Raw genomic sequence first — 114,841 nt, 5'->3', positions numbered from 1 at the left:
AACTGCGTCTACCGATTTCGCCACTTCGGCACTGAAGGGGATGCGGAAACGTTGTGGATTATACCTGTCGCGCGCCGCCATGCAAGCGACGACGCGCTAAACCCGCGCTAAGTGCCCAAAAAACCAGCGTCCTTCGTCACTCCAGCTCAGACACCGCCAGCCGTATCACCCTCGCCGCCTTCTGCTCCGGCAGAGCCAGCACCTTCGCCCACATCTCCTGCACCATATCGCAGGAGAGCTTCTCTTTGCCCACTGCCTTCTCCGGCATTTGCAGCAGCTGGATGTCCTCGCCGTACTTATCGGCAAGTTGCTTCATAATCGGCCGCACATCCTCGACGGCCGCCTCGCGTTCGGCAGGGGTCACGGTGTGGCGGTTTTTGCCGTAGGCCGCGCGCATCATGTCGGCATCGGCCTGCATGCGTCGCGTCATCAGATCTTTATCCAGCATGCGCATCGGGTTCACGCCGCCCTTCACCATCGGGTAGAGGAAGCGGAAGCAGGCGTCGTCGCTCACCTTCTGGATGGCAGCGGTCTGCTCCATGTTGATGGTCATGTAGTTCACCACGTTGGCGTCCGGGGCGTTCTGCAGGCGCGACATCTGCAGATGCAGGATCTGCGGCTGGATGGTGTCGATAATCTGCTGCTCCGGCTCGCCCGCTTTTTGCAGGGCGGCCATCTGGTCGAGGATGCGCTGATGCAGCGCGGGCTCCTGCTCCTTAATCACCTGCCAGGCGGGCATCGCGTTGAGGGCGTTATCCATCTGCCGTTCCGGGGCGCGCTGCCTGTCGAAAAACACCCAGAACGCCACGGCGGCAGCCGCAATGACGACAATCACAATACGGGTCCACGTTTTATTCATCTCGCATCCTTATCCTTTCGCTATGCCGGTTTACACCGGCACGCCGCTGTGGAAGCGAAACTCGTTGTCCGGTGTCGAGATAAGTGTGGCTTCAATTTCGCCAAAAAGCTGTATGCGCGGTGAGATATCGTCGTCGCTCACCTGCTGGGCCAGCGTCAGGTAGTCCTGATAGTGGCGCGCTTCCGAGCGCAGCAGCGAGAGATAGAACTTCTGCAGGTCGTCGTCGAGGAACGGGGCCAGCGCGGCGAAGCGTTCGCAGGAGCGGGCTTCGATGTAGGCGCCGCAGATGAGCTTGTCGATCAGCGTCAGCGGTTCGTGGGTACGCACTTCCTTCAGCATCCCTTTGGCGTAGCGGCTGGCGGTGATTTTGACGTACGGAATGTCGCGGGCCAGCATCGCCTCACGCACCTGCCAGAAGTGGTGCAGCTCCTCTTTGATCAGCAGCACCATACTGTCGATGAGCGCCTGGCCCCACGGGTCGTCGGTTTTGGGCATCACGCTTTTGCCAATCTGCTTGTGCAGGGCGATGAAGTCCGGCTCCGGACCGTCGCGGAAGGTGAACTGTTCGTAGGGTTTGAGCCAGTCGAGCAGCGCGTCGGCACCGCTTTCGTCGGCGACGTATTTACGCACCAGCAGCAGCGCGGTCTGGGCGGCCTTGAGCTCGCACACCATGTGGTCGGTGAGCAGCAGCGGCAGGTTCGCCGGGTCGCGGGCTTTATCAATCCATGCTTGCGGGGTCGGGCACTGGAGGAAGTTGAGTACGGGGGCGAGTATCTGCGGGTAATCCATGGTTCTGCCTTGAAAAAGCGGTGGCGCGCGCCACCGCCTGAATCACTTAGTGACGCACACCGTCGTCGTCTTCGTCGATGTAATCTTCGTCGTCACCTTCTTCGCCGTCTTCACCGTTCGGATCTTCGAAGTAGGTTCCCCAGCCGTCGTATTCCACGTCAAACTTCTCGGCCAGGTTCATCAGCTGTTCGACCTGCGCGTCGATCAGCTCCGCCTTCAGCGCGCCTTCGCTCAGGATGTCGCAGCAGATGACGGTGTCGCCCTCTTCCACTTCCAGCTCTTCCGGCTCGGTCACTTCGTAACCCAGCTTGAAGGCTTCCACGGCCATTTTTTCCAGCGCGTCGAAATCATCCGCAGAGAAATGGTGCTCGATGGTGTACAGCGCGTCCGGATCGCTACCATCTTCCAGCAGCTCTTCAATAATCAGACGCGTCTCTTCGCGTTGCTCTTCCAGTAATTCCGGGTTTGCCATGGCTCAATCCTCTTTAAAGTGCGGCAGATACTTCTATTTTCACACACGGACGGGTTTGCCTCCACCTTTGTTGGAAAGATTTGTGAAACGGGGTTGCAAATGAATAATTACACATATAAAGTGAATTTTAATTCAATAGGTGGCGTTCGCCATGTGAGGATAAAATGTCTGATCTGTACAAGAAACACTTTCTGAAATTGCTCGACTTTACCCCTGCACAGTTCACTTCTCTGCTGACCCTTGCCGCACAGCTCAAAGCCGATAAGAAAAAGGGCAAGGAAGTACAAAAGCTTACCGGTAAAAACATCGCGCTCATCTTCGAAAAAGACTCGACCCGTACCCGTTGCTCTTTCGAAGTTGCCGCATTTGACCAGGGCGCGCGCGTTACCTATTTAGGGCCGAGCGGCAGCCAGATTGGGCATAAAGAGTCAATTAAGGACACCGCGCGCGTGCTCGGGCGGATGTACGACGGCATTCAGTATCGCGGCCACGGCCAGGAAGTGGTCGAAACGCTAGCGCAGTATGCGGGCGTGCCGGTGTGGAACGGGCTGACCAACGAGTTCCACCCGACGCAGCTGCTGGCGGACCTGCTGACCATGCAGGAGCACCTGCCGGGCAAGGCGTTTAACGAGATGACGCTGGTCTACGCGGGCGACGCGCGCAACAATATGGGCAACTCGATGCTGGAAGCGGCGGCGCTGACCGGGCTGGATCTGCGCCTGGTGGCCCCGAAGGCCTGCTGGCCGGAAGAGAGCCTGGTGGCGGAGTGCAGCGCGCTGGCGGAGAAGCACGGCGGGAAAATCACCCTGACGGAAGACGTGGCGGCGGGCGTGAAGGGCGCGGACTTTATCTATACCGACGTGTGGGTGTCGATGGGCGAAGCCAAAGAGAAGTGGGCGGAGCGTATCGCGCTGCTGCGCGGATATCAGGTGAACGCGCAGATGATGGCGCTGACCGGCAATCCGGACGTGAAGTTCCTGCACTGTCTGCCGGCGTTCCATGACGACCAGACCACGCTCGGCAAGCAGATGGCGAAGGAGTTCGATCTGCACGGCGGGATGGAAGTGACGGACGAGGTGTTTGAGTCGGCGGCGAGCATCGTGTTCGACCAGGCAGAAAACCGGATGCATACGATTAAGGCGGTGATGGTGGCGACGCTTGGGGAGTGATTGACTCCTCTGCGGTCTGGTGCCCTCACCCCGGCCCTCTCCCACGGGGAGAGGGAGAAAACCCAGCCCGTAGGCCCGTGCAAGCGAAGCGCCGCCGGGCGAATCAGGCGGTGATGCGGCCTGGTGCCCTCACCCCGGCCTTCTCCCACGGGGAGAGGGAGAACACCCTAAAAACGACAACAGCGTTATCGTCTGGCAGAGAAATACATTTTACAGACGCTTTCTCAGATACGCATTAACCATAATAGGTATTTATGTTTTTATTAACCATTATTTATTGAGTAGATAATGGTTAATATCAGGTCATTATCAATTACAAAACATTGTATATATTCGGTGTAATGTTTCCTTATTACTTCATTTCATTAATAAGGATGATTGTATGTCATGGAATAAGCACGAGGCTGTGTCTTATGCTCGCAGCCACGCGCACCATTACAGCACGGGTTACTGCGCTCGCGCCGTAGCCGCGGCTATCCGCGCCGGAGGATTAGAAATTATTGGCGCTGATGCAAAAAACTTCTGGCGCTCTCTTGAGAAAGCAGGATTCAGCAAGGTGTACGGCACCCTCATTGAGGGTGATGTTGCAGTCATTGACGCATTGCCTGGTGCGCATCAGAACGGGCATGCATGCATCTATGACGGTTCGGGTACCTGGTATTCAGATTTTAAACAGAATAGTCTTTATCCCGGCCAGAGATATCGGAAGATACAGCCAAAAATCACCTTTTACAGGCACTACTGATATGAAAAGCACCTTACTTCTTTGCTGCCTGTTTTCTTTCTCTGCAACGGCTGGCCTTTCTGATCCAATTGAGCGTGCTGTAAAATTTAACAGCTGGTACGTAAATCAAATCAACAAAGACGTATTTCCCATTACTGATGGAAACGAAATAGATAAATATGTCACAGCATCAACAATGAAAAAACTCCGTCACGCGCAGGATCCTCGCTATGCAGACGAAGAGTTTTACGAGGCCGATATATTTTTAAAAGCGCAATACGTCGGCGATGACTGGCCGCAGAATGTAACAGCCATAGCCGGGGATACCGATCCAGTCTGTGTCAACGTATACATTGCATTCGGTAAAAAGCAGGACCACATAGTCATAGACTGCATGGTTAAAGAAGACAACTTATGGAAGGTACAGTCAGTTTCTGCTGTTGAATTTTCAAGAAACCTGACTATACCGAACTGAGCCAAACGACGTACCGGCAATGTTATTGATACTGCGCGCTCTTTTTTGCCGGGTGGCGCTGCGCTTACCCGGCCTACACACCCCGTAGGCCCGTGCAAGCGCAGGGCCGCCGGGCGAATCAGGCGACGATGCGGCCTGATGCCCTTTCTCCCACAACCCGCTCTACTCAATTGATTTTTCACCCCGAAAAAGGTACGTTTTCGCCTTAATTCCAGCGTGGACATACCAGCATTATGCCGATTATTCAGTCTGTTGAACGTGCGTTGCAGATCCTCGACCTGTTCAACGAGCAGGCCACCGAGCTTAAGATCACCGACATCAGCAAACTGATGGGGCTGAGCAAGAGTACCCTCCACTCGCTGCTGAAAACCCTGCAGCTTCACGGCTATATCGATCAGAACCCGGAGAACGGCAAATATCGCCTCGGCATGAAGCTGGTCGAGCGCGGCCATTTTGTCGTGGGCTCCATCGATATTCGTCAGAAGGCGAAAGGCTGGCTGACGGAGCTGTCCCAGCGGACCGGGCAGACCACCCATCTGGGGATCCTGGACGGGCGTGAAGGGGTCTATATCGAGAAGATTGAAGGCAAGCTGGCCGCCATCGCCTATTCGCGCATTGGCCGCCGCCTGCCGGTTCACGCCACCGCCATCGGCAAGGTGTTGATTGCCTGGCTGGGCGAGGCCGAGCTGAACGCTCTGCTTGAGGGCTATCAGTACACCACCTATACCCCTTCCACCCTTGCCTCTCGCGAAGCCTTAATGAGCGCCCTGGCGCAGACCCGCGAGCAGGGTTACGCCCTGGATAGCGAAGAGAACGAGCAGGGCGTGCGCTGCGTGGCGGTGCCGGTGTGGAACCACGAATCCCGCGTCATCGCCGCCCTGAGCCTGTCGACGCTGACCTCCCGCGTGGACGACGCCGAGCTGGCCCGCTTCCGCGAGCAGCTTCAGCAGGCCGGGCTCGAGCTGTCACGCGCGCTAGGCTACCCGGCCTGAGCCGTTAAACCGGCTCGTAGGTGAAGTAGTCAAAGTCTGCGTGGCAGCCATCCCCGCTGATGTCCTCGCAGTGCAGCCCCACAAACGCGCCGGTAAAGAAGCCGCGCCCGCCGATGTAGTCATCCGACAGTTTCCACGCCTCATACGTTACCGGCACGGTGTGCCACGTCTCGCCGTCAAACGAGTAGCTGTAGCGGTAGACCAGCGTATCCACGTCCACGCGCAGCCAGACGCTCTCCGCACTCTCCGGCACCGGAATCGGCTGCTCGTGCAGCGGCCACGACGGCACGTTGTGGTCGAGCTGGATCACCTTGATGGTTCTCCCCTGCCCCTCCTCGTAGTCCACAAAGCAGTAGCTCCAGTTTTTGCTGTTGTAGTAGCAGGTCAGCCCCGCGCTCTGCTGGAAGTGGACCGGCGAGAACTGCATCCGCGTCTCGGCCCGGAAGGTGAAGTGCTGCCAGCGGCGCGCCACGGTCGACTGGGTGAAGGTCGAGTTGAGCGAGTCGTTACCGTAGAGCCGTAAGTAGCCCGGGCGCGCGGTGAGCGAGCCGAGGGTGTCGTCGAACGGGATGCGCAGGGTCTGCAACTCCGGGTCGAGCGAACTGGCGTCGAAATCGTCCCGCCAGCTGCCCTGAACGGCTGCAGGCTGCTCCGCCACCTGCGGGCCTTTCACGGTCAGCTGCGCGTGCTTGCCGCCTTCCACGTACGGCCAGCCGTCGCGCCACTCAATACGGGCGATGCCGGTCTCGCGCCCCAGCGGGCAGTAGCCGCGCCCGCCGGAGGCCAGCAGCGGCACGCCGGGCAGGCGCAGCGGGCGGCTGGTGAGGTAGGCCATGAACCACTCCCCGGTGTGGGTCTGCAGCATCGAGCCGTGGCCGCTCTTCTGCAGCGGGTTCTCCGGCAGGTGCCAACTGGTCATCATCGTCACGTCCGGGTGCAGCTCGTACGGCCCGTCGATGTTTTTGGAACGCAGCACCACGACGGCGTGCTCGTAGCTGGTGCCGCCTTCGGCCACCATCAGGTAGTACCATCCCGCGTGGCGATAAAGGTGCGCCCCCTCGGTGTAGCAGAGCGGCGTGCCGGTAAACAGGGTTTTGCGCTCGGGCGAGAGGGTGCCGGTCTGCGGGTCAAACTCCTGCATCACGATGGTGTTGTGCGGGTTGCTGTGGTGGCGCGGCCCCCACGGGCGGTAGAGGTAATATTTGCGGCCATCATCGTCGTGGAACAGGGACGGATCGAACCCGCCGTTGCCCATCGGGATCGGCTCGCTCCACGGCCCCTCAATGGACGGCGCGGTGACAAGGAAGTTGCGGCCGTTTTTCCACGGCGAGTCGACAATCTTCACGTCGGTGTAGAGCAGCCAGAATTTGCCGTCGGCGTAGCTCAGGCACGGCGCCCAGATGCCGCCGGAGTCCGGGTTGCCCTTCATATCCAGCATCGACACGCGGTCCAGCGGGGTGCTGACCAGCGACCAGTTTTTCAGGTCGCGGGAGTGGTAGATGCGCACGCCCGGGAACCACTCGAAGGTCGAAGTGGCGATGTAGTAGTCCTCGCCCTGACGGCAGAGGGACGGGTCCGGGTTGAAGCCGGTCAGAATAGGGTTAGTGATTTGCATAGTGCCTCCGGTTAATGGGATGCGGCTGTCGCGGCGTCGGGAACGGCCTCGCCCTGCGCCGCGCGGTGCTTGATCAGCTGCTGGCTGATAGCCTCCACGCGGGCGTCGGTGAGCTTGTAGAACGACAGCATGATGAACATGCCCGCGTAGAGCACCACCGGCACCACGCAGAACAGGATTTTGATGGTGGTCAGCACTTCCACCGGCTGCACGCTGCTGCTGGCGGAGTAGTTCACGTACGCCAGGATCCAGCCCACCACCGCCCCGCCAATCGCCAGGCCAATCTTCAGGCTGAACAGGTAGGTGGAGAACACCAGCCCGTCGAGGCGGCGCCCGCTGCGGCTCTCCTCGTAATCCACCACGTCAGAGGCCATCAGCCACTGCAGCGGCGTGGTGGTGTTAAAGACGAACAGGAACAGGATGTTGAGGGCGAAAATCAGCGCGATATGTTCCGCCGGGGTGACGAAAATCAGCAGGCTGATCAGCGAGTAGGCGACGATGATCCACTTGAAGGCGGTGACGCGGTCGAAGCGCCCCAGCAGTCGGGAGGAGCAGAGCGAGCCAAACATGGTGGCGAGGCTGCCGTAGAGTAAGAACTGGGTCGCCATCTCCGGGTGATCCATCACGTATTTGACGAAGTAGAGCGTCGCCCCGCCGCGCACCACGTTGGAACAGGTCGCCATCATCTTGAACGCGCACATTATCCGCCACTGGCCGTTGCCGAGCAGCAGCTTGAGATCTTTTGCCACCGACGAGCCCGGCTGCACCTCAAAGGTGTAGCGCTCTTTGGTGGTGAAGAAGCAGACGTAGAGCAGCACCACGCCGGTCAGGCCCAGCACGCACATGGCGCCGAAATAGCCCACCTGCTCGTCCCCTTTGCCGATGATGCTCACCAGCGGCAGGGCAATGCCGCTGATGGCGAGCGATCCCGCCGCCGCCAGGAAGAAGCGCCAGGACTGCAGGGCATGACGCTCTTTCGGGTCGGCGGTGATGACGCCGGGCATGGCGCAGTACGGCACGTTAACGAAGGTGTAGACCAGGGTCAGGAGAATGTAGGTCACGCAGGCGTAGATGATTTTGCCCTGCGCAGAGAAGTCCGGCGTGTAGAAGGTCAGCACGCAGACGATGCCAAATGGGATGGCGCCCCACAGCAGGAACGGGCGGAACTGGCCGTGCCGCGTGCGGGTGCGGTCGACCAGCAGCCCCATCAGCGGGTCGGTCACGGCGTCGAGCACGCGTGAGATTAAAAACAGCGTCCCCATAATGCCCGCCGACAGGCCGAAGACGTCGGTGTAGAAGTAGGCCAGCAGGAACATGGTAGCCTGCCAGACGAAGCCGCAGGCGGTGTCACCCAGCCCGTAGCCAATTTTGTCTTTCATGGTTAATTGCGTCATCAGAATTACACCCTTATGTAGTGTGCTGAATTACAACATCGTGTTAATGGAGTGTAATGAGCTGTTCAATTAACCAGCAATGGTCATATCTTATTTCCGAATTACGTTATTTTGCTTTTGTGACGCCAACGATATATCACGACCTATTGTTTAAATTAATAAATAATAGACACGCGAAAACCGTCCGCGGAATATTTCCCGCAGACGGTTTTATCTCAGAAAATAATTAAAGACCGAGCGCTTTTTTACCGGCGTTAATTACCTCGATAATTTTATCGGTGTCATAAATACAGCCTTTCCAGGTGCCGCCGCTGACCGACTGTAATGCTGCCCACAGGCGGGTGTCGTCCGGCAAAAAGTCGTGGGCGTGCAGGTCCGGGTGCGTCTGCCGCATTGCCAGCTCGCGCGCGCCCTCCTCCGGCGTCAGCGGGATGTCCGCGGTGCCGATAAAATTCACGCTGCCTGTTAATGTCTGTCGGTCGACGGCTATCTCGATAATGTCGTTATCGCGCAGCTTGCCAATCGGCCCGCCCGCCAGCGCCTCCGGCGACACGTGGCCGAAGCAGGCGCCTGTCGACACGCCCGAGAAGCGCGCATCGGTGATTAACGACACCGTCTTGCCCCACGAGATATGCTTCAGCGCGGAGGTAAGCTGATAGGTCTCTTCCATGCCGGTGCCGGACGGCCCGCCACCGATCACCACCATGATATCGCCCTGCTTGATCTCTTCCCGCTTGATGGCCTTGATTGCCTGCGCTTCCGAGACAAACACCCGCGCCCGGCCGGTGTGGCGGTAAACGCCATCTTCACCGACGACCGACGGGTCGATCGCCGTGGCCTTGATCACCGAACCTTCCGGCGCGATGTTGCCCGTCGGGAAGCAAACCGTTGAGGTCAGCCCTTTCGCTTTTGCCTTCTTCGGCGGCAGGATCACGTCATCCGGATCCACGCCGTCCTGCTCGCGCAGGCACTGGCGGAAGCGCGCCCGGCGTTCGGAAGCCTGCCACCAGTCGAGGTTTTCGCCCACCGTCTGGCCGGTCACGGTCATGGCGTCCAGATGCAGCAGGCCAAGATCGCGCAGGTGGAGCATCACCTCCGGCACGCCGCCCGCGAGGAAGGCGCGCACGGTCGGGTGATAGTCCGGACCGTTGGGCAGCACGCTGACCAGGCGCGGCACCTTACGGTTAACGCGCGTCCAGTGCTCTACGTCCGGGATTGTGCAGCCCGCTGCGTGGGCGATGGCCGGAATGTGCAGCAGTAAATTGGTCGAGCCGCCGAACGCCGCGTGGATCACCATGGCGTTTTCGATGGCTTTGTCGGTGAGGATATCGTGCGTGGTGATGCCGCGGTTATCCAGCTCGCTCACCGCGCGTGCCGACTGGCGGGCGATCTCCAGCCACACCGCCTGCCCGGACGGGGCCAGCGCGGAGTGCGGCAGCGCCAGACCCAGCGCCTCCGCGACCACCTGAGAGGTGCCCGCCGTGCCGAGGAACTGACACCCGCCGCCCGGCGAGGCGCAGGCGCGGCAGCCCAGCTCAGCGGCCTCCTGCAGGGAGAGTTCGTGGTTGGCAAAGCGCGCGCCAATGGTCTGTACCTTGCCCGCGTCTTCCCCCACGGTTGGCGGCAGCGTCGCCCCGCCCGGCACCAGAATGGTCGGCAGGTCGTGCATCGAGGCCAGGGCAATCATGGTGGCGGGCAGCCCTTTATCACAGGTGGCGACGCCGATCACCGCCCGACGCGTCGGCAGGGAACGGATCAGGCGGCGAAACACGATTGCCGCGTCGTTGCGGTACGGCAGGGAGTCGAACATGCCGTGCGTGCCCTGAGAGCGCCCGTCGCAGGGATCGCTGACGAAGGCCGCAAACGGGATCCCGCCGTTGCGGGTGATCTCCTTCGCCGCCGCCTGCATCTGCATGCCGATCTCCCAGTGCCCGGTGTGGTAGCCCAGCGCGACCGGGCGTCCGTCACCGGCGCGGATGCCGCCCTGGGTGCCGATAATCAGCACCTCTTTGCCGGTCAGCTTGTTGGCGTCCCAGCCCATCCCGGCGTTCTGCGTCATGCCGAACAGGTTGCCGCTGGGGGATTCCATCAGCATCTGCGGGGTCAGCGGCAGCGCGCCCTGCGGCCCCGCCGCGTGGGTGATCACCGCATAAAACGCATCGTCCTGTGGGGTGAAAATCTTCTCGATGGTCATGGTTATCGTCCGGCTCAGCAGAGCTTGAGCTGTTGCAGCAGGGTTTTCAGCTGCGCCTTGCGCGGCGCGTCCAGGGGTGACGCGGGCGGCAGCACGTGCGTGGAGATCGGGCGGCCGCAGAGCACAATCGCCTCTTTAATCACGTTCACAAACGGCGTATCCAGCTGATACATCTGCGGGATTTGCAGCAGGGTCTGATGATACTCAGCCGCTTTCGCCACGTCTTTATCCCGCCAGGCTTTCAGAAGATTCACCGACACCTGCGGAGCAAAGTTGACGCTCGCCGAAATCGCCCCGTCGCCGCCGAGCAGCAGGGTATTGAACAGATGATCGTCGTAGCCGCAGAGCACGGTGAAGTGCGGGTGAGCGGTTTTGACGGTGTGGATCATGCTGCGCAGGTGGGCAACGGAGTCGATGGTGTCTTTGATGCCGACGATGTTGCTGCGCGAATCGGCCAGGGTTTTCACCAGCGCCGGGGTCAGATCCTGCCCGGTCAGCGCCGGGAAGTTATAGAGCATCACCGGCAGCGTGACGCTGTCCGCCACCTGCTCGAAATAGCGGATCAGGTTCGCTTCCGACACTTTCCAGTAGTAAGGGTTGATCACCACGATGCCGTCCGCCCCCGCCTGCTGCGCGTGCTGGCTGAGCGCAATGGTTTCCCGGGCGTTGGTGCCGCCGGTGCCGATCAGGACCGGTACGCGACGATCGACATGATCGATAGCAAACTGGGCAATGGTCTTACGCTCTTCGGCGCCGAGCTGGGAGAACTCGCCGCCGCTGCCCAGGAAGAACAGGCCGTCAACGCCTGCTTTGATGAGATCGTCGATCAGCGCGGCGGTGCCCTGCTTATCGAGCTGGCCATCGGCAGTAAAAATGGTGGAGACAGGGGGAATGATACCCGTGAACAACGCGGACTGCGGCATGAGATCTCCTTGCTGAATCATTTTGTTCTACATTATAGAACATCGTTCGTTAAATTAACGATCATACTATGACGCAGGAAAAGCGCAGGTAAATGAGAGATGGAGAGGGAGTGCGGGAAATTTAAGCTGGATCACATTATGCGTGGGTGCGGTCTGGTGCCCTCACCCCGGCCCTCTCCCACGGGGAGAGGGTGTAAAAGTTCCCTCTCCCCGTGGGAGAGGGTTAGGGTGAGGGAAAATTACTCCACCAGCATTTTAACAACCACTTTCCTGACCTTAGCAGGTGCCCCCACCGCGCACAGCGGCTTATGCACCTCACCCGGCCAGAACACCACAAAATCCCCTTCGCTCAGCACCACGGTTTTCTCCTGCTCGCCTTCCGGCAGGAACGCGATGTCTTTGTCCGCCAGCCAGTCGGTGTCCGGCGTACCGTGCGGCAGGGTACTGAAGGTCATCCCTTCCTGACCCTTCAGCACAATCTGAATATCCAGATAGCGTGCATGGTATTCAGCACGACGCTCGGCGAACGGCTGGGTCATGTCCTCCGAAACCAGATAAAACAGGCTGTTGCCATTGATGTCGTGCTTACCGGTCGGCGTTGCGTCGGTGACGTGGGCCTTAACGTGCTCAATGGCCTGGCGCAGCTCTTCTGGCAGCCAGGACTGGAGATGATGAATATTGCCAATAATCATGATACAACCCTCAGATTAAAACATTGTTTCATTTTCATGTTTTATACGAGAATTGCTTCTTCCATACCAGCCCTTTTTTGACAAGATTTGCGTCAGCGCATGTTTATCGGGAAATGTGTTAATCCACTGTTAATTGCACACAGGCATTTATGCAGTGGTTATGCATAACCTCATTTCATGCACTTTGCACATAGGGCCTAACTCACTGAATTTAAAAAGTAACTCACAAAACCTGTTGACATATCACACTTTATCACTTTGGTTTTTTCCTTTAAAAATCCATAATTATTTATTGATTTCTCTTAAGTGAAAAATAGTGAACTGTCATTATTGCATAGCTATTCCCAAATCAACATTTTATCCATTAAAATCAACCATATAACTAAATATTTCAAAGCGTGTAATTCTACAAAATAATAACAAACTCAAATATTGCCACCCGTTCCTGCTTAGCTATTCATCCCGTAATAATATGAAATTAATCATTATCTGATACGAATCATGCAATTGAAAACAAACTCATCAATATCGGTTTTCGCGTGAGCAATGTCACAATAACCATTATTTAAGCGCCTACTATAACTCACGAAATCTATTGAGCTTAGCCGCCATGAAATTAAACACCTCACATGGCGCATGCCCTTTTTATTCTGAAAAAAGTTAAAGGAATAATTATGGAAAAGCATTACGTCGGTTCTGAAATTGGTCAATTGCGTAGCGTTATGCTGCACCGTCCTAATTTAAGTCTGAAACGGTTAACCCCCTCAAACTGTCAGGAGCTGTTATTTGATGACGTGCTCTCGGTTGAACGGGCGGGTGAAGAGCATGACATCTTCGCAAACACGCTGCGCGAGCAGGGTGTGGAAGTCCTCCTGTTGACCGACCTTCTTACGCAAACGCTTGATATTGCGGAAGCAAAAGCCTGGCTTCTTGAAACACAAATCTCCGACTATCGCCTGGGGCCAACCTTCGCCGCCGACGTGCGCGGCTGGCTGGCGGATATGCCGCACCGCGAACTGGCGCGCAGGTTAAGCGGCGGATTAACCTACGGTGAAATTCCGGCGGCCATTAAAAATATGGTGGTCGATACCCACACGGCGAATGATTTTATTATGAAGCCGCTGCCGAACCACTTATTTACCCGCGATACCTCCTGCTGGATATATAACGGCGTCTCCATTAATCCGATGGCGAAACCCGCCCGCCAGCGTGAAACGAATAACCTGCGGGCAATATATCGCTGGCATCCCGCATTTGCCGACGCCGAGTTTATTAAGTATTTCGGCGACGAGAATATTAATTACGACCACGCCACTTTAGAAGGCGGCGACGTATTAGTCATTGGTCGCGGGGCGGTATTGATCGGCATGTCCGAACGCACCACCCCGCAGGGCGTGGAGTTCCTCGCTAACAGCCTGTTTAAACACCGCCAGGCCGAGCGCGTGATTGCCGTTGAGCTGCCAAAACACCGCTCCTGCATGCACCTCGACACCGTCATGACCCACATCGACGTGGATACCTTCTCCGTCTACCCGGAAGTGGTGCGCAAAGACGCCCAGTGCTGGACGCTCACCCCGGACGGCCGCGGCGGCCTGCTGCGCACCCAGGAAACCGACCTGCTGCACGCCATCGAGAAAGCGCTCGGCATTAACCAGGTACGTCTGATCACCACCGGCGGCGATGCCTTTGAAGCCGAACGCGAGCAGTGGAACGACGCTAACAACGTCCTGACCATCCGCCCGGGCGTGGTGATCGGCTACGAGCGCAACGTCTGGACCAACGAGAAGTACGACAAGGCGGGCATCACCGTGCTGCCGATCCCGGGCGACGAGCTGGGACGCGGTCGCGGCGGCGCACGCTGCATGAGCTGCCCACTGGAACGCGACGGAATTTAAAGGAGCCATCATGGAACGAAAACCCACTCTGGTTGTGGCCCTTGGCGGCAACGCGCTGCTCAAGCGCGGCGAACCGCTTGAAGCGGACATCCAGCGCCAGAACATCGAGCAGGCCGCCCGCACCATCGCCGGCTTAACGGAGCAGTGGCGCGTGGTGCTGGTGCACGGCAACGGCCCGCAGGTCGGACTGCTGGCGCTGCAAAACAGCGCCTACGACAAAGTCACGCCCTACCCGCTGGACGTTCTCGGCGCCGAAAGCCAGGGGATGATCGGCTACATGCTCCAGCAGGCGCTGAAAAACAATCTGCCCCAGCGCGAGGTCAGCGTCCTGCTCACGCAGGTGGAAGTGGACGCCGCCGACCCGGCCTTCAGTAACCCGACCAAGTACATCGGCCCGGTCTACAGCGAAGCCCAGGCAAAAACGCTGGCCGCGGAGAAAGGCTGGGTGTTTAAGGCCGACGGCAGCTACTTCCGCCGCGTGGTGCCCTCTCCGCAGCCGAAGCGCATTGTCGAGAGCGACGCCATCACGGCGCTTATCCAGCGCGACCATCTGGTGATCTGCAACGGCGGCGGCGGCGTGCCGGTGGTGGAAAACGCCAACGGCTATCGCGGCATTGAGGCGGTGATCGACAAAGACCTCTCCGCCGCCCTGCTGGCGCGCCAGATCGAGGCCGACGCCCTGCTGATCCTCACCGATGCCGACGCGGTGTACCTCGACTGGGGCAAGCCAACCCAACGTCCGCTGGCGCAGGTGACGCCGGAGCTGCTCAGAGGCATGCAGTTCGACGCCGGATCGATGGGGCCGAAAGTAGCCGCCTGCCGCGAGTTTGTTGAGGCCTGCGGCGGCATTGCCGGGATCGGCGCGCTGAATGACGGCGCGGAGATCCTGGCGGGCGAGAAAGGCACGTTGATTCGTAACTAAACCCCTCCCCTCACCCTAACCCTCTCCCGGAGGGAGAGGGAATGTAAGCCCCCCTCTCCCCGTGGGAGAGGGCCGGGGTGAGGGCATCAGACAGCTAACAATTTAAAAAGGATTTCCCCATGACCATTAACCTGAAAAACCGCAACTTCCTGAAACTGCTGGACTACACCACGGCGGAGATCCAGTACCTGATTGACCTCGCCATCGAGCTCAAGGCCGCCAAAAAAGCCGGGCGCGAGAAGCAAACCCTGGTCGGGAAAAACATCGCCCTGATCTTTGAAAAAACCTCCACCCGCACCCGCTGCGCCTTCGAAGTGGGCGCGTTCGACCAGGGCGCGCAGGTCACCTATCTCGGCCCAAGCGGCTCGCAGATTGGCCATAAAGAGTCGATGAAAGACACCGCCCGCGTGCTGGGCCGCATGTATGACGGCATCGAATATCGCGGCTACGGCCAGGCCATCGTTGAAGAGCTGGGCGAGTACGCGGGGGTGCCGGTGTGGAACGGCCTGACCGACGAGTTCCACCCGACCCAAATTCTCGCCGATCTGATGACCATGCTGGAGCACTCCCCGGGCAAAACCCTGCCGGAGCTGAGCTTTGCCTATCTCGGCGACGCGCGCAACAACATGGGCAACTCGCTGATGGTCGGTGCGGCCAAGATGGGGATGGATATCCGCCTCGTGGCGCCGAAATCCTTCTGGCCGGAGGCAGGCCTGGTTGAGCAGTGCCGCGCCATTGCGAAAGAGACGGGCGCGCGCATCACCCTCACCGACGACGTGGAAGAAGGCGTGCAGGGGACCGATTTTCTCTACACCGACGTGTGGGTCTCCATGGGCGAGCCGAAGGAAGCCTGGGCCGAGCGCGTCAGCCTGATGAAGCCATATCAGATTAACGCGGACGTGATGAAGGCCACCGGTAACCCGAACGTCAAGTTCATGCACTGCCTGCCGGCATTCCACAACGAGCACACTAAGGTGGGCCGCGAAATCGAGATGGCGTACGGGCTGAAGGGGCTGGAGGTGACGGAAGAGGTCTTCGAATCACCGAACTCCATCGTCTTCGACGAAGCAGAGAACCGCATGCACACCATTAAAGCGGTCATGGTGGCGACACTCGGCGACTAATCACCGCCCGGCGCGCCGCGGGGTGCGCCGGGTTCAGGAGAACATCATGGGCAAGTTCAAGTTTCCCTCCGCTTACACCATTCTCTTTTTTCTGATTGCCGTGGTTGCCGTGCTGACGTGGATTGTTCCGGCCGGGCAGTACCATATGGCAATGAACGAGGCGCTCGGTAAAGAAGTGCCGGTTGCTGGCACCTACGCGCACGTGGCAGCGCACCCGCAAGGTCTGGTCTCCGTGCTGATGGCGCCGATTGCCGGGCTGTACGATCCGGAATCCGGCCAGGCCGGAGCCATCGACGTGGCGCTGTTTATTCTGATCATCGGCGGATTCCTCGGGATCGTTACCAAAACCGGGGCGATAGACGCCGGGATCGAGCGCGTCACCACCCGGCTGCGCGGCCGCGAAGAGTGGATGATCCCGATCCTGATGGCGCTGTTTGCCGCGGGCGGCACGATTTACGGCATGGCAGAAGAGTCGCTGCCCTTCTATACCTTACTGGTGCCGGTGATGCTGGCGGCGCGGTTCGATCCGGTGGTTGCGGCCTCTACCGTGCTGCTCGGCGCGGGGATCGGCACCCTCGGCTCCACCATCAACCCGTTCGCCACGGTGATCGCCGCCAACGCCGCCGGGATCCCCTTCACCAACGGCATCATGTTGCGCATCGCGCTGCTGGTGATCGGCTGGATCATCTGCGTGGCGTGGGTAATGCGTTACGCCCGTAAGGTGCGCAAGGATCCGTCGCTGTCGATCGTGGCGGATAAGCAGGAAGAGAACCGCGCCCACTTCCTCGGCAACAAGGGCGAGCAGTCGCTGGAGTTTACCCCGGTGCGCAAACTCATCCTGGTGATCTTCGCCCTCGCCTTCGCGGTGATGATCTACGGCGTGGCGGTGCTGGGCTGGTGGATGGCGGAGATCTCGGCGGTGTTCCTCGCCAGCGCCATTATCGTCGGGCTGATCGCCCGCATGAGCGAAGAGGAGCTGACCTCAACCTTTATCAACGGCGCGCGAGATTTGCTGGGCGTCGCGCTGATTATCGGCATCGCGCGCGGTATCGTAGTGATCATGGATAAGGGCATGATTACCCACACCATTTTGCACAGCGCCGAGGGAATGGTCACCGGCTTGTCGACGGTGGCGTTCATCAACGTGATGTACTGGCTGGAAGTGGTGCTGTCGTTTCTTGTGCCTTCTTCGTCCGGCCTGGCCGTTCTGACGATGCCGATCATGGCGCCCCTTGCCGATTTCGCTAATGTCAACCGCGACCTGGTGGTTACGGCTTACCAGTCGGCGTCCGGCATCGTTAACCTGATCACTCCCACCTCTGCCGTCGTGATGGGCGGGCTGGCTATCGCCCGCGTGCCCTACGTGCGTTATCTGAAATGGGTCGCGCCGCTGCTGGGGATTTTAACGGTGGTGATTATGGTGGCGTTAAGCCTGGGCGCTTTGTTGTGATTTGCCGGATGGCGCTGCGCTTATCCGGCCTACGGATCGGTGCGGTGCCACCGGTTATTTCGGGAACTGATATGGGAACTATGATGGATTACGAAGAGTACTCTCCCAAAGAGCAACTACAGCTAACGGTCTGCCAGCGTCTGATCGCGGAAAAGAGCTATCTCTCCCAGGAAGAGATCCGCCGCGACTTACAGGAGCGGGGTTTTGAGACCATCAGCCAGTCCACCGTTTCACGTCTGCTCAAGTTGCTTGGTGTCATAAAAATTCGCAATGCCAAAGGACTAAAGATTTATTCGCTGAATCCCCAGCTGCGCCCGGCCCCCGATGCGGCGCGTACCGTCTCTGAAATGGTGGTGAGCGTGGAGCACAACAGCGAATTTATCCTTATCCATACCGTCGCCGGATATGGCCGCGCGGTAGCGCGTATTCTGGATTATCACCAGTTACCGGAAATTTTAGGCGTGGTGGCCGGAAGCAGTATTGTCTGGGTCGCGCCCCGCGTAGTGAAGCGCACCGCGCTGGTGCATAAGCAAATTAATTATTTACTCAGAGCGCATTAATATTCATAAAGAACCGTTTGCATTGAGTAAAGCGTGCATTAAATCGCTTGATCCCAAAAGCGAGCTGCGTATAATGCCCGACAATTTGCCGGGAGGAAGCATGGTCAAGCGTGTACGACACAACGTCTTACCGCGTCTGAAATCAGACGCTGGCCTGCCGTTTTTCTTCCCGTTGCTAAACCTATTCCCAGAGCCCCTCATTTGAGGGGCTTTTTTTTGCCCGGCGTCAGGAGATAAACATGAATCCGCTTTATCAAAAACACATCATTTCCATAAACGACCTCAGCCGCGAAGAGCTGGAACTGGTTCTGGAAACCGCGGCAAAACTGAAGGCCAATCCGCAACCGGAGCTGTTGAAGCACAAGGTGATTGCGAGCTGCTTCTTCGAAGCCTCGACCCGCACGCGCCTCTCCTTTGAAACCTCCATGCACCGCCTGGGCGCGAGCGTGGTGGGCTTCTCAGACAGCAGCAACACGTCGCTGGGTAAAAAAGGCGAGACCCTGGCGGATACCATTTCGGTTATCAGCACCTACGTCGACGCGATTGTGATGCGCCACCCGCAGGAGGGCGCGGCGCGTCTGGCGACCGAGTTTTCCGGCGGCATTCCGGTGCTGAACGCCGGTGACGGTGCCAACCAGCACCCGACGCAGACCCTGCTGGATCTGTTCACCATTCAGGAGACGCAGGGCACGCTTGAGAACCTGAACATCGCCATGGTCGGCGACCTGAAGTATGGCCGCACCGTCCATTCCCTGACCCAGGCGCTGGCGAAATTTAACGGCAACCGCTTCTTCTTCATCGCGCCGGACGCGCTGGCGATGCCGCAGTACATTCTCGATATGCTGGACGAAAAAGGCATCGCGTGGAGCCTGCATGCCAGCATCGAAGAGGTGATGGGCAACGTGGATATTCTCTACATGACCCGCGTGCAGAAAGAGCGTCTTGACCCATCCGAGTACGCCAACGTGAAGGCGCAGTTCGTACTGCGCGCCAGCGACCTCGAGGGCGCGCGCGACAACATGAAGGTGCTGCACCCGCTGCCGCGCATCGATGAGATCACCACAGACGTGGATAAAACGCCGCACGCCTGGTACTTCCAACAGGCCGGGAACGGCATCTTCGCCCGCCAGGCGTTACTGGCACTGGTTCTGAATCGCGAATTAGCTCTGTAAGGGGAGACGACCATGACACACGATAACAAACTCCAGGTTGAAGCCATCAAGCGTGGCACCGTGATTGACCACATCCCTGCGCAGGTGGGCTTTAAGCTGCTGACGCTGTTCAAACTGACCGAAACCGACCAGCGCATCACCATCGGCCTGAACCTGCCGTCCGGCGAGATGGGCCGCAAAGACCTGATCAAGATCGAGAACACTTTCCTGACCGACGAGCAGGTTAACCAGCTGTCGCTGTACGCGCCGGACGCCACGGTTAACCGCATCGACGATTACGACGTGGTGGGCAAATCCCGCCCAAGCCTGCCGGATCGCATCGAAAGCGTGCTGGTCTGCCCGAACAGCAACTGCATCAGTCATGCTGAGCCGGTTTCCTCCAGTTTCGCAGTGAAAAAGCGCGCCAATGACATCGCACTCAAATGCAAATACTGCGAAAAAGAGTTTTCTCATTATGTGGTGCTGGCCAACTAATTGAGGTTGGTAATGAAATCCCGGCTGTTATAATGGCCGGGAACATTCTTAACGCTGTAATTCTGGAGAAAAAATGAGCAAAGTACTCGCGACGGAAAATGCACCAGCGGCTATCGGCCCATACGTTCAGGGCGTTGATCTGGGCAGCATGATCATCACTTCTGGCCAGATCCCGGTGAACCCAAAAACCGGTGAAGTACCCGCCGACGTAGCGGCGCAGGCGCGTCAGTCGCTGGAAAACGTGCAGGCGATCGTCGAATCTGCCGGTCTGAAAGTGGGCGATATCGTCAAAACCACCGTGTTCGTGAAAGATCTTAATGATTTTGCGACCGTTAACGCCACTTACGAAGCGTTCTTCACCGAGCACAACGCCACCTTCCCGGCGCGCTCCTGTGTGGAAGTGGCGCGTCTGCCAAAAGACGTGAAAATTGAAATTGAAGCGATTGCCGTACGTCGCTAATTTATTTCAAGAAAGAGAAGGCAGCTCTGGCTGCCTTTTTTTATTTCGACCATTTTTACTCTCTCCGGGAAATGACGCATCCGCCACTCCATTAATAGACTGACGCTGCCTTGCTCTATTCTAATTAATGGATGATGAATGAAACTCTCTAAAATTGCGCTGGCGGTAACCACATTAACGGTTGCGTCTTCCGCACTTGCACACGGATATATAGAATCCCCTGCCAGCCGCGCTTATATGTGTAAGCTCGGCCAGAATATTGACTGTGGCTCTGTACAATATGAACCGCAGAGCGTAGAAAAGACCTCCGGCTTCCCGACGGGTGCGATGCCGCCTGACGGCCAGCTTGCCAGCGCCGGTATTGCCAGCTACTCCCAGCTTGATAAGCAGAGCCTGAACGCCTGGACCAAAAATCCCATGACGGCAGGCCCGCATGAATTTGTCTGGCACCATACCGCGCCGCATAAAACCACCAACTGGCGTTATTACATTACCAAACAAAACTGGGACCCCAATAAACCGCTGACCCGTGACCAGTTCGAATTAACGCCGTTCTGTACTATTAACGGAAATGGTCAGGCACCGGCGATGACAAAATCCATGACCTGTAATGTCCCGGAACGTACGGGCTACCAGGTTATTTATGGCGTGTGGGAAATTGCGGATACCGCAAACAGTTTCTATCAGGCCATTGACGTTGATTTCGGTAACGGCGGCAACGTCACGCCGGACGACACCCCAGCGGTGATATCCCAGTGGAGTAAAACCCTGAGCGGACAGATTGCCGGGAATAACCTGAACACGGGCGATAGAGTGATTGCACGCTTCTTCGACGCCAACGGGGAAGTTGCCGCCCTGCGTACCGAGCTGACCATCGGCTCCGTTGCCCAGGGGGATACGAACCAGTGGTCCTACGATCTGACGCAGAAGATCAACGCCGCGTACAGCGATGTGCGTGTCGGGGTGAAGGATGAAGCGGGCGAAATTAGCCCGGTTCACGGCGCGAACAGCGTCTTCGTCAAAGACGGCAGCGCCCTTCAGTCCGTTGCGATTTCGTACGAAGAGCAGAAGGCGGAAGTGAATGAAACCATCGCTGTATCTAACCTGCACTACAGCAAAATCGAGAATGGCAAGGCATCCGTCACCTTCCACGTGAACACCAAAGGCGACGTGAACGTTGAAGCGCACGTGATGAACCACAGCGGTGCGGAAAAGGGCTATCTGAAGCAGGAGATGAATAACGCCAGCCAGGACGTGACCATGACCCTGACTGACGTCACGGCGGGTCACCATATGCTGAAATACTACGCCACCAACAAAGACGGCACCCTGTTCGCGCAGGACGTGCTGGATCTGATGCTGGAAAGCGACGCGGCGGACAGCAACGGCCCGCATGACTTTATCTTCCCGGATAACGTCGCGTCCTACAAAGCGGGCACCGTAGTGCTACAGCCGAAAGACGGTAAGACCTACGAATGCAGGCCTGTCCCGTTCAGCGGCTACTGCGTGCAGTACAGCCCAACCGCAAACCAGTTTGAACCAGGCGTGGGCGCGCACTGGAGAGAGGCATGGGTGTTGAAGGACTGAGTGATCTGATTCCCTCACCCTAACCCTCTCCCAAAGGGAGAGGGAATTTATACACCCTCTCCCAAAGGGAGAGGGCTGGGGTGAGGGTTCTTTACTACTGATTCCGCGTCGCGCGCAGCAGCGTTTCCAGCGGGTACACCGCCGCAATCACCACCTCGTCCTGAACCTTCGCCGCGTTATCCAGTTCGCTCTGGATCGACGCAATCTCTTTATCATCCAGCGTGCCCTGGCGCGCCACCAGATCCGTCAGCCGCAGGCCAATCGACGAAAGCTTGTCGACTTCCTGAATCACCGGCTTGATCGCCTTCAGCTGATAGCTGTTTTCGCTTAGCGCCAGCGCGTCGCTGGTGTTGTTCTGCCAGCGGTTAAAGACGTGGCGCAGCGCGTCGGCGCTTTCCGTGTCTTCCGCGTCGCTCACCAGACGGTCCGCCCATTTATTCATCTGACGCACGGTCGCACTTTCCGCGTTTAGCGCATCAGCGAGCCGATTGAGCGGCTCAAACTGATGATAGTTTCCAGCCTGGAACTTAAGATGCTGGCGGGTGTAATACTGCGCCGGTTCAAGCGCCTGGGCGAGAATTTGCAGCGGCAGGGTATCCGCATTGTTGGCGAGGCGCGTGAACTGCACCTGCTGCTGGGTATGCTGCTGTAGTCCAGCCGACACCGTCGACCAGCTGTCCATCGCCTGGAGCCGGGTATACATGTTGTCGATGTCGTTGACGTCCTTCGCCGACCATAGCCGCTCCGCCACCGCAAAGGCGCGCGGCCACAGACGGATATCCAGCACCGGCGCGACCACGTTTTCCGCCCACAGCGCGGCTTCACCGCCGAGCAGATTGGCCTCGTTCGCCGGGTCCGGCACCACCGGCGGTATGCCTTTTGGGACCGCGTCCAGACGCGTGCCGCTAATCGGGTAGCGGGCGTTACCCACCAGGAAATAGCCGCTGAGCTTATCGTTCTCAACAGAAACGACCGGACGCGTTTCACCCATCCAGGTATCAACGGTAAACGTTACCTGATTGTCGTCCCGCCACTGAATGTTATCCACCGCCCGACGCGATTTCCCGGCAAAATCAATAAATCCGCGCCAGCCAGCATCGCCTTTCACCAGCGTAAAGCTGCCTTCCACCGGCTTGCCTTTCAGACGCGGCATGGAGAAAGCCCAGCTCTGGACGCTGTCGGTGTCCGCTATCACATCCACGCCGTTCAGCCCCTGCGGCACAATTTCATTGCGGTAGTGGTAGGCGGTGGATTGCGGCTGATCGAGGTAGAAACCGGTTGAGAGAATGCCCTTATAGCCGTTCTGCGCCACCTGCCCCAGCGCGTCCTGTCCCTGCCAGGACTGGATCAGAATGCTTTTCGGCAGATCGGGATGGTAGATCTCATCCCAGCCAACCATCTGCCGGTGGTGCTTCTCAAGGATCGTCTCCAGCTTGCGGTTGAAATACGCCTGCAACGCGTGGCTGTCCGCCAGTTTGTTGTCGCGCAAGAATCTCTGGATCGCAGCGTTCGCTTTCCACTGGCTGTCGTCAACCTCATCGCCGCCAATATGCAGATATGGATCCGGGAAGATCGCCGCCAGTTCGCTGACCATCGCGTCGGCAAAGGTATAAGTTGCCTCTTTGGTGGGATCCAGCACTGGCTTCAGCACGCCCCAGTGGCGCTCCATGGCGTATGGCCCCGGCGCGCTCATCAGCTCCGGGTAGGCGACGGCAATCGCCGACGCGTGGCCCGGCATATCAATTTCCGGCACCACGCGTATGCCGCGTTCGGCAGCGTAACGCACAATCTCGCGCATCTGCTCAGGGGTGTAGAACAGCCCGTCGCTGGCAAGCTGGGTCAGCTTAGGGTAGCGCTTTGAGCTGAAGCGCCAGCCCTGATCGTCGGTCAAATGCCAGTGCAGCACGTTGAGCTTCGCCGCGGCCATGCCGTCGATCTGGCGTTTAATATCCGGAATCGGGAGGAAGTGGCGCGCCGAATCGAGCAGCAGCCCGCGCCACGGGAAGCGCGGCGAATCTTCAATGGTCACCCACGGGATCGAGGTGTTTTCGGCGCCGTTCTGCATCAGCTGAAGCAAGGTTTCCATGGCGCGCAGCGCGCCGAAGCGGGTATTGGCGGAGATATTTACGCCGTTGGCGTCCACCGTGAGTTTATAGCTCTCATCGCTGTCCGGCAGCGGCTGCGGCTTCACCTTTTTGGCGATGGCGATGCGGATGGTCGGCTTGTCAGGTTTTTCGGCCTGCGGCTGTAGCGTCCAGCCGGTTTGAAGGGCGATGCGCTGGCGCAGGCGGTTGACCGCATCCCCCAGATCGTCGCCACTTACGCTCACGGTGAGTTGATTGTTAAGCTCCAGCGCGCCCTGAGTGGTCGGGCGTTCAACCTTCGCAGGCCAGGGCATTAAGGGAAGGTCGCCTGCCGGTGCGGCAAAGGCGGAGGCGCCGAGCATAAGCCCGGCGGTTAAGAGACTGTACCGTAACATGAATGTTCCTTATCTGACGGGCCAAATACAGGCAAAACATTCTGTTAACATGCGCTCAAATTGTCGTCAAGCGAATGCGCCGACGGAGATCACAGGTTGTTGAATTTGGGAGGAAAGCCAGCTGCCGGGTGGCGGCTTCGCCTTACCCGGCCTACGTTCGGATCGTAGGCCCGGTAAGCGCAGCGCCACCGGGCTTGCCGTTACTGCCACCCATACCGACGGCTATAGAACCCCTTCACCATCTGCGTCAGCACCATGTAACCCGCGAGGATCGCCACCAGCCATGGGAAGTAGCTCAGCGGTAGCGCCTGAAGTTGCAGGTAGCTTGCCAGCGGCGAGAACGGCAGCGCGATCCCGAGCGCCATCACAATGCCCGTCATCACAATCAGCGGCCACGCGGCACGGCTCTGAATGAACGGAATGCGGCGGGTGCGGATCATGTGCACAATCAGCGTCTGGGACAGCAGCCCCACCACGAACCAGCCGGACTGGAACAGCGTCTGGTGTTCCGGGGTGTTGGCGTGGAACACAAACCACATCAGGCAGAAAGTCAGAATGTCGAAGATAGAGCTGATCGGCCCAAAGAACAGCATAAAGCGCCCCAGATCGGCGGGGTTCCAGCGCTGCGGCTTCTGGATCTGCTCGTCGTCCACGTTATCAAACGGGATGGCGACCTGAGAGACATCGTACATCAGGTTCTGGATCAGCAGATGCAGCGGCAGCATCGGCAGAAACGGCAGAAACGCGCTCGCCACCAGCACGCTGAAGACGTTGCCGAAGTTCGAGCTGGCGGTCATTTTGATGTATTTGAGCATATTGGCGAAGGTGCGACGCCCTTCGATGACGCCCTCCTCCAGCACCATCAGGCTCTTTTCCAGCAGAATGATATCCGCTGCTTCGCGGGCAATATCCACCGCGCCGTCTACGGAGATACCGATATCCGCCGCACGCAGGGCTGGCGCATCGTTGATGCCGTCGCCCATAAAGCCCACTACATGCCCTTCGCGACGCAGCAGAGTGACGATGCGTTCTTTATGCATCGGCGTCAGGCGGGCAAACAGCGTGGTGCGTTGGGCAAGGTCGGCCAGCTCATCGTCAGACAGGAGCTCAATGTCGCTCCCCACGACGACGTCGCCCGCGTCCAGGCCGACTTCGTGGCACACTTTGGCCGCCACCAGCTCGCTGTCGCCGGTGAGAATTTTGACGGTGATACCGCTCGCTTTCAGCGCTTTCAGCGCAGGTGCGGTGGTCTCTTTCGGCGGATCGAGGAATGCGATGTAACCCTCGAGGATCAAATCAGATTCATCGATACGCTGGTAGTCCCCTTCCCGCGCGGGCAGGAACTTGCTGGCTACCGCCACCACGCGCAGCCCCTGGCGGTTCAGGTTATCGGTGACGCGTTTGATGCGGCGCAGCATGGTCTCATCCAGCGGCACGATCTCGCCGTTATGGCGCACCTGCGTGGAAACATTCAGGATCTCCTGCAATGCCCCTTTGCAGATCAGCTGATGCACGTCCGGCTGCTCGCTGACCACCACCGACATGCGGCGGCGCTCGAAGTCGAACGGAATTTCGTCCACCTTCTGCCAGCGCCCGGAGAGCATGCGGGCAGACTCTTCATCCACACCTTCCAGCACCGCCACGTCGAGCAGGTTTTTCAGCCCGGTCTGGTAGTGGCTGTTCAGCCACGCGCTGTACAGCACCCGTTCGCTGGTCTTTCCGGCGATATCGGTGTGGTTCTCCAGCACGATTTTGTCCTGGGTGAGGGTGCCGGTTTTATCGGTGCAAAGAATGTCCATCGCGCCAAAGTTCTGGATGGCGTCGAGGTGTTTAACAATCACCTTTTGTTTAGAGAGTTTGACCGCCCCGCGCGCCAGCGTGGAGGTGACAATCATCGGCAGCATTTCCGGCGTTAAGCCCACAGCCACGGAGAGCGCGAACAGCGCCGCTTCCCACCAGTCGCCTTTGGTGTAGCCGTTGATCAGCAGGACAATCGGCGTCATGACCATCATAAAGCGGATCAGCAGCATGCTGACGCGGCCAATGCCTTTCTGGAACGCATTTGGCTCGCTCTCCTGCTCGCTGACGCGTCCGGCAAGCTGTCCAAACCAGGTATTGCCGCCGGTGGCGGTGACAATCGCCTGCGCGGTGCCACTAACCACCGTGGTGCCCATAAAGCACAGGGTGTCGCACTCCAGCGGGTTCATCTGCTGCGGATCGCGGGTCCGCGCCACCTTCTCTACGGGCAGGGATTCACCGGTGAGTGACGCCTGCGCGACAAACAGATCCCGCGCCTGGATGATACGTAAATCCGCCGGGATCATGTCCCCCGCCGCCAGCTTCACCAGATCGCCCGGCACCAGCTGGTCAATGGGAAGCTCAATCCAGGCGTTTTCGCCGAGGTCGTTAATCACGCGCGACACGGTGGCGGTGTTGCTGACCATCGCTTTCAGCGCATCCGCCGCTTTGGTGGAGCGCGCTTCCTGAATAAAGTTCAGCAGCGTGGAGATCCCTACCATCAGGGCAATCACGCCTGCGGCAAACAGATCTTCAGTGGCGTAAGAGATAATCCCGAGCACCGTCAGCAGCAGGTTGAACGGATTGCGGTAGCAGAGCCACAGGTGGACCCACCAGGGAGAGGGTTTCTGCGCCGGGATCTGGTTATCGCCATGTTCCGCGCGGATTTTTGATACTTCTTGCGCGTTCAGCCCTTCCGGGTGGCCGCCAAAGGCGCGCCAGACTTCGTTTTCATCCATCGCCGCCACGTTCAGGCAGCGCTCGGTCAGGGAAGCGGGGATTGCCGCTCCCGCCATGGTGTTGGCATTTGGCAGCGGATCGCGCGCAATCAGGCGATGTGGCAGGTGACGGCTCAGCAGCGCTTGCAGCTGCCGGGTGATATTTTTCAGCATAGTCATTCCCCCGCATCCGCAAAGGCGGACGCAGTCTTTCCCGCAGGCGTGGCAAAGCCGTACCTGTCAGGCACTTAATTTATCAAGCAGGAACGTATGAACGTTGCTGCCTCACGCCGGTGAGACAGCAAAAAGCTGGCTTACCGGTAAGAAGGTTTTCTCCGGGTCAGGAGAGGTGTGGGATCGGGATCCATGTGGCCTCCGGTAAGTAAAAAGTTGGGTATCGGCGCGCAGTATAGAGATTTATCCATACCGTTTGTGACTAATCGGGCGGTATTATAACGCCCTGCAAATAAACCGAACGTAAACCAGACTTTGCCCATAGCGAATTCGCAGGATAGCATTAGGCTCAATTGATTATTTTATCGTTGTTACAGGGAATACAGCATGCAGAACCGCCTTACGATTAAAGACATCGCGCGTTTAAGCGGCGTGGGGAAATCGACTGTCTCACGCGTGCTGAACAACGAAAGCGGTGTCAGCGAGCGCACACGCGAGCGCGTCGAGGCGGTGATGAATCAGCACGGTTTTTCCCCTTCCCGCTCCGCGCGCGCCATGCGCGGGCAGAGCGATAAAGTGGTCGCCATTATCGTCTCGCGTCTGGATTCCCTCTCCGAAAACCTCGCCGTACAGACGATGCTGCCCGCGTTCTACGAGCAGGGCTACGATCCGATCATGATGGAGAGCAAGTTCTCCGCGCAAATGGTGGAGGAGCATCTCGGTATGCTTCAGCGCCGTAATATTGATGGGGTGGTGCTGTTCGGATTTACCGGCCTAAAAGAGGACTTGCTTAAACCCTGGCAGCCGTCACTGGTGCTGCTGGCGCGCGACGCAAGCGGGTTTGCCTCTGTCTGTTACGATGACGAAGGGGCGATCGTGATCCTGATGCAGCGCCTGTATGAACAGGGCCATCGGCATATTAGCTATCTCGGCGTGCCGCATGCCGACATCACCACCGGCAAGCGTCGCCATGAAGCGTACCTGGCGTTTTGTAAAAAACACAATCTCCCCGCCGTGGCCGCGCTGCCTGGTCTGGGTATGAAACAGGGATATGAACAGGTCGCCAGCGTGCTGACGCCACAAACCACCGCCCTGGTATGCGCCACGGATACCCTTGCATTGGGTGCGAGCAAATATTTGCAGGAGCAGCGCATCGGGGAGCTGCAATTAGCGAGCGTGGGAAGCACGCCGCTGATGAAGTTCTTACACCCGGAGATTATCAGCGTTGATCCGGGTTACGCCGAATCTGGCCGGCAGGCTGCCGCGCAGCTGATAGAGCAGATCAACGGGCGCGCTGAGCCGCGTCAGATCGTTATTCCTGCCCGTCTCTCATAGTCCTTTCGCTTTCATGCGCAACAGCGATCGTTCCATGAATCACGGTACAGGATATTGCCTTCGGTATACTTCCAGGTAATTGCCTCATAGCGCAGCTCCAGCGTTTCCAGGTGGGTACTGGTCATACTGCCGGGGGAGAGATACGGCGCTACCGTTGTGAACTTGACGTTTTCCAGAATAATATTGAAATACTCAGCCTCAATCCCAGACTCAAGAATACGGTACATTTTAATTGTCGCCTTCTTCATGGTTCGCCCTTCGCAAACTGCCCGGTAAAGAAGCGGCGTTGTCTGATCAAATTCTTTGACTATTGTTATAGGCCGATGTACGCGTGTACCAGTGAGTTTTCCCCAGCTTGGGTCAACCGGAATAGTTACGCCATGGGAAAAGGATTTTAATTCAATAGATCCAAGACGCAGTGGCATTGCACAACAACCGACAATCGGCGAGCCATTCTCATCTTCAAGCCATAAATGTGCGGGAGCAGACATAGAAATACCTTATTAGTGGTTATCTGTATTGAAATGTTTGGCCTTTTACCATTTCACATAGCAGCCAAAAACAATCATGACCACAATGAAGAAAAGCCCAATTGGCCAGACAGGACTGCCGGGGAAGAAATGGGCCTGTATCAGGGCAAACAGGATTGTTAACGCGGCCGGGCCGTAGACCGAAAATATAATTCGCCCCTGCCAACGTAAAAAACGTTTGATGTAATTCATCATTGTTATCTGATCAACCTGGTGATGATATCCGCAATGTCGTCATCAGATGCCCATTGCGCACGTGTCGCGTCCGTCCTGCGAAACGCAGGCTCAATGAGAAAATAAAGCATTTCAAGCCCTTGAGCATAAAGTGCCGAGTACCAGGCGGGAAATTCAACGTACAGACGATGCGCGCTATCGGCGGCTTGCTGTACTACCCCATACAGCCCAATAAAAGCAATACCTCGGGAAGCCCATCTTCCGGTAATGGCGCTTAATTCGAGGCTGATATTTAATCCAAGGCGAACGCAGGCGGCAACGGCTAATGTAAACCCGGCACCGGTAAGGCTAACCGCAGCGATGTGGACATTTACAGCCATTAGCCGCTGTTTAATATACTCTAACTGTTTAGGATTTTTGTATTTGAAAACTTCCTCAAAATACAGTCTAAGCATTTCATAGACTACATCCACACCGCTTACTAATTTATAAACGGCATCTCTGAAGCGTAGGTCTTCGCTCTTCTGTCTCAGGCAAACATCATTGTATTCATCAGTGAAACATGAGGCGTAATACAACAGCCGAGTGGCGCCTTTCCCTATCATATTCACCTGTGTTTTGACGTTCTGGCCGACCGCAGTAACAGCATGGTCGAGTTTAAGCGCAAGTATTTTATTGGCCTGTAAATAACTGACGATCTCGTTGTTCCCGTACATTATTGCTCTACGTTTATTTCAGTATATGAAGACAAGCTTATGCCTGAAACCGACTGTAAAGTTCCGGCCAGATCATGTTTAAGATCTTCCCTGTATTTTTAAGATATTGACCTGATATTTTTTAAACACTCTTGAGAAGAAATTCATAAAAACTGCGAGTGAAATGCAATCCAGTGTGCCCTCACACAGCGGATTATTGTGATCTTCGCCCGATTTCGGGAACGTTCCCATTTTCGCCGTCACGTTGAAGGAGTAGGCTTGCGCACAGGTCATAACCCCTATCACCATCTGTCATGAGGTTTCATGATGAGTAAAGTCAAACAAACAGATATCGATCAGCTGATCGTCCTGGTCGGCGGACGCGACAACATCGCCACCGTCAGCCATTGCATTACCCGCCTGCGCTTCGTGCTGAACGATCCGGCCAAAGCCAACCCGAAGGCCATTGAAGAGCTTTCCATGGTTAAAGGCTGCTTCACCAATGCCGGGCAGTTCCAGGTGGTGATTGGTACCGAAGTGGGCGATTACTATCAGGCTCTGCTGGCGACTACCGGGCACTCTTCCGCAGATAAAGAGCAGGCGAAGAAGGCCGCGCGTCAGAATATGAAATGGCATGAGCAGCTGATTTCCCATTTTGCGGAGATCTTCTTCCCGCTGCTGCCAGCGCTGATCAGCGGGGGCTTAATTCTGGGCTTCCGTAACGTCATCGGCGATGTGCCAATGAGCGACGGCAAAACCCTGGCGCAGATGTACCCGGCGCTGCAAAGTATCTATGACTTCCTGTGGCTGATTGGCGAAGCGATCTTCTTCTATCTGCCGGTCGGAATCTGCTGGTCCGCGGTGCGCAAGATGGGCGGAACGCCAATTCTCGGTATCGTGCTCGGCGTGACGCTGGTCTCTCCGCAGTTAATGAACGCTTACTTACTTGGTCAGCAAACGCCAGAGGTGTGGAACTTCGGCCTGTTTACCATCGCCAAAGTGGGCTATCAGGCGCAGGTGATCCCGGCATTGCTGGCGGGTCTGGCGCTGGGCTTTATTGAGACGCGCCTGAAGCGCATCGTGCCGGATTACCTGTATCTGGTGGTGGTCCCGGTCTGCTCGCTGATCCTGGCGGTGTTCCTGGCGCACGCCTTTATCGGTCCGTTTGGCCGCATGATTGGCGACGGCGTGGCCTTCGCGGTCCGTCACCTGATGACCGGCAGCTTCGCGCCAATCGGTGCCGCGCTGTTTGGCTTCCTCTACGCTCCGCTGGTGATCACCGGCGTGCACCAGACCACGCTGGCGATCGATATGCAAATGATCCAGAGCCTCGGCGGTACGCCTGTCTGGCCGATCATCGCCCTGTCTAACATTGCGCAGGCCTCGGCGGTAACCGGCATCATCATCGTCAGCCGTAAGCACAACGAGCGTGAGATCTCCGTTCCGGCTGCCATCTCCGCTTACCTCGGCGTCACTGAACCGGCGATGTACGGTATCAACCTGAAATACCGCTTCCCGATGCTCTGCGCGATGATCGGCTCCGGTCTGGCGGGCTTGCTGTGCGGCCTGAACGGCGTGATGGCAAACGGGATTGGCGTCGGCGGCCTGCCGGGCATCCTCTCCATCCAGCCCGCTTACTGGCAGGTGTTTGCCCTGGCAATGGCCATCGCCATCATCGTCCCAATGGCGCTGACCACCGTGGTTTACCAGCGTAAGTTCCGTCAGGGCTCGCTGCAGATTGTTTAACTTCATCTTTCGGGGCGCAGTTGCGCCCCTTCGCATTTGCAGGAACGCACTATGAATACCCTTCCTCACTGGTGGCAGAACGGCGTCATCTATCAGATTTACCCAAAGAGTTTCCAGGATACCACCGGCAGCGGCACGGGCGATCTACGCGGCGTAACGCAGCGCCTGGACTACCTGAAAACCCTCGGCATTGACGCTATCTGGCTGACGCCGTTTTATATCTCGCCGCAGGTGGATAACGGTTACGACGTGGCGAACTACACTGCCATTGACCCGACCTACGGCACGCTGGACGACTTTGACGAACTGGTTGCCCGGGCGCATGAACACGGTATCCGCATCGTGCTGGATATGGTCTTTAACCACACGTCCACGCAGCACGCCTGGTTCCGCGAGTCGCTGGATAAAGCGAGTCCGTACCGCCAGTTCTATATCTGGCGGGACGGTACGCCGGATACGCTTCCCAACAACTGGCGCTCCAAATTTGGCGGCAACGCCTGGCGCTGGCACGCCGAAAGCGAACAGTATTATCTGCACCTGTTCGCACCGGAGCAGGCGGATCTCAACTGGGAAAACCCGGCGGTGCGCGCCGAGCTGAAAAAAGTGTGCGAGTTCTGGGCCGATCGCGGCGTGGACGGCTTGCGTCTGGACGTGATTAACCTGATTTCAAAAGATCAGGATTTCCCGGACGATACCCTCGGCGACGGTCGCCGCTTCTACACTGACGGGCCGCGCATCCACGAATATCTTCAGGAGATGAGCCGGGACGTCTTTACCCCGCGTAACCTGATGACGGTGGGCGAGATGTCCTCCACCTCGCTGGAGAACTGCCAGCAGTACGCGTCTCTTGATGGCCGCGAGCTGTCGATGACCTTTAACTTCCACCACCTCAAGGTGGACTACCCCGGCGGCGAAAAATGGACGAAGGCAAAGCCGGACTTCGTGGCGCTGAAAACCCTTTTCCGCCACTGGCAGCAGGGGATGCACAACAAAGCCTGGAACGCGCTGTTCTGGTGTAACCATGACCAGCCGCGCATCGTGTCGCGCTTTGGTGACGAAGGGGAACACCGCGTGGCGGCAGCGAAAATGCTCGGCATGGTGCTGCACGGGATGCAGGGCACGCCGTATATCTACCAGGGTGAAGAGCTGGGTATGACCAACCCGCATTTCAGCCGTATCACCGACTACCGCGACGTGGAAAGTCTGAACATGTTCGCCGAACAGCGGGCTAACGGACGCGATACCGATGAACTACTGGCGATTCTGGCGAGTAAGTCACGCGATAATGGCCGCACGCCGATGCAGTGGGACGCCTCGCATAATGCGGGCTTTACCGAGGCCGAGCCGTGGATTGGCGTTTGCGACAACTACGAAACCGTGAATGTCCGCGCGGCGCTGGACGACCCCGATTCGGTGTTCTACACCTACCAGTCGCTGATTCGCCTGCGCAAAACCCTGCCGGTACTGACGTGGGGGGATTATGAGGATCTCCTGCCTGACCACCCTTCCCTGTGGTGCTATCGCCGCCAGTGGCAGGGGCAAACGCTGATGGTGGTGGCGAACCTGAGCCATTTGCCTCAGGAATGGCAAGCGGACGCTCTCAGCGGTGAGTCGCAGGTGGTGATAAGCAACTACCCCGCCCCTCAAACCTCAATGCTTCGTCCGTTTGAAGCCGTGTGGTGGCTAAAGCAGTAATTCCTCCGCCGGGCACGATGCCGTGTCCGGCTTACTTTGCTGTTTTTGTTGAATAATTAATCAGATTTTTCCTTCGCGTCTTTACAATTGCCCCAGCGCCCGCCGTTTGTACTCTCGTCTTTTTACTTTGTCCTGCATCAAAAAAATCGCAAACATGTTTGATGCAAATCACTATATGTAGCACTTAAAATGCACGCCGACCCAATATCTTGTATTTATCATCTACTATTCCAACAACAAGACGGCGCTTACGCTGGCCGGAATTGTGGATAACACGGGCTGGGCACGCGGGAAGTCTTTGCCGCGGCGAGGAATACGCCCGGTGAATACTTCTCCACCTCTGTGGATAACCTGTTTTTAAAATGGAGTGATCATGACACCGCATGTGATGAAACGTGATGGCTGTAAAGTGCCGTTTAAATCAGAGCGCATCAAAGAAGCCATTCTGCGTGCAGCTAAAGCAGCGGGAGTCGATGACGCAGATTACTGCGCCACCGTCGCAGAAGTCGTTAGCAGCCAGATGCATGAACGCAGCCAGGTGGATATCAGCGAGATCCAGACCGCGGTTGAAAACCAGCTGATGTCTGGTCCGTACAAGCAGCTGGCGCGCGCCTACATTGAGTATCGTCACGACCGTGACGTCCAGCGTGAGAAACGGGGTCGCCTTAACCAGGAGATCCGCGGCCTGGTAGAGCAAACCAACTCGTCGCTGCTCAATGAAAATGCCAATAAAGACAGCAAAGTGATCCCGACCCAGCGCGACCTGCTGGCCGGTATCGTCGCCAAGCACTATGCCCGTCAGCATCTGCTGCCGCGCGATGTAGTCTCGGCGCACGAGCGCGGTGAGATCCACTATCACGATCTCGACTACTCGCCGTTCTTCCCGATGTTTAACTGCATGCTGATCGACCTGAAAGGCATGCTGACCCACGGTTTTAAAATGGGTAACGCCGAGATTGAGCCGCCGAAATCCATCTCCACCGCGACGGCGGTCACGGCGCAGATCATCGCCCAGGTGGCGAGCCACATCTATGGCGGCACCACCATTAACCGCATTGATGAAGTGCTGGCCCCGTTCGTGACCGAGAGCTTCAACAAACACCGTAAAACGGCGGAAGAGTGGCAGATCCCGAATGCTGACGGTTACGCCCGTTCCCGCACCGAGAAAGAGTGCTACGACGCCTTCCAGTCGCTGGAATATGAGGTAAACACGCTGCACACCGCCAACGGCCAGACGCCGTTTGTGACCTTCGGGTTTGGCCTCGGCACCAGCTGGGAATCACGCCTGATCCAGCAGTCTATTCTGCGCAACCGTATCTCCGGCCTCGGTAAAAACCGTAAAACGGCGGTGTTCCCGAAACTGGTGTTCGCCATTCGCGACGGCCTGAACCACAAGTTTGACGATCCGAACTACGACATCAAACAGCTGGCGCTGGAGTGCGCGAGCAAGCGTATGTACCCGGATATCCTCAACTACGACCAGGTGGTAAAAGTCACGGGTTCGTTTAAAACGCCAATGGGCTGCCGCAGCTTCCTCGGCGTGTACGAAGATGAGAACGGCGAGCAGATCCACGACGGGCGCAACAACCTGGGCGTCATCAGCCTGAACCTGCCGCGCATCGCGCTGGAAGCCAAAGGGAATGAAGCGGCCTTCTGGACGCTGCTGGATGAACGTTTACAGCTGGCACGTAAGGCGCTGATGACCCGCATCGCCCGTCTTGAAGGGGTGAAAGCCCGCGTCGCGCCAATTCTCTATATGGAAGGGGCCTGCGGCGTGCGCCTGAAAGCGGACGATGATGTGTCGGAGATCTTCAAAAACGGTCGCGCGTCGATCTCTCTTGGCTATATCGGCATTCACGAAACGATTAACGCGCTGTTTGGCGACAAGCATATCTATGACAACGACGCCCTGCGTGAGAAGGGTATCGCGATTGTGCAGCGCCTGCGCGATGCGGTAGACCAGTGGAAAGAGGAAACTGGTTACGGTTTCAGCCTGTACAGCACGCCGAGTGAAAACCTCTGCGATCGCTTCTGCCGCCTGGACACCGCCGAATTCGGCATCGTGGAAGGCGTGACCGACAAAGGTTACTACACCAACAGCTTCCACCTCGATGTGGAGAAGAAGGTGAACCCGTACGACAAGATCGACTTCGAAGCGGCTTATCCGCCCATCGCGAACGGCGGTTTTATCTGCTATGGCGAGTACCCGAACATTCAGCACAACCTGAAGGCGCTGGAAGACGTGTGGGATTACAGCTATCAGCACGTGCCGTACTACGGAACCAACACGCCAATTGACGAGTGCTACGAGTGCGGCTTTACCGGTGAGTTCGAGTGCACCAGCAAAGGCTTCACCTGTCCGAAATGCGGTAACCACGATGCAGCCCGCGTCTCCGTGACCCGCCGCGTGTGCGGCTACCTCGGCAGCCCGGATGCCCGTCCGTTTAACGCCGGTAAGCAGGAAGAGGTGAAGCGCAGGGTGAAACATCTGGGGAATGGGCAGATCGGGTAAGTTCTGCGCTGGGTGTCCCCCTCACCCTACCCCTCTCCCTCAAGGGAGAGGGAACCGATCGAGCACATTGTTATTCCGGCCACCGGTGTTCTCCCTCTCCCTGTGGGAGAGGGCCGGGGTGAGGGCATCAGGTTAACGCTATGAATTATCACCAGTACTACCCCGTCGACATCGTCAACGGCCCCGGCACCCGCTGTACCCTGTTTGTATCAGGCTGCGTTCACGAGTGCCCCGGCTGCTACAACAAAAGCACCTGGCGCCTGAACTCGGGTATGCCGTTTACCGCTGAGATGGAAGACCGCATCATCAACGACCTGAACGACACGCGCATCAAACGCCAGGGGATCTCGCTCTCCGGCGGCGACCCGCTCCATCCGCAAAACGTGCCGGAGATCCTGAAGCTGGTAAAACGCATCCACCACGAGTGCGCGGGAAAAGACATCTGGGTCTGGACGGGCTATAAGCTGGATGAACTGAATGCGCAGCAGATGGAAGTGGTGGATCTAATTAACGTCCTGGTCGACGGCAAGTTCATGCAGGATCTAAAAGATCCTATGCTTATCTGGCGCGGCAGCAGCAACCAGGTTGTGCATCATCTGCGTTGAATGAAGGCGGATATCCTCTGTCCGCCTGAACGTCAAAACCGACTCAAACTCTCCATCGCCACAGCCTTAAACGCCGCAAAATTCTCGCACTGGCACAGGCGCGCCATCGCGCGTTCACGCAGGAAAGTGACAAAGATGTCGTAAATCGCCATTGCCTCTTCGTACTCGCTTTTGCTGATGGCGAGCAGGAAGATGACATGGGCGGTTTCATCTCCCCACTGAATGCCCTGCGGCGCCAGCACGGTGTAGACCACCGTTTTTTGCGCCAGCAGGCCGAGGGAGTGCGGCAGCGCAATGCCGTCGCCGAGCATGGTGCTGACGATGGCTTCACGCTCGATAACCGAATCCAGAAACTCCGCACCGACAAAGCCCTCTGCTTCAAGCTGTTCACACAGCTCGCGGAACAGCGTTTGCTGGTCGACAGGCTTGTCGATAATGCGGAAATGGGCCGCGTCGAAGTATTTTTCCAGCATCCACGGCCGGGTGCGGTCCACCAGCACCAGCTTGCCGATCTGCTCTAACTGATAATCGGTCGGGAACGGGGCGATCATCACCACCGGTTTGGATTTTTCGCTCACGCGGGCGGTGGAGATCACAAAGTCTTCGCCAATGGCATCGGCAAGCTCGTACTCGCGAAGGGTGAGCGTGCGCGTCACCTCAATCTGCGGGTATTTACGCTGAAGTACCGCCTCGATCATGCGCACCATCGCGTTACCTGCGTCGCATACCAGCAGCACCCGCGGCTGGCGCTGGTAGCCGATGTTGTAGTGGCGCTCCAGCCCGACGCCGATATGCAGCACCAGAAAACCAATTTCGTTTTCGCTGATCACATACGGGGTGTATTTTCCCCAGCTCGACACCGCCGCGAGGGTCATATCCCACGCCATCGGGTAGTGCTGCTTGATGTTATCCAGCAACGGATTGGGGATCATGATTTGATACCGCACGCGGGTAATCATGGTTTTGATGTGCGTGAGCAGATCTGCATGCAGTTGCTCGTCGCTCAACAGGTTGTAGTTATAGTGGGTGTTGATGTAGCGCAGAATGTAGTTGACCAGGGCTTCGTCGTCGTCAGCATTAATGGCGCTCGGGGCGATCTCCTGGATCTGCCGCGCCGCAATGTGCACGCACAGCCAGCTCTCTTCTGACGGCGACAGCGCTTTGCCCGCCAGCTCCTGGATAGCCACCGCGATATCTTTCGCCGCCTCATGCACGTTCTCTTCCACGTCTTCCGCGTGGAATTCCGGCAGCGGATACCCTTCGCTGATGCGCCGCACCGACACCGCGCAGTACAGGCGCAGGAACAGCTCGCCTTCGTCGGTCAGGCGAATGTGATGGCGCGTCAGCGCATCGTGCAGCACCGGCACCATCTTTTCCGCCACGCCCGCGTTCAGCGCCACGTCGGTCACCAGCGGGTTCAGACTGTCCTGCTGCGCCAGCTCCCACAGGAGGTCGGTCAGGCAGGCGCGGATCGCCATCTCGCTGCCAAACAGCTTCATGCCGTGGCGAGGGCGGGTTTCCAGCGTCAGGTTGTAACGGTGAAACCACTCGCGCACTTCCACCATGTCGCTCTGCAACGTGGCCCGGCTGACGAACCACTCATCGGCCAGATCCTCCAGCTTGATGGAAAAGGCTGACGTCAGAAAACGCACCACCAGATAGTGCACGCGCTCAGGTCCGGTTCGCGGAATACGCAGCGCGCGCGGGTGGGACGCCTGCAATTGCTGATAGCGCGCCACATCATTAATTTTGAGCTGATAGCCGTTGCCCCGGCTCAAAATGAACTGCGCGCCGTGGCTGGCCAGCAGCGCGTTCAGGGCGGTGATATCCGCCCGGACGGTTCGCGTGGAAACCGACAGCCGCTGCGCCAGCTCGTCCTGCGGCAGCGTCTCGTTTTGCAACAGATCGAAAAGTTGCGCTAAACGTTGGTTCGGAAATCGCACGTCGTTGTCCTCTTACGGCTTAAGGTGAAATGACCATCTGAGATGGGCTGCCGACCGGGGTATAGTCTGGCTCGGCGCTCAGCTTGCCGTCCGGTGCCACGCGGAAACGGGTAATGTTGTCGCTGCGCTGGTTCATGACGTACAGCCAGCGACCCTGCTTATCGAGCGTCAGGGTGCGCGGATAGTCGCCGCGCGTCCAGACATCATCCTGATGCGTCAGCGTACCCTCTGCCGTTACGGTAAAGTGCCCGATGCTGTTATGCAAACGGTTAGCGACATACAGCTGTTTCCCGTCGGCACTTAGCGCCAGCCCGGCAGCAAAACTGGTGCCTTTATAACCGTCCGGCAGGGCTGAAACCGTTTTACCCTCTTTCAGCCTGCCATTACTGTCCAGCGCATAATGGGTGAGCGTAGACGCCTCTTCGTTAATCAGCCACAGGGCATCACCTTTCGGCGTAAAGACGAAGTGGCGCGGCCCGGCCCCTTTTGAGGAGGCGCTGATAAACGGCGGATCGTTCGGAGTCAGCTTCCCGGTTTGATCGTCAAAACGGTACTGATAGATGCGATCCAGCCCCAGATCGGTGGAAAAAACGTATTTCCCGCTCGGATCGGCGGCGATCATGTGCGCATGCGGGCCGTTATGATCGCTGATGGCGAAACTGCCCTCGACGGCAGCTTCCGGCTTCGCCGCGCCCGGTTCGCCTTTGTCCTGATGGGTGTCCGTAGCATCGCTCAGGCTGCCGTCTGCGTTAACGGGCAGCACCGCGACAGTTCCGCTGATGTAGTTTGCCACCAGCAGATGTTTACCGTTCGGCGTCAGGGAAAGATATACCGGCCCCGCGCCGCCGGAGGCCACCTGATTCAGCTCGCTCAGCGTGCCGTTATCGCCGATGCGCAGCGCCTGCACCACGCCCTGCTCCACTTCGCTTGCCAGATAGAGCGTTTTGCCGTCGTGTGAGACGGTTAACTGCGCGGCGTTCGGCAGCTTGCTCACCAGCGTTTTATCGTTCAGCGCACCGGTTTGCGGGTCGACGGTAAAGCGGTACAGCCCTTCGCCGTTGGGGTTGTAGGTGCCCACCCAGGCGTACTGGTTTTGAGCAATAGCAGAGGTAGCAAGTAAAGAGAGTGAAGCAACAAGCAGGGTACGGGTGTGCATGGTGGCTCCTTCGGGTGTGTGCGGTTTGTTTCCCCTCACCCTAACCCTCTCCCCAAAGGGAAGAGGGGACGATTACACCCTCTCCCCTTTGGGGAGAGGGCTGGGGTGAGGGGCAGGTTCTACTTAACCAGCTTCTTCGTCATCGCCAGCAGCGTACGCACATCTTCCGGACGCGTATCACCGCTGGCTTTATCGATAATCGAGCTGTAGATATGCGGGATGATTTTGCTCACGCCCGCATCCAGGGCGATCTGCAAGATCGCCTCGAAGTTCTCCAGATCGATTCCCCCGGTCGGCTCCAGCCAGAAGTCGTGACGGGCGCAGGCTTCCGCCACCGCCTGGTATTCGTCACGGCATTTCAGGCCGCCCATCGGAAAGTACTTGATGGAGCTCCCGCCGAAATCTTTCAGCAGGGCGATGGCGGTTTCAACCGGCACAATGCCATCCGGCGCGTTACTGCTCAGCGGGCCGGTGGAGATTTTCACCATCCCGACGGTACCGGTCGGAGAGACCAGACCGTTGACCACGGAGTCATTTTGCCCCAGCAGCGCGCGGCTGGTGGCCACGCCGGTAAAGACCTGGTTAACGTGCTGCGGCTGCACCTGGCGGGATATTTCACTCACCATCGCCGACTGGTTCGGATCGCCCGCGCCCAGGCCAACGGAGAGCGCGTTATCAATCAGCTTCGCGTATTCACGCATATCCGCGACCGCGCTCGCCACGTCCGGGTAATTTTTGGAGAGCACGCCCACCAGCACGTGGCCTTCCGCCGCCTCATAGATGGCGCTGGCGTTGGCCTTTGAGCCTGCCAGCACGTTCAGACAGACGCGGTCACGGTAAAAGTTGGGGGTCAGTTTCATGCGTTTTTCTCCTGTCCTAATACTTCACTAATGCGGCGGTACACAATGTTCAGCTGGTCAGCGTTTACGCTGCGCACGTCCGCCTCAATAATCCCTTCGTTGGCCTTGTAGCCACGGAAATAGATGGCGTATTCGCCCTGCTTGAGCGCATTCACCAGGTCACCCGTGCCGACGCCGGTGGTGGCTTCGTCGAACTTAATTTCGGTGCGGGCGATGTCGCGTCCGGCGCTGTCCCAGACCACGCGCGCGGTCACACCGTTAAGGGTGTTGAGCGCCTCGATAAACGGCGTCATTTTCGCCACCATCTCGGCGCCGCTCTCCTTGGTGGCCGTCAGGTAGTGTTCGATGGCGCAGGTCAGGCCAAGAATGCCCTCTTTGCCCACCTTCATCGCGCGGCCAATGCCCGCCGTCTGGCGCTTCACCCACTCAACGTACTGGGTTTTGCCAATCACCAGGCCGCTGGTTGGGCCTTCGATCGCCTTCGCGCCGCTGTAGATCACCAGATCGGCGCCGGATCGGTAATAGGTATGCAGATCTTCTTCCGCCGCGGCATCAACGATTAGCGGCAAGTCGTGTTTACGCGCGACAACCGCCGCCTGCTCGACGCTGAGCATGCTTTTCTGCACGCAGTGGTGCGATTTAATGTAGAGGATAGCCGCCGTGCGCGGGGTGATCGCCGCCGCCAGCTGATCGGCGGAACATTCGTTGGCGTAGCCCGCTTCCACCAGCTTGCCGCCGCCAAGCGCCACCATGGTGCCCACCGGCGCGCCAAAATTCACGTTGTGGCCTTTCGGCAGGACGATCTCGTTATTTTCAATCGGTGTGACGTGCAGGTTTTCCAGCAGCCAGTCGCTGTCTTTCACCAGCACAGCCGCCACGGACTGGGCAATGCCCGCCGACGCGCAGGAGACCACCGTCGCCCCTTCCACCTCCAGCAGCTTCGCGATGTATTCCCCGGTTTTATTGACCAGATCCTTCATCTCGAAATAGTGATTCATGCCGTTCATCGCCGCCTGCACCACTTCCGGGCGCGGCGTGGAGACGCCCAGCGCCGTCATGCGGCCAGAGGTGTTGATAACCTGCTTTAAGTTGTACTTCTCATAAATCGAAGGCATGTTCCGTGCTCCCTTGTTCGGTCATGTAGCCCTTGCCCGCGCGGATCGCGGCAAGCGGCACCAGAATGTGTTCAGCCTGTAGGCTGTCGTTTTCGGCATCCGTCAGCACCGTCGGCTGGCGCTTGAGGGTAAACAGCGTCAGATCGGCGTCGAGGCCAGGCTGAATGCGGCCTTTGCGCGTCAGGCGCAGGCCGTCGGCGGCGTTGGCGGTGACGCAGTCAATCACCTGCGGCAATGACATGCCGATGGCGAGGAATTTCGACATCACGCTTGCCAGCGAGCCGACCGGACCGTTGATGCGGTTGCGGCAGTAAATATCCGAGCTGATGGTGTGCGGCAGAATGCCCATCGCAATAGCGCGCTTCGCCACTTCAAAGCTGAAGCTCGCCGTACCGTGGCCAACGTCCAGACGCACGCCGCGCTTCAGGGCGGAGGTAATGGAGGCACGCAGCTCGCCGGAGGGCGTCAGGATGCGGTTTGGCTTGCCGTTGTAGCAGTGGGTAATGATGTCGCCGGAGCTCAGCAGCTCGGCGATTTCGTCGAGGTTCGGCGGGTTGTTGCCAATGTGCACCATCAGCGGCAGGTCGCCGTTCTCTTTCTGGATCGCTTTCGCGCGCGCCAGCGGGGTGATGCCGTTTTCACCGACCACGCTGCTGCTCATGCGCGCCTTCAGGCCGACGATAAAATCAGGATGGCGTTTCACCGCCTCTTTCACCGCGTCGGCGTCAATATTGGCCATATTGGCCAGCTCGTTCTGGGCGATCAGCCCCACGCGGGAGATGTTCAGCAGGGCAAACACCTCGGTGGAGGCTTTGCGGGTGATGGCGTAGAAATCGTCCACGTCGTCGGCCCCGGTGCTGCCCGCGTCCACCACGGTGGTGACGCCGGTGGCAATGCCCACGCTGTCCGGCTCGTCGTGGTAAATCGGGGAGTTCGGGTAGCAGTGGACGTGGGAGTCAATCCAGCCCGCGCTGACGAACACATCACCGTTAAGCTCAACCGTTTTACGGGCGGGAGCGTCAATTTCGCCCGTCGCGGCGATCTTCCCGTCCTGAATGGCGATATCGGTCAGGGTATCGTCGGCGAGGCGCGCACGGCGCAGGAGTAGATCAAACATGGGGTTCTCCTGATAAGGCGGGCACCGAAGCGCCCGCGGGTATTAAAGGGCGACCGGGAACAGCCAGCCCAAAATCATTGCGCCGAGGATGGCGCCACCGGTTATCGGCTTCTGCCAGATGTAGAACAGCAACGCGCCTACCAGGGAACCGACGCCGATTGGAATGGAAGCGGTCATGGCGCTGAGGATAATCAACGGCCCGAGGAAGCGGCCGGAGGCGTTACCCGCGCCCATCATCACGTCTGCGCCGTAGGTGGAGTTGCTCTGGTTGATGGTGAACTTACGCGCCAGGATGATGACGTAGCCAATCGCCAGACCAATCACCAGGCCGGTAATCAGCGAGGCAATGAAGTTGGTCACCGGGAACATGATCCCCGCGCCCAGCAGCAGCGCCGGTACGCCGAGGCCCACGCCGGTCTGGATCGCCCCGCCGATATCAAGAATACCTACCAGCGACCCTTCGATAATTCGGGCGAACAGGAAGCTCGCGCCAAATGCCGCCACCGCGCCGTAAACGCCGGTATCAATGCCCGCTTTCAGCATCGCCACGAAGGCCACTTCGTTAAACGCGCCGATGCCGTAGAGGTAGTACATGTGCGTCCCGGCAAACACGCCGGAGGAGAGCAGGCCAACGAAGATCGGGAACGACCAGTCGGCATACCAAAAACCTTTATTCTGTTCCATGTCGAGGCTCCTGTTATTTACCGCTGAGCGAGTTGTGGATCATGTCGAGCCAGTTCGGCACGGTCAGATGGAAGGATTCGATCATCTTCATGTCGAAGCCGCGGAAGAAGCCGCTCAGCACGAAGAGCAGAACGATCGCCGCCATCATCACTTTGGTGACGTGGTTCCAGCCGCTCTCCTCCACGCCTTTACCGATCAGAATACCCAGTACCAGACCCGGTACGGCGTTACCCATGATCAGCTGTGCCGCGCCGCCAAAGATGGTGGCCCAGAAGCCCGATTTTTTACCCGCGTCGATGGCCGCCAGCCAGAAGATCACCGGCATCACGGTGTTGACCAGCAGGTTAGCCGCCGGTACAAGCACCTTCACGGCGGTGACCTGAAGCGCTGCGGGCACGGAGGAGGCGGTCAGGTTAAGGAAGGTCACGACAATCATGCCGATGATGCCGCAGGCAATCGCCATTTTGCGCGGGTCATGCAGCGTTTCACCGACGTTACGGTTTTTGATCATCAGTGCAGCAGCACCCCAGTTCGGGATGATGCGGTGGTCAACGTCCTGTGTGAAGGCACCTGCGGCCACGGAAGAGGCCCAGGCGTTAAAGAAGAAACCTAACCCAAAGGAGAAGTGGGACGCCGGATCCCCTTCGCAGGAGTTCAGTTCCCCCAACGTACGAAACGCGCCCATACCCTGAGTGGTAGGCGCATGAAACATGCGTGCAGCCCCGGCCCCGACACCGACGCCTACCAGGCCGCCGATGATGAGCGATTTTATTAATATAATTAAGAACATCAGTCTGCCCTTTTATGAATAATCAGCGTTGCGTGACGAAATCCACCTGGTCGAGATTGATGGCTGTCACGTTGACGGTCACATCCAGCTCCACGCTGTAGGTGCGTCTTTCCCGGCGCAGAAAGAAGAACAGAAACGCTTCTTTTCGCACCGCTTCTTGCGCCTGAACGACCTGCACATCCTGTGGCTCAATACGCAGTAAGATATGCGGTGAGGCTTTCATCACCGCGGCCTGAACGTGGTTGAGCGCGTCGGCAAAGGCGCGCGCTTTGGCGTCGCCCTTCCCCTTCACTCTCACCGTGGTTGTGAACTGTTCTTTCATGCTTACGCGCCGTATTTCTTCTGCCACGCCTGTACCAGACGCTCGCCCAGCTCTTCTTTATCCATAAAGCCAAAGCCCAGCACGTTGCAGCCTTCGTTGATGGCGGTCACACCCTCATCCACGGAGCGCATTCCGTATTTGGCCTTGTAGCCATATTTGGTCTGAGCGGTGATGGCGCCCGCGCCGCCGCTGCCGCAGAAGGAGATGCCGAAGGTGGCGTTTTCCGCTTTCATCACGTCACCGAGCTTCATATCCGCTGCCATGCCCGGTACGACAACCGCGCGTCCGCCGGCTTTTTCCACACCCGCAGCCACTTTCTGACCTTTACCCAGGCGATCGCCAATCACGACTGTAATCTGTTCCATGTGTTGCTCCTTAAAGGTTGTCTTTCGCGACTTCGAAGTGAACGGAGAGCAGCCAGGCCTCTTCATCAGGAAGGTTGCCGAACTGCGCTACCACTTCACGGGCAAGTTGCATTGAATCTGGTGAAATTTCGTCGAACAGCTCTGCTTCAACCTCCGGCAGCGGCTCGCCGGTCACGGACCGGTGCGCCATTGCGCGAACGTGGGAGGTCAGCATCTGCTCCTGTACCGCGTTGGGGATGATGTTGTGCCGGGCCAGCAGGGCGTAGACCTGCTGAAGCATGGTGTTCGCGAGCTGTTCTGTTTGCACCGCCTGTTCCCCAACGTCGTTCATTACCGCTCCGTTAATCACTCGTCTTACCCCGTTAATGGCTCTGGAATAAAACTAACGTTGGGGGGGAATTGTTTGTAGCGAGTTGTTTTCCACTTCGAAGTGGAAAGGCGAGCAGCGGCAGTGATCTGTGCCACATAAATGCGGTGAATCTGTATAAATCGCTGGATTTACGTGATGAATATCACGCTATTACGCGGTATTAGACTGCTAAGCGGAGTGGAAAAGATTACGAGCAGGCTCGTAGAAATGTGACGTGGATAAGGTTTTCTTATGGAGATTCGCTAGAGTGGCGGCGGGTGCTTGAGACTGACCGTCTCAGGCATGGGACGGAAAGTGGAAAGCCCCGCCTGATAAAAAATCAGGGCGGGGGCTCGAAACGACACGTCACACCGTGGAGTTCGCTACCTCGCCCGCTTTAAAGCAAGGAGGCATCCATGAAACGCAGAAACCCAAGTATCGGGGTTTTGATGATTATTTCTTTGACAATAATCATCTTAACGCTGGTGACGAGGAAAACACTGTGCGAGATCCGTTTTCGTAATGGCTCGCTTGAAGTGACAGCGCGGATGGATTGTCGCTCCGGCAAGTAGGGAGCAACGATGCGGGGGCGCATCATGCGCCTCCGCATACGGAGAGAGGACGTACAGCTCAGGCACCCAATTAACGATACTTCTTGTGATACGCGTTGCGGGTCGCCGCAAACTGATCGGCTGCCGCCTGGGCTTCCTTCACTTTGCCTTCGTTCGCCAGCTTCAGCGCGCCGTCAATCTGGCCGACCAGCACGTCAAAGCCGTGGCGGTAGTCTTTCATCTCGGCGCTGTCTGCCGCTTTGCTTTCCAGCTTCGGCGGCGTCGCTTTTTGCGCATCCAGCGCAGCTTCACGCATCTTCGTCAGTGCGTCTTTCATTTCCGCCGCATTGTCGGTTTTCTGCACCACCTTCAGATTTTGACTGAGGATGTCCATGTTGTCTTCGAGATCGGCAGCAAACGCAGATGAGCCAAGAACCAGCGTTGAAGCCGCGACGATCGCTAACAGGTGTTTACGCATTGCTCACTTCCTTTTTTATTATTAATCACGCTTTTACGGGGATTATTGCCCGGCGATTTTCATCTCAGGCAGTAATACAGAACCACACTGAATATTGCTGCGTGTTTCAATATCGTTACCGACCGTAACAATATTGCGCCACATGTCCTTGAGGTTGCCGGCGATGGTGATTTCGCTCACCGGATACTGAATTTCACCGTTTTCGACCCAGAAGCCCGCTGCACCGCGAGAGTAATCGCCGGTGATACCGCTCACGCCCTGCCCCATCAACTCGGTGACCACCAGGCCGGTGCCCATCTCTTTCAGCATCTGTTCAAAATTCAGGCCCTGTCCGGCAATGCGCCAGTTGTGGATGCCACCCGCGTGCCCGGTGCTTTTCAGCCCCAGCTTACGCGCAGAGTAGTTGGTCAGCAGCCACTGGGTCAGAATGCCGTCTTTCACGATATCCCGGCGTTCCGTGCGTACGCCTTCGCTGTCGAACGGCGTGGAGGCCAGCCCTTTCAGCAGGTGTGGGTGCTCTTCGATGGTCAGCCATTCCGGCAGGATCTGCTTGCCCAGCGAGTCGAGCAGGAAGGTCGATTTACGGTACACCGAACCGCCCGCGATAGCGCCTACCAGATGGCCAAACAGACCGGTCGCCACTTCGTTGGCAAAAATCACCGGGGCTTTCATGGTGGAGAGCTTGCGCGGCGACAGGCGTGACAGCGTGCGTTCGGCGCACGCTTTTCCCACCCACTCCGGAGACTGCAAATCCCCCAGCGCGCGGCCAATGGTATACGCATAATCACGCTCCATATCGCCGTTTTCTTCGGCGATGACACAGCTGGAAAGCGAGTGGCGGGTTGAGCAGTACCCCTGCAACATGCCATGGGAGTTACCAAACACTTTAATGCCGTAGTGGCTGTTAAAGCTGCCGCCTTCGGTATTGGTGATGCGTTTGTCAGCCTGCAAAGAGGCCTGCTCGGCACGCGCGGCCAGCTCAATGGCTTCGTCCGGCGTCACTTCCGCCGGATGGAACAGATCGAGATCCGGCGCGTCAAACGCCAGCAGCTCTTTATCGGCCACACCAGCGTAAGGGTCCGGGGAGGTGTACCGCGCGATATCCAGCGCCGCCTGCACCGTACGGGCGATGGCATCCGGGCTGAGATCGGTAGACGACGCGCTGCCTTTGCGATTCTGGTGATACACGGTGATCCCCAGCGCGCCATCGCTGTTAAATTCTACATTCTCCACTTCGCCATAGCGGGTGCTCACGCTAATGCCAGTGGTTTTGCTGACCGCCACTTCGGCGCCATCTGATTTACCTGAAGCGAGCGTCAGCGCGGTGGAGACGGCTTCTTCCAGGATCTTACGCTGCGCTTCAACTTGTGAGGTTACTTTCATCGCAAATGCCATACTGTAAGAGAGAGTTAAGTGAAGTCTAACAGAGAACCGTTTTTCAGTGCGCGTCTTAACTGGTAACATTAGCCTCTTTTTTTAAGGAGCCTGACATGACTAAGCAGCCCGAAGACTGGCTCGACGACGTTCCCGGTGATGACATCGAAGACGAAGATGATGAGATCATCTGGGTCAGTAAAAGTGAAATTAAACGTGACGCCGAAGAGTTAAAACAGCTTGGCGCAGAAATGGTAGAACTGGGTAAAAACGCGCTGGATAAGATCCCGCTCGACCAGGATCTGCGTGATGCCATTGAACTGGCACAGAAAATCAAGAAAGAAGGGCGTCGCCGCCAGCTTCAGCTTATCGGGAAACTGCTGCGTCAGCGCGATGTTGAGCCGATCCGTCAGGCGCTGGATAAACTGAAGAACCGCCACAACCAGCAGGTTGCGCTGTTCCATAAGCTGGAGCAGATCCGCGACCGTTTGATCGAGCAAGGTGATGACGCGGTACCTGAAGTGCTGAACCTGTGGCCGAATGCCGACCGCCAGCAGCTGCGTTCTTTGATCCGTAACGCGAAGAAAGAGAAAGAAGGGAATAAGCCGCCGAAGTCAGCGCGTCTGATTTTCCAGTATCTGCGCGAGCTGTCTGAGAACGAAGAGTAAACCCCTCACCCCAGCCCTCTCTCCAAAGGGGAGAGGGAGAAGAGATAATGTAGGCCCGGTAAGCGATAGCGCCACCGGGTCTTTTTTTACTCTGCGGCCGCGGCTTTCTTCGCCAGACCGTCCAGCAGCTTCTGATGGATCCCGCCAAACCCGCCGTTGCTCATCACCAGAATGTGATCGCCAGGCTGTGCGGCTTTCACCACCATATCCGTTAAGACATCCACGTCCGCACTCCAGTGCGCTGGCTGAATGCAGGCGTCGGCCACTTCGGCCACCTGCCACGGAATATGCTGCGGTTGCAGCAGGAAGACCTCGTCGGCACGCCCTAAGGACGGCGCGAGGTCGTCTTTGCAGATGCCCATTTTCATGGTGTTCGAACGCGGTTCCAGCACGGCCAGAATGCGCGCGGTGCCGCCAACTTTGCCACGCAATGCGGCAAGCGTCGCCAGAATGGCCGTTGGGTGGTGCGCGAAATCGTCATACACCGTCACACCGTGGGCTTCGCCACGCAGCTCCAGACGGCGACGGGCGTTGATAAACGTGCCCAGCGCATTGGCGGCATCCGCAGGCAGTACGCCAACGTGACGCGCCGCGGCGATCGCCATCAGGCCGTTGTGCATGTTGTGCTCGCCCACCAGGCCCCACTTCACCTCGCCCACTTTCTCACCGTCGAGCAGCACTTCCCATTCGGAGGCATCCGCGTTGAGCTTTTTCGCCTGCCAGTGCCCCTGCTCGCCAACCAGCTCCTGCTCGCTCCAGCACCCCATCGCCAGGGTCTGCTTCAGGTTGATGTCGTTCTCCGGCAGGATAATGCGGCCCTGACCCGGAACAATGCGCACCAGATGGTGGAACTGTTTCTGAATCGCTTTCAGGTCGTCAAAGATATCCGCGTGATCGAACTCAAGGTTGTTGAGGATCAGCGTGCGTGGGCAGTAATGCACGAATTTAGATCGCTTGTCGAAGAACGCGCAGTCGTATTCATCCGCTTCAATCACAAAGAACGGGCTGTCGCCCAGACGTGCGGAGACGTCGAAATTGCCCGGCACGCCGCCGATCACAAAGCCCGGCTTGTAGCCGCAGGCTTCGAGGATCCAGGTCGCCATACCGGCGGTGGTGGTTTTGCCATGCGTCCCGGCAACGGCGACAACCCAGCGGTCGCGCAGGACAAAATCATGCAGCCACTGCGGGCCAGACATGTACGGGATATTGCGCTCCAGCACCGCTTCAACGCATGGATTCCCACGGGTCATGGCGTTACCCACGATCACCAGATCCGGCTGCGGCTCCAGCTGGCTGGCGTCATATCCCTGAATCAGAGAAATTCCCTGCTTCTCGAGCAGCGTGCTCATCGGCGGATACACATTGGCGTCCGAACCTGTCACTTCATGGCCCAGCGAGCGCGCCAGCATTGCCAGTCCGCCCATGAAAGTGCCACAAATCCCCAATATATGAATGCGCATACGTCACTATCCTTCTTCAATGTGGCGCACATTTTACTCACATGTCAGCGGCTGTGAAACGCATTTCAGGTAAATCCGTATTTTGCTGGCGCGATTCACCTCTGCGCTAATATTTGAATGTTTGTTAAGATTGTTGGACATCAACCGCTTTACTCAACATAAGATGCAGGGAAAGTGTTATGAAAACGTTAGGTGAATTTATTGTCGAGAAGCAGCACGAGTTCTCTCATGCTACGGGTGAGCTCACTGCTTTGCTGTCGGCAATAAAGCTGGGCGCTAAGATCATCCACCGCGATATCAACAAGGCCGGTCTGGTCGATATCCTGGGTGCCAGCGGTGCCGAGAACGTTCAGGGTGAGGTTCAGCAGAAACTCGACCTGTTCGCCAATGAAAAACTGAAAGCAGCACTGCGCGCGCGCGACATCGTTGCGGGTATCGCCTCTGAAGAAGAAGATGAGATCGTCGTATTCGAAGGGTGTGAACACGCGAAATACGTTGTTCTGATGGATCCGCTGGACGGCTCCTCCAACATCGACGTTAACGTTTCTGTCGGTACCATTTTCTCCATCTACCGTCGCGTCACGCCGGTTGGCACGCCGGTGACGGAAGAAGACTTCCTGCAACCGGGCAGTAAACAGGTTGCTGCCGGTTATGTGGTGTATGGCTCGTCCACCATGCTGGTGTACACCACCGGCTGCGGCGTACACGCCTTTACCTACGATCCGTCCCTGGGCGTGTTCTGCCTGTGCCAGGAGCGTATGCGCTTCCCGGAGAAGGGCAACACCTACTCCATCAACGAAGGCAACTACATCAAATTCCCGAACGGCGTGAAGAAGTACATCAAATTCTGCCAGGAAGAGGATAAAGCCACCCAGCGCCCGTACACCTCACGCTATATCGGCTCGCTGGTGGCGGATTTCCACCGTAACCTGCTGAAGGGCGGTATTTACCTCTACCCAAGCACCGCCAGCCACCCGGACGGAAAACTGCGTCTGCTGTACGAGTGCAACCCAATGGCATTCCTGGCCGAACAGGCAGGCGGCAAGGCGAGCGACGGTAAAGAGCGTATTCTGGATATCGTGCCAGAAAGCCTGCACCAGCGCCGTTCCTTCTTCGTCGGCAACCGCCATATGGTGGATGACGTTGAACGCATGATCCGCGAATTCCCGGACGCGTAACGCACGAAAAGGGGAGCCCGTCAGGCTCCCCTTTTTTTCGTCATGCCGTTTGCGTCGTCAATTTGAAGGAGGCCATCGCTTCCATCAGCTCGCGAGACTGCTCCTCCAGGGAACGTGTTGCCGCAGATGATTGCTGGACCAGCGCCGCATTTTGCTGCGCCGTTTCATCCATCTGATTGACAGCGATATTCACCTGCTCAATACCGCGGCTTTGCTCCTGAGAGGCCGTCGCAATTTCACGCATCAGTTTGGTCATACGCAGTACTTCGGTGGCGATCTCGTCCATCGTCTCACCGGCCTGCTGCGCCAGCTCGCTGCCCTCGTTCACGTGGGTTTGCGAATCGCTGATAAGCGAGCGGATCTCTTTCGCCGCATCAGCACTGCGGCTGGCGAGATTACGCACCTCACCCGCCACGACCGCAAAACCTCGCCCCTGCTCACCCGCACGCGCCGCTTCAACGGAGGCGTTCAGCGCCAGAATATTGGTCTGGAAGGCAATGCCGTCGATGACGCTCAGGATATCGGCGATGCGTGCCGAGCTGCCGGAGATGTCGCGCATCTTCTCAATGACATAGCAGACCATTTCGCTGCCGTGATCGGCGGTATCGGAGACCGACTTCGCCAGTTGGTGCGCCTGCTCGGCGTTATCGGCGTTAAGTTTCACCGTGGCGGTGATCTCTTCCATGCTGGCGGCCGTCTGCTCCAGCGAGGTGGCGGTGGATTCCGTGCGCTGAGCCAGGTTCATATTCCCGGCCGTCAGCTCGCGGCTGCCGGTATCAATCTGCGAGCTGGCGTCACGCACCCGCAGAACGGAGTCCATCAGCGACTGGCGCATCCCTTCGATCGCCGCGTTAAGGCGATTAAATTCCTGGCTCGCCGGCGCGTTCAGGGTATGGGTTAAATCCCCGGCCGCCACATGTTCCAGCTGGGCAATCGAGGCTGAAAGCGGCTCGAGCAGCATATGGCGCAGAACCAGCCAGGCCAGCACGATAATGCCAGCCGTCAGCAGCGCCGCGACGATAATCAGGATCAGCACGCGGGTTTTACTCGCCTGCACGGCGCTCACCTCCGCTTTGCCGCGCGCCTCGCTCCATGCCTGGAACGCCTGCATATCGTTATCAAACTGCTTCGCCACCGGGACCAGCTTGTTTTCCAGCAGATCGTAATAGCTGTCCGCGCTTTGCTCGTTCAGGGCTTTCAGCATCGGGCTGATACCCTGCTGGTTGTACACCGCCAGGCTCGCGGCGACGTTATCCAGCAGCTTTTGCCCCTGCTCATCCGCCACGCCGCTGCCGATCACGTCCTTCAGCGTTTTCTGTGCCAGCGCCACTTCCTGGTTAATGGTTTTGACCGCCCTGGCCGCATCGTCCAGCAGGCCGACCTCCATCATGCGGACGGCCTGCCCCGCTTCGTTACGCGCGCGCAGGATCAGCGTATAGCCGGCATTCAGCTGCACCATCTGTTCACCCTGAAGATGATTGATGCGCTGGAGAGAAGCGGAACTTTGTGTAAGGGCATAAATGCCGATGCCGCTGACAATCAGCAGCAGAAGGGTCATAACGGCCAGTAAAGAGAGCAAGCCGGTACGAATCGATAGCGTTTTAAGCATGATGTTATTTCCGGTAGCGAGATATTTCTGGGCATAAAAAAAGAGTATCGGCCGCTACCGGAAAATGTTTAGAGTTTAAGCAATTTCAGCATGTTATCGCTCTGTTAAAGATGTATTCACCCGGGTAACAGGCGAGCTCTGGCGGTTCTCCCACAGCACCGTCAGGCCGCGCTGGAGCGCGATAAAAATAAACAGCAGAATGCCGATGGCGATTTTGGTCCACCAGGAGCTGAGCGTGCCGTCGAAGTTGATATAGGTCTGAATCAGCCCCTGGATCGCCACGCCAAACAGCGTGCCGAGGACTGTCCCCACTCCGCCGCTGAGCAGCGTACCGCCAATCACCACCGAGGCAATGGCGTCCAGCTCAACGCCCACCCCCGCCAGGGCATAGCCTGCCTGGGTATAAACTGAGAATACAATCCCCGCGAGGGTGGCCAGCCCGGTCGAAAGCATGTAGATGCGGATAGTCGTGCTGCGCGTGGAAATTCCCATCAGGTTCGCGGACGTGGCGCTGCCGCCAATGGCATAAACCTGGTTACCAAACCGGGTACGGTGGGCGAGGAAGATCCCGATCACCACCACGCCCAGCATCAGCAGCCCCATTGCGCTCAGGCGCCCCCCGCCGGGGATTTTCCACGCCAGGCTGGAGAGCGTGTCGTAGATCGGGTGGTTAATGGGAATTGACTCCTCCGACACCAGATAGCTCACGCCGCGCAGGAAGAACATCCCGGCGAGGGTGATAATAAAGGCCGGGATTTTCAGCGCATCGATCAAAAGCCCCATAAAGGCGCCGAACGCGCAGCCCATGACCAGCACCAGCGGAAAAGCCAGCAGCGGCGAAATGCCCCAAAAGCCAATCGCCTTGGCAAGGAACACGCCAGTAAAGGCGATCACCGACCCAACGGAGAGATCGATCCCGCCGGAGAGGATCACAAACGTCATGCCGACGGCGATAATGCCTAAAAAGGCATTGTCGGTCAGGATGTTGCAAATCACCCGCGTGGAGGCGAAGCCCGGGAACTGGGTCAGGCAGTAAAGGTATCCCAGCACGAACACGCCCAGCGTGATCATTAACGGCAAATTACGTTTTATCATGACCGCGGAACCTCTTAATGAGAGTGATAAAGCGCGGCGACTGCACGATAAGCACGATAAGCACCACGACCGCTTTGACGACCTGATTCAGCTCCGGCTGGAACCCGGAGAGCAAAATACCGGTATTCATACCCTGAATAATCAACGCCCCCACTACCGAGAGCAGCAGATTAAAACGTCCGCCCATCAGCGATCCACCGCCGATAACCACCGCAAGGATTGCATCCAGCTCGAGCCAGAGTCCGGCGTTATTGGCATCAGCTCCGCGAATATCGGCGGCCACGATCACCCCGGCAATCGCAGCACAGACGCCGCTCAGCACGTAAGTCAGCATCACCATCAGCCGCGTATTTACCCCGGCGTTTTTCGCGGCCCGAATGTTAATCCCCACCGCTTCGATGAACATCCCGAGCGCCGTTTTGCGGGTGAAAAGCCAGAACACCACCAGCGTCACCAGCGCGACGATCACCGGCGTCGGGAAGAACAGAAAATTACCGCTGCCGATCCACGCCAGGCTCGGGGAGTTAAAGGTGACGATTTGACCGGAGGTAATAAGCTGCGCCACACCGCGCCCGGCCACCATCAAAATCAACGTCGCGACAAACGGCTGGATCTTGAGCACCGCGACCAGAATGCCGTTCCACAGCCCGGCTAGCACGCCGGAGCCCAGCGCGGCCAGCAGAACCACCGGCAGGCTGTGCCCGGCGACGGTCATCGAGGCGGCGGTGGCGCCCGCAATCGCCATTACCGCACCGACGGAGAGGTCGATCCCGCCGGTGGCAATGACCAGCGTCATACCAATCGCCAGCAGCGCCACGGGCGCGGCACGGTTTAAGATGTCGATCGGGCTACCAAACAGGCGGCCATCCTGCACGACGATCTGGAAAAAATGCGGAGCCACCAGGCTATCCACCAGCAGCACCAGCAGCAGCGCCACGATTTGCGGCGTGCCGGTCGGCCAGCTGAAGCGGCGCTTCGCTTCGCCAGTTTGCGAAAGAGAACGGGACATCACATTTGACTCCTTACGCCGCGATGGCATTCATGATCGCCGGAACCGACAGTTTATCCAGCGGGATCTCTGCCACCTGCCTGCGATCGCGCATGATGATGACGCGATCGGCATAGCCGACCAGCTCCTCCAGCTCAGACGAGATCACCAGCAGCGCCAGACCGTCGGCGCAGAGCGTTTCGATAAGCCGGATGATTTCGGCGTGCGCGCCCACGTCGATACCGCGCGTGGGCTCGTCGAGGATCAGGAATTGCGGCTTGGTGAGCAGCCAGCGCGAGAGCAACACCTTCTGCTGATTACCGCCCGAGAGGAACTCGATGGGCTGTTCCGCGCTCGGGGTACGTATACCGAGCTGGCGGATGAAGCGCTCGGCAATCGCGTTCTGCTCGCGCTTAGGGATCGGACGCAGCCAGCCGCGCTGGGCCTGTAGCGCCAGAATGATGTTTTCCCGCACCGAGGCGGCGGCAATAATACCGTCCGTTTTCCTGTCCTCCGGGCAGAAGCCCACGCCGAGGCACGACGCCTGATGCGGTGAACGTAGCGTTTGTGGTTTGCCTTTGATCAGCGCCGTTCCGCTGTCGGCAGGTTTGATCCCGAAGATGACTTCGGCGGTTTCGGTGCGCCCGGAGCCTAACAGACCCGCCAGTCCCACAATTTCACCGGGGCGTACCTCGAGGTTAAACGGCGCGATGGTCCCTTTTCTGCCGTAATCGTGAAACGCGGCGATCGGTTTTTCGCTCAGCAGCGTACGGCCCGCGCGCTGAAGCGCGTTGGTCTCCAGCTCGCGGCCCAGCATCATTTTGACCAGCTCTATCTGCGGCAGCTCGCGGGTTTCCCGGCAGCCGACAAAGCTGCCGTTGCGCAGCACCGTTATACGGTCGCTCACCTCGTAAACCTGATCGAGGAAATGCGTCACGAAAATCAGGCTAACGCCCTGATTACGCAGCTGGCGCATCAGGGTAAAAAGCATCTCCACTTCCTGGGTATCGAGGCTGGCGGTGGGTTCATCGAGGATCAGCACTTTCGCCGAGAGATCGATAGCGCGACAGATCGCCACGATCTGCTGCATCGCCACGGAGAAACGGTTCAGCTGTTCGCGCACGTCGAGAGAGAAGCCATACGATTCCATCAGCTTCGCGGCGCGCGCTTCCATCTCTTTGCGGCGCAGCAGGCCAAAACGTCTGGGCTCGCGGCCAATAAACAGGTTATCCGCTACCGACATGTTTGGCAGCAGGTTTACTTCCTGGTAGACCGTGCCGATCCCCAGTTGCTGGGCATGTGCGGTGTTTTTGGGCGAAATGGCGTTACCTTCCAGCCAGATAGCGCCGCGATCGGCGTGATAGACCCCGGTCAGGGTTTTAATCAGCGTCGACTTCCCCGCCCCGTTTTCGCCGAGCAACGCCATGATCTCCCCCCGCCGCAGGCTGAAATCAACGTTATCCAGCGCCTTAACGCCAGGGAAAAATTTACTCAGGCCCTCTGTGCGAAGGATTTCCTGGTGTTGTTCGGTGGTCATGGTATCCCCCTCACCCTGACCCTCTCCCCGGAGGGGAGAGGGGACTATGTCGTGCCCATCTTTAATTTTCTGCCCAACCCGCCCTTTTCCCTCTCCCCTCCGGGAAGAGGGCTAGGGTGAGGGGGCGAGGGCTTAGTAGCCCATATTTTTCTTCTTCTCTAACTCTTCTTTCGCCGTGTCCGGCAGGTAGAGCGTGGATTTGGTGATGGTCAACTTCTCAGGCTGGGTGCCGTCTTTCTTGAATTTCTCCAGCGCATCGAATGCCGGGCCCGCCATATTTGGCGTCAGCTCCACGCTGGCGTTCGCTTCGCCGTCAATCATTGCTTTGTAGATGTCCGGTACGCCGTCGATCGAGCCGGTGAGGATATCTTTGCCCGGCTTCAGGCCCGCTTCTTTGATGGCCTGGATGGCGCCGATCACCATGTCGTCGTTGTGGGCGTAAACCATGCAAATATTTTTGCCGTTATTTTCTGCCTTGATGAAGCTTTCCATGACCTCTTTACCCTTGCTGCGGGTGAAGTCGCCGGACTGAGAACGGATGATTTTGATGTTTGGTGCTTTGGCGATGGCCTCCGCGAAACCTTTCTTACGGTCGATAGCCACGCTCGCTCCGACGGTGCCCTGCAACTCAACCACGTTACACGGCTTGCCATCCACCTGCTTCACCAGCCAGTCACCAATCAGTTTGCCTTCCAGCACGTTATCGGCGGTGACGGTGGTCATATAGAGAGATTTGTCTTTTACGTCGATGGAACGGTCGAGCAGGAAGACCGGAATTTCAGCATCTTTGGCTTCCTTCAGCACCGGCTCCCAGCCCGTAGCGACAACCGGGGCAATAAAGATGGCATCCACGCCCTGAGCGATAAACGAGCGCACCGCTTTAATCTGGTTCTCTTGCTTTTGCTGACCATCGGCGATTTTCAGCGTAATACCGCGCTTTTCGGCCTCACTTTTCGCCACATTCGTTTCAGCGGCGCGCCAGCCGGATTCAGATCCGACCTGCGAAAATCCCACGGTTAAAGGTGCGGCCATCGCCATAGACGACATGGCTGCCGAAACTGCTGTAACAAGAAGTAAGCGCTTCCACATATGAACGTCCTCGTAGGGTAGGTTATTGTTGGTTAAAAGATGTTCCGCGGATGAACTATAGCCAATGGAATATGTTACGGATTGCGTTACATCACACTTCAGAAAAGTGAATAAAACGTTAATCACAAGTTTGTAATCGCTTTCATTTCAACATTTAAAATGCGGCTGAGTTTATGGATTATCCTGTCATGGAAACGGTCTGAAAAGTGAAGGCGCGAGGGAGAGAAGTCGAAAACAGGCGGAGACTTTCAGCGCCAGTTGGCTATAATACCTGCCACTTGTTTACCATCCATTTTAAAGGACACCGACATGAGCTTACTCAACGTCCCTGCGGGTAAAGAACTGCCAGAAGACATCTACGTTGTGATCGAAATCCCGGCCAACGCAGATCCAATCAAATACGAAATCGACAAAGACACCGGTGCGCTGTTCGTTGACCGTTTCATGTCTACCGCCATGTTCTATCCGTGCAACTACGGCTACATCAACCACACTCTGTCTCTGGACGGTGACCCGGTTGACGTACTGGTCCCGACGCCGTACCCATTGCAGCCAGGCTCCGTCATTCGCTGCCGTCCTGTTGGCGTGCTGAAAATGACTGACGAAGCGGGTGAAGATGCGAAACTGGTTGCCGTACCGCACACCAAGCTGAGCAAAGAGTACGATCACATTAAAGATGTGAACGACCTGCCAGAGCTGCTGAAAGCGCAGATCGCCCACTTCTTCGAGCACTACAAAGATCTCGAAAAAGGCAAATGGGTTAAAGTTGAAGGCTGGGATAACGCAGAAGCGGCGAAAGCAGAAATCATCGCCTCTTTCGAGCGTGCTGCTAAGAAGTAATTCTTACTGCTGATACTAAGCCCCGCGCGTCGGGGCTTATTTGTGCCTTTCGATCCCGGTAACCCGTGCGAATGGGCGCAAAAAAACAACGCCACCTTACGGTGGCGTTGTCGTTTTTCAGAACTGGTCTCTGTCTAACCAGTTACCGCTTTCAATCAGCGTTAACCCGTCGACCGAACGTTGGTACACGTACATCCATGCACTGCCGTAAGGTGTCTGGATCAACTGGCGAGCGTATTCACCGCCCCTGGTGCGCAAGGCATCAAGTTCGGCCAGCGTGGCATTATCAATACGATAAACCTCACCCTGTACCGTTCCGTTCCCCGGAACTGCGCCTGGATAGTGGCCCAGACTGTACAACTGGTAGTTTTCGATTGTGTAATTTCCCAGCAACTGGGCGTTGGTCATCCAGTGGCTGTTGCCTTGCCTGGTTCGTAAACTGCCGTAAACAAATATTCGCATTGCTAAAACTCAAACTGATAGAGCAGATCAAGTGCCTGGTCTACGCCGGACACTGCTTCCAGATATAGCTTAGGCATCAGGCGATAACGTAACGTGAGTGTAGCCAGTGAGTCAAAGATCCCCACGCCATATTTTACCTGTAGACCCGGCAGTACATAGCCGCTGACCACTACCTGCGAAGAGTCACCCACGCCCTGAGTGTCCAGCGCCAGATTGCTTACGCCAAACGTCTCGCCGATTTTACCCACAACCTGACCACTTTGTGCAACCCCCAGACCGACTAACATTGATGTCATTGCCGCACCATCGCCCTGTTGGCTATCCAGACCCTGGCCGCGCAGCAGGTAAGAGAGCGCTTCCTGTTGCGACATGGCCGGGTCAGAGAAGATCTCTGCCTTAGGTTCATCGGCGGAGCCCGTCACGCGCACGCCCGCAATCACATCATCTTCGGTGGCTTCCGGGTTACGTATCGCTTCGATATTGAGTACCGGCTGATCCGGTGGACCGGAGAACAGCAGCTCGCCTTTACGCACAATCAAATCCTGACCGTAGGCATGGAAGCGCCCTTCAGGAATATTGATTTGTCCATTGAGGCCAAGCCCCTGTTGATCCTGCGCCACTTTCAGGTCACCCGTGAGTCTCGCCTTCAGCCCAAACGCGTCCAAACGCACGTTATTCCCCACGTGCACGATAAGATTACTATTGATCGGTATGCCCGCGCTCTTCTGTTCAACAGGTTTCAGATTTTCATTGAGCATAACTTCATCACTGGAGACGCCAACCGCGCTTTCCGGCACTTCGTGAACCACGATGCGCGCCCACGGTACGTCAACACGGCCGTCCAGGGTGAAGAGACTCGGCGTTGCCTCAAAGACCACGTCTGGCGACACGTCCAGGCGCACCATCGGCGGTACCGTGATACGCACCCTGCTGCCCTTGGCCGCAATACGGGCGCGCCAGTTGTCGAGCTGGCTCCAGTCTGCGTCACCGCTCAGGTTGATTTGTCCCTGCTGCGTCAGCACTGAGCCACTGAGGGTTGAGCTTTGGCCGTTAAAGTTCATCGTCAGCTGGCTTGGCTGCATATCGAACGGCATAAAGTTACCGTCAATGTCCACGCCGTTTAACCGCATCTGGCCAAACAGCTGCGGGCTTTGCGCATCCCCCGCCAGACGCAGGTTGGCGCTGAGCATCCCCGCCGCCTTTTCTCCCCGCGAGAAGATCGGATTCACCATCGCCAGGTTGAAGTTGCGAATATTGACGTTGCCGCCGAGATTGCGCCGCCCTTGCGGATCGGTAATTTGCACCTGTCCGTCAAACTGACCGTTGTTGGTCAGGCGGATCAGCCATCCCAGTTCAGCACGATTGTTACGCAGGTCAGCGTTCACATTCAGGGTGTCGAACGCTACCGGCAGCGGCGCGTCATTGACCTCCTGCGTCACCTTCACGTTACGCCCGGAGAGCGTAACGCTGCCCTGCGGCAGCCCCTCTTTGGTGGTGTCCCACGCGACGTCCGCTTTACCGCTGAAGACCCCGCTGGCCTGGGTGGTTTCCGGCATAAACGGTTTCAGCATCGCCAGGTCGAAACGGTTGAGGTTGATCTGCGCGCGTCCTTCCGCGCCCGCATCAATGGTCTGCGGCACGCACAGCTCAGCATTCGGGTTGGTCCAGCAGTGTGGCCCAATGCTTAACTTTTGCTCCGCATTGCGGTAGTCCAGCGCGATGGATCGGGACAGCATCAGCGGGCCGACCGGCGTGCTGAAGCGGGTGTTATCCAGTACGCCCTTCCAGCGCGTTGCCTGGCGATCAAAACTGCCCGTCAGGTGCAGCTGCCCGGAGACCGGCTCGCCCTGCACGCGCAGCTGGAGATCGTGCTGCTTTTCGTTACCTTTTGCCGCCAGCGTGACCAGACTGATGTTCACGTCCGGCTGGGAGATACGCTCCACGCGCAGGTCCAGGTTTCCGCCGATCTGATCGGTGGATTTCACGTCCCCTTCGACGCGCACGCGGGCAATGGAAAGTTCCTGCCAGCGCAGGTTATTAGCGGTGATGTCCGCCAGCAGCTGCGGTGCCTCCACCGTACCGCGAACCTTCACTAACCCCTTCGCCGTGCCGCCAAGACCCGGCAGGGCGTTATCGAGATTTGGCGCGTCGATGGTGGCATCCAGATCGAGATCTTTCACCCCCAGCTCGCCTTTGATATCTGCCGTGTTGCGGCCCAGCGCCACGTGCAGGCCCGGGATCACCCACTGGAGATAGCTGTTGCCCTTAAGCGAGCCCTCTACGTTGACTTTGTTCTGCTTCACGTTGCCGGTGAGCTTGAGTTCCGGCACGTCCATCTGCCAGGTGCCACCGTACAGGCTACCGCGGGTTTTGATCAGGCCATCTAGTTTTGACGGCCAGTCCGGGACCTCTTTAGCGGTGTTGATCCCGGTCAGCTTCAGCTCGCCGCGCCAGCTGATCGCCTGCTGCCAGTCGAGCAGCGCGGTCAGCTCTGTTTTTCCTTCCAGCGCCGCCACGGTCAGCTTGTCGAGGTTAACCTGCAACTCGTTACCCTTCGCATCCAGGGTGATATCGGCGGGCGGTACCCCCTGCCCCTTCACTGCCGTGCGGAACGACAGCGTGTAGTCGGTCATTTTGCCACTCAGCTTCAGCTTCAGATCGTCAGCCTGGAACTGTTTTTCGCCGGTGAACGGCCAGTAAAGCTGCTTGCTGACAACCTCAAGGTTGAGCGGTAAACCGGCCTCTGCCAGCTGGGTTTGCCCGCGCAGCACCATATCCACCGGTCCGGAAAGGTTCACGCCGAACTCCAGCTTCTCACGCAGCGCGCCGCCGACCTTCACCTTCACCTTTTCGCCCTTCAGCGGATCGATGTTCAGGGCGCTGTTCAGCGTAATATCAACCGGCCAGTTGTCGCGCAGCTGCGCGTTGCCTGAGGCGTTCACCGAGCCCTGACTGGAGTCGATATCCAGCGCGTCGAGCTTCATGTTGCCGTCGATGCTGCTGACTTTAAGCAGCATGTTGAAGACTGTCAGATCGGTATCACCCGTCAGACGCAGCTGCTCGCCCTTAAACTCTTCGATATTGAGGTTCAGCGGCAGATGCACGTCGGTCATCTCCGGCAGAACCGGTTTCGAGAAGAGATCTTTCAGCGTTTCGCCCAGCGGTTTTTCTTCCGGCTGCGGGTTCTGGATCTTCGGCTCGACGATCTCTTCCTGCGCCACGTCGGCCACCTTCGGCAGCGCAATCAGCAGCCCTTGCAGGGAGGTTGGGGTCAGGGTGAGGTTTTTCTCCTGCCAGCGCAGACCGGAGGTGAAATCCATCACGGATACCGTCGTATCGTCGATTTTGATATTGACGTTATCCAGCGCAACCCGGTAGAGCGCAATCGGGTACGGCGTGGAGAGATTCAGCGGGCCGCTGTCCTCTTCTTCGACAGGCTCAGACTTCGGCATTTTTTTGGAATCTATCGCCACGTTAACGTCTTTTAGCGACAGATCGTTTACGCACAGCTGGCTGTCACGCAGGCAGCCGAGCTTGACCGCCAGATGAAACTCGCCCGCGTTCACCGCCACGCCGGGCTGTTCGTAACGGATATTTTTCAGGCGCAGATCGCGCCAGCCGCCCGTCACCTGGCCGATTTCCAGCCCCGGCACCCAGCGGTTCGCGGCGTTAAACAGCAGATGCAGGCCCGTGGTGGTGCCCACCAGAAACGCCACCGTACCGAGCAGTAATACGATAAAAATCAGCACCCCGAGGCTTATCTTCTTCCATAAACTCATAATTCAGGCCCCAGACCGATGTAAAACTGTAAACCGTGTTCGTCTTTGTCGCCCACCGGAACGGCGAAATCGAGCTTGATTGGCCCGACCGGTGACTGCCAGCGCACGCCTACGCCCGCGCCGGTTTTGAAATCGCTGCGGCGGATATCGTTCACCGCTTCACCGCCGTCAACGAACATCGCCCCCCACCACTTGCCGCTGACGTTGTACTGGTACTCCAGCGAGCCGGTCGCCAGTTTTGACGCCCCGGTCAACTGGCCTTTGTCGTTTTCAGGTGAGATCGATTTGTACTTATACCCGCGAATGCTGCGGTCGCCCCCGGCGAAGAAGCGCAGATCCGGCGGGACGCGTTCGAAATCACCGGTTTCGATCCAGCCGAGATTACCGCGCATCACAAAGCGGTGTTTGTCGTACAGCGTGCGGATCCAGACGTTTTGCGCCTGAAAGACGGAGAAGTCTACGTCGGAGCCCCACGCAGTGTTGGAGTAATCGATGGAGTAGCGCTGAGAGTCGCCCCAGGTCGGCATCAGGCCACCGCGCGAGCGGGTACGGCTGATCATCACGCCCGGATAAAGCAGCATGGTGGTGTTGGTAACGTTTGCCTGGGTAAAGTGGTCGAGGCTCCAGCGCAGGTTAATGGCGCGCTGCCAGCCGCTGGAGAGATCCCAGAAGCGTGATACCGCAAGCGTCGTCGAGTCCTGCTCGGTATCGTTCAAATCGGTACGCTTAAAGCCGCCCTGCACGAGGTAGTATTGCTCAAGCGGATTTTTCAGCAGCGGCATTTTATAGCTGAAGTCCAGCTGCTGTTCAGGCGCAGACAGGCTCACGCTGGTGGTCAGGCTGTGGCCGTAGGAGTTCATCCACGGTTTTTTCCACGAGGCTTTCACGCGCGGGCCGACGTCCGTGGAGTAGCCGACACCGGTCTCAATGGTGTTTTCGGTGCGCGGAGAGACCACGCCATGCAGCGGTAACACTTTCGTTTTACGGGATTTTTCAAATTCCGGTGCTACCACCACGGAGTTAAACCAGCCCGTCGCGGACAAACGACGGTTCAGCTCGCCCAGATCGCTGGACTGGTAGTAGTCGCCCTTTTTAAACGGCACCAGGTTTTGCAGATACTCATCACGGATTTGCGATCCTTCGAAGGTCACATCGCCAAACCGGTAGCGCTCGCCGCTGTCGTAATCGATATCCCAGAATGCCTGACGTCGCTCAAGCGCAACGCCTAGCTGGCTTTTGTTGAACTGGCTGTCGAAGTAGCCTTTGCGCAGCGAAACGCTGGTTAATGATTTTTTAAAACGATCGTAATCCCCGTGATTGAGCACAGTGCCCACTTTCGGACGGGTGCTGAGCAGATCCAGGTAGTCACGATCCGTGCGCGCGCCGCCGCGCAGCACCACGTTCGTGCCGCCAATCAGGACGGGTTCGCCCGGCGAGACGCGGGCAATCAACACCTGACGTCCTTTTGCCGGCGGCGGGCGTAAATCGAAATCGATGGTGGGTTCGTAGTACCCCAACGCCTTTAAGCCTTCGCGAATGGCGTCATCCACGCGCGCGCGAAAACGCCGATCCGGCGTGACCTCATCGCTCTGGATAGTAGAAAGCTGCGCACGCACGTTTTTTTCCAGCGCCCCGGATAACCCCTCAACCTGCAAACGGACATTCGCCGCGCTGGCAATCCCGCTGGTCAGCAGTAAGCTGACTAAACATAACTGGCGGATCTTTGTCACGTTTTCTCCTGAATATCCCTGTTTCCACCCTGGAAGCAAATGCAGTGCCGCTCCGCGGCAAAATACGGCCTGAAAGCCAAAAACCCAAATTACGGGTTGAAAAAGGGTGTAACACCCAAATATTTCTTATGATTAAATCTAGACTCATTCATCGCATTTATTGTGTTCAATTAAACGCTTCGTGACAACCTTAACCGAAACAACGCTACCCCGGAGGCCCCACCGTGAGTTTATTTGATAAAAAGCATCTGGTATCACAAGCCGATGCGTTACCGGGGCGCAACACCCCTATGCCAGTGGCGACATTACACGCCGTAAACAACCATTCAATGACAAACGTTCCTGATGGAATGGAGATCGCCCTGTTTGCCATGGGCTGCTTCTGGGGCGTAGAACGCCTGTTCTGGCAACTGCCGGGCGTGTACAGCACCGCTGCGGGCTACACCGGAGGATATACGCCTAACCCAACCTACCGCGAAGTCTGTTCCGGTGAGACCGGTCATGCTGAAGCGGTGCGTGTGGTGTATGACCCGAGCGTCATTAGCTATGAACAGCTGCTCCAGGTGTTCTGGGAAAACCATGACCCGGCGCAGGGCATGCGTCAGGGTAACGATCACGGCACCCAATACCGTTCGGCCATCTACCCGCTCACCCCAGAGCAGGAGGCCGCGGCCCACGCCAGCCTGACGCGTTTCCAGGAAGCGATGCAGGCGGCCGGTGATAAACGTCAGGTCACGACGGAAATCGCTACCGCGAAACCGTTCTACTATGCCGAAGACGACCACCAGCAGTACCTGCATAAAAATCCGTACGGCTACTGCGGCATTGGCGGCATCGGCGTCTGTCTGCCTCCACAACAGGACTGATTACGGCTTCAGCGCCACGCAAACCGCGTGGCGCGCAGCCTTTCCCTCCGGCCACTTTTTGCCGAAAACGTGACCTCTGGCAGGTTTACACGTCTTTACGCTATACTACCGCTGAAATAATCGGCTCAACGCTACGAGCTGACTTCAATGTGTCTTCACACGAATGGTATCAACTCCCCTTCTGAGGATCTGGCGAGAAGCCGGATAAACTATGTTAAACAGTATTTTAGTAATACTTTGTCTTATTGCCGTCAGTGCATTTTTCTCGATATCGGAGATCTCGCTGGCTGCCTCCCGTAAAATCAAACTGAAGCTGCTTGCCGACGAGGGCAACATCAACGCATCACGCATTCTGAAAATGCAGGAAAACCCCGGCATGTTCTTTACCGTGGTGCAGATTGGCCTGAACGCGGTCGCCATTCTTGGCGGTATCGTGGGTGATGCAGCGTTTTCTCCGGCGTTTTATGGCCTCTTTGTTAAGTACATGTCCGTAGAGCTGGCCGAGCAGTTGAGCTTCATCCTCTCCTTCTCCCTGGTGACCGGCTTGTTCATTTTATTCGCGGACCTGACCCCGAAACGCATCGGTATGATTGCGCCAGAAGCTGTGGCTTTGCGTATCATCAACCCGATGCGCTTCTGCCTTTATGTCTTCCGTCCGCTGGTGTGGTTCTTTAACGGCCTGGCGAACGTCATTTTCCGCATCTTCAAGCTGCCGATGGTGCGTAAAGACGACATCACCTCCGATGATATTTATGCCGTGGTGGAAGCCGGGGCGCTGGCAGGCGTGCTGCGCAAGCAGGAGCACGAGCTGATTGAGAACGTTTTCGAACTGGAATCCCGTACCGTGCCGTCCTCCATGACCGGCCGTGAAAACATCATCTGGTTCGATCTGCATGAAGACGAGCAGAGCCTGAAGACCAAAGTGGCGCAGCATCCACATTCCAAGTTCCTGGTCTGTAACGAAGATATCGACCATATCATCGGCTATGTGGACTCCAAAGACCTGCTGAACCGCGTGCTGGCAAACCAGAGCCTGGCGCTGAACAGCGGCGTGCAGATCCGCAACACCCTGATTGTGCCGGACACCCTGACGCTCTCCGAAGCGCTGGAAAGTTTCAAAACCGCCGGGGAAGACTTCGCGGTGATCATGAACGAATACGCGCTGGTGGTGGGCATTATCACCCTCAACGACGTTATGACGACCCTGATGGGCGACCTGGTCGGCCAGGGGCTGGAAGAGCAGATTGTTCAGCGTGACGAAAATTCATGGCTCATCGATGGCGGTACGCCGATTGAAGACGTCATGCGCGTGCTCGACATCGACGAGTTCCCGCAGTCCGGCAACTACGAGACCATCGGCGGCTTTATGATGTTTATGCTGCGTAAAATCCCGAAACGTACCGACTCAGTGAAGTTCTCCGGCTTCAAGTTTGAAGTGGTGGATATTGATAACTACCGCATCGATCAGCTGCTGGTAACGCGTATTGATAGCAAACCGACCGTGCTGGTGCCGAAACTGCCGGATGCGGAAGAGAAGGTGTCGGCGTAATTTATGAAGGGCAGCGTTGAGCTGCCCTTTTTGTTTTAAAACGGAAGCTGCCGTTTATGTAATTTAAATAATTTTTTAAGTCCTTAGAAGGGGGACGAATTGAGATAAATAAAGGCAGAGCCTACGATATTATTAAATTTAAAAATATCCCCGTTTACTTTAAGAAAAATCGTTCTGTCTTCAATGCTAACTTTCACGCCAGGATCGGTGGTGACAAGGAAAGGTTCATAACCATTTTTAATGTCTTCTAAAAAAACTTCATCGGTCTTTTGTGCCGTGTAAAGATAATATTTATATACGAAAGAAGTCGTCGCACCCGCGCTGCTTTCCGTGATATACAACATAGACTTATCAGCTACGGCATGCCGATAAACTATAGTCTGTTCAAGGTAAAAAAAGTCACCAAGCATGCGCCAAATCCCATATCCTATGGTAGCTAACATAAATAACACAAATATATTCTTATTTTTAAAAACCAGATCTCGATGCATAATTATTCCATTTATTTTCCATGCGTAACGGCTTCCCTTCTCAGCCAACAGTTAAAGCTGACCTTTTTACAACTCGCTTATAAAAAGTATAGGGGTATTGTTTATGCCATGGATAATAAGTCCAATAGTGATCCAAGTTTTTAATGTTTTATATCAATTTTTAGCACTGAAAAAGATTTTAAGAAAAACTTCATCAATTCATGGTTATGCCCGTTAATACAAATAACGCCAAGTCAAAACTATCTGCTTCAGGGTATGTCTCTGGACTGGCCCTACAAACATCAACGGCTCCCATTGGGAGCCGTCTTTTTAACAACTACTGCATAGCACGTTGGTTAAGCCATCTCAGTTTGCAGACGCATAACCTGACGGTTGACTTCGGACATCACAGACAAGTGCTGTTTGTCCTTCACTTTCGGGATAAGGATTTTGCCCTTATCGAACTCAAAAGCGCCAACATCCTTGATGTACAACCGCCCACGGAACAGGATCTTCACGTACTTCGCCACCTGAAGCGGGTTGTAGCGTTGGAAAATTTTCATTCTTGTATCTCCTGCGAATCATACGCTCTTGCGGTGCCACAATCGGCCCGACTGTCCTGAGCGCAAATTTTGATGCCCAATGACTATAGACCAGAACCTCGTACTTACCCAGTGTGCATAAGTTTATTTACCGTTTGATTACAATTATTCAGAATAATCTTTGCAAAGCGTGATACAGCGCAGTATATGCCGTCGTTTTTGCATAGATATGTGCGTTCGCCCGCAAACTGGCATCGGGATTGCGGGAAAAGCCTATTGATCGCACTTATGATTAAAAGCGCATGACCAAGTGGTCGGATCACCTGCTAACAATAAGGAAACACCATGACCCTACGTAACCTCCTGGCAGCAGCTTGCCTGTTGCTGCCGCTGATGGCTTCCGCACACAACATTGAAAAAGGACAACGTGTCCCGCCGGTCGGGATTGCTGACCGGGGAGAATTGATTCTCGACAATGATAAGTTTAGCTATAAAGCCTGGAATAGCGCGCAGCTTGCGGGCAAAGTGAGAGTTGTACAACATATTGCCGGACGTACATCCGCTAAAGAGAAAAACGCTACCCTCGTGGAGGCGATCAAGGCCGCAAAACTCCCGCACGATCGCTACCAGACCACCACCATCGTGAACACCGACGACGCCATTCCCGGCTCCGGGATGTTTGTGCGCTCAAGCCTTGAGAGCAATAAGAAGCTCTATCCCTGGTCGCAGTTTATTGTCGACAGCAACGGCGTGACGCTTAAGGCGTGGCAGCTGGAAGAGGAGAGTTCAGCGATTGTCGTGCTGGACAAAAACGGTCGCGTAGAGTGGGTTAAAGACGGCGCGCTGACGCAGGATGAGGTGCAGCAGGTGGTTGCCCTGCTGCATAAGCTGCTGACTCAGTAAAGTGACACCCGGAAGCCCGGATTCAGGAATGACTCGCGCGGGGTGTAGTCCAGTGGCTTACCCTGCCAGTCATGCACATGCGCGCCAGCGGCCGCCGCCACCGCATGCCCTGCCGCCGTATCCCAGACGTTCGTCGGCCCGAAACGGGGGTACAGCTGCGCCTGCCCTTCCGCCACCAGACAGAACTTCAGCGACGAGCCAATCGACGTCGTCTGGTGTTCACCCAGCTGTTGCAGATATTCCTCCAGCTCGCTGTCACTGTGCGAGCGGCTGATCACCACCAGCGGAGGACGGGCATCACGCACCTGGATCTGCTTACGCACGCCGCACTCTTCCTTCCAGGCTTTACCTTCCGCCGCGCTGTACATCACCTTCATCACCGGGGCATAAACCACGCCCAGTACCGCTTTCCCGTTTTCAATCAGAGCGATGTTGACGGTGAATTCACCGTTACGCTTGATAAACTCTTTCGTGCCGTCCAGCGGGTCGACAAGCCAGTAACGCTGCCAGTGCTGACGTTCATCCCAGCTCTGGGGCGCTTCTTCAGAAAGGACCGGAATATCCGGCGTCAGGGCCTGCAAACCTTTCAGGATCACTGCATGCGCCGCGATATCCGCCGCCGTCACCGGGGAGTCATCCGCTTTGCTGACAACATCCATCGGTTTCGCACCGTCGTACACCTGCATAATGGCATCACCCGCATCCCGTGCGAGCTGACAAATTTTATCTAACATTCTCCACCTCTTCGTTAACGCAGTGGGCATAACTTATTGTTTTAGTTATATCGTAATGTGAACAATTCCGCTATCTGTGAAGCAATTCTGGTTTCAGCGCCCTTTTTTCTGGCAGCATTCACACTTCTGTAAGCAACAAATACTACATACATATTCTTTTGTTGCTTGGATCGAAAAAAGGACTCCTCAGATGATTAAGTTTAGCGCAACGCTCCTGGCAACGCTGATTGCGGCAAGCGTTCAGGCAGCGACGGTGGATCTCCGTATTCTGGAAACCACCGATCTGCACAGCAATATGATGGACTTCGATTACTACAAAGATACCCCTACGGAAAAATTCGGACTGGTACGCACGGCAAGTTTGATCAACGCCGCCCGCGGTGAAGTGAAAAACAGCGTGCTGGTCGATAACGGGGACTTAATTCAGGGCAGCCCGCTCGGAGACTACATGGCGGCGAAGGGGCTGAAAAAAGGCGAGATCCACCCTGTCTATAAAGCGATGAACACCCTGGATTATGCGGTTGGCAACCTGGGCAACCACGAATTTAACTACGGCCTGAAATACCTGCACGACGCGCTGGCAGGGGCAAAATTCCCGTACGTTAACGCCAATATCATCGACGTTAAGACGAAGAAGCCGCTCTTCACCCCTTATCTGATTAAAGAGACCGAGGTTGTCGACCAGGACGGTAAAAAACAGACGCTGAAAATCGGCTATATCGGTTTTGTACCGCCGCAGATCATGACGTGGGATAAAGCCAACCTCGACGGGAAAGTAACCGTCAACGACATTACCGAAACCGCGCGCAAATACGTGCCGGAGATGCGGGCGAAAGGGGCGGATGTGGTGGTCGTCGTGGCCCACTCCGGCCTCTCGGCCGACCCGTATCAGGTGATGGCTGAGAACTCCGTGTACTATCTCAGCCAGGTGCCGGGCGTGGATGCGATCCTGTTTGGTCACGCCCATGCCGTCTTCCCGGGCAAAGATTTCGCTGATATCAAAGGCGCGGACATCGAAAAAGGGACGCTCAACGGTGTGCCATCGGTGATGCCGGGCATGTGGGGTGACCACCTTGGCGTGGTGGATCTGGTGCTGAATAACGACAGCGGAAGCTGGAAAGTCACGCAGTCGAAAGCGGAAGCGCGTCCGATCTACGACGCAGCGGCCAAAAAATCTCTGGCAGGGGGAGATAAAAAGCTGGTCGACGTCCTGAAGCATGACCACGACGCGACGCGTGAATTTGTCAGCAAGCCGATCGGTAAATCGGCTGATAACATGTACAGCTTCCTCGCGCTGGTACAGGATGATCCGACCGTGCAGGTAGTCAACATGGCGCAGAAAGCCTATGCGGAGCACTATATTCAGGGCGATCCGGATCTGGCAAATCTGCCGGTACTGTCTGCCGCGGCGCCATTCAAAGTGGGCGGACGTAAGAACGATCCGGCCAGTTACGTTGAGGTGGAAAAAGGCCAGCTGACCTTCCGTAATGCCGCCGATCTCTACCTCTATCCCAACACACTCGTGGTGGTGAAAGCCACCGGGAAAGAGGTGAAGGAGTGGCTGGAGTGCTCTGCCGGACAGTTCAACCAGATCGATCCGCACAGCAGCAAACCGCAGTCGCTGATTAACTGGGACGGTTTCCGCACCTATAACTTCGACGTGATCGACGGCGTGGATTATCAGATTGACGTTACCCAGCCCGCGAAATATGACGGCGAATGTCAGGCCATTAATCCGCAGGCAGAACGCATCAAAAACCTGACCTTCAACGGCAAAGCGATTGATCCTAATGCCACTTTCCTGGTGGTGACCAACAACTACCGCGCCTATGGCGGCAAGTTTGCCGGTACGGGTGACAGCCATATCGCCTTTGCCTCACCGGATGAGAACCGTTCGGTGCTGGCGGCGTGGATCAGCGCGGAGTCGAAAAAGGCGGGTGAAATTCATCCGGCGGTGGATAACAACTGGCGTCTGGCACCGATCCACAGCGACACTAAGCTGGATATTCGCTTTGAGACATCTCCGTCCGATAAAGCAGCCGCGTTTATCAAGGATAAGGCGCAGTATCCGATGCAAAAGGTCGCGACGGATGATATTGGGTTCGCGATTTATCAGGTGGATTTGAGCAGGTAGCGATGATTGTGCCGGGTGGCGGCTTCGCCTTACCCGGCCTACCCGCAATCCTCGATCCCGTAGGCCGGGTAAGCGCAAGCGCCACCCGGCATTTCATGCCGCACGCTCGTCCCTATTCGCCATCACCTGCGGCGTATTGACCTCAATCCAGTCGGCCAGCGCGGCCACCTTCTCGCTTACCTCCCGCCCCAGCGGCGTCAGGCTATACTCCACATGCGGCGGCACGACCGGATACGACACGCGATCGACAAACCCGTCATGTTCCAGCGCCTGTAAAGACTGAGCCAGCATCTTCTCGCTGACGCCGCCCATCTTGCGGCGCAGATCGCTGAAGCGATGCGTCCCCTGACGTAACGCCACCAGGATCAGCACGCCCCAGCGGCTGGTTACGTGTTTGAGCACCTCCCGTGACGGGCACTGTTCCGCAAAGAGGTTGCCATCGTGCATTTGCTCGCTGAGCGTTGGTATTGTTGTTTTCATACTTACCTTTTTGTATGTACTTACTAAAAGTTAGTTATGGTGATAGTGTGCCACAACACCAGACAAACACGAAGGAGATTCATCATGATCGCGATTACCGGCGCAACCGGCCAGCTTGGCCAACACGTTATTGAAGAACTGCTGAAAACCGTTCCGGCCAGCCAGATCGTGGCTATTGTGCGTAACCTGGCGAAAGCCGAAGCGTTGCGTCAGCAAGGGGTCGTTGTGCGTCAGGCGGATTACACCGATGAAGCCGCATTTACCACCGCGCTGAACGGCGTGGATAAACTACTGCTCATCTCCTCCAGCGAAGTGGGCCAGCGCGCCGTACAGCACCAGAACGTGATAAACGCCGCCAAAGCCGCCGGGGTGAAATTCATCGCCTATACCAGCCTGCTGCATGCTGACAAATCCCCGCTGGGTCTGCACGTTGAGCACGTCGAAACCGAAAATGCCCTGGCGGCCTCCGGCGTGCCTTACGCCCTGCTGCGCAACGGCTGGTACACCGAAAACTACCTGGCAAGCGCGCCGCCAGCGCTGGAACACGGCGTATTTATGGGGGCCGCAGGCGAAGGCAAAATTGCCTCTGCGACCCGTGCGGATTACGCGGCGGCGGCAGCGAAAGTGATTTCTGAAGAGGGTCATGCCGGCAAGGTGTATGAACTGGCGGGTGATAATGCCTGGACGCTGAGCGAACTGGCTGCGGAACTGAGCAAGCAGAGCGGTAAGCCGGTAACGTATCAGAACCTCAGCGAAGCCGATTTCGCCGCTGCGCTGAAGGGCGTTGGTCTGCCTGCCGGGCTGGCGGAAATGCTGGCGGACTCCGACACCGGCGCGTCCAAAGGCGGCCTGTTCGACGACAGCCATACCCTGAGCAAGCTCATTGGCCGCCCAACCACACCGCTGGCGGAAAGCGTCAAAGCCATCCTGTAGTTGTTAAAAATTGGTTATTTTTTGTGGCGTCCCCTCGGGTCATCTCTGATAATGAAGCGATGACCCACAAGGAGGCTCACTGTGCAAGGCGTACCGGAACAGTTCACTGATGAGAGAGACAGCGCGCGCTTTCGCCATCTGGCGCAGCTGCCGGGCCTGGAGCTTTATCACGCCCATATCTCTGACTACGCCTTCGAGCCGCACACTCATGAAGCCTTCGGTATCGGCACCATCGAAACCGGTGCCGAACGCTTCCGCTATCGCGGTACCCAGCATCTTGCCGCGGAAAAATCCGTCGTGACCATGAACCCGGACGAGATCCACACCGGGGAATCCGCCACTGAAGGCGGCTGGCGCTACCGGATGGTCTACATCGAACCCGACCTGCTGGAAGAGGTCACTGGCCTGCGTCACTGGTGGTTTAGCGACGTCACGCGTCACGATCCGCTGCGCTCGCAACAGATAGGCCAGTTGATTTATGGCCTGTGGCACACGGACGATCCGCTGGCGCAGAAGGGGCTGCTACTGGATTTGATTCAGACTTTTCAGCCGCTGGCCCACCATGCGCCGGTGGTGCAGGAGGCCACGCACCGCTTCGAACGCGTTCGCGACTACCTGCACGACAACTATATGCGCTCGCTGACCCTGGACGAGCTGGCTAACGTTGTCTCGCTCAGCCCGTACCATTTTCAGCGCCAGTTCAAAGCCCATTTCCACGTTACGCCCCACCAGATGCTGATGGCCATCCGGCTGTGGCGCGCCAAAGCATTCCTCACCCATGGCATGCCTGCCGCCGAGGTGGCCGCCGCGACCGGGCTGACCGATCAGTCGCACCTGACCCGCGCCTTCACCCGTCGCTACGGCATCACGCCCGTGCGCTACCAGAAACAGGTTATGCCGCGCTAATGCGCAACCTCATACAATACGCGCCCGTTTTGCCCTCCTACACTGAGCGCAAAGTGAATCAAGATGGATGGAAAAATGATTAGCGGCGTGTTGTATGCCCTGCTTGCGGGTTTGATGTGGGGGCTGATTTTTGTCGGCCCGCTGATTGTGCCGGAGTACCCGGCAATATTGCAGTCGACCGGACGTTACCTGGCGCTGGGGCTGATTGCCGTGCCGCTGGCGTGGCTGGGGCGCACGCGTCTGCGTCAGCTGGGCCGCCAGGACTGGCTCACCGCGCTGGCGCTGACCATGATGGGTAATCTGATCTACTACGTCTGTCTGGCGAGCGCCATTCAGCGCACCGGTGCGCCGGTGTCGACCATGATTATCGGCACGCTGCCGGTGGTCATCCCGGTTTTCGCGAACCTGCTTTACAGCCAGCGTGACGGCAAACTGGCGTGGTCAAAAATGGCGCCGGCGCTGGTCTGCATTGCCGTGGGGCTGGTGTGCGTGAATATTGCCGAGCTTCGCCATGGTCTGGAAAATTTCAGCGTGTGGCGTTACGGTTCAGGGATCTTTCTGGCGTTTATTTCGGTTGTCTGTTGGGCCTGGTATGCCCTGCGCAACGCACGCTGGCTGCGGGAAAACCCGGATAAGCATCCGATGATGTGGGCCACGGCGCAGGCGCTGGTCACCCTCCCTGTCTCGTTGCTGGGCTATGTGGGCGCGTGTGTCTGGCTGGGTAGCCAGCAACCGGCATTTACCCTGCCCTTCGGACCGCGCCCGTGGGTATTCGTCGGGTTAATGGTCGCCATTGCCGTGCTCTGTTCGTGGGTGGGCGCGCTGTGCTGGAACATTGCCAGCCAGAAGCTGCCGACGGTGATACTGGGGCCGCTGATTGTCTTTGAGACACTGGCCGGGCTGCTCTATACCTTCCTGATGCGCCAGAGCGTGCCGCCGTTGCTAACGGCCTGCGGGATCGCGCTACTGGTCGTTGGGGTGGTGATTGCGGTGAGAGCGAAGCCGGAAAAACCGATGGTCGTTCCGGCGTCGGAGGGGTGAGCTTTTCGCCCGGCGGCGCTTCGCTTGCAGGGCCTACAAAACCGTAGGCCGGGTAAGCGTCAGCGCCACCCGGCACAGTATCAGAACGTTTCCCAGTTCGCTTCAGACGCCGCCGCGACGGGCTGCGCTTTAGGTGCATAGGTCTTTACCGGCGCGGCTTTCACCGCCTGATTGCGGGTGATCTTAAACACTGCCACCGCGTCGTTCAGGCGTGCAGCCTGATCTTCCAGCGCCGCCGCCGCCGCCGCAGACTCTTCCACCAGCGAGGCATTCTGCTGGGTGACGCGATCCATCTCCGCCACCGCCTGACCCACCTGGTCGATACCGCGGCTCTGTTCGTCGGAGGCCGACGCAATCTCACCCATGATGTCCGTCACGCGCGTAACCGCATTGACGATCTCCGCCATCGTCGCGCCCGCCTCATTCACCAGCTGAGAGCCCGCGTTAACACGCTCGCCGGAATCATCGATCAGCGCTTTGATCTCTTTCGCCGCCTGCGCACTGCGCTGGGCAAGGGTACGCACCTCGCCCGCGACAACCGCGAAGCCACGTCCCTGCTCGCCCGCGCGCGCCGCTTCTACCGCCGCGTTCAGCGCCAGAATATTGGTCTGGAAAGCAATGCCGTCGATCACGTTAGTAATTTGCGCGATTTTGCTGGAACTGGTGGCGATTTCGTCCATCGTCCGCACCACGCCTTCCACCACGTTACCACCCTTCTTCGCGGTGGAGGAGGCGTCCAGCGCCAGGCGTGACGCCTGACGCGCGTTATCGGCGTTTTGCTTCACGGTAGCGGTTAACTGTTCCATGCTGGCTGCCGTCTCTTCCAGAGAAGCGGCCTGCTGCTCGGTACGGGAGGAGAGATCGTTGCTGCCCGCCGAGATTTCACCCGCGCCGGTGTAGATGGTATCTGCGCCTTCACGCACCACGCCCACCGTGTTGGCCAGCGCAGTCTGCATCTCCTGAACGTTGCGCGCCAGGATCGCCATTTCATTTTTACCCTCAGCCTGAATCGGCTGGGTTAAATCCCCTGCGGCAATGGCGCGGATATGGTTGATCACCTCTTCCAGCGGCAGCAGCAGCACGCGGCGCATCGCAATCCAGCTGGAAATAATCACCGCGATCACCAGCAGCATCACCGCAGAAAGGATCCACAGAATGCGTTTGTAGTCGCTTTCATTGTCCTGGATACCTTTGGCGGTCAGCGCGGCCTGCGCCTCACGCCACTCGCGATAAACCTTTTGCATCGCGGTCTGCTTCTGTTCGGCATTTTGTTTGAACATATCTTCCAGATTGCCCTGCCCCAGCAGAACGTTCATTTGCGTCAGCGTGGCGGAGTAGACGCGGTACTGCTCTTCCAGGCGATCGGCCAGGTGCTCGTCCATACCCGGCGTTTCCGGCAGCGCATAGTATTTATCGTAATGGGTCTGGGCATCGGCCAGCAGGTTTTTCGCGGTATTGACCAGCTCGTTCAACTGCCCGCCGTTAATCTGCGACGCCATGCTGCTTTGCAGGCGCAGCATGCCGCGGTTGAGGGTGACGCGCGCCTGGTTCAGGCTGATCCAGGCGTCGGTAAACTCCGCAACGTTCTGGCTGGAAAGCTGAGAAACGGTGAAGTTCTCTTTATCGTTATTGAGTGCATTAATGAAAATGCCAGCGGAGATCAGCTGCATGATGCCGAGCACAAGCAGCACCGAAATCAAAAGAGTAATGACTTTTATACGTTTAAACATGCGTTGCCTTATTTATATACAGGTATTGTCTGACCTGTATCTATCGGCACGCGCGGCAGGTTGTTTACTGTTTCTCCACCTTTAAAAACTTTCGAAAGCCCTTTTCTGCATTCAATCAGCAAGTTAAAAGCATGCTTTTTTTGTGATCCCTTTCTCGTTTTCACCCTTGCCTCTAAAGGGTTATAGTATCCACTTAAAGATGCATTTAAAATGCATCTTATATTTCTGATGATGAGGTAACTGCTATGGCCTTCCGCGACCAACCCTTAGGCGAGCTGGCGCTCTCCATCCCTCGCGCTTCTGCGCTGTTCCGTAAATATGATATGGATTACTGCTGCGGTGGTAAGCAAACGCTGGCGCGCGCAGCGTCGCGTAAAGAGCTGGATGTAGAGGCTATCGAAGCGGAGCTGGCTCAGCTGGCTGAACAGCCCGTCGACAAAGACTGGCGCACCGCGCCGCTGGCTGAAATCATCGACCACATCATTGTGCGTTACCACGATCGTCACCGCGAGCAGCTGCCGGAGCTGATTTTACAGGCGACCAAAGTTGAACGCGTTCATGCCGATAAACCTTCCGTACCGCGCGGCCTGGCGAAATACCTGACCATGCTGCACGAAGAGCTTTCCAGCCACATGATGAAAGAGGAGCAGATCCTCTTCCCGATGATCAAACAGGGCATGGGCAGCCAGGCCATGGGGCCCATCAGCGTGATGGAAAGCGAACATGATGACGCCGGCGAACTGCTGGAAGTGATTAAACACACCACCGACAACGTCACACCGCCGCCAGAGGCGTGCACCACCTGGAAAGCCATGTACAACGGCATTAACGAGATGATCGACGATCTGATGGAACACATCAGTCTTGAGAATAACGTTCTGTTCCCGCGTGCATTAGCGGGGGAATAAAAAAGCCCGGCGGCGCTAGCGCTTACCGGGCCTACAACGTCCGCGAACGTAGGCCGGGTAAGCGTCAGCGCCACCCGGCAACATGCTTAACGCATGCTCGCCATACGTTTCTTACCGATAAACAGCCAGCCCAGCCCCAGCGCAATAAACCACAGCGGCGTGACGATCAGCGCCTGGCGGGTATCTTCTTCCAGCGTCAGCAGCACCAGCACGAAGACGAAGAACGCCATGCACACCCAGCACATCAGCTTGCCCAGCGGCATCTTGTAGATCGACTTCTCATGCAGGTGTGGACGCTGTTTGCGGTACACCAGGTATGAGCAGAGGATAATGGTCCAGACGAACATGAACAGGATCGCCGACACCGTAGTGATCATGGTGAACGCGCCGATTACGCTCGGGTTGACGTAGAGCATCACCACACCGCCCAGCAGACAGATGCAGGAGAAGGTCAGCCCTTTCGCCGGTACCGCGCGTTTAGACAGTTTGGCAAACGCGCTCGGAGCAACGCCCTCCTGCGCCAGACCGAACAGCATACGGCTGGTGGAGAAGACGCCGCTGTTCGCGGAAGAGGCCGCAGAGGTCAGCACCACGAAGTTAATCAGGCTCGCGGCAGCAGGCAGTCCCACCAGCACGAACAGCTCGACGAACGGGCTCTTGGTTGGCACCACCGAACTCCATGGCGTCACGGACATAATGACGATCAGCGCGAACACGTAGAACATGATGATACGCAGCGGAATGGAGTTGATCGCGCGCGGCAGGGATTTCTCCGGATCTTTGGTTTCCGCCGCCGTGGTACCGACCAGCTCAATCCCGACAAACGCGAACACCGCAATCTGGAAGCCGGCAAAGAAGCCGCTGATCCCTTTCGGGAACCAGCCGCCGTCATTCCACAGATGGGCAAACGACGCCTGTACGCCGGTTGGCGACTGGAAGTGCGTCAGCACCATCACCAGCCCGACGACAATCAGCGCGATGATGGCGACGATTTTGATCATCGCGAACCAGAACTCCATCTCACCGAACATTTTAACGGTGGCGAGGTTCAGGCTCAGCAGCAGGACAATCACCGCCAGCGAAGCCACCCAGTCCGATAGCCCTGGGAACCAGAATTGCGCGTACGCCGTGATGGCCACAACGTCAGCCATGCCGGTGACCACCCAGCAGAACCAGTAGGTCCAGCCGGTAAAATAGCCCGCCCACGGGCCGAGCAGGTCTGACGCGAAGTCGCTGAAGGATTTGTATTCAAGATTCGAGAGCAGCAATTCACCCATTGCACGCATCACGAAAAAGAGCATAAAACCGATGATCATATAAACGAAGATGATCGACGGGCCGGCAAGACTGATGGTTTTGCCCGAGCCCATAAACAGCCCTGTGCCGATGGCTCCGCCAATGGCAATAAGCTGAATGTGACGGTTCGTGAGATTTCGCCGTAGCGACTGTTCAGACGTCGCCTCTTCTGCGGCGGCGACTTTGACCTGATCTACCATGTGATATTTTCCTGTTTATGCCTGTCTGTGTTGTTAAGGCTCTTCTGGCCTTTATTTACGCCAAATAAATGACGGCCCCTGTGTATGGACTAATCGATAGTAGGTAAGAATCGGCGGGATGAATACTATGTTTTGAATATTATGTTAATAATATGTTGAAAGTGAGTGTCATATCACTCATACAGCGCGAAACAGCTCACAAAAATACACGTAACAGTTTCGTTTGCAATACAAAATGTTGATTCCGTCGTAACTCCGGGTTTTATCGCTATTTTCCTCTCCCCGATCGGAGAGAGGAAAATAAGAAAAACCGATTACAGGATTTCCAGCAGCTCGACTTCAAACACCAGGGTGCTGAATGGCGGAATGGACGCGCCAGCGCCACGCTCGCCGTAAGCCAGGTTGTGCGGGATAGTCAGTTCCCATTTGGAACCTACTGGCATCAGGGTCAGGGCTTCGATCCAGCCTGCGATAACGCCGTTGACCGGGAACTCAGCCGGTTCGCCACGCGCGACGGAGCTGTCGAACACGGTACCGTCGATCAGCTTACCGGTGTAGTGTACGCGAACGTGGTCGGTACGCGCCGGGATTGCGCCATCACCCTGATTGATTACGCGGAACTGCAAGCCGGACTCGGTGCTGTTCACGCCTTCACGCTCACGGTTCTCTTCCAGATATTTCACGCCTTCTGCCGCCATCTCTTCGAAACGCGCGCGACGTACGGCGTCAGCACGTTCGTGGATTTCACGCAGCGCACGGTGCACAACGTCAACCGGCACAGCGGGCTGCTTGCCTTCCAGCGCGTCAGCGATACCCGCCACCAGCGCTTCCGGTAACAGACCTTCCAGGCCGGATTCGCTCAGCTGCTGTCCTACCTGCAAGCCGATGCCGTAGCTTGCCTGCGCTTCGATAGTGTCAAAAGTCGGGGTGGTCATGGGTTTTCCTTCCATCACATTTAAAGTAGCGGGCAGCATATCAGCCATGCCCTTATGGGTAAAACTTTGTCTTAAGTAAAGGTGACAAACTGCGACGAAACGGAAACAATAGTAGCCGTCAGGATTTTCCCTAATATATGTCACGAAAGCTGGCTTTGTTACGCCCATCAGGCAGTTAGCAAACTACACTTCTCAGGACAGGATAAAAAGACGCGGAGCAGGAGGAGAGCCATGCCCGGGCGATTTGAACTGAAACCTACCCTGGCGAAAATCTGGCATGCGCCGGATAACTTTCGCATCATGGACCCGCTGCCGCCTTTGCATCGCAGAGGCATTATCATCGGCGCGTTGCTGATCGTCATCGGCTTCCTGCTTCCTTCCGGCAGTGACAACGTTGATACCGCGCCGGTCAGCCGGAATGCTGAGCTGGATATCCAGTCGCAAAGCCAGCCGCAGCCTGGTTCACAGCCGATGCAGACGCAGCTGGTCACACCGTCTAACGATCCGGGCCAGGTTGCGCCGGTTGAACCTGAACCTGTTCAGGAAGATCAGGAGCTGGCCGCCGCCCCTTCAGAGCCACAGGCGCAACAGCCCACCGGCATTGAGCAGCAGTGGCGTTCGTATCGCGTAGAGCCTGGGAAAACTCTTGCCCAGCTGTTCCGCGACCACAATTTGCCCGCAACGGATGTGTATGCCATGGCGCAAGTCGAGGGGGCAGGCAAGCCGCTCAGCAACCTGCAAAATGGTCAGATGGTGCAGATCCGTCAGAACGCCAGCGGGGTGGTGACCGGGTTAACGATCGATACCGGCAACGGGCAGCAGGTACTGTTTACCCGCCAGCCGGACGGCAGTTTCATCAGAGCACGTTAATGGCCCAGGCCGGGTAAGGCGATGCCGCCACCCGGCACTTTTGTTCTCAGGCACGCCGTTTATTCACCCACCAGATCCCCGAGCAGACCAGCACCAGCGCAATCGCGTATTTAATGTCCATAATGTTTTCGCCGAGGAAGATGGCGGAGAGCACCGTCCCTGCTACAGGTATGACAAAGTTGAACGGGGCAATCATACTCACGCGGTTTACTTTCAGCAGCGCGCTCCACAGGGCGAACGCCACGGATGAGAGCAGCGTCAGATACCCCAGCACGGCGACGGCTTTCATGCTGTGCACCTCCAGCGTCCCGCCCGTGGCATAGCCTCCCGCAACCAGTGCCGCCCCGCCTATCCCCAGCTGCCATCCCGTCATTACCGTCGGGTCAACGGTCTGGGAAATGCGTTTCCCGTAAAGCGTGGCCGCAGAGAGAATAAAGGCGGCCAGCACCACAAATCCGTCACCTTTCCACACAAACTGGAACTCACTTAACCCGCTGTGGAAGTTCACCAGCATCACCCCGGCAAAGCCCAGAACACACCCCAGCGTTTTGTTATAGCTGAGTTTGTCGTTGTGGTAGATAAAGTGCGCCAGCAGCACGCTGAAGAAGGTCCCGGTGGCATTCATGATGGAGCCGTTCACCCCGGTCGTGTAGGCCAGGCCGATATAAAAGAAGGTGTACTGGAGGGAGGTCTGGGTCAGTCCGAGGATCGTGAGCTGGCCAAACTGCGTGGGCGTGAGCCTGCCAATCGGTTTTCGCTGGGCCAGGGCAAAAAGCAGCAGCAACGCGCCGGCAAACAGAAAACGGTATCCGGCAAAGACGACTTTGGAGGGGATATCATCGGTCGCGATCTGAAAGAGTTCGTAGCCACTTTTAATGGCCGGGTACGAGCTTCCCCAAAGCAGACAGCAGAGCGTGGCGCAGGCATAGGCCACATTTCGACGGGCAAAGACGGGCGTGGGCAGAGCAGTATCCATGACAAATCTCATAAATAAAATTGCGTTTCAATTTATTATCAGAGAATGCGTCAGGAATAGCGACCTTACAAGAGCAAAAGATGACGCAGGGTCACGCTAAAAAGCAAAACGCCGGCACAAGGCCGGCGCTTCGACGCGAGCAGAGTAAAAAATTACTCAGCTACTACGTTAACAACCAGTTTAGCGAACACTTCGCTGTGAACCTGGAAGTCAACTTCGTGCTCACCAGTGGTACGCAGAACGCCGTTCGGCAGACGAACTTCGCTCTTAGCCACTTTAACGCCTGCCGCAGTAACTGCATCAGCGATATCGCGGGTACCGATGGAACCGAACAGTTTACCTTCGTCGCCAGCTTTGGACGCGATGGTAACGGTGCCCAGTGCGTTGATTGCTTCAGCGCGAGCGTTAGCAGCCGCCAGAACGTCAGCCAGTTTGGCTTCCAGTTCAGCACGACGTGCTTCGAAAAACTCTACGTTTTTCTTAGTAGCTGGAACAGCTTTACCCTGTGGAACCAGGAAGTTACGAGCGTAACCCGCTTTAACGTTTACCTGATCACCCAGGCTGCCCAGGTTTGCTACTTTATCAAGCAGAATAACTTGCATTACCTTATCCTCTTAAAGTCGTATTAATGGACCGTGCCCGATTACTGATGACGATCAGTGTACGGCAGCAGAGACAGGTAGCGAGCGCGTTTGATAGCGCGAGCCAGCTGACGCTGATATTTTGCACGAGTACCGGTGATACGGCTTGGGACAATCTTACCGCTTTCGGTGATGTAGTTTTTCAGCGTTGCGATATCTTTATAGTCGATCTCTTGAACGCCTTCCGCGGTGAAACGGCAGAACTTGCGACGACGGAAATAACGTGCCATATGGCTAGTCTCCAGAATCTATCAAATCAATCTGCTCGGCATGCAGAACCATTTTGCTCAGGCCGTTCTTTGCCTTGTGGCAAGAAATGAACCCCTGAACGATTACTGCGCTACCGACCGTTAAACTGTGAGTAATGGCCTGGTTTTCGTGTCCGCTAATAATTACGGGCATTTGGCACCACGCCTGCCGGTGAAACCCGGCTTCCTCTTGCACAGAACGATGCTCAAGCACGAACTGGCAATGCGGAATTCCTGATGGGCTGACCTTTCGAAGGGGGGTCCTGCACACGGTGCCGGACAACACCAGACGGTTGGTCATCAGAAATTACTCTTCAGAATCCCCAGCATCAGAATCATCTGCGGTTTCGTTTGCGAAATCATCGCGACGCTCACGGCGCTCGTCTTTCGCTTTAACCATCGGAGATGCTTCGGTCACTGCGTGTTTGGTACGCATAACCATGCTGCGGATAACGGCATCGTTGAAGCGGAAGGTAGTTTCCAGCTCATCGATCACTTCCTGCGGAGCTTCAACGTTCATCAGAACGTAGTGTGCTTTGTGCAGTTTGTTGATCGGGTAAGCCAGCTGACGGCGGCCCCAGTCTTCCAGACGGTGGATCGTGCCTTCTGCACCAGTGATGGCAGCAGAGTAACGCTCGATCATGCCCGGAACCTGTTCGCTCTGGTCAGGGTGGACCATAAAAACGATTTCGTAATGACGCATCGAATTGCTCCTTACGGATTATTCAGCCTCCTGTCTGGGTCAGCCGAGGCCCGGGGAGGCAAGGAACGTGTTAAAGGTCGGCTGAAAAATTGACGCGTCATAATACTTGCGCCCCCCAGGAAACTCAAGCTGATTGCACAAATAATTCGCACAAAGGGTAAAGCTGTTCTAAGTGGGTGATTTAAAATCGCACTCATCAGAAGCGCTGTTTTTTTGAACAACATCATCAGAAATGGTCACCCATCCCAACCCGGGTAGCGATTACACTTTAATCAGAAACCCTGAACAGAGAAGGAGAGCATTCCGCCGTATCACAGCACGCAGTCGTGGAGCGCATATCATGAAAAGAATCGCAATCGCCATTTTGGCTGCGCTTTTGCTCAGTGCAAACGCGATGGCAGCCATCAGAATAGACAGCCAACAGGCCAGAAACATGGATGATGTGCAGAGCTTAGGCGTTATTTACATCAATCATAACTTCGCCACTGAAAGTGAAGCAGATCAGGCGCTTAATGAAGAAACCGATGCGCAGGGCGCAAAATACTATCACGTCATGCTGACACGTGAGCCCGGCAGCAACGGTAATATGCACGCCAGTGCAGATATTTACCAGTAACGCTTTATCGCTAGCACCAGGAAAGCAAAAGAAAATCAAAGCCATATATAATTTGCCCCCTGCCCGGGGGCTTTTTTATGAATGGCTCCGGAATACCACCGGTTACAACTGTTTCGGTATTCCAGAGCACTTATTCACTTCTGCCCGTAATAAGCATTCGGGCCGTGCTTACGCATGAAATGCTTGTTCATCAGATAATCATCAATGCCCTGAAGCTGTGGGTTAATGCCGCGCGCAATCCACGCCATTCTGGCCACCTCTTCCATCACCACCGCGTTATGCACGGCGTCATGCGCATCTTTACCCCAGGAGAATGGACCATGCTGGTACACCACAATACCCGGCGTATGCAGTGGTTCCGTCTCACCCAGCGTTTCGATAATGACCCTGCCGGTGTTAAGTTCGTACTCGCCTTCGACCTCAGTCTGCGTTAACGCCCGCGTGCAGGGAATATCACCGAAGAAGTAGTCCGCGTGCGTTGTACCCAAAGCAGGGATCGCCAGCCCGGCCTGTGCCCAGGCGGTGGCGTGCGTGGAATGGGTATGTACAATCCCCCCCAAGGACGGGTAACGCTGGTACAGCGCCAGATGGGTTGCCGTATCAGAAGAAGGACGCCATTTGCCTTCAACGACCTGTCCTTCCAGGTCAACCACCACCATATCGTCCGCTTTCATGGCGTCATAGGCCACGCCGCTCGGCTTAATCACCACCAGCCCCTGCTCGCGATCGATGGCGCTTACGTTGCCCCAGGTAAACGTCACCAGTCCATAGCGCGGGAGATCCATATTGGCTTCAAAGACCTGCTGTTTCAGCTTAAGCATGTTCCGCCTCCATCAGTCCTGCCCGCGCCATGCGCTCGCACACCCAGTCCCGGGCTTTCGCCACTTCTGCCGCCGGATCGTCCGCGATTTCGCTCCACATCTCAATCAGGTAAGGCCCGCAATAACCTGTCTGTTTGAGCGTCTGGAAGCACCGTTCGAAATCCACCACCCCGGTGCCGAACGGTACGTTTTTAAACACGCCGGGACGGGTATCTTTAACGTGCACCGCCACGATATGCCCGATACCCGCCTGAAGCTCCATCTGTACGTCGTTATCCCATGCCGACAGGTTGCCGATATCCGGATAAAGCTGGAACCACGGGTTATTCAGATAGTGCGCGTAGCCCAGCGCCTTGCTGATGGAGTTCATCAACGGATAATCCATGATCTCCATCGCCAGCGTCACCTGCGCACGGCTTGCCATCTCAACGCTCTCTTTCAGGCCGTCACGGAAACGACGGCGCGTTTCATCATTGGCTTCCTGATAGTAAACATCATAACCCGCCAGTTGGATCACGCGGATGCCGACATCCTGTGCGAAGCGAATAGCTTTACGCATGATCTCCAGCCCTTCGGCGCGTACGGCATCATCTTCGCTGCCAAGCGGAAAACGACGATGAGCGCTCAGGCACATGGATGGCACGCGCACGCCGGTTTCGGCAATGGCGCTCACCAGCGCCAGACGCTGGTCGCGGCTCCAGTCCAGGCGAGCAAGACGCTCGTCCGTCTCATCCAGCGACATTTCGACAAAATCGAAACCCAGCTGCTTCGCCAGCTGTAACCGCTCCAGCCAGCACTCCCCCGCAGGGAGTGCCTTTTCATAGATGCCAAGCGGGACCTGTTTTGACAACATACCCGCTCCTTAACCCCAAAGCTGAGCGATTGAGCGTTTGAACTGACGCGCAGCTTCCACCGGAGATTCCGCATCGCGAATGCTACGACCGGCAATAAAGACGTGAATTGGAATCCCCTTGAACAGCGGCAGATCTTCCAGCGCCAGGCCACCGGTTACGGTCACTTTGAAGCCCATATCGGCCAGACGTTTGATCGCGCTGATATCGGCTTCACCCCACGCCACGCCTGCGGCCTGCGCATCACGGCTGCGGTGATAAACCACCTGCTGGATACCTGCTTCGCGCCACTCCTGCGCCTGCTCCCAGGTCCAGAAACCGGTCAGTTCAATCTGCACGTCGCCATTGAACTCCTTCGCCACGTCCAGCGCGCCTTTCGCAGTGTTGATATCCGCACAGCAGATCACGGTGACCCAGTCGGCGTTGGCTTCAAAGCACATGCGAGAGAGAATTTTGCCCGCATCGGCGATTTTGGCATCCGCCAGCACGATTTTATGCGGATAGAGCGCCTTCAGGTCACGAACCGCACGAACGCCTTCGCCCACGCACAGAATGGTGCCGACTTCGATGATGTCCACTTCTTCCGCAATCAGACGGGTGGTTTCGTAAGCGTGAGACAGAGTCTGGTTATCCAGCGCGACCTGCAACATTGGTAATGACATTTTAAATTCCTCTTAAACGGCCGCCGCAGTGGCGTTATCAATTAAATCCAGCACGTCCTGCGCGGTACGGCAGGCGCGTAAACGGTCAAAATTAGCTTCATCATCAAACAGATTGACGATCTGCATGATGCCCACCTCCTGGTGGGTATTGGCATCGACAGCCGCCATAGTGATAAGGATGTCGACCGGGTCGTTATCTTCGTGGTTAAACACCAGCGGCGTTTTCAACGTCACCAGCGCGAAGCCGGTTTTCTTGACGCCCTCTTCCGGGCGGCCATGCGGCATCGCCAGGCCTGGCGCAATCACAAAGTAAGGGCCATGCTGCGCCACGCCATCCAGAATCGCCTGGTAGTAACGCGGCTCGACAACGTCAGCCTTAACCAGCAGATCCACGCTCAGCTTCACCGCTTCCTGCCAGGTGCTGGCTTCGGCCTGTAAAAGGATGGAGTTATTCTCTGCCAGCGAATCACGTAGTTTCATGTGGCATCCTTACTTCACGTCTTGTGGGAAGTGTTCTTTGATCACTTCCAGCAGCTTTGGTCCGAAATCCGCAGGCGATAGCATGTTGCGTACGCCTACCACGTATTTGTTGCCCGACACGCTAATCTCGCCGGCAATGTGCGTTGAGGCGATGATGATGTCCGCGCCATTCAGTTCACTTTTGTATTCACCCACTGCGCAGCTGTTCACCGTGTGGTCAATGTTTGACTGGGTTAAAAACTGGTCCACTTTCATCTTCATGATCATGGAGCTACCTTGCCCATTGCCACACACAGCCAGGATACGTACGGTCATAATCGAAACTCCTTAATGAGCAGACACTTCTGCTGTTTGTTTTTCCGCATCTTCTTCAGCCCGCAGCGAACGGCCAGCGAAGAACATATAAGCCAGGGCAATCAGGATGATGACGGCCATAAAGACCAGCCCGACGGACGCAAAGCCCTGCATCATCGGCGGCGCCAGAATTGACCAGTCCGCCATGCCCATCCAGGCGCTCATGCCGGTGAGCTTGACCGCCCACACGCACCCGAAGATTTCAACCATGCCCATCACCAGGCAGATCTTGAGCGCTGCGCGCCATCCGCCGAAGTGGTTAGCAAACACGCCGATAGTGGCGTTGGAGAAGAACATCGGGATAAAGCCAGGAATAATCAGGATTGAGGAGCCACAGCCCACCAGAATGCCGACCGCAATCAGCTGGCCGATGGTGCCCCACATAAAGCCCCAGACGACGGCGTTTGGCGCAAAGCTATAGATAGCCGCACAGTCAATCGCCAGCACCGCGCCAGGGATCAGGCGCTGGGAGATGCCGTTAAACGCTTCCGACAGTTCGGCGACGAACATACGCACGCCCTGGGTGATGATGAAAATAGCAACAGCGAAGGAGAAACCGGTTTGCAGGATATAGACCGTCCAGTGGGTTTTACCCGCCATCGCCTGCACCACGTCAATGCCAAAGGAGAGCAGGATGGCGCCGAAGAAGATGGTCATCACAATTGCCGTGGAGACGATGTTGTCGTGGAAGATATTCAGCCAGCCAGGCAATTTGAGGTCTTCAACACTCTCCTCTTTTTTGCCCAGGTACGGCGCGACTTTGTAAGCAATCCAGGAGGCGAACTGCTGCTGGTGACCGATGGAGAAACCGCAGCCGTCCGTAACGTCCTGCGTTGGCTTATACATCATGTTGGAGGTGATGCCCCAGTAAAGTGAGACCAGCACTGCCGTGCAGATGACCGTGGTCCACATTGGGTAGCCGAAGATATAGAGAGAAACGGCAATCAGACCCGCCTGCTGGAACATGATGTGCCCGGTGAGCATGATGGTGCGAATACCGGTGATACGGCGCAGGAGCACGTAAATGATGTTCAGCGCCAGCGCGAGCAGTACCGCATACCCAACCCAGCTGTATGCATCTCCCATGCGATCGATGGTGGCCATCATGGACGCGTAAGTGTCAGAGATGGCGCCGTTAATGCCGTACACCTCTGACATTTTGGCAACAACCGGCTTAAACGTGCTGGTCAGAATGCCAGACCCCGCCTGCAACAGCATAAAACCAATGATGGTTTTGATGGTGCCTTTGATAATCACGCTGACGCTTTTGCGCAGCAGGATGTACCCCAGGCACGTCACGATACCCAGCAACAGCGGGGCGTTGGTCATTACCTGATTAAAGAAAACGGTAAAGACGTTGTAGAGGATCTCCATAACTCTCTCCAGAAAATGAGAACACGAGGGGCAATCCCTGTGTGGTTGGTGTCATCACTCTATTAATCACAAATAATCATCACAAGATTGCATTTGATTATTTGTGACGAATCACGCAATTTATTTCCATGGCGTTAGTAATGATTTTCACTACCGAACCAATCCAATAAATAAACTCTTAATTTTCAGTATATTAATCATTTGTAGCGGTTATCTTATCAACGTCATGATGTTTTTTCTGTGATGTGGCGAGGGGAATTTTCCGTAAATAAGCCATTGCAAATCGATTTAAACAGTGCCAGCATTAATCACAACAAGTCACAGTGTGATTACTTTTGATTAAAACCAGGAGTCAAACGATGAGTAAAGTGAAAACCATCACCCGTGAATCATGGATTCTGAGTACCTTTCCGGAGTGGGGTAGCTGGCTGAACGAAGAGATCGAGCAGGAACAGGTTGCTCCTGGCACATTTGCGATGTGGTGGCTGGGCTGCACCGGGATCTGGCTGAAATCAGAAGGCGGCGCCAACATTTGTGTTGATTTCTGGTGCGGCACCGGCAAACAGAGCCACGGCAATCCACTGATGAAAAAAGGCCACCAGATGCAGCGTATGGCCGGCGTTGAAAAGCTCCAGCCGAACCTGCGCACCACGCCTTTTGTGCTTGATCCTTTTGCCATTCGCCAGATCGACGCCGTTCTCTCTACCCACGATCACAACGATCATATCGACGTGAACGTGGCGGCAGCGGTAATGCAAAACTGCGCGGACGACGTACCGTTTATCGGGCCGCAGACCTGCGTGGATTTGTGGATTGGCTGGGGCGTGCCAAAAGAGCGCTGCATCGTGATGAAGCCGGGCGACGTGGTGAAAATCAAAGACATTGAGATTCACGCGCTGGATGCCTTTGACCGCACCGCGCTGATCACCCTGCCTGCCGATCAGAAAGCCGCAGGCGTACTGCCAGACGGGATGGATGAGCGCGCGGTGAACTATCTGTTCAAAACGCCTGGCGGTTCCCTGTATCACAGCGGTGACTCCCACTACTCCAACTACTACGCGAAGCACGGTAACGAGCACCAGATTGACGTGGCGCTTGGCTCTTACGGTGAAAACCCGCGCGGGATCACCGACAAAATGACCAGCGCGGATATGCTGCGTATGGCCGAAGCGCTGAAAACCAAAGTGGTGATCCCGTTCCACCATGATATCTGGTCAAACTTCCAGGCCGATCCGCAAGAGATCCGCGTCCTGTGGGAGATGAAAAAAGACCGCCTCAAGTATGGCTTCAAGCCGTTCATCTGGCAGGTTGGCGGCAAGTTCACCTGGCCGCTGGATAAAGACAATCTTGAGTATCACTACCCGCGTGGTTTCGATGATTGCTTTACGATTGAACCCGATCTGCCGTTCAAGTCCTTCCTCTGATACCGAGGCCCAATCGCCAGACCCTGCGTCTGGCGATGTCATTTTTATTTTAGTAATTTCACGCTATTTCAAATATCATCTTTTCAAATCAATTCTTATCGGAATAGCTCATGACGGAAGCGCAACGGCATCAAATTTTACTGGAACTCCTGGCGCAAACAGGGTTTATCACCGTCGAGAAAGTGATCGAACGTTTAGGGATCTCCCCCGCTACCGCGCGACGGGATATCAACAAGCTGGATGAGAGCGGCAAGCTGAAAAAAGTCCGCAATGGCGCAGAGGCCATCAGCCAGCAGCGTCCACGCTGGACGCCGATGAACATCCACCAGGCGCAGAATCACGATGAAAAGGTGCGGATTGCCAGAGCGGCGTCACAGCTGGTGAATCCCGGGGAGAGCGTGGTGATCAACTGCGGTTCGACGGCGTTTCTGCTGGGCCGTGAAATGTGCGGCAAGCCGGTGCAAATCATTACCAACTATCTGCCGCTGGCCAATTATCTCATTGACCAGGAACATGAAAGCGTGGTGATCATGGGCGGCCAGTATAACAAGAGCCAGTCCATCACCCTGAGCCCGCAGGACAGTGAAAACAGCCTCTACGCCGGGCACTGGATGTTTACCAGCGGCAAAGGCCTGACGGCGGATGGACTGTATAAAACCGATATGCTCACCGCAATGGCAGAGCAGAACATGCTTAACGTGGTGGGCAAGCTGGTGGTGCTGGTCGACAGCAGCAAGGTCGGTGAACGCGCCGGCATGCTTTTCAGCCGCGCCGAGCAAATCAGCATGGTGATCACCGGCAAAAACGCCAACCCCGAGATCCTCAGCAAGCTGGAGGATCAGGGTGTCACGGTGCTGCGCGTTTAAAGGTGCTGGCGGAAGAATTCTACGGTTGCTTCCAGCGCGGCCGGGGTAATACGGTGCCGGACACCCGCTCCCCACAGGCAGGTCAGATTACTGTCCAGCCCTTCGCGCTGTAGCGCCTGTTGCAGGCGGAACGTTTCACCGGGCGGTACGACGTCGTCGGCATCCCCATGCCACAGCAGCAGCGGACGATCGGCCAGCTGCGAAAGCGCATGGCTGACGTCCCATTCAGACAACAGGGTCTCAATCTCCTGAGGGGCCTGCGGCGGGAATAGCGTCTTTGCCAGCGACGTAAAGTAGCCCGATCCCATCAGGCAAGCCACGGACGTCACCTCCGGATGCCTGGCCATGATCCCCAGCGCCGTCATTCCGCCCATTGATGCGCCTGCGACCGCCAGCCGTTTCCCCTCCACCAGCCCGGCCTGCAAGAGCGCGTCACGCAGCCCGGCGAACTCGGTCAGATTGCCGTGCAGCGTTTGCCAGAACAGCCCCAGCCGCGCCTGCTCATCGCCCGTAAAGCGTGCCCCATGATTCGGCGCATCAGGCATGACCACCCGGAAACCGGCCTGCGCCAGCGCGACGGCAAAATAGCTGTAGACCAGCTTCGAGGAGAGAAAGCCATGATAGAAAACTACCGTCGGCAGCGGCTGTTCACCTTTACCAGCCGGAAAAGCATGGATGATTTCATGCTCACTCAGCTGGCGAGTTTCAATTTCAATCATTGTCGATCCTGTGCTGATGAATGATTCATAATGTTGAGAGCTGGATTACGGTTTCACGATATTTTCATTCGAAATCTACGTCCCAGATAACACTTCGGGAACATTCCCCCAAAACTAAATTCGCAGACAACTACACTATGGCTATCAGGAAAAGAGACAGGTTTATGCGCAGGCTTACCGCTTTATTGCTGGTCTCGCTGCTCAGCGGATGTTCCGTATTGCAGGGTACGCCAGAACCGGCGCCGCCGGTTACCGATCATCCTCAGGAAATTCGTCGTAATCAGACGGAAGGATTACAACGCCTGGGTACCGTATCCGCGATGGTTCGTGGTTCCCCGGATGATGCAGAAGACGCAATTGAAGCGCAGGCCGTTGCCGCAAAAGCAGATTATTACGTCATCACGATGATTGATGAAACCATTATTACGGGACAGTGGTACGCCCAGGGCATTTTGTACCGTAAGTAAGCATCATCATTTGAACGACTTTTACACTGCTTTGCGTCCGTAGACATTTTCCTGTCCACAATAAACTCCATGCCAGCAACAATGGAAATGAGTTTATTCGCGAAGGATTGCCCGGCGGATACCGGAGACACGTGAAAAGGAGCTGACGATGAAACGAACCCTTGCTTTAACGACGCTATTGCTTTCAGCGGGCCTGCTGAGCACCACGGCGCAGTCGGCCGAATTTGCCAGCGCGGATTGCGTCACGGGCCTGAACGAGATTGGTCAGATCTCCGTCAATAATATCACGGGGAGTCCGCAAGACGTTGAACGTGTCGTCGCTCTGAAGGCCGATGAACAGGGCGCATCTTGGTATCGCATCGTCCAGATGCAGGAAGATCACCATGTTAATCACTGGCGCGTGCAGGCCATTCTTTATGCCTAATCCCTTCCGATAAAAGCCACTTAATTTTAGTGGCTTTTCACTTTTGCAAATTTTTTATCTTTCCCAAAACCTAACGAAAACAAACATGTAACATTAGGTTACATTAAAAAGGTAAACGTTATCTCTGCTCTGCCGTTGAACAGCCATCACTTTTCAATAATGAGCAATTTATGATCACCTTTTTCCGCCGGGCAGGTCTGGGCACGAAGCTATCGCTGCTAACAGGTGCCAGTGTCGCCACGCTTTTTTTGCTGTTCACTTTTCTGTTGAGCCACAACACCAGCCAGCAGCTTGAAGATCTTGCGGTTGAAGACCTGCATAACCAGTCTACCGGCATGGTGGATATGGTAGAGATGTTCAACACCAGCCTGAGCGAAGAGGTCGAGAGCTATACCCGCCTGTTCACCACCTTTTTGCCACAGCCATTGAACAGCGACAGCAGCCAGAGCCGCACCATTAACGGCCTTACCGTTCCTCTGCTGAAGGGCGGTGAAACGGAGTTGCATGAAAACAATACGCTTTCTGATGACTTCCTGAGCCGAACGGGGGCCATCTCGACGCTGTTTGTCCGCAGTGGTAACGATTTTATCCGCGTGGCCACGTCGCTGCGCAAAGAGAATGGCGACCGCGCCATCGGAACCGTTCTTGATACCACCAGCCCGGCATTTGCGGCTGTCACCAAAGGGGAGGTCTATCGCGGCCTCGCGCTGCTGTTCGGCAAGCGCTATATCACGCAGTACCAGCCTGTTAAAAATGCGGAAGGCCAGGTTATCGGGATTATCTTTGTTGGCGTCGACATCACCCATTCCTGGAACGTCATGCGCGAGAAAATCCTTAACCGTCGTCTGGGCAAGAGCGGTCACTTCTTTGTACTGGATCGCAGCAGCGGTAAAACGCGCGGACAGTATCTGTTCCATGCCAGCGAAGAGGGCAAACTGCCCAACTGGGACACGGCGACACAGCAGCAGCTTCTGAGTGATAAAGCCGGCACGCTGGAACGCGTGAGCGCGGATGGCCGTACGCTCAAAGTCGCCTACACGCCGCTGCCGGGCTGGAACTGGACCATCGTGGGTGAAGTGGATAAAGCCGTACTGCTTTCAAGCGTCACCACGCTGCGCGATCGCTTCCTGATGGCGGGCGTGGTGCTATCCGCGCTCTTCGCGGGCCTGTTCGTTATCCTCATTCGCCGGATGCTAACCCGCCCACTGCGCGCAGTGATCGCGCTTGCCCGGCAGTATGCCGCAGGCGATCTGCGCGCCAGCCTGCCGGTAACCCGCCAGGATGAGGTCGGCCAGCTGATTGATGCCATCAACGGGATCGGGGGCGGCCTGCAAAAAATTGTGTTGCAGGTCCGCGAGGCCGCAAGCGAAATCCATCTGGGGACTAACGCGCTGGCTTCAGATACCGGCGAGATCTCTGAACAGATCAACAAACAGGCCAGCAGCGTTGAGGAGACCTCCGCCAGCATGGAGCAATTAGCCGCCACCGTGCAGCAAAATGCCGCCAACATGGAGCAAACTCAGCAGCTAGTGGGTGAAACCTCGCGCGCGGTGCATCAGGGTGGAGAGACGGTGACCCACGCAGTTTCCACCATGGATGATATTCGTGATGCATCGAAACGCATTGAAGACATCACCCGCGTGATTGAGTCCATCGCTTTCCAGACCAATATCCTGGCGCTCAATGCGGCGGTTGAAGCGGCGCGGGCGGGCGAGCACGGGAAAGGTTTCGCAGTGGTGGCGCAAGAGGTGCGCGCCCTGGCCGCACGCAGCGCCAACGCGGTAAAAGAGATTGAGCAGCTGATTGGCGACACGCTGAACAAGGTGAGCGAAGGCCATGCGCTTTCTGAGCAGACGCGTCTGGCGATGGATGCCATCATTGTTCATATCGATAACATCAGCCAGCTTGTTACCGAGATCAACCACGCCTCCCGCGAGCAGTCTGCGGGGATTGGTCAGGTGAATCTGGCGATGACGCACATCGGTGAGGCATCGCACATCAATGCCGATCGTATCTCACGCAGCGAGCAGACGGCGCAGACGCTGCGCGAGAAGGGTTCACATCTCACCCGGCTGGTGAGCCTGTTCCAGCTTAAAGCTTAACCGACCCGGCCCGTGGCGCGCAGCAGCAGGTCGTTTTGCACCTGTTCGCTCATCAGCGTGCCGCCCCGGGTATCCAGCATCATGCGGCACCACGCCTGCGCCACGGGCGGCGTTGCGTGCCGCAGCATCTGGCTTCCGGCCCCGATTAAAAAGAGCTGCCGCGCGATCTCCCTGCCCTGCGCTTCCTGCGGTTTACGCAGCTTCTGCTGTAGCTGCCGCCAGCTGCGATCGAAGTGCCTGTCCTGGCCTTTTACCTGCGCGAAATCATCGGCGAGCAGGTCGACAATGCCCGACTGCTTCGCCAGCACGCGCAGGACATCCAGGCACATAATATTGCCAGAGCCTTCCCAGATGCTGTTAACGGGCATTTCACGGTACAACCGCGGAAGCTCACTCTCTTCGCAATAGCCTGCGCCACCCAGCACCTCCATTGCCTCTGCCACAAACGGTATGCCCGCTTTGCAGACGCTGTATTTTGCCGCCGGCGTGAAAAGCCGCGCCCATGCGGCTTCCTGCGGGTCGGTGCGGTTATCCCACGCCCGGGCGAGTCGGAACAGCAGTGCCGTGTGTCCCTCCAGCACCAGCGCCATACGGCTTAGCACGTCGCGCATTAACGGCTGGTCGATCAGATTTTTGCCGAAGGTCTGCCGCTGATGGGCATGATAAAGCGCCACCGAGAGCGCACGGCGCATCAGTCCGTGGCTGCCAAGCGCGCAGTCAAAGCGCGTCAGCCCACCCATCTTAAGAATTTGCCGGACACCTTCACCCTCTTCGCCCAGCAGCCAGCCGTAAGCATCAAGGAACTCAGCCTCACTGCTGGCATTTGAACGGTTACCGAGCTTGTCCTTCAGACGCTCAAGGCGCACGGCATTGCGTTGCCCGTCGGGTAAGAAACGCGGAACAAAAAAGCAGGAAAGCCCGCCCTTCGCCTGCGCCAGCACCAGATGCGCATCGCTCTGCGGCACGGAGAAAAACCATTTGTGCCCCACCAGCCGGTAACTGCCATCACTGCATTTCTCTGCTTTGGTGGTATTACTGAGTACGTCCGAACCGCCCTGCTTTTCCGTCATCCCCATGCCGATCAGCAGGCCGCGCTTTTGCGCCCCCGGTGCGAGATGGGGATCGTAGCGATCGCTCATCAGCGGCGTTAACCAGTCGTGAAACGGTTTGGGCAGCGACTGTAGCAACAGCGGCGTGGCCGCAAAGGTCATGGTCACCGGGCATAGCGTTCCCGCCTCCACCTGAGCATGCAGCACAAAACGCGCGGCCCTGGCGACGAACGATCCTTTCCGCGCCTCCTCCTCCCACGCCAGGTTGTGCACCCGGTTGGCGCAAAGCCCCTGCATCAGAAGATGCCATGCCGGATGAAAGCGGACGTCGTCCAGCCGCACTCCCGTGGCGTCATAACGCAGCAGCTCCGGCGGATTAACGTTCGCCAGCCTGCCCAGCTCCAGCGACTCCGCCGTACCCAACTGCTGTCCGATGCTGGCAAGAAGATCCACATCCCACTCAGCCCCTTCGCGCGCTACCGCATCGCGCAGGGCGCAATCAGAGAGAAAAAGGTTGCTGTTCGATAGCGGTGCAGGTTGATTAAAAACGGTATGTGTCTGCCAGTGCATGCTGTCTCCCTCCTTTCATTGGCAATAAAGGTAAGTATGGACAGAGGGCATGCACGCTGCATGGGAGGGGGGTCACACGATGACGATCGTGTTGATATCATTCGTGAAATAGCTCACAGAACATAAGAATAAACTATTTCATTACTTCACTAATGCTGAATAATTTATTCTTACCCCGTTTTTGTGAGGATCGTTATGCAACAGGATGCGCACAAGCGTGCATTAATTGCAGGCTCCATCGGTAATTTCATCGAGTGGTATGAATTTGCGGTCTACGGTTTTCTGGCAACGGTGATTGCCAGAAACTTCTTCCAGCTTGAGGGGGAAGCGGAGCTCACCAGCCTGATCCTTACCTGGGCCTCGTTCGCCATCGCTTTCTTCTTCCGTCCGCTGGGTGCGGTGGTCTTTGGCCGCATTGGCGACAGGATTGGCCGCAAACCGACGCTGATTATCGTGCTGGTATTGATGACGCTCGCCACCGCTGCCATCGGTATTGTGCCGGTCTACGCCAGTATCGGGATTGCCGCGCCGCTGATCGTTACGCTCCTGCGTATTCTGCAAGGACTGTTCGCGGGCGGTGAGTATGGCGGTGCGGTCTCATTGATGACGGAGTTCGCCCCGCGCGGCAAGCGCGGTCTTTACGGGGCATGGCAGTCCTTCACCGTGGCGCTCGGACTGTTAGCGGGCGCAGGTATTGTCGCGTTGCTCTCTGCCCTGCTCTCCCCTGAAGCCTTGCACGACTGGGGCTGGCGCATTCCGTTCTTCCTGGCGTTGCCGATGGGTGCGGTCGCGCTATGGCTGCGGGTGAGCATGGAAGAGACGCCGAGCTTTGTGCAGCAACGGGAAAAACCGGTTGTTACTCAGGCCACCACCGCCGCCACGTTCAAAACCATCCTGATGGGCATTGGCCGCGTGATGGTCTGGTCTGCGGCGGGCTATACCTATCTGGTGATTATGCCGACCTATCTGCAATCTGCGCTGCACACCGGTTTTAACCAGGCGCTGCTGATTGCGGTGATTTCTAACATTGGGTTTGCGCTCACGATCATTCCGTCGGGCATGCTGAGCGACAGGATCGGGCGGCGGACGGTGATGATTATCTCCACCGTGCTCCTGCTGATCCTCGCCCTGCCGCTGCTGAAAATTTTGCAGGCGGAAACCAGTACGCTGGCGGTCAAAGCGATTGTGGTGCTGATTGCGGGAGGTCTGGTTGGGATGCTGGCAGGGCCGGGGCCGGCAATGCTGTCTGAGATGTTCCCGACGCGCGTGCGTTATACCGGGCTGGGGCTGGCCTATTCTCTGTCGAATGCGATCTTCTCGGGCTGCGCGGGGCTGATCATTACCGGGCTGATTAAAGAGACGGGCAATCTGGATATTCCGGCGTACTACGTGATGGCAACGGCGGTGGTGAGTATTTTCGCGCTGATGACGCTGAGGAAGGATGACCATTTACGGTCGTTAGAGGAGTGAGATTGTTGCCCGGTGGCGCTGCGCTTAGCGGGCCTACGTTACCATGCTTTTGTAGGCCGGGTGAGGCGAAGCCGCCACCCGGCACAACAGGCTACCCGCGCTGACGCACCGCTTCGAACAGGCAGATACCCGTCGCAACAGAAACGTTCAGGGACGACACGCTGCCTGCCATCGGGATGCTGATCAGCTCGTCGCAGTGCTCGCGCGTCAGACGACGCATGCCTTCACCTTCTGCCCCCATCACCAGCGCCATGCGGCCGGTCATTTTGCTCTGATACAGGGTGTGATCCGCTTCACCGGCTGTGCCGACGATCCAGATATTCTCTTCCTGCAACAGACGCATGGTGCGCGCCAGGTTAGTCACGCGGATCAGCGGAACGTTTTCCGCCGCGCCGCAGGCAACTTTTTTAGCGGTAGCGTTAAGCTGCGCGGAACGATCTCTTGGCACAATCACCGCATGCACGCCTGCTGCATCGGCGCTACGCAGGCACGCGCCCAGGTTATGCGGGTCGGTTACGCCATCAAGGATCAGGAAGAACGGGTTATCCAGCTCAGCGATCAGATCCGGCAGATCGTTCTCCTGATACTGACGGCCTGGCTTCACGCGCGCGATAATGCCCTGGTGTACAGCTCCTTCGCTTTTCTCATCCAGATACTGGCGGTTCGCCAGTTGGATCACTACGCCCTGCGCTTCCAGCGCGTGGATCAGCGGCATCAGACGTTTATCTTCTCGCCCTTTCAGAATAAAAACTTCCTGAAAACGCTCCGGCGCGCGCTCCAGCAGGGCCTGCACCGCGTGGATGCCGTAAATCATTTCACTCATTGATGGTTCTCGTAATAAATATTTTCCCTCTCCCGTTGGGGAGAGGGTCAGGGTGAGGGGAAATTACTCCGCCTGCTGTTTCTTCGCCGCGCGCTTCGCTTTGGTCGCGGCCGCTATTTTTTGGGTCTTGGTCGACGGTTTTTTCGCTTTACGAGCGTCTTTTTTTGCCGCCTTGGGCTTCTGTTTCTTCTCGCCACGGAAAGCGCTGTCTGGCTCAAAGTTTACTCTTTTACCTGCCTGACGTCGCTTGCCGCCCGCTTTACCGTTGCCACCTTTTTTCGCTTTCTCACGCTCGGTTTTCCCGACGTTACGCGGAGCACGCTCGCTGGAGATGAGGCTGAAGTCGATTTTACGGTCGTCCATATTCACGGCTTCAACCTTCACTTCCACCCGATCTCCCAGACGGTAGGTCTGGCCGCCGGATTCGCCGATCAGACGTTGTCCGACCTGGTCGAAGCGGTAGTAATCGTTATCGAGGCTTGAAACGTGCACCAGACCGTCGATAAACAGCTCATCCAGACGCACGAAGAAGCCAAAGCCGGTGACGCTGGCAATCACGCCTTTAAAGATATTACCCACCTGATCCAGCATAAAGTCACACTTCAGCCAGTCCGCCACGTCGCGCGTTGCTTCATCCGCACGACGCTCGGTCATGGAACAGTGCTGGCCCAGTTGCAGCATCTCTTCCATGGAGTAGTGATACCCTCCGGTTTCGGTCGTATTGCCTTTATGACCCTGCTCGTGCGCCAGCAGATACTTGATCGCACGGTGCAGGGACAGATCCGGATAACGGCGGATCGGCGAGGTAAAGTGCGCGTACGACTGTAAGGCCAGACCAAAGTGGCCCCGGTTTTCCGGATCGTAAATCGCCTGCTTCATGGAGCGCAGCAGCATGGTTTGCAGCATTTCCGCGTCAGGACGATCGCTGATGGATTCCAGCAGCTCGGCGTAATCGCGTGGCTCAGGCTTATTACCGCCAGGCAGCTCCAGGCCGAGTTCAGCCAGCACGGAGCGGAACGAGGTTACGGCTTCCGTGGTTGGCTTGTCGTGAATACGGAACAGCGCAGGCTCTTTGGCTTTCTCAACGAAACGTGCCGCCGAGATGTTTGCCAGGATCATACACTCTTCAATCAGCTTGTGCGCATCGTTACGCTGGGTCTGTTCGATACGCTCAATGCGGCGCTCGGCGTTGAAGATAAACTTCGCTTCTTCGCTCTCAAAGGAGATCCCGCCGCGCTCTTCGCGCGCCTGATCCAGCGTTTTGTAGAGGTTGTGCAGCTCTTCGATGTGTTTGACCAGCGGCGCGTACTGTTCGCGCAGATCCTGATCGCCCTGCAACATATGCCAGACCTTGGTATAGGTCAGGCGCGCATGGGAACTCATCACTGCTTCGTAGAACTTATAGCCCGTCAGACGTCCCTTGCTGGAGATGGTCATTTCGCAGACCATACACAGGCGGTCCACCTGCGGGTTGAGGGAACACAGGCCGTTGGAGAGCACTTCTGGCAGCATCGGTACAACCTGCGACGGGAAGTAGACCGATGTACCGCGGCTGCGCGCTTCGTTATCCAGCGGCGTGTGTGGACGTACGTAGTAGCTCACATCCGCGATAGCCACCCACAGACGCCAGCCACCACCACGTTTTTTCTCACAGTACACGGCATCATCGAAGTCACGGGCGTCTTCACCATCAATGGTGACCAGCGGCAGATCGCGCAGATCCACGCGGCCTGCTTTGGACTCTTCCGGCACTTCTTCACGCAGGTTTTCGATCTGGTCTTCAACCGCTTTCGGCCAGACGTACGGAATTTCATGGGTGCGCAGCGCCATATCAACGGCCATGCCGGTGCCCATGTTATCGCCCAGCACTTCGACGATTTTACCTACCGCTTTTGTGCGACGAGTTGGGCGCTGGGTGAGTTCAACCACCACCACAAAGCCCATGCGTGCGCCCATCACCTCTTCAGGCGGGATGAGAATGTCGAAGCTCAGACGGCTGTCGTCCGGCACCACAAAACCTACGCCCGCATCGGTAAAGTAACGGCCAACGATCTGGCTGGTTTTCGGCACCAGCACGCGGACCACGCGCGCTTCGCGGCGGCCTTTACGGTCTGCACCCAGCGGCTGCGCCAGGATCTGGTCGCCGTGAATACACATCTTCATCTGTTCGGATGAGAGGTACAGATCGTCTTTACGGCCTTCCACGCGCAGGAAGCCGAAGCCATCGCGGTGACCAATAACGGTGCCTTTCAGCAGGTCGAGGCGTTCTGGCAGCGCGTAGCACTGGCGACGAGTAAAGACCAGCTGCCCGTCACGCTCCATGGCGCGCAGGCGGCGGCGAAGGGCTTCAATTTGCTCTTCACCTTCAATGTTTAATTCAACGGCAAGTTCTTCACGATTGGCGGGTTTTTCGCGTTTTGTTAAGTGTTCAATGATGAACTCGCGGCTGGGGATAGGATTCGCGTATTTTTCGGCTTCGCGTTCCTGGAAAGGATCTTGTGACATGTCGGTTCCTCCGTTGTCAGCTCCGGTGGAAATTTTCTTCATTCCACCAGCAATAATTTATAAAGCGGTTGATTCTCTTCAACCAAATCGGCCAGCGTGTAGTTATCCAGTTCCTTGAGAAAACTTTGCACGGCCTTTGAAAGCGCCTGTTTCAGGCGGCAAGCGGGCGTAATGTGGCAGAACGCGCTGCTACAGTTCACCAGAGAGAGCGGCTCCAGTTCACGTACCACATCGCCAATACGGATACTCTGTGCCGGTTTACCGAGACGGATCCCTCCATTCTTCCCGCGGACGGCAGCAACGTATCCGGCACGACTAAGTTGATTGATTATTTTGACCATATGATTACGGGACACACCGTACACCTCTGTGACTTCAGAGATGCTGGTCATCTTCCCATCGGGTAACGACGCCATGTAAATCAGCGCGCGTAAGCCGTAATCGGTGAAACTTGTTAACTGCACATCAACCTCAGGAAAAAGGGAAAACGCGGTTAAACCGCAGAGATATTCATTAATGATGATAAACCAGCCAGATAGTTAGCGGCTAATTTATTTGACAGACGGGGCGAAAAAGCGGAGATCCAGGAGCGGTCGCCGGATGGCGCTGCGCTTATCCGGCCTACGGGTTTCCCCGCAGGCCAGCAGTCACGAAGATTATGCGTCGAACGGGTCGCGCAGGATCATCGTTTCAGTACGATCCGGGCCGGTAGAAATAATATCGATCGGCACTTCGGTCAGTTCTTCAATGCGCTTGATGTAGTCCAGCGCGGCTTTTGGCAGGCCACTACGCTCTTTCACACCGAAGGTGGTCTCAGACCAGCCCGGCATGGTTTCGTAGATTGGCTCAATGCCTTCCCAGTCGTCAGCAGCCAGCGGAGTGGTGGTCACTTCGCGGCCATCTGGCATGCGGTAGCCAACGCAGATTTTCACTTCTTTCAGGCCGTCCAGTACGTCCAGCTTGGTCAGGCAGAAGCCAGACAGGGAGTTGATCTGCACTGCGCGACGTACGGCAACGGCGTCCAGCCAGCCGGTACGACGACGACGACCGGTGGTCGCGCCAAACTCGTTACCCTGCTTGCAGAGGAACTCGCCGGTTTCATCAAACAGTTCGGTCGGGAATGGACCCGCACCCACGCGTGTGGAGTACGCTTTGATGATGCCCAGAACGTAATCCACATAACGTGGACCCAGACCAGAGCCGGTCGCCACGCCACCCGCGGTGGTGTTAGAGGACGTAACGTACGGATAGGTACCGTGGTCGATGTCCAGCAGGGTACCCTGCGCACCTTCGAACATGACGAAATCGCCACGCTTGCGCGCCTGGTCCAGCAGATCGGACACATCAACAACCATACCGGTCAGAATGTCTGCAATCGCCATGACGTCATCCAGCACTTTCTGGTAGTCAACGGCTTCGGCTTTATAGAAGTTCACCAGCTGGAAGTTGTGATATTCCATCACTTCTTTCAGTTTTTCAGCGAAGGTTGCTTTGTCGAAGAGGTCACCGACGCGCAGACCGCGACGAGCCACTTTATCTTCGTAAGCCGGGCCGATGCCACGACCGGTGGTGCCGATCGCTTTCGCGCCACGCGCTTTTTCACGCGCCACGTCCAGCGCCACGTGATAGTCCAGGATTAGCGGGCAGGCTTCGGAGAGCAGCAGACGCTCACGAACAGGGATACCACGGTCTTCCAGACCTTTCATCTCTTTCATCAGCGCAGCTGGAGACAGCACAACGCCGTTACCGATGATGCTGGTGACGTTTTCGCGAAGGATGCCTGATGGAATAAGATGGAGGACGGTTTTTTCACCGTTGATTACGAGAGTATGGCCTGCGTTGTGACCGCCCTGGTAGCGTACAACATATTTAGCCCGTTCAGTCAGAAGATCAACAATCTTCCCTTTACCTTCGTCACCCCATTGGGTGCCCAGTACGACGACGTTGTTACCCATTTTTTCAAAATCACCGTTTGCTTAAAAATGGATTCTACCATCGCTTTTTCAGATATACAGCACTTTTTGACCCTAAAATATGCCAATTGCGGTTAGTTTTTGATCAGCCAATCGTTTTCCTCAACATGTAGTAGATAACGATACCAGCAACCACAAGACCACCGCCAAAACGACGCAAAATATTATCCGGCAGTTGGCTCATGGTGGCGATCATCCGGCGCCATGCGCGCGGATAAAGCATCGGGCCGAGGCCTTCCAGCACCAAAACCAGGGCCAGCGCGAGCCAGATCGTTGAATTCATTTTTCATCCTTATAAAAGAAAACCACCGCTCCGTGAAGAGCGGTGGTTTGAATACTCAAACGAGCCTGAGTTTATCGCGTTGCGTTGGTCGGCGTCTTCATATAACGGAAGAAATCGCTGTCCGGGCTGAGCACCATCACATCCTGGTTGCTCTTGAAGCTATTCTCGTAAGCGCGCAGGCTACGAATGAAGGCATAGAAGTCCGGATCCTGGCTGAATGCATCAGCAAACAGTTTCGCGGCTTCCGCATCACCTTCACCGCGCAGGATACGACCCTGGCGCTCAGATTCCGCCAGCGTCTTGGTGACTTCATAGTCCGCTGCCGCGCGCAGTTTTTCCGCTTCTTCCTGACCCTGTGAACGGTGACGACGGGCTACCGCTTCACGCTCGGCGCGCATACGGTTGTAGATCGCCTCGGACACTTCCGCTGGCAGGTTGATCTGCTTGATGCGCACATCAACCACTTCGATGCCCAGCGCCGCCATACTGTTCGGGTTGATCACCGGCACTTTACCGTTGGTTTCAGCCTGAACACGTTCAGCCGCTTTGGCAATCGCATCGTCTGCCGCCGGGGTTTCAACTTCATCCTCGGTGCCCGCAGAGCCGGAGTTCAGCGCATCACGCACTTCCAGCGTCAGGCGACCACGGGAGTCGGTCACAATGTCTTTCACATCCAGACGACCAATTTCAGAACGCAGACGGTCAGAGAACTTACGTTTCAGCAGCACTTCTGCCTGAGAAACGTCGCCACCCCCGGTTGCCAGGAAGTAGCGGCTGAAATCGCTGATGCGCCATTTGATATAGGAATCAACGATCAGGTCTTTCTTCTCTTTGGTCACGAAACGATCGGCCTGGTTATCCATGGTCTGGATACGCGCATCGAGCGTTTTCACTGACTGAATGAACGGGATCTTAAAGTGCAGACCCGGCTCATAAATCACCGGACGCTTGTCGCCGTCACGCACGACGCTGCTGAACTGGAACTTGATCCCACGCTCGCCCTCTTTCACCACAAAGATGGAGGTGTAGAGCACGACCAGTACAATGATGATGATCGCAATAACTGACTTACGCATCCTTATTCCCCCTGACGCTGGTAGTCGTTACGCTGCGCGTTGGCACGGCGTTGGTCCATAATGTCACCATCGTTCGAAGAAGGCGTTGTGTTCGCGCTGGCGCTGCCAGAGGAGGCCGGTGGCAGACGCAGCAGGTTGTTCGCACCGCTGTTGTCTTTTGCTGTCGGTGCAGAACCGCCTTTCAGCATCTGATCCAGCGGCAGGACCATCAGGTTTCCGCCTTTGTTGTCGTTAACCAGCACTTTACGCGTATGGCTCAGCACTTTTTCCATGGTCTCGATATAGAGACGCTCACGGGTAATTTCCGGCGCGGCTTTATATTCCGGCAGGATCTTCGCGAAGCGAGCCACTTCACCCTGTGCTTCCAGGATGGTCTGGGTCTTATACGCACGCGCTTCTTCCAGAATACGCTGCGCCTGACCGTTTGCACGCGGCTGAACTTCGTTGGTGTACGCTTCCGCTTCACGGATGTACTGCTGTTCGTTTTCACGCGCGGCAATCGCATCGTCAAAGGCGGCTTTCACCTCTTCCGGCGGACGTGCAGCCTGGAAGTTGACGTCCAGCAGGGTGATACCCATGTTGTACGGACGGATGGTCTCTTCCAGCTCACGCTGGGTATCGCTACGAATAACGGTACGACCTTCGGTCAGGATACGGTCCATGGTGTATTTACCGATCACGCCACGCAGGGCGCTGTCGGTCGCCTGACGCAGGCTGTCATCGGCGCTGGTCACGCTAAACAGATAACGTTCCGGATCGGTCACGCGGTACTGTACGTTCATCTCAACGCGCACCACGTTCTCGTCAGAGGTCAACATCACGCCAGAGGCGGCCAGTTCACGGACGGACTCCACGTTAACCGCGGTCACGTCATCAATGAAGGTCGGCTTCCAGTTCAGGCCCGGTTCAACCAGATGGCTGAACTTACCGAAACGGGTGACCACGCCGCGTTCTGCTTCTTTAATGGTGTAGAACCCGCTGGCTGCCCAGATGATTACTACCGCAGCGGCGACAATGCCCACCACGCGGCCACCCATTGGCGGGCGCGGACTCTGAGTGGAATTGCCACCCGAGCCAGAACCTTTTCCTCCGCCAAGGCCACCAAGCTTTTTGCTCAGTTTGCGGAAGATATCATCCAGATCCGGCGGCCCCTGCTCGCGACCACCTTTGTTGCCATTTCCCCCAGAGTTGCCGCCTTGATTATTGCTGCTTCCCCACGGGTCGCGGTCTTGTCCGTTATTACCGGGCTGATTCCACGCCATGTATATGCTCCATATTTGTTATGCAAGGGCGAATTTTTCAGGCTTCCCCTTTCTGATCAGACGATATAGTCCGCCAGCGCAGGTTCTTGTTTACAGAGGCGACGCCAGTCAACGATCGGCATACGCACCTGCATCCCCACGCTGCCGTCATCCTCCATCCACTCTTTTTCTATCGCCTGAAGCTGATAAAACCGGCTGCGCAGCCTGCCTTCCTGTGGCGGCAGTCGCAGCGTGTGCTGAGCTACCTCACCGGAAAGACGTTCTGTCAAAGCCTGGAAAAGCAGTGGCACACCAATCCCGGCCTGAGCAGACAGCCAGACCCGAATCGGTTTGTTCTCTTCGTCTCGGTCAATACGCGGTTCAAAATCGTCCAGCATATCGATCTTGTTCATCACCAACAGGGTAGGAATTTCGTGGGCGTCGATCTCTTCGAGCACCACGTTCACCGCGTCGATGTTCTCCTGCACGCGTACGTCAGCCGCATCAATCACATGCAGTAGCAGGGTCGCCTGACGCGTCTCCTGCAACGTCGCTTTAAACGCCGCGACCAGATCGTGCGGCAGATGGCGAATAAACCCTACGGTATCCGCCAGCACCGTTTCACCGACGTCTGCAACATCAATACGGCGCAGCGTTGGGTCCAGGGTCGCAAACAGCTGGTCTGCGGCATACACCTGGGCCTCGGTTATCTGGTTAAACAGGGTGGATTTACCGGCGTTGGTATAGCCCACCAGCGACACCGTAGGAATGTCGGCTTTGGTTCGCGCCCGACGCCCCTGCTCGCGCTGTTTCTCTACACGTTCCAGACGTGAAAGGATCTGGGTAATACGCCCACGCAGTAAACGGCGGTCGGTTTCGAGCTGGGTTTCACCCGGGCCGCGCAAACCAATCCCGCCTTTTTGTCTTTCAAGGTGTGTCCAGCCACGCACCAGACGCGTCGCCAGATGGCGCAACTGCGCCAGCTCAACCTGCAACTTACCCTCGTGGGTACGCGCACGCTGAGCAAAAATATCTAAGATCAACCCCGTGCGATCGATAACACGGCATTCGCAGAGAGCTTCCAGGTTACGTTCCTGAGCCGGAGACAGCGCATGATCAAACAGCACAACAGATGCGCCGGTTGCTTTTACGGCATCCGCAATTTCTACTGCTTTACCTTCACCTACAAAATACTTCGGGTGCGGCGCTTTACGGCTACCGGTAATCACCTGCATTGCTTCGACACCGGCGGAAGAGACCAGAGATTCAAACTCCTGGAGGTCTTCCATATCTTTGTCTTGCGAAAAATAGATGTGTACCAGCACCGCCTGCTCACCGGCGTCATAACGGTCAAACAAGCGTAAACCTCTCTAAAAAGATCAGCGGGGAACGCAGGATCCCTGGCTCCCCGTGTGGATAACAGCCCAAAACCTTATTCGGTTTCTTCGCTGTCCTGCGCTGGTGTTGAAGAACCCTGCGCGTTGCTGCCGTGATGGTAGTTACTGCCAGTGCCGCCGCCAGCGTTATTGCTGTGATGAGATACCGGACGGGACGGAACAACAGTAGAAATCGCGTGCTTATAGACCATCTGGCTGACCGTGTTTTTCAACAGGATCACGAACTGATCGAAAGACTCAATCTGACCTTGCAGCTTAATACCATTCACCAAATAAATAGAAACTGGAACACGCTCCCGACGCAATGCGTTCAGGAACGGATCTTGTAAAGATTGCCCCTTAGCCATTCTATCTTTTCCTTATATGCTTGTTTTGTACTTAGAACCTTGCGATTCTGAAAAATTGCGCACGATACGGCTTAATTGTACACATTCAGTCAGCGATATCACCAATAACCTCAATCACTTCGTTTAACGCCTGTTGTGGTTTTTCACTGTCTAACCAGTGAACCCCCTTCCAACCGCGTAACCAGGTGATCTGGCGCTTCGCTAACTGTCTCGTGGCGCAAACACCTCGATAAACCATTTCATCGTATGAAATCTCGCCTTCAAGATACGACCACATCTGGCGGTACCCCACACAACGAATGGAAGGCATGTCCGTATGCAAATCTCCACGGGCAAAAAGCGCCCGCACTTCTGCTTCAAAATCTGAAGCCAACATCTGATGAAAACGCTGCTCAATTCGTTGATGGAGCAGTTCACGGCTCGCCGGGGCGATGGCGAACTGATGCACCTGATACGGCAGAGCGTCTCCTGACGTTTGCGTCAGTTCCGTTAAAGTTTTACCCGAAATGAAAAAAACTTCCAGTGCCCGGGAAAGCCTTTGCGGATCGTTTGGGTGGATCCGCGCTGCGGCAACCGGGTCAATCTCTTCCAGTTGCCTGTGCAAAACGTCCCACCCCTGCTCTGCCGCCTGCCGCTCAATCTTCGCTCTCACTTCCGGATCGGCCGATGGCAGAGGCGATAACCCCTCCAGCAGCGCCTTAAAGTAGAGCATCGTGCCGCCAACTAACAGCGGTATGCGTCCCGCGGCGGTAATCTCGGCCATCTCGGCTAAGGCGTCGCGGCGAAAATCTGCCGCGGAGTAAGCCTGTGCCGGGTCGAGAATATCCAGTAAACGGTGCGGTGCCGCACGCAGTTCGTCTGCGTTGGGCTTCGCCGTGCCGATGTCCATCCCTCGGTAGATGAGGGCTGAATCAACGCTAATCAACTCTACTGGCAAAACTTTACGTAACTCAATGGCTAACGCCGTTTTGCCGGAGGCCGTTGGCCCCATTAGAAAAATCGCCTTTGGCAGGCTCGCCTTACTTACATCAGTCATGTTTCAGGGCGGTCATCGCCGTTTGTAAATCAACAGGTTGTAACAAACCACCTGGAGGCGCTTTCACCAGCTGTGGACAGAGGCGCTCCACCTCCGCCAGAACGGTAATCGCCTGCGCCATACTCCACGGTGCATGCTCGCTGGCCAGATGGCGGGCGATCCACTGCGCGGTATCGGCGGCATCAAACGTCGTTTGCTGCGCCAGGTAGCCTATCAGTTCAGGAATCAAGTTTTGTAAATTTTGTTGGCGTAAGGGTAAAGGCACTGCGCGAATTGTCACATGCTGCGCGTCCAGTACGATTTCAATCCCCATTTCGGCCAGTTGCGTCTGCACGCGCCGCAAAACCCCTGTTTCTTCAGGGGATATTTTCAGGCGAACGGGGATCAACAGCGGCTGCGCGCAGGCGGCATTCACCCCCGGGGTTAACTGCGCCTGTTTGAGCCAGCGCTCCGCCACGGAAAGCGCCAGCAACAGCAGTTTACCTTCGCGTTCAAGCAACGCCATGTCGGGAGCAATAATGGTCAATACCCGACCAAAACTCTGGCTATGCCCATCCAGAGAGGGGGTTGAAACCGTGATGTGCTCTTTATGCTCCACCGCCGGCGTATCCAGCAGTTTGCGGTACAGCGCCCCCTGCTGTTTGTGGTAGCCCGGCTGAGCGTTGGGATAGTTGGCACCGGTTGGTCGCGGCGCGTTGCCCGCCGGGGATAAACGTGGAGCAGCCGGCTCGCGCGCGACCGCCGGTTCGGCAAAATGGTTACGCCCGGCCGCCACGCGGTTTTCCGGCAGTGGGCGCGGCGCGGGCTCTTCTTTTGCCAGCGGCAACTCTGGCTCTGCCTGCTGCTGCAATACAGCGGCAACGCCCTGGTAGATGAAATCATGCACCAGGCGCGACTGGTGGAAACGCACCTCGTGCTTGGCGGGGTGCACGTTAACGTCAACCTGGTGCGGGTCGATCTCCAGATAAAGCACAAAGGCGGGCTGTTGATCGGCGCCGAGCTTATCTTCGCAGGCCTGTCGAATAGCGTGGTTAATCAGGCGGTCGCGCATCATGCGGCCGTTGACGTAGCAATACTGAATTTCTGCGAACGCGGCGCTGCTGGCGTTCGGATCGGCAACCCAGCCACGCAGGGCCAGATCGCCATGCTGCCACTCAATGGCCAGCGCCTTTTCCAGAAACGGTGTGCCGCAGATGGCGCCCAACCGACGCTCCTTTTGTCCACCCTCCGCCACCGCGCGATACTGGCGCATCACCTTACCGTTATGGCTGAGGTTGAGGGTGACATCAAAGCGCGCCAGCGCGATGCGGCGGATGATCTCGTCGATATGTCCGAATTCGGTCTTCTCGGTTCGCATAAACTTGCGCCGGGCGGGCGTGTTATAGAAGAGATCCAGCACTTCAAGCGTGGTGCCTACCGGGTGCGCCGCAGGTTTAACCGTGACGTCCATATCGCGCCCTTCGGCGTAGGCCTGCCAGGCTTCCTGCTGGTCGGCCGTGCGGGAGGTCAACGTTAAGCGGGAAACGGAGCTGATACTGGCCAGCGCTTCGCCGCGAAAACCCAGGCTTATAATCGCTTCCAGATCGTCAAGTGAGGCAATTTTACTGGTGGCATGACGCGCCAGCGCCAGCGCCAGTTCGTCCTTTTTGATGCCACAGCCGTTATCACGAATGCGAATAAGCTTTGCGCCCCCGCGTTCGATATCGATATCAATGCGGGTCGCCCCTGCATCGAGGCTGTTTTCCACCAGTTCCTTCACCACCGACGCAGGGCGTTCCACCACCTCACCGGCGGCGATTTGGTTCGCGAGCTGCGGCGGTAGAACCTGAATCGGCATGAACTCTCCTTAATTAGTCGCGGTCATTTCACCCGGCAGCGCGGCGCTTGCCGTCTGGGCTGCCCCGCCCTGCGGCGCAGACTGAAGCGGATGCGCGTCAAAGTATTTACGCAGACCGTTATAAATCGCTTCGGCAATTTGCTGCTGATAGCTGTCGCTTCCCAGTAAACGCTCTTCACCATGGTTACTGATAAAGCCCGTCTCTACCAGAATCGACGGGATATCCGGCGAACGCAGGACACCAAGGCTTGCATGCTCCGGGCGACGCTTATGCAGCGATCCAATGCTTTGCAGCTGGCTCAGTACGTTAGTGGCGACATCATACCCGACGCGCTGAGAATGACCGAACTGTAAATCCAGTACCGCCTGGCTGAGATACGGATCGGCCTGGCTGTTTGCCAGCACATCGCCTGCCCCGCCTAACAGTTCAGATTGCTTCTCGTGCTCTTCAAGCCAGTTCGCCATTTCACTGTTGGCTCGACGGTTCGACAGCACCCATACCGACGCGCCGGTGGCGTTACGGTTCGGCGCAGCATCCGCGTGAATCGACACCAGGAAGTTGGCGTTTTGCTTACGCGCCACATCCGAGCGTCCCATCACTGAAATAAAGTAATCTCCGTCGCGGGTCATGACCCCTTTAAACATCGGATCGTCATTCAGAAGCGCACGCAGCTTACGGGCAATGGCGATAGTGACGTTTTTCTCCCGCGTGCCGCCCGGGCCAATCGCGCCAGGATCTTGCCCGCCGTGTCCGGCGTCGATGGCGATAATCACTTTGTCGCCACTGACCGGTGTTCGCCGCGCGCTGACCGCCGGACGCGTCACCGTGTTGCTGCTGGTCACGGCGGTAAGTCGGTCATTTTGTGATTTAAACGGATTACGGGCTGGCTCAGACGGCCTTGGGGTATAAACCGGCGCTTCCACGCGTTTTGCTACAACAGGTGCAGGCGGTGGCGGCGGCGGCGGAACATCAGCATTAATGGTAAAGACCACCGTATAATTGGCGCCGTTTTGCTGCTTAACCGCCTTCGTTTTGCCCTTTTCGGTGAGATCGACCACCAGACGCAGAGACTGCGTATCCTTCGGCGTTCCCGAACGGATGCTTTTCACCAGATTGTTGCCGCTGAACTGGAGCGGCAGCCCCTGGATCACCCCGGTCTGTTTAATATCGAGCGCCACGCTGCGGCTGTCGATTTGTGAGAAAGCATATTCAGGATCGCCCATAAAGCTGAACGTAATGCGGGCCTGGCTATCGCCATTCGACACCTGAATATCCGAGAGGCTGGCCGCCCCGACCTGCGCGCACAGCAGGACCGTGGCAGCCAGCACCCAACCTTTAACGCGATTAATCATCCCGTTATCCCTACGCTCAACCGGCTAAACGCGCCAGTAAGGAACAGCCTGATGTGGAAACCGCACTGATGCGTGCCTCACGCCCTTGTGCCTGGTAATCTAAGTGAATTTCGACATCCGGGTCAGGCAGCACACCCGCACCTTGTTGCGGCCACTCCACCAGGCAGATGGCGTCGTTGGCAAAGTAATCGCGGATCCCCATAAATTCCAGCTCCTCCGGGTCCGCAAGACGATATAAATCAAAGTGGTACACCATGATATTTTCAAGCGTGTACGGTTCCACCAGCGTGTAGGTCGGGCTTTTTACGTTCCCGTTATGGCCTAACGCCTGCAAAAAGCCACGGCTGAAGGTTGTTTTACCCGCGCCTAAATCACCATACAGATAAATGACGGTCGCCCCCTGACAGGCCTGCGCCACGCGCTTGCCGAGATCTAAAGTGGCTTGTTCATCAGGTAAAGGAATCGCTCGATTAGTCATTTTCTACGTCAATCACATCCGGGTTAACAACACGCCGCAGCGTGCAAAAAAGATCGGTGGCCAGCATACCGCGCGTTCCGTAACGAGCAGCCAGCCTGTCAGCCGCCGTACCGTGGGCCACGCAGCCCGCACAGGCTGCATCATAAAGGGGAAGTTTCTGTCCGAGCAATGCGCCAATGATGCCAGAGAGCACATCGCCCATGCCGCCGCTCGCCATGCCTGCATTACCGGCATCAACGATGCCCATCGCATCATCGCTGGCGATAACGGTTCCCGCCCCTTTCAAAACGGCAACACCTCCGTAACGTTTTACCAGACGTTGGGCTGAAAGTAAGCGATCGCTTTCAATTTCTGCCACGCTACAGTTAAGCAGCCGTGCGGCTTCGCCGGGGTGCGGCGTCAGAATGCGATTGTGACGCTTATCCGGGTTTATTGCCAGAAGGTTAAGCGCGTCGGCATCCCAGAGCATCGGTTTACGAAAATTCTCGGCCTTTTGCAGGGCCTGTTTACCCCACTCCTGCTGACCCAGGCCCGGACCAATGACCACCACGTCCGCCCACTCAAGACCCTTTTCAATCGCCTGCGGGGTAAGCTCGTGGACCATCAGCTCCGGCCGCGCGGTAATAATGGGCGGAATGTTTTCGCTGCGGGTCAGCACGCGTATTAATCCGCCGCCGCTGCGCAACGCGGCCTCTCCGGTCATTCGAATCGCACCTGCCGTGCCATGATCGCCACCAATAATCAGCAGTCGGCCATGGTCACCCTTATGGGAGGTGGGACGACGCGGCGGTAGCCACTGTGCAAGCTGGGAGGCATCAAAGCGGGTGATGTGGGTATCCTGTCCGATCAGCCAGTTTTCCAGCCCCAGGGCGTTGTGGTGTAACGTGCCCACGACATCCCGCGCTTTCCCGGTAAGCAGCCCCGGCTTCAGGGCGATAAAGGTCACGGTGTGCGCCGCCTCAATCGACACGCCCGGCGTCGCGCCGGTTTGTGCCATCAGGCCGGAGGGAATATCCAGCGCTACCACCGGGGCGGGGTGCGCATTAGCGCGCGTAATCAGCGCGGCGACGTCATCGCGAGGCGCGCGCATCAGTCCCGTCCCCAGCAGACCATCAACAATCACGTCGACATCCTCGGGCCAGATAATATCAGGCGCATGAATAATGCCCCCCGCATTCAGCCAGGCCTCTCTCGCCATGCCAGCCTCTTCCGGTAGCGGCTTGTCGCTCTCCAGCGCCATCAGGGTGACGCGCAGCCCCGCCGCCACCGCAAGACGAGCCACCACATAGCCATCGCCACCGTTATTGCCGTGCCCGCACAGGATCAGATAGTGCGAGGCATCCGGATAAGCCGTGCGCGCCACGTTAAACGCCGCCTCGCCCGCGCGCTGCATCAGTTCGTAAAGGGTAATGCCGAGGCTATCTGCGGCCTCTTTCTCGGCCCGACGGAGGTCATCCGCATGCCAGATGGAATGTGGTATACTTGCGAGGTTTTTCTTCACAGTATGGTCCGTCATGTCACAGCCCCTCGATCTCAATGAATTAGCGCAAAAAATAAAACAGTGGGGTGCTGAACTGGGCTTCCAGAAGGTCGGTATTACTGACACCGACCTCTCTGCCAGTGAGCCTAAGCTCCAGGCATGGCTGGATAAACAATACCACGGCGAGATGGAGTGGATGGCGCGTCACGGTATGATGCGTGCCCGCCCCCACGAGCTGTTGCCGGGTACGCTGCGCGTTATTAGCGTACGCATGAACTATCTGCCTGCTAACGCGGCCTTTGCGCGCACGCTAAAAAATCCTTCGCTGGGTTACGTCAGCCGATACGCGCTGGGGCGTGATTACCATAAACTTCTACGCAACCGTCTAAAAAAGCTCGGGGAAACCATTCAGCAGCACTGTGTTTCGCTGAATTTTAGACCCTTTGTCGATTCTGCGCCTATTCTTGAGCGCCCGATCGCCGAAAAAGCCGGGCTCGGCTGGACAGGTAAGCACTCACTTATCTTAAGCCGCGACGCGGGCTCATTCTTTTTCCTGGGTGAACTACTGATTGATTTACCTCTTCCGGTAGACAGTCCGGTGGAAGAAGGTTGTGGCCGCTGTGTGGCCTGTATGACCATCTGCCCGACGGGCGCGATTGTCGAACCGTATACCGTTGATGCGCGCCGCTGTATCTCTTATCTCACTATCGAGCTGGAAGGCGCTATTCCAGAGGAGTTTCGTCCGCTTATTGGCAACCGCATCTACGGCTGTGATGACTGTCAGCTGATTTGTCCGTGGAACCGTTATTCACAGTTGACGGACGAAGAAGACTTCAGTCCGCGCAAGGCGTTACATGCCCCGCAGTTGATCGAACTGTTCGCCTGGAGCGAAGCCTGGTTCCTGAAGGTGACGGAGGGTTCCGCCATACGTCGTATCGGCCACCTGCGCTGGCTGCGTAATGTGGCCGTTGCGCTGGGGAATGCCCCGTGGGATGAGGCAAATCTTCAGGCGCTCGAAAGCCGCAGAGGTGAGCACCCACTTCTTGATGAGCACATAGAATGGGCGATTGCGCAGCAAATTGAGAAGCGAAATGCAGGCATAGTTGAAGTGCAGTTACCGAAGAAACAGCGTCTGGTCAGGGTGATTGAAAAAGGGCTGCCGCGGGATGTGTGATATATTCACAGGCTGTGAGTAAAAATAAGAATTCAGGCGCCATCAGCTCTGGCAAACAGGTCAAGTGATCTCAATAACATTTTGAAATCAAATTTTCTTCATAAATCACAGGGAATTACGAAGATATTATTCACCCTGCTAACATTTCGTACAGACTGATTTTATCACGGTTTCTGTGGATAACTCTGTTCACAAGAGTATTTCAGATACAATAGAAAACGTCCCCAACGAAGCACTTCGCTGTGGATAATCTGGAGATGAAGAAGAATTTGGAGCGGGAAACGAGACTCGAACTCGCGACCCCGACCTTGGCAAGGTCGTGCTCTACCAACTGAGCTATTCCCGCTTGGGTGTTCTGGTGCT

The 114,841-nt window shown here is 56.8% G+C and carries 108 protein-coding genes, 2 tRNA genes and 1 pseudogene (1 of these 111 cut by a window edge); 41 read left to right on the top strand and 70 right to left on the bottom strand.

Annotated features, from left to right (window positions below; all coding sequences use genetic code 11):
- From SK47_RS02355 to rraB, 4 genes are all read right to left on the bottom strand, one after another.
- Positions 1-30: transfer RNA gene (locus SK47_RS02355), tRNA-Leu, on the bottom strand (it extends 55 nt beyond the left edge of the window).
- A 106-nt stretch (positions 31-136) separates the two neighbouring features.
- A complete protein-coding gene (locus SK47_RS02350) occupies positions 137-859 on the bottom strand; it encodes a hypothetical protein (protein WP_048243449.1) in 723 nt (240 codons plus the stop codon).
- Between the two features lie 30 nt (positions 860-889).
- Positions 890-1,648 carry a tRNA isopentenyl-2-thiomethyl-A-37 hydroxylase MiaE gene (gene miaE, locus SK47_RS02345; RefSeq protein WP_045908070.1) on the bottom strand — a complete coding sequence of 253 codons (759 nt, stop codon included), beginning with the start codon at positions 1,646-1,648 and terminating at the stop codon, positions 890-892.
- A gap of 46 nt (positions 1,649-1,694) precedes the next feature.
- Positions 1,695-2,120 carry a ribonuclease E inhibitor RraB gene (gene rraB / locus SK47_RS02340; protein WP_023324077.1) on the bottom strand — a complete coding sequence of 142 codons (426 nt, stop codon included), beginning with the start codon at positions 2,118-2,120 and terminating at the stop codon, positions 1,695-1,697.
- Between the two features lie 99 nt (positions 2,121-2,219).
- Here rraB and SK47_RS24185 point away from each other — a divergent pair, with 99 nt between their 5' ends.
- From SK47_RS24185 to xynR, 5 genes are all read left to right on the top strand, one after another.
- Positions 2,220-2,315 carry a putative translational regulatory protein ArgL gene (locus tag SK47_RS24185; RefSeq protein WP_216820423.1) on the top strand — a complete coding sequence of 32 codons (96 nt, stop codon included), beginning with the start codon at positions 2,220-2,222 and terminating at the stop codon, positions 2,313-2,315.
- Positions 2,285-3,289, top strand: a complete 1,005-nt coding sequence (gene argF / locus SK47_RS02335) for an ornithine carbamoyltransferase (protein WP_032675854.1) — start codon at positions 2,285-2,287, stop codon at positions 3,287-3,289. Before SK47_RS24185 ends, argF (SK47_RS02335) begins: the two co-directional genes overlap by 31 nt.
- 382 nt (positions 3,290-3,671) lie before the next feature.
- Positions 3,672-4,034 carry a hypothetical protein gene (locus SK47_RS02330; RefSeq protein WP_048225403.1) on the top strand — a complete coding sequence of 121 codons (363 nt, stop codon included), beginning with the start codon at positions 3,672-3,674 and terminating at the stop codon, positions 4,032-4,034.
- 1 nt (position 4,035) lies between these two features.
- Positions 4,036-4,488, top strand: a complete 453-nt coding sequence (locus tag SK47_RS02325) for a DUF3828 domain-containing protein (RefSeq protein WP_048243448.1) — start codon at positions 4,036-4,038, stop codon at positions 4,486-4,488.
- Positions 4,489-4,721: 233 nt separating this feature from the next.
- Positions 4,722-5,480 (top strand): DNA-binding transcriptional repressor XynR, encoded by a 759-nt coding sequence (gene xynR, locus SK47_RS02320; RefSeq protein ID WP_048243446.1) that lies wholly within the window; start codon positions 4,722-4,724, stop codon positions 5,478-5,480.
- Positions 5,481-5,484: 4 nt separating this feature from the next.
- Here the strand turns inward: xynR and SK47_RS02315 are convergent, their stop codons facing one another.
- The 5 genes from SK47_RS02315 to SK47_RS02295 form a co-directional block, all read right to left on the bottom strand.
- Positions 5,485-7,095 (bottom strand): glycoside hydrolase family 43 protein, encoded by a 1,611-nt coding sequence (locus SK47_RS02315; protein ID WP_048243443.1) that lies wholly within the window; start codon positions 7,093-7,095, stop codon positions 5,485-5,487.
- A gap of 11 nt (positions 7,096-7,106) precedes the next feature.
- The gene (locus SK47_RS02310) at positions 7,107-8,489 is read right to left on the bottom strand and encodes an MFS transporter (RefSeq protein ID WP_023293405.1); all 1,383 of its coding nucleotides are present in this window, start codon (positions 8,487-8,489) and stop codon (positions 7,107-7,109) included.
- A 226-nt stretch (positions 8,490-8,715) separates the two neighbouring features.
- On the bottom strand, positions 8,716-10,683 hold the full coding sequence (gene yagF, locus SK47_RS02305) for a xylonate dehydratase YagF (protein WP_048243442.1): 1,968 nt from the start codon (positions 10,681-10,683) through the stop codon (positions 8,716-8,718).
- A 14-nt stretch (positions 10,684-10,697) separates the two neighbouring features.
- Entirely contained in the window at positions 10,698-11,606 is a 909-nt protein-coding gene (yagE, locus tag SK47_RS02300; protein WP_048243440.1) for a 2-keto-3-deoxygluconate aldolase, read from the bottom strand.
- Positions 11,607-11,845: 239 nt separating this feature from the next.
- The gene (locus SK47_RS02295) at positions 11,846-12,298 is read right to left on the bottom strand and encodes a YhcH/YjgK/YiaL family protein (RefSeq protein WP_023315297.1); all 453 of its coding nucleotides are present in this window, start codon (positions 12,296-12,298) and stop codon (positions 11,846-11,848) included.
- Between the two features lie 674 nt (positions 12,299-12,972).
- On the opposite strand from SK47_RS02295, the gene arcA reads away from it, so the two are divergent.
- The 5 genes from arcA to SK47_RS02270 all read left to right on the top strand — a co-directional run bounded on the left by arcA (position 12,973) and on the right by SK47_RS02270 (position 18,249).
- The gene (gene arcA, locus SK47_RS02290; RefSeq protein WP_048243437.1) at positions 12,973-14,193 is read left to right on the top strand and encodes an arginine deiminase; all 1,221 of its coding nucleotides are present in this window, start codon (positions 12,973-12,975) and stop codon (positions 14,191-14,193) included.
- A 10-nt stretch (positions 14,194-14,203) separates the two neighbouring features.
- Positions 14,204-15,115: a carbamate kinase gene (locus SK47_RS02285; protein ID WP_003862918.1), complete on the top strand. Its 912-nt coding sequence runs from the start codon at positions 14,204-14,206 to the stop codon at positions 15,113-15,115.
- A 119-nt stretch (positions 15,116-15,234) separates the two neighbouring features.
- Positions 15,235-16,239 (top strand): ornithine carbamoyltransferase, encoded by a 1,005-nt coding sequence (gene argF / locus SK47_RS02280; protein WP_048243435.1) that lies wholly within the window; start codon positions 15,235-15,237, stop codon positions 16,237-16,239.
- 46 nt (positions 16,240-16,285) lie between these two features.
- On the top strand, positions 16,286-17,689 hold the full coding sequence (locus SK47_RS02275; RefSeq protein WP_003863365.1) for a YfcC family protein: 1,404 nt from the start codon (positions 16,286-16,288) through the stop codon (positions 17,687-17,689).
- Positions 17,690-17,769: 80 nt separating this feature from the next.
- On the top strand, positions 17,770-18,249 hold the full coding sequence (locus tag SK47_RS02270; protein WP_048243433.1) for an arginine repressor: 480 nt from the start codon (positions 17,770-17,772) through the stop codon (positions 18,247-18,249).
- A 3-nt stretch (positions 18,250-18,252) separates the two neighbouring features.
- On the opposite strand, the pseudogene SK47_RS23815 reads toward SK47_RS02270, so the two are convergent.
- Positions 18,253-18,370 (bottom strand): annotated as a pseudogene (locus SK47_RS23815) (hypothetical protein).
- Between SK47_RS23815 and SK47_RS22825 the strand changes: the two are divergent.
- The 5 genes from SK47_RS22825 (at position 18,350) to gbpA (ending at position 21,942) form a co-directional block, all read left to right on the top strand.
- Positions 18,350-18,454: a pyrBI operon leader peptide gene (locus tag SK47_RS22825; protein ID WP_022646880.1), complete on the top strand. Its 105-nt coding sequence runs from the start codon at positions 18,350-18,352 to the stop codon at positions 18,452-18,454. The pseudogene SK47_RS23815 and the gene SK47_RS22825 sit on opposite strands and share 21 nt — an antisense overlap.
- A 34-nt stretch (positions 18,455-18,488) precedes the next feature.
- The gene (pyrB, locus tag SK47_RS02265; RefSeq protein WP_003863368.1) at positions 18,489-19,421 is read left to right on the top strand and encodes an aspartate carbamoyltransferase; all 933 of its coding nucleotides are present in this window, start codon (positions 18,489-18,491) and stop codon (positions 19,419-19,421) included.
- A 12-nt stretch (positions 19,422-19,433) separates the two neighbouring features.
- The gene (pyrI, locus tag SK47_RS02260; RefSeq protein ID WP_003863370.1) at positions 19,434-19,895 is read left to right on the top strand and encodes an aspartate carbamoyltransferase regulatory subunit; all 462 of its coding nucleotides are present in this window, start codon (positions 19,434-19,436) and stop codon (positions 19,893-19,895) included.
- Between the two features lie 73 nt (positions 19,896-19,968).
- On the top strand, positions 19,969-20,355 hold the full coding sequence (gene ridA / locus SK47_RS02255; protein WP_003863373.1) for a 2-iminobutanoate/2-iminopropanoate deaminase: 387 nt from the start codon (positions 19,969-19,971) through the stop codon (positions 20,353-20,355).
- Between the two features lie 138 nt (positions 20,356-20,493).
- A complete protein-coding gene (gbpA, locus tag SK47_RS02250) occupies positions 20,494-21,942 on the top strand; it encodes an N-acetylglucosamine-binding protein GbpA (RefSeq protein ID WP_048243431.1) in 1,449 nt (482 codons plus the stop codon).
- Positions 21,943-22,036: 94 nt separating this feature from the next.
- Here the strand turns inward: gbpA and SK47_RS02245 are convergent, their stop codons facing one another.
- Together SK47_RS02245 and mgtA are read right to left on the bottom strand one after the other, a co-directional pair.
- A complete protein-coding gene (locus SK47_RS02245) occupies positions 22,037-24,421 on the bottom strand; it encodes a beta-N-acetylhexosaminidase (RefSeq protein ID WP_048243429.1) in 2,385 nt (794 codons plus the stop codon).
- Between the two features lie 200 nt (positions 24,422-24,621).
- Positions 24,622-27,330, bottom strand: coding sequence for a magnesium-translocating P-type ATPase (gene mgtA, locus SK47_RS02240; protein ID WP_023315292.1), 2,709 nt, complete (start codon positions 27,328-27,330; stop codon positions 24,622-24,624).
- A gap of 387 nt (positions 27,331-27,717) precedes the next feature.
- Here mgtA and treR point away from each other — a divergent pair, with 387 nt between their 5' ends.
- Positions 27,718-28,665, top strand: coding sequence for a trehalose operon repressor TreR (gene treR, locus SK47_RS02235; RefSeq protein WP_048243427.1), 948 nt, complete (start codon positions 27,718-27,720; stop codon positions 28,663-28,665).
- An 11-nt stretch (positions 28,666-28,676) separates the two neighbouring features.
- On the opposite strand, the gene SK47_RS02230 is transcribed toward treR, so the two are convergent.
- Positions 28,677-29,156: an Hcp family type VI secretion system effector gene (locus SK47_RS02230; protein ID WP_003863398.1), complete on the bottom strand. Its 480-nt coding sequence runs from the start codon at positions 29,154-29,156 to the stop codon at positions 28,677-28,679.
- A 236-nt stretch (positions 29,157-29,392) separates the two neighbouring features.
- Entirely contained in the window at positions 29,393-30,085 is a 693-nt protein-coding gene (locus SK47_RS02220; protein WP_048243420.1) for a hypothetical protein, read from the bottom strand.
- Positions 30,086-30,391: 306 nt separating this feature from the next.
- Between SK47_RS02220 and treB the strand changes: the two genes are divergently transcribed.
- The 4 genes from treB to nrdG all read left to right on the top strand — a co-directional run bounded on the left by treB (position 30,392) and on the right by nrdG (position 36,622).
- On the top strand, positions 30,392-31,810 hold the full coding sequence (gene treB / locus SK47_RS02210) for a PTS trehalose transporter subunit IIBC (protein ID WP_048241487.1): 1,419 nt from the start codon (positions 30,392-30,394) through the stop codon (positions 31,808-31,810).
- Between the two features lie 51 nt (positions 31,811-31,861).
- A complete protein-coding gene (gene treC, locus SK47_RS02205; protein ID WP_003863404.1) occupies positions 31,862-33,505 on the top strand; it encodes an alpha,alpha-phosphotrehalase in 1,644 nt (547 codons plus the stop codon).
- A 373-nt stretch (positions 33,506-33,878) separates the two neighbouring features.
- Positions 33,879-36,017 carry an anaerobic ribonucleoside-triphosphate reductase gene (gene nrdD / locus SK47_RS02200; protein ID WP_048243417.1) on the top strand — a complete coding sequence of 713 codons (2,139 nt, stop codon included), beginning with the start codon at positions 33,879-33,881 and terminating at the stop codon, positions 36,015-36,017.
- Positions 36,018-36,157: 140 nt separating this feature from the next.
- Positions 36,158-36,622: an anaerobic ribonucleoside-triphosphate reductase-activating protein gene (gene nrdG / locus SK47_RS02195; RefSeq protein ID WP_003856093.1), complete on the top strand. Its 465-nt coding sequence runs from the start codon at positions 36,158-36,160 to the stop codon at positions 36,620-36,622.
- A 32-nt stretch (positions 36,623-36,654) separates the two neighbouring features.
- On the opposite strand, the gene SK47_RS02190 is transcribed toward nrdG, so the two are convergent.
- The 10 genes from SK47_RS02190 to SK47_RS02145 form a co-directional block, all read right to left on the bottom strand.
- Positions 36,655-38,565: a BglG family transcription antiterminator gene (locus SK47_RS02190; protein ID WP_032608374.1), complete on the bottom strand. Its 1,911-nt coding sequence runs from the start codon at positions 38,563-38,565 to the stop codon at positions 36,655-36,657.
- Between the two features lie 19 nt (positions 38,566-38,584).
- On the bottom strand, positions 38,585-39,721 hold the full coding sequence (locus SK47_RS02185) for a lactonase family protein (RefSeq protein ID WP_023324063.1): 1,137 nt from the start codon (positions 39,719-39,721) through the stop codon (positions 38,585-38,587).
- A gap of 119 nt (positions 39,722-39,840) precedes the next feature.
- Positions 39,841-40,581 (bottom strand): 2-dehydro-3-deoxy-phosphogluconate aldolase, encoded by a 741-nt coding sequence (locus tag SK47_RS02180; RefSeq protein WP_023315284.1) that lies wholly within the window; start codon positions 40,579-40,581, stop codon positions 39,841-39,843.
- Positions 40,578-41,696, bottom strand: coding sequence for a DgaE family pyridoxal phosphate-dependent ammonia lyase (locus tag SK47_RS02175; RefSeq protein ID WP_048243411.1), 1,119 nt, complete (start codon positions 41,694-41,696; stop codon positions 40,578-40,580). Before SK47_RS02175 ends, SK47_RS02180 begins: the two co-directional genes overlap by 4 nt.
- Positions 41,680-42,813: an amidohydrolase/deacetylase family metallohydrolase gene (locus tag SK47_RS02170; RefSeq protein WP_023315282.1), complete on the bottom strand. Its 1,134-nt coding sequence runs from the start codon at positions 42,811-42,813 to the stop codon at positions 41,680-41,682. The genes SK47_RS02175 and SK47_RS02170 overlap by 17 nt, the downstream gene beginning before the upstream one ends.
- A gap of 42 nt (positions 42,814-42,855) precedes the next feature.
- Entirely contained in the window at positions 42,856-43,497 is a 642-nt protein-coding gene (locus tag SK47_RS02165; RefSeq protein ID WP_003856081.1) for a DUF4310 family protein, read from the bottom strand.
- A gap of 13 nt (positions 43,498-43,510) precedes the next feature.
- Positions 43,511-44,287 carry a DUF4311 domain-containing protein gene (locus SK47_RS02160; protein WP_006810337.1) on the bottom strand — a complete coding sequence of 259 codons (777 nt, stop codon included), beginning with the start codon at positions 44,285-44,287 and terminating at the stop codon, positions 43,511-43,513.
- 22 nt (positions 44,288-44,309) lie between these two features.
- Entirely contained in the window at positions 44,310-44,609 is a 300-nt protein-coding gene (locus tag SK47_RS02155; protein WP_006810338.1) for a DUF4312 family protein, read from the bottom strand.
- 2 nt (positions 44,610-44,611) lie between these two features.
- The gene (locus SK47_RS02150) at positions 44,612-44,974 is read right to left on the bottom strand and encodes an SFCGS family glycine-rich protein (protein WP_006810339.1); all 363 of its coding nucleotides are present in this window, start codon (positions 44,972-44,974) and stop codon (positions 44,612-44,614) included.
- Between the two features lie 10 nt (positions 44,975-44,984).
- On the bottom strand, positions 44,985-45,323 hold the full coding sequence (locus SK47_RS02145) for a PRD domain-containing protein (protein WP_026080657.1): 339 nt from the start codon (positions 45,321-45,323) through the stop codon (positions 44,985-44,987).
- 416 nt (positions 45,324-45,739) lie between these two features.
- Between SK47_RS02145 and SK47_RS22815 the strand changes: the two genes are divergently transcribed.
- Positions 45,740-45,895: a Hok/Gef family protein gene (locus SK47_RS22815; RefSeq protein WP_017383916.1), complete on the top strand. Its 156-nt coding sequence runs from the start codon at positions 45,740-45,742 to the stop codon at positions 45,893-45,895.
- A 70-nt stretch (positions 45,896-45,965) separates the two neighbouring features.
- On the opposite strand, the gene cybC is transcribed toward SK47_RS22815, so the two are convergent.
- Together cybC and pmbA are read right to left on the bottom strand one after the other, a co-directional pair.
- Positions 45,966-46,352 carry a cytochrome b562 gene (gene cybC / locus SK47_RS02135; RefSeq protein WP_022650280.1) on the bottom strand — a complete coding sequence of 129 codons (387 nt, stop codon included), beginning with the start codon at positions 46,350-46,352 and terminating at the stop codon, positions 45,966-45,968.
- Between the two features lie 42 nt (positions 46,353-46,394).
- Positions 46,395-47,747 carry a metalloprotease PmbA gene (gene pmbA, locus SK47_RS02130; RefSeq protein ID WP_015572506.1) on the bottom strand — a complete coding sequence of 451 codons (1,353 nt, stop codon included), beginning with the start codon at positions 47,745-47,747 and terminating at the stop codon, positions 46,395-46,397.
- Positions 47,748-47,842: 95 nt separating this feature from the next.
- Here pmbA and yjgA point away from each other — a divergent pair, with 95 nt between their 5' ends.
- Positions 47,843-48,394, top strand: coding sequence for a ribosome biogenesis factor YjgA (yjgA, locus tag SK47_RS02125; protein WP_003856072.1), 552 nt, complete (start codon positions 47,843-47,845; stop codon positions 48,392-48,394).
- 86 nt (positions 48,395-48,480) lie between these two features.
- Here yjgA and mpl read toward each other — a convergent pair whose 3' ends face one another.
- Positions 48,481-49,854, bottom strand: coding sequence for a UDP-N-acetylmuramate:L-alanyl-gamma-D-glutamyl-meso-diaminopimelate ligase (gene mpl, locus SK47_RS02120; protein ID WP_048243409.1), 1,374 nt, complete (start codon positions 49,852-49,854; stop codon positions 48,481-48,483).
- Between the two features lie 179 nt (positions 49,855-50,033).
- On the opposite strand from mpl, the gene fbp reads away from it, so the two are divergent.
- Positions 50,034-51,032 (top strand): class 1 fructose-bisphosphatase, encoded by a 999-nt coding sequence (gene fbp, locus SK47_RS02115; protein ID WP_003856070.1) that lies wholly within the window; start codon positions 50,034-50,036, stop codon positions 51,030-51,032.
- 40 nt (positions 51,033-51,072) lie between these two features.
- Here fbp and SK47_RS02110 read toward each other — a convergent pair whose 3' ends face one another.
- From SK47_RS02110 to ytfQ, 5 genes are all read right to left on the bottom strand, one after another.
- Positions 51,073-52,641 (bottom strand): methyl-accepting chemotaxis protein, encoded by a 1,569-nt coding sequence (locus tag SK47_RS02110; protein ID WP_023315279.1) that lies wholly within the window; start codon positions 52,639-52,641, stop codon positions 51,073-51,075.
- A 93-nt stretch (positions 52,642-52,734) separates the two neighbouring features.
- On the bottom strand, positions 52,735-53,736 hold the full coding sequence (yjfF, locus tag SK47_RS02105) for a galactofuranose ABC transporter, permease protein YjfF (protein WP_017383921.1): 1,002 nt from the start codon (positions 53,734-53,736) through the stop codon (positions 52,735-52,737).
- The gene (gene ytfT / locus SK47_RS02100) at positions 53,723-54,748 is read right to left on the bottom strand and encodes a galactofuranose ABC transporter, ATP-binding protein YtfT (protein ID WP_161353898.1); all 1,026 of its coding nucleotides are present in this window, start codon (positions 54,746-54,748) and stop codon (positions 53,723-53,725) included. The genes yjfF and ytfT overlap by 14 nt, the downstream gene beginning before the upstream one ends.
- A 10-nt stretch (positions 54,749-54,758) precedes the next feature.
- Positions 54,759-56,261: a galactofuranose ABC transporter, ATP-binding protein YtfR gene (gene ytfR, locus SK47_RS02095; RefSeq protein ID WP_048243408.1), complete on the bottom strand. Its 1,503-nt coding sequence runs from the start codon at positions 56,259-56,261 to the stop codon at positions 54,759-54,761.
- Between the two features lie 132 nt (positions 56,262-56,393).
- Positions 56,394-57,350 (bottom strand): galactofuranose ABC transporter substrate-binding protein YtfQ, encoded by a 957-nt coding sequence (gene ytfQ / locus SK47_RS02090; protein ID WP_017383924.1) that lies wholly within the window; start codon positions 57,348-57,350, stop codon positions 56,394-56,396.
- A 309-nt stretch (positions 57,351-57,659) separates the two neighbouring features.
- Between ytfQ and ppa the strand changes: the two genes are divergently transcribed.
- Positions 57,660-58,190 (top strand): inorganic diphosphatase, encoded by a 531-nt coding sequence (gene ppa / locus SK47_RS02085; RefSeq protein ID WP_006810347.1) that lies wholly within the window; start codon positions 57,660-57,662, stop codon positions 58,188-58,190.
- A gap of 117 nt (positions 58,191-58,307) precedes the next feature.
- Here ppa and SK47_RS02080 read toward each other — a convergent pair whose 3' ends face one another.
- The 3 genes from SK47_RS02080 to tamA are packed head-to-tail and all read right to left on the bottom strand — an operon-like array spanning position 58,308 to position 64,161.
- Entirely contained in the window at positions 58,308-58,652 is a 345-nt protein-coding gene (locus SK47_RS02080) for a gamma-glutamylcyclotransferase family protein (RefSeq protein WP_017383925.1), read from the bottom strand.
- A gap of 2 nt (positions 58,653-58,654) precedes the next feature.
- Positions 58,655-62,431: an autotransporter assembly complex protein TamB gene (tamB, locus tag SK47_RS02075; protein WP_045350664.1), complete on the bottom strand. Its 3,777-nt coding sequence runs from the start codon at positions 62,429-62,431 to the stop codon at positions 58,655-58,657.
- A complete protein-coding gene (tamA, locus tag SK47_RS02070; RefSeq protein WP_023315276.1) occupies positions 62,428-64,161 on the bottom strand; it encodes an autotransporter assembly complex protein TamA in 1,734 nt (577 codons plus the stop codon). Before tamA ends, tamB begins: the two co-directional genes overlap by 4 nt.
- A 224-nt stretch (positions 64,162-64,385) precedes the next feature.
- Here tamA and msrA point away from each other — a divergent pair, with 224 nt between their 5' ends.
- Positions 64,386-65,027: a peptide-methionine (S)-S-oxide reductase MsrA gene (gene msrA / locus SK47_RS02065; RefSeq protein ID WP_003856057.1), complete on the top strand. Its 642-nt coding sequence runs from the start codon at positions 64,386-64,388 to the stop codon at positions 65,025-65,027.
- A gap of 211 nt (positions 65,028-65,238) precedes the next feature.
- On the top strand, positions 65,239-66,576 hold the full coding sequence (locus tag SK47_RS02060) for a polyamine export protein PaeA (protein ID WP_022650272.1): 1,338 nt from the start codon (positions 65,239-65,241) through the stop codon (positions 66,574-66,576).
- Between the two features lie 83 nt (positions 66,577-66,659).
- Here the strand turns inward: SK47_RS02060 and SK47_RS02055 are convergent, their stop codons facing one another.
- Positions 66,660-67,067, bottom strand: a complete 408-nt coding sequence (locus SK47_RS02055; RefSeq protein WP_048209732.1) for a hypothetical protein — start codon at positions 67,065-67,067, stop codon at positions 66,660-66,662.
- A gap of 335 nt (positions 67,068-67,402) precedes the next feature.
- Positions 67,403-67,609 carry a DUF1107 domain-containing protein gene (locus SK47_RS02050; RefSeq protein WP_003856054.1) on the bottom strand — a complete coding sequence of 69 codons (207 nt, stop codon included), beginning with the start codon at positions 67,607-67,609 and terminating at the stop codon, positions 67,403-67,405.
- 324 nt (positions 67,610-67,933) lie between these two features.
- On the opposite strand from SK47_RS02050, the gene SK47_RS02045 reads away from it, so the two are divergent.
- Positions 67,934-68,491: a YtfJ family protein gene (locus SK47_RS02045; protein WP_048243406.1), complete on the top strand. Its 558-nt coding sequence runs from the start codon at positions 67,934-67,936 to the stop codon at positions 68,489-68,491.
- Here SK47_RS02045 and cysQ read toward each other — a convergent pair.
- Positions 68,485-69,225 (bottom strand): 3'(2'),5'-bisphosphate nucleotidase CysQ, encoded by a 741-nt coding sequence (gene cysQ, locus SK47_RS02040; protein ID WP_003856050.1) that lies wholly within the window; start codon positions 69,223-69,225, stop codon positions 68,485-68,487. The genes SK47_RS02045 and cysQ overlap by 7 nt on opposite strands.
- A gap of 190 nt (positions 69,226-69,415) precedes the next feature.
- Here cysQ and SK47_RS02035 point away from each other — a divergent pair, with 190 nt between their 5' ends.
- Positions 69,416-71,359 (top strand): bifunctional 2',3'-cyclic-nucleotide 2'-phosphodiesterase/3'-nucleotidase, encoded by a 1,944-nt coding sequence (locus tag SK47_RS02035; RefSeq protein ID WP_048243404.1) that lies wholly within the window; start codon positions 69,416-69,418, stop codon positions 71,357-71,359.
- A 93-nt stretch (positions 71,360-71,452) separates the two neighbouring features.
- Here SK47_RS02035 and SK47_RS02030 read toward each other — a convergent pair whose 3' ends face one another.
- A complete protein-coding gene (locus SK47_RS02030) occupies positions 71,453-71,839 on the bottom strand; it encodes a winged helix-turn-helix transcriptional regulator (RefSeq protein WP_048243398.1) in 387 nt (128 codons plus the stop codon).
- 84 nt (positions 71,840-71,923) lie between these two features.
- Here SK47_RS02030 and SK47_RS02025 point away from each other — a divergent pair, with 84 nt between their 5' ends.
- The 3 genes from SK47_RS02025 (at position 71,924) to SK47_RS02015 (ending at position 74,719) form a co-directional block, all read left to right on the top strand.
- A complete protein-coding gene (locus tag SK47_RS02025; RefSeq protein ID WP_022650267.1) occupies positions 71,924-72,772 on the top strand; it encodes an SDR family oxidoreductase in 849 nt (282 codons plus the stop codon).
- A gap of 81 nt (positions 72,773-72,853) precedes the next feature.
- Positions 72,854-73,678 (top strand): AraC family transcriptional regulator, encoded by an 825-nt coding sequence (locus tag SK47_RS02020; RefSeq protein ID WP_023315272.1) that lies wholly within the window; start codon positions 72,854-72,856, stop codon positions 73,676-73,678.
- A 75-nt stretch (positions 73,679-73,753) separates the two neighbouring features.
- Entirely contained in the window at positions 73,754-74,719 is a 966-nt protein-coding gene (locus SK47_RS02015) for a DMT family transporter (protein WP_022650265.1), read from the top strand.
- 80 nt (positions 74,720-74,799) lie between these two features.
- Here SK47_RS02015 and SK47_RS02010 read toward each other — a convergent pair whose 3' ends face one another.
- On the bottom strand, positions 74,800-76,449 hold the full coding sequence (locus tag SK47_RS02010; RefSeq protein WP_003856047.1) for a methyl-accepting chemotaxis protein: 1,650 nt from the start codon (positions 76,447-76,449) through the stop codon (positions 74,800-74,802).
- A 245-nt stretch (positions 76,450-76,694) separates the two neighbouring features.
- On the opposite strand from SK47_RS02010, the gene ytfE reads away from it, so the two are divergent.
- Positions 76,695-77,357, top strand: coding sequence for an iron-sulfur cluster repair protein YtfE (gene ytfE, locus SK47_RS02005; RefSeq protein ID WP_003856046.1), 663 nt, complete (start codon positions 76,695-76,697; stop codon positions 77,355-77,357).
- Positions 77,358-77,443: 86 nt separating this feature from the next.
- Here ytfE and cycA read toward each other — a convergent pair whose 3' ends face one another.
- Positions 77,444-78,853 (bottom strand): D-serine/D-alanine/glycine transporter, encoded by a 1,410-nt coding sequence (gene cycA, locus SK47_RS02000; protein ID WP_003856045.1) that lies wholly within the window; start codon positions 78,851-78,853, stop codon positions 77,444-77,446.
- Between the two features lie 314 nt (positions 78,854-79,167).
- Complete coding sequence (gene fklB / locus SK47_RS01995) at positions 79,168-79,788, bottom strand: FKBP-type peptidyl-prolyl cis-trans isomerase (RefSeq protein ID WP_008502892.1); 621 nt, start codon at positions 79,786-79,788, stop codon at positions 79,168-79,170.
- Positions 79,789-80,019: 231 nt separating this feature from the next.
- Between fklB and SK47_RS01990 the strand changes: the two genes are divergently transcribed.
- Entirely contained in the window at positions 80,020-80,658 is a 639-nt protein-coding gene (locus SK47_RS01990) for an OapA family protein (protein WP_022650264.1), read from the top strand.
- A gap of 46 nt (positions 80,659-80,704) precedes the next feature.
- Here the strand turns inward: SK47_RS01990 and SK47_RS01985 are convergent, their stop codons facing one another.
- The 5 genes from SK47_RS01985 to rpsF form a co-directional block, all read right to left on the bottom strand.
- Entirely contained in the window at positions 80,705-81,634 is a 930-nt protein-coding gene (locus tag SK47_RS01985; protein WP_023315269.1) for a DMT family transporter, read from the bottom strand.
- Between the two features lie 152 nt (positions 81,635-81,786).
- The gene (gene rplI / locus SK47_RS01980; protein ID WP_003856039.1) at positions 81,787-82,236 is read right to left on the bottom strand and encodes a 50S ribosomal protein L9; all 450 of its coding nucleotides are present in this window, start codon (positions 82,234-82,236) and stop codon (positions 81,787-81,789) included.
- Positions 82,237-82,277: 41 nt separating this feature from the next.
- Positions 82,278-82,505, bottom strand: a complete 228-nt coding sequence (gene rpsR, locus SK47_RS01975) for a 30S ribosomal protein S18 (protein ID WP_000135199.1) — start codon at positions 82,503-82,505, stop codon at positions 82,278-82,280.
- A 4-nt stretch (positions 82,506-82,509) separates the two neighbouring features.
- Positions 82,510-82,824: a primosomal replication protein N gene (gene priB / locus SK47_RS01970; protein ID WP_003856035.1), complete on the bottom strand. Its 315-nt coding sequence runs from the start codon at positions 82,822-82,824 to the stop codon at positions 82,510-82,512.
- A gap of 6 nt (positions 82,825-82,830) precedes the next feature.
- A complete protein-coding gene (gene rpsF, locus SK47_RS01965) occupies positions 82,831-83,226 on the bottom strand; it encodes a 30S ribosomal protein S6 (protein WP_003856034.1) in 396 nt (131 codons plus the stop codon).
- Positions 83,227-83,566: 340 nt separating this feature from the next.
- Between rpsF and yjfY the strand changes: the two genes are divergently transcribed.
- A complete protein-coding gene (yjfY, locus tag SK47_RS01960) occupies positions 83,567-83,842 on the top strand; it encodes a DUF1471 family protein YjfY (protein ID WP_017383944.1) in 276 nt (91 codons plus the stop codon).
- A 134-nt stretch (positions 83,843-83,976) separates the two neighbouring features.
- Here the strand turns inward: yjfY and SK47_RS01955 are convergent, their stop codons facing one another.
- From SK47_RS01955 to ulaA, 6 genes are read right to left on the bottom strand one after another with little or no spacing between them, the layout of a single operon-like run.
- Positions 83,977-84,663 (bottom strand): L-ribulose-5-phosphate 4-epimerase, encoded by a 687-nt coding sequence (locus SK47_RS01955; protein WP_023324047.1) that lies wholly within the window; start codon positions 84,661-84,663, stop codon positions 83,977-83,979.
- Positions 84,656-85,516 (bottom strand): L-ribulose-5-phosphate 3-epimerase, encoded by an 861-nt coding sequence (locus SK47_RS01950; RefSeq protein ID WP_045894185.1) that lies wholly within the window; start codon positions 85,514-85,516, stop codon positions 84,656-84,658. Before SK47_RS01950 ends, SK47_RS01955 begins: the two co-directional genes overlap by 8 nt.
- A gap of 9 nt (positions 85,517-85,525) precedes the next feature.
- A complete protein-coding gene (gene ulaD, locus SK47_RS01945; RefSeq protein WP_003856025.1) occupies positions 85,526-86,176 on the bottom strand; it encodes a 3-keto-L-gulonate-6-phosphate decarboxylase UlaD in 651 nt (216 codons plus the stop codon).
- Between the two features lie 12 nt (positions 86,177-86,188).
- Entirely contained in the window at positions 86,189-86,656 is a 468-nt protein-coding gene (ulaC, locus tag SK47_RS01940) for a PTS ascorbate transporter subunit IIA (RefSeq protein WP_003856024.1), read from the bottom strand.
- Between the two features lie 9 nt (positions 86,657-86,665).
- A complete protein-coding gene (gene ulaB / locus SK47_RS01935) occupies positions 86,666-86,971 on the bottom strand; it encodes a PTS ascorbate transporter subunit IIB (protein WP_003856022.1) in 306 nt (101 codons plus the stop codon).
- Positions 86,972-86,983: 12 nt separating this feature from the next.
- A complete protein-coding gene (gene ulaA / locus SK47_RS01930) occupies positions 86,984-88,384 on the bottom strand; it encodes a PTS ascorbate transporter subunit IIC (protein WP_003856019.1) in 1,401 nt (466 codons plus the stop codon).
- A gap of 359 nt (positions 88,385-88,743) precedes the next feature.
- On the opposite strand from ulaA, the gene ulaG reads away from it, so the two are divergent.
- Both ulaG and ulaR read left to right on the top strand, forming a co-directional pair.
- Positions 88,744-89,808 (top strand): L-ascorbate 6-phosphate lactonase, encoded by a 1,065-nt coding sequence (gene ulaG / locus SK47_RS01925; RefSeq protein ID WP_023315266.1) that lies wholly within the window; start codon positions 88,744-88,746, stop codon positions 89,806-89,808.
- Between the two features lie 110 nt (positions 89,809-89,918).
- Positions 89,919-90,674 (top strand): HTH-type transcriptional regulator UlaR, encoded by a 756-nt coding sequence (gene ulaR / locus SK47_RS01920; RefSeq protein ID WP_003856014.1) that lies wholly within the window; start codon positions 89,919-89,921, stop codon positions 90,672-90,674.
- Here ulaR and yjfP read toward each other — a convergent pair.
- Positions 90,671-91,393, bottom strand: a complete 723-nt coding sequence (yjfP, locus tag SK47_RS01915; RefSeq protein ID WP_023315265.1) for an esterase — start codon at positions 91,391-91,393, stop codon at positions 90,671-90,673. The genes ulaR and yjfP overlap by 4 nt on opposite strands.
- 137 nt (positions 91,394-91,530) lie before the next feature.
- Between yjfP and bsmA the strand changes: the two genes are divergently transcribed.
- From bsmA to SK47_RS01900, 3 genes are all read left to right on the top strand, one after another.
- The gene (gene bsmA / locus SK47_RS01910) at positions 91,531-91,860 is read left to right on the top strand and encodes a biofilm peroxide resistance protein BsmA (RefSeq protein ID WP_003856011.1); all 330 of its coding nucleotides are present in this window, start codon (positions 91,531-91,533) and stop codon (positions 91,858-91,860) included.
- 148 nt (positions 91,861-92,008) lie between these two features.
- Positions 92,009-92,284, top strand: a complete 276-nt coding sequence (gene yjfN / locus SK47_RS01905) for a DUF1471 family protease activator YjfN (RefSeq protein ID WP_003856009.1) — start codon at positions 92,009-92,011, stop codon at positions 92,282-92,284.
- A gap of 170 nt (positions 92,285-92,454) precedes the next feature.
- Positions 92,455-94,386 (top strand): methyl-accepting chemotaxis protein, encoded by a 1,932-nt coding sequence (locus tag SK47_RS01900; RefSeq protein ID WP_023315264.1) that lies wholly within the window; start codon positions 92,455-92,457, stop codon positions 94,384-94,386.
- Here SK47_RS01900 and SK47_RS01895 read toward each other — a convergent pair.
- Positions 94,383-96,005 carry an isovaleryl-CoA dehydrogenase gene (locus SK47_RS01895; RefSeq protein ID WP_003856005.1) on the bottom strand — a complete coding sequence of 541 codons (1,623 nt, stop codon included), beginning with the start codon at positions 96,003-96,005 and terminating at the stop codon, positions 94,383-94,385. The two genes, SK47_RS01900 and SK47_RS01895, sit on opposite strands and share 4 nt — an antisense overlap.
- A gap of 195 nt (positions 96,006-96,200) precedes the next feature.
- Here SK47_RS01895 and SK47_RS01890 point away from each other — a divergent pair, with 195 nt between their 5' ends.
- Positions 96,201-97,475 carry an MFS transporter gene (locus tag SK47_RS01890; RefSeq protein WP_023315262.1) on the top strand — a complete coding sequence of 425 codons (1,275 nt, stop codon included), beginning with the start codon at positions 96,201-96,203 and terminating at the stop codon, positions 97,473-97,475.
- A 91-nt stretch (positions 97,476-97,566) separates the two neighbouring features.
- Here SK47_RS01890 and rlmB read toward each other — a convergent pair whose 3' ends face one another.
- The 14 genes from rlmB to nnr all read right to left on the bottom strand — a co-directional run bounded on the left by rlmB (position 97,567) and on the right by nnr (position 113,340).
- Positions 97,567-98,298, bottom strand: a complete 732-nt coding sequence (rlmB, locus tag SK47_RS01885; protein WP_003856001.1) for a 23S rRNA (guanosine(2251)-2'-O)-methyltransferase RlmB — start codon at positions 98,296-98,298, stop codon at positions 97,567-97,569.
- Between the two features lie 63 nt (positions 98,299-98,361).
- The gene (gene rnr, locus SK47_RS01880) at positions 98,362-100,803 is read right to left on the bottom strand and encodes a ribonuclease R (protein ID WP_023315260.1); all 2,442 of its coding nucleotides are present in this window, start codon (positions 100,801-100,803) and stop codon (positions 98,362-98,364) included.
- A gap of 38 nt (positions 100,804-100,841) precedes the next feature.
- Positions 100,842-101,267 carry a nitric oxide-sensing transcriptional repressor NsrR gene (gene nsrR / locus SK47_RS01875; protein ID WP_003855998.1) on the bottom strand — a complete coding sequence of 142 codons (426 nt, stop codon included), beginning with the start codon at positions 101,265-101,267 and terminating at the stop codon, positions 100,842-100,844.
- Positions 101,268-101,459: 192 nt separating this feature from the next.
- Positions 101,460-102,758: an adenylosuccinate synthase gene (locus SK47_RS01870; protein WP_003855997.1), complete on the bottom strand. Its 1,299-nt coding sequence runs from the start codon at positions 102,756-102,758 to the stop codon at positions 101,460-101,462.
- Between the two features lie 103 nt (positions 102,759-102,861).
- Positions 102,862-103,059 (bottom strand): DUF2065 domain-containing protein, encoded by a 198-nt coding sequence (locus SK47_RS01865; protein WP_003855996.1) that lies wholly within the window; start codon positions 103,057-103,059, stop codon positions 102,862-102,864.
- Between the two features lie 71 nt (positions 103,060-103,130).
- Positions 103,131-104,135: a protease modulator HflC gene (gene hflC, locus SK47_RS01860; protein WP_003855994.1), complete on the bottom strand. Its 1,005-nt coding sequence runs from the start codon at positions 104,133-104,135 to the stop codon at positions 103,131-103,133.
- A 2-nt stretch (positions 104,136-104,137) separates the two neighbouring features.
- Positions 104,138-105,397 (bottom strand): FtsH protease activity modulator HflK, encoded by a 1,260-nt coding sequence (hflK, locus tag SK47_RS01855; protein ID WP_022650254.1) that lies wholly within the window; start codon positions 105,395-105,397, stop codon positions 104,138-104,140.
- A gap of 56 nt (positions 105,398-105,453) precedes the next feature.
- Positions 105,454-106,734 (bottom strand): ribosome rescue GTPase HflX, encoded by a 1,281-nt coding sequence (gene hflX, locus SK47_RS01850; protein WP_003855991.1) that lies wholly within the window; start codon positions 106,732-106,734, stop codon positions 105,454-105,456.
- 74 nt (positions 106,735-106,808) lie between these two features.
- Entirely contained in the window at positions 106,809-107,120 is a 312-nt protein-coding gene (gene hfq / locus SK47_RS01845; RefSeq protein WP_003855990.1) for an RNA chaperone Hfq, read from the bottom strand.
- 85 nt (positions 107,121-107,205) lie between these two features.
- On the bottom strand, positions 107,206-108,156 hold the full coding sequence (miaA, locus tag SK47_RS01840) for a tRNA (adenosine(37)-N6)-dimethylallyltransferase MiaA (protein ID WP_003855989.1): 951 nt from the start codon (positions 108,154-108,156) through the stop codon (positions 107,206-107,208).
- The gene (mutL, locus tag SK47_RS01835) at positions 108,149-109,993 is read right to left on the bottom strand and encodes a DNA mismatch repair endonuclease MutL (protein ID WP_022650252.1); all 1,845 of its coding nucleotides are present in this window, start codon (positions 109,991-109,993) and stop codon (positions 108,149-108,151) included. The genes miaA and mutL overlap by 8 nt, the downstream gene beginning before the upstream one ends.
- 9 nt (positions 109,994-110,002) lie before the next feature.
- A complete protein-coding gene (gene amiB / locus SK47_RS01830) occupies positions 110,003-111,346 on the bottom strand; it encodes an N-acetylmuramoyl-L-alanine amidase AmiB (protein WP_023315257.1) in 1,344 nt (447 codons plus the stop codon).
- 16 nt (positions 111,347-111,362) lie between these two features.
- Positions 111,363-111,824, bottom strand: a complete 462-nt coding sequence (gene tsaE / locus SK47_RS01825; RefSeq protein ID WP_048243396.1) for a tRNA (adenosine(37)-N6)-threonylcarbamoyltransferase complex ATPase subunit type 1 TsaE — start codon at positions 111,822-111,824, stop codon at positions 111,363-111,365.
- Positions 111,817-113,340 (bottom strand): bifunctional ADP-dependent NAD(P)H-hydrate dehydratase/NAD(P)H-hydrate epimerase, encoded by a 1,524-nt coding sequence (gene nnr, locus SK47_RS01820; RefSeq protein WP_032634386.1) that lies wholly within the window; start codon positions 113,338-113,340, stop codon positions 111,817-111,819. Before nnr ends, tsaE begins: the two co-directional genes overlap by 8 nt.
- On the opposite strand from nnr, the gene queG reads away from it, so the two are divergent.
- Positions 113,339-114,478: a tRNA epoxyqueuosine(34) reductase QueG gene (gene queG / locus SK47_RS01815; protein WP_023324039.1), complete on the top strand. Its 1,140-nt coding sequence runs from the start codon at positions 113,339-113,341 to the stop codon at positions 114,476-114,478. The two genes, nnr and queG, sit on opposite strands and share 2 nt — an antisense overlap.
- A gap of 270 nt (positions 114,479-114,748) precedes the next feature.
- Here queG and SK47_RS01810 read toward each other — a convergent pair.
- Positions 114,749-114,824: transfer RNA gene (locus tag SK47_RS01810), tRNA-Gly, on the bottom strand.
- Positions 114,825-114,841 lie beyond the last annotated feature (17 nt).

Source organism: Enterobacter sp. BWH52 (genome assembly GCF_001037565.1).
GTDB lineage: Bacteria > Pseudomonadota > Gammaproteobacteria > Enterobacterales > Enterobacteriaceae > Enterobacter > Enterobacter hormaechei_C.
This window is presented reverse-complemented; position numbering and strand designations above follow the sequence as displayed.

Bases quoted from the DNA above. Each gene is read 5' to 3' on its own strand.
- SK47_RS02270 (WP_048243433.1), top strand. From the start codon at position 17,770: ATGATGGATTACGAAGAGTACTCTCCCAAAGAGCAACTACAGCTAACG.
- gbpA (WP_048243431.1), top strand. From the start codon at position 20,494: ATGAAACTCTCTAAAATTGCGCTGGCGGTAACCACATTAACGGTTGCG.
- SK47_RS02045 (WP_048243406.1), top strand. From the start codon at position 67,934: ATGACCCTACGTAACCTCCTGGCAGCAGCTTGCCTGTTGCTGCCGCTG.
- amiB (WP_023315257.1), bottom strand. From the start codon at position 111,346: ATGATTAATCGCGTTAAAGGTTGGGTGCTGGCTGCCACGGTCCTGCTG.
- SK47_RS02150 (WP_006810339.1), bottom strand. From the start codon at position 44,974: ATGGAACAGATTACAGTCGTGATTGGCGATCGCCTGGGTAAAGGTCAG.
- cybC (WP_022650280.1), bottom strand. From the start codon at position 46,352: ATGCGTAAACACCTGTTAGCGATCGTCGCGGCTTCAACGCTGGTTCTT.
- ytfR (WP_048243408.1), bottom strand. From the start codon at position 56,261: ATGACCACCGAACAACACCAGGAAATCCTTCGCACAGAGGGCCTGAGT.
- yjgA (WP_003856072.1), top strand. From the start codon at position 47,843: ATGACTAAGCAGCCCGAAGACTGGCTCGACGACGTTCCCGGTGATGAC.
- SK47_RS02285 (WP_003862918.1), top strand. From the start codon at position 14,204: ATGGAACGAAAACCCACTCTGGTTGTGGCCCTTGGCGGCAACGCGCTG.
- hflC (WP_003855994.1), bottom strand. From the start codon at position 104,135: ATGCGTAAGTCAGTTATTGCGATCATCATCATTGTACTGGTCGTGCTC.
- mgtA (WP_023315292.1), bottom strand. From the start codon at position 27,330: ATGCTGAAAAATATCACCCGGCAGCTGCAAGCGCTGCTGAGCCGTCAC.
- pyrB (WP_003863368.1), top strand. From the start codon at position 18,489: ATGAATCCGCTTTATCAAAAACACATCATTTCCATAAACGACCTCAGC.
- argF (WP_032675854.1), top strand. From the start codon at position 2,285: ATGTCTGATCTGTACAAGAAACACTTTCTGAAATTGCTCGACTTTACC.
- yjfN (WP_003856009.1), top strand. From the start codon at position 92,009: ATGAAACGAACCCTTGCTTTAACGACGCTATTGCTTTCAGCGGGCCTG.
- ppa (WP_006810347.1), top strand. From the start codon at position 57,660: ATGAGCTTACTCAACGTCCCTGCGGGTAAAGAACTGCCAGAAGACATC.
- fklB (WP_008502892.1), bottom strand. From the start codon at position 79,788: ATGACCACCCCGACTTTTGACACTATCGAAGCGCAGGCAAGCTACGGC.
- SK47_RS02330 (WP_048225403.1), top strand. From the start codon at position 3,672: ATGTCATGGAATAAGCACGAGGCTGTGTCTTATGCTCGCAGCCACGCG.
- miaA (WP_003855989.1), bottom strand. From the start codon at position 108,156: ATGACTGATGTAAGTAAGGCGAGCCTGCCAAAGGCGATTTTTCTAATG.
- SK47_RS01900 (WP_023315264.1), top strand. From the start codon at position 92,455: ATGATCACCTTTTTCCGCCGGGCAGGTCTGGGCACGAAGCTATCGCTG.
- SK47_RS02170 (WP_023315282.1), bottom strand. From the start codon at position 42,813: ATGTTTGATCTACTCCTGCGCCGTGCGCGCCTCGCCGACGATACCCTG.
- rnr (WP_023315260.1), bottom strand. From the start codon at position 100,803: ATGTCACAAGATCCTTTCCAGGAACGCGAAGCCGAAAAATACGCGAAT.
- SK47_RS02055 (WP_048209732.1), bottom strand. From the start codon at position 67,067: ATGCATCGAGATCTGGTTTTTAAAAATAAGAATATATTTGTGTTATTT.
- pyrI (WP_003863370.1), top strand. From the start codon at position 19,434: ATGACACACGATAACAAACTCCAGGTTGAAGCCATCAAGCGTGGCACC.
- hfq (WP_003855990.1), bottom strand. From the start codon at position 107,120: ATGGCTAAGGGGCAATCTTTACAAGATCCGTTCCTGAACGCATTGCGT.
- yagF (WP_048243442.1), bottom strand. From the start codon at position 10,683: ATGACCATCGAGAAGATTTTCACCCCACAGGACGATGCGTTTTATGCG.
- yagE (WP_048243440.1), bottom strand. From the start codon at position 11,606: ATGCCGCAGTCCGCGTTGTTCACGGGTATCATTCCCCCTGTCTCCACC.
- SK47_RS01890 (WP_023315262.1), top strand. From the start codon at position 96,201: ATGCAACAGGATGCGCACAAGCGTGCATTAATTGCAGGCTCCATCGGT.
- SK47_RS01990 (WP_022650264.1), top strand. From the start codon at position 80,020: ATGCCCGGGCGATTTGAACTGAAACCTACCCTGGCGAAAATCTGGCAT.
- ulaR (WP_003856014.1), top strand. From the start codon at position 89,919: ATGACGGAAGCGCAACGGCATCAAATTTTACTGGAACTCCTGGCGCAA.
- miaE (WP_045908070.1), bottom strand. From the start codon at position 1,648: ATGGATTACCCGCAGATACTCGCCCCCGTACTCAACTTCCTCCAGTGC.
- treC (WP_003863404.1), top strand. From the start codon at position 31,862: ATGAATACCCTTCCTCACTGGTGGCAGAACGGCGTCATCTATCAGATT.
- SK47_RS02035 (WP_048243404.1), top strand. From the start codon at position 69,416: ATGATTAAGTTTAGCGCAACGCTCCTGGCAACGCTGATTGCGGCAAGC.
- queG (WP_023324039.1), top strand. From the start codon at position 113,339: ATGTCACAGCCCCTCGATCTCAATGAATTAGCGCAAAAAATAAAACAG.
- rpsR (WP_000135199.1), bottom strand. From the start codon at position 82,505: ATGGCACGTTATTTCCGTCGTCGCAAGTTCTGCCGTTTCACCGCGGAA.
- SK47_RS02310 (WP_023293405.1), bottom strand. From the start codon at position 8,489: ATGACGCAATTAACCATGAAAGACAAAATTGGCTACGGGCTGGGTGAC.
- SK47_RS02025 (WP_022650267.1), top strand. From the start codon at position 71,924: ATGATCGCGATTACCGGCGCAACCGGCCAGCTTGGCCAACACGTTATT.
- SK47_RS02050 (WP_003856054.1), bottom strand. From the start codon at position 67,609: ATGAAAATTTTCCAACGCTACAACCCGCTTCAGGTGGCGAAGTACGTG.
- SK47_RS02010 (WP_003856047.1), bottom strand. From the start codon at position 76,449: ATGTTTAAACGTATAAAAGTCATTACTCTTTTGATTTCGGTGCTGCTT.
- SK47_RS02315 (WP_048243443.1), bottom strand. From the start codon at position 7,095: ATGCAAATCACTAACCCTATTCTGACCGGCTTCAACCCGGACCCGTCC.
- SK47_RS01985 (WP_023315269.1), bottom strand. From the start codon at position 81,634: ATGGATACTGCTCTGCCCACGCCCGTCTTTGCCCGTCGAAATGTGGCC.
- SK47_RS01865 (WP_003855996.1), bottom strand. From the start codon at position 103,059: ATGAATTCAACGATCTGGCTCGCGCTGGCCCTGGTTTTGGTGCTGGAA.
- SK47_RS02110 (WP_023315279.1), bottom strand. From the start codon at position 52,641: ATGCTTAAAACGCTATCGATTCGTACCGGCTTGCTCTCTTTACTGGCC.
- cysQ (WP_003856050.1), bottom strand. From the start codon at position 69,225: ATGTTAGATAAAATTTGTCAGCTCGCACGGGATGCGGGTGATGCCATT.
- ulaD (WP_003856025.1), bottom strand. From the start codon at position 86,176: ATGTCATTACCAATGTTGCAGGTCGCGCTGGATAACCAGACTCTGTCT.
- ulaC (WP_003856024.1), bottom strand. From the start codon at position 86,656: ATGAAACTACGTGATTCGCTGGCAGAGAATAACTCCATCCTTTTACAG.
- tamB (WP_045350664.1), bottom strand. From the start codon at position 62,431: ATGAGTTTATGGAAGAAGATAAGCCTCGGGGTGCTGATTTTTATCGTA.
- SK47_RS02220 (WP_048243420.1), bottom strand. From the start codon at position 30,085: ATGTACGGGAACAACGAGATCGTCAGTTATTTACAGGCCAATAAAATA.
- mutL (WP_022650252.1), bottom strand. From the start codon at position 109,993: ATGCCGATTCAGGTTCTACCGCCGCAGCTCGCGAACCAAATCGCCGCC.
- ulaA (WP_003856019.1), bottom strand. From the start codon at position 88,384: ATGGAGATCCTCTACAACGTCTTTACCGTTTTCTTTAATCAGGTAATG.
- rpsF (WP_003856034.1), bottom strand. From the start codon at position 83,226: ATGCGTCATTACGAAATCGTTTTTATGGTCCACCCTGACCAGAGCGAA.
- cycA (WP_003856045.1), bottom strand. From the start codon at position 78,853: ATGGTAGATCAGGTCAAAGTCGCCGCCGCAGAAGAGGCGACGTCTGAA.
- SK47_RS02325 (WP_048243448.1), top strand. From the start codon at position 4,036: ATGAAAAGCACCTTACTTCTTTGCTGCCTGTTTTCTTTCTCTGCAACG.
- nrdD (WP_048243417.1), top strand. From the start codon at position 33,879: ATGACACCGCATGTGATGAAACGTGATGGCTGTAAAGTGCCGTTTAAA.
- yjfF (WP_017383921.1), bottom strand. From the start codon at position 53,736: ATGATAAAACGTAATTTGCCGTTAATGATCACGCTGGGCGTGTTCGTG.
- arcA (WP_048243437.1), top strand. From the start codon at position 12,973: ATGGAAAAGCATTACGTCGGTTCTGAAATTGGTCAATTGCGTAGCGTT.
- pmbA (WP_015572506.1), bottom strand. From the start codon at position 47,747: ATGGCATTTGCGATGAAAGTAACCTCACAAGTTGAAGCGCAGCGTAAG.
- SK47_RS02230 (WP_003863398.1), bottom strand. From the start codon at position 29,156: ATGTCTGCTCCCGCACATTTATGGCTTGAAGATGAGAATGGCTCGCCG.
- SK47_RS22825 (WP_022646880.1), top strand. From the start codon at position 18,350: ATGGTCAAGCGTGTACGACACAACGTCTTACCGCGTCTGAAATCAGAC.
- yjfP (WP_023315265.1), bottom strand. From the start codon at position 91,393: ATGATTGAAATTGAAACTCGCCAGCTGAGTGAGCATGAAATCATCCAT.
- SK47_RS02175 (WP_048243411.1), bottom strand. From the start codon at position 41,696: ATGCCTTCGATTTATGAGAAGTACAACTTAAAGCAGGTTATCAACACC.
- SK47_RS01870 (WP_003855997.1), bottom strand. From the start codon at position 102,758: ATGGGTAACAACGTCGTCGTACTGGGCACCCAATGGGGTGACGAAGGT.
- SK47_RS02185 (WP_023324063.1), bottom strand. From the start codon at position 39,721: ATGCACACCCGTACCCTGCTTGTTGCTTCACTCTCTTTACTTGCTACC.
- SK47_RS24185 (WP_216820423.1), top strand. From the start codon at position 2,220: ATGAATAATTACACATATAAAGTGAATTTTAATTCAATAGGTGGCGTT.
- SK47_RS02350 (WP_048243449.1), bottom strand. From the start codon at position 859: ATGAATAAAACGTGGACCCGTATTGTGATTGTCGTCATTGCGGCTGCC.
- fbp (WP_003856070.1), top strand. From the start codon at position 50,034: ATGAAAACGTTAGGTGAATTTATTGTCGAGAAGCAGCACGAGTTCTCT.
- ridA (WP_003863373.1), top strand. From the start codon at position 19,969: ATGAGCAAAGTACTCGCGACGGAAAATGCACCAGCGGCTATCGGCCCA.
- SK47_RS22815 (WP_017383916.1), top strand. From the start codon at position 45,740: ATGAAACGCAGAAACCCAAGTATCGGGGTTTTGATGATTATTTCTTTG.
- nrdG (WP_003856093.1), top strand. From the start codon at position 36,158: ATGAATTATCACCAGTACTACCCCGTCGACATCGTCAACGGCCCCGGC.
- SK47_RS01955 (WP_023324047.1), bottom strand. From the start codon at position 84,663: ATGCTTAAGCTGAAACAGCAGGTCTTTGAAGCCAATATGGATCTCCCG.
- SK47_RS02275 (WP_003863365.1), top strand. From the start codon at position 16,286: ATGGGCAAGTTCAAGTTTCCCTCCGCTTACACCATTCTCTTTTTTCTG.
- ulaB (WP_003856022.1), bottom strand. From the start codon at position 86,971: ATGACCGTACGTATCCTGGCTGTGTGTGGCAATGGGCAAGGTAGCTCC.
- SK47_RS02160 (WP_006810337.1), bottom strand. From the start codon at position 44,287: ATGTTCTTAATTATATTAATAAAATCGCTCATCATCGGCGGCCTGGTA.
- yjfY (WP_017383944.1), top strand. From the start codon at position 83,567: ATGAAAAGAATCGCAATCGCCATTTTGGCTGCGCTTTTGCTCAGTGCA.
- rlmB (WP_003856001.1), bottom strand. From the start codon at position 98,298: ATGAGTGAAATGATTTACGGCATCCACGCGGTGCAGGCCCTGCTGGAG.
- tsaE (WP_048243396.1), bottom strand. From the start codon at position 111,824: ATGACTAATCGAGCGATTCCTTTACCTGATGAACAAGCCACTTTAGAT.
- rplI (WP_003856039.1), bottom strand. From the start codon at position 82,236: ATGCAAGTTATTCTGCTTGATAAAGTAGCAAACCTGGGCAGCCTGGGT.
- SK47_RS02080 (WP_017383925.1), bottom strand. From the start codon at position 58,652: ATGCGAATATTTGTTTACGGCAGTTTACGAACCAGGCAAGGCAACAGC.
- SK47_RS01950 (WP_045894185.1), bottom strand. From the start codon at position 85,516: ATGTTGTCAAAACAGGTCCCGCTTGGCATCTATGAAAAGGCACTCCCT.
- priB (WP_003856035.1), bottom strand. From the start codon at position 82,824: ATGACCAACCGTCTGGTGTTGTCCGGCACCGTGTGCAGGACCCCCCTT.
- SK47_RS02015 (WP_022650265.1), top strand. From the start codon at position 73,754: ATGATTAGCGGCGTGTTGTATGCCCTGCTTGCGGGTTTGATGTGGGGG.
- SK47_RS02155 (WP_006810338.1), bottom strand. From the start codon at position 44,609: ATGAAAGAACAGTTCACAACCACGGTGAGAGTGAAGGGGAAGGGCGAC.
- ulaG (WP_023315266.1), top strand. From the start codon at position 88,744: ATGAGTAAAGTGAAAACCATCACCCGTGAATCATGGATTCTGAGTACC.
- SK47_RS02060 (WP_022650272.1), top strand. From the start codon at position 65,239: ATGTTAAACAGTATTTTAGTAATACTTTGTCTTATTGCCGTCAGTGCA.
- hflK (WP_022650254.1), bottom strand. From the start codon at position 105,397: ATGGCGTGGAATCAGCCCGGTAATAACGGACAAGACCGCGACCCGTGG.
- xynR (WP_048243446.1), top strand. From the start codon at position 4,722: ATGCCGATTATTCAGTCTGTTGAACGTGCGTTGCAGATCCTCGACCTG.
- SK47_RS02180 (WP_023315284.1), bottom strand. From the start codon at position 40,581: ATGAAACTGACCCCCAACTTTTACCGTGACCGCGTCTGTCTGAACGTG.
- treR (WP_048243427.1), top strand. From the start codon at position 27,718: ATGCAGAACCGCCTTACGATTAAAGACATCGCGCGTTTAAGCGGCGTG.
- SK47_RS02295 (WP_023315297.1), bottom strand. From the start codon at position 12,298: ATGATTATTGGCAATATTCATCATCTCCAGTCCTGGCTGCCAGAAGAG.
- nnr (WP_032634386.1), bottom strand. From the start codon at position 113,340: ATGACGGACCATACTGTGAAGAAAAACCTCGCAAGTATACCACATTCC.
- bsmA (WP_003856011.1), top strand. From the start codon at position 91,531: ATGGCTATCAGGAAAAGAGACAGGTTTATGCGCAGGCTTACCGCTTTA.
- SK47_RS02245 (WP_048243429.1), bottom strand. From the start codon at position 24,421: ATGTTACGGTACAGTCTCTTAACCGCCGGGCTTATGCTCGGCGCCTCC.
- argF (WP_048243435.1), top strand. From the start codon at position 15,235: ATGACCATTAACCTGAAAAACCGCAACTTCCTGAAACTGCTGGACTAC.
- SK47_RS02030 (WP_048243398.1), bottom strand. From the start codon at position 71,839: ATGAAAACAACAATACCAACGCTCAGCGAGCAAATGCACGATGGCAAC.
- rraB (WP_023324077.1), bottom strand. From the start codon at position 2,120: ATGGCAAACCCGGAATTACTGGAAGAGCAACGCGAAGAGACGCGTCTG.
- SK47_RS01895 (WP_003856005.1), bottom strand. From the start codon at position 96,005: ATGCACTGGCAGACACATACCGTTTTTAATCAACCTGCACCGCTATCG.
- ytfE (WP_003856046.1), top strand. From the start codon at position 76,695: ATGGCCTTCCGCGACCAACCCTTAGGCGAGCTGGCGCTCTCCATCCCT.
- SK47_RS02165 (WP_003856081.1), bottom strand. From the start codon at position 43,497: ATGGAACAGAATAAAGGTTTTTGGTATGCCGACTGGTCGTTCCCGATC.
- treB (WP_048241487.1), top strand. From the start codon at position 30,392: ATGAGTAAAGTCAAACAAACAGATATCGATCAGCTGATCGTCCTGGTC.
- mpl (WP_048243409.1), bottom strand. From the start codon at position 49,854: ATGCGCATTCATATATTGGGGATTTGTGGCACTTTCATGGGCGGACTG.
- ytfQ (WP_017383924.1), bottom strand. From the start codon at position 57,350: ATGTGGAAGCGCTTACTTCTTGTTACAGCAGTTTCGGCAGCCATGTCG.